The organism is Fibrobacterota bacterium, assembly GCA_019509785.1.
GTDB lineage: Bacteria > Fibrobacterota > Fibrobacteria > UBA11236 > UBA11236 > Chersky-265.
Window position 1 is genome coordinate 1 of the sequence record JAEKLQ010000029.1, and the last position, 100,873, is coordinate 100,873.

Sequence of the window (100,873 nt, forward strand, 5' to 3'; positions counted from 1 at the left end):
CAACGAACTCCCGACCGTAGGAACGGAATTCGGGCTGGGTACAGGCACCGTCGTGGAGATGGGGACTGGTATGGCCGTTGGCGCCGAAACAACGGGCGCGTTCGAGAAAAGAGGCGCGGAGGCCAGGCTCTTGTCCCGCGTCCACACCGATTCGGCGGACTGGCCTAGGCTCTTTCCGAAAATGGAGTCGCCAGATGCGGACGAGAGCGGTTTCCGGAAAAGCCCTTCGGTGAATGATCGCTCTTGGGGGGGCGGATCGATAAGCAGAGGCGCCGCCTCGGGTTCTTTCGCGAAAGCCAATTCAGGAAGTTTGTCAGCGGTCTTTTCCACCGGCCTTGAGGGCGGTTCGACGGCGGGCTTTTCTAGGGGAGCGGCTGCCACGGAATGGTCGGGATTCCGGTTCGGAGCAAGGCTGGAACCGCCTGGCAGCTTGACGTTCAGGGATTCCGGAGGCGATTCATGCCCTTCGGAAAATTCGGAAACGATTTCATAAAGGCCGTTGATCAGATTGCGCTTGTTCTTATCCAGCTCCGAGCGCAAATTGGTTTCGATGAAGCGCAGTTCTTCTTCCTTCTTGATCAGCTTTTCCGTGCTCTTGGCCAGCTCTCGCAGCTTGGATTGCGATTCCATGAGGGTACGCTTGACGTCCGCCAATTCCTGGGTGCGCTTCTTGTACTCCTCCATCATTTTCCGGGAATCCTCGGAAAGATGGTTGATCTTGTCTTCCTTCTCCTTGGCCACGTCCAGTCGCTGCTGATAATGATCCAGCACTAGTTTGAGCGTTCCGTCCGCATCTCCCTTGCCGGAGAGGCGCTTAAGGTCCCCCAAAGCGAGTTCGCACAGCTCCTTCTCGCGCCGCACGATGTTTTCCGTCGCGCCATAGATTTCTTGTTGCTGGTTGTTCTCGTACGCCGTGGTCAGTGCGTGGAAGATCTTGTTGTCCTGCAGCTTCGGCTTGACCAAGCCCTGCTCCTTGGAGATGAATCCCCAATCCTGGACCGTTTTCATGCGCCGGCTCCTTTATCCGATCAGGCCCGCTTGACCTGCTAATTCGGTATACTCCTTGAATTGTCTTATAGCTTGGAGGTCCCGGTCAGCATGGATCTTGTCTTGATCCCGGAAGCCGAACTCCACCGCGCTTTTGAGGTAATGGAGGCTATCATCGAAATTATGGTTGCGCGCGTGGCAGCAAGCCAGGTTGTAAAGGCAATCGGGATCGTCCGGAACCTCCCGCAGCAGGCTTTCCAGGACGGCAATTGCCTGCTCCGTTTCTCCGCGCTCCGATAATATCCCCGCCAGTTCGAAGGCCGCGGCCCGCGAGGCGGGATCCAATTCCAGGGCCTTGCGGAGCCGGGATTCCGCCAGTTCAGGAGCGCCGCTTTGCTGGAGCATGCGCCCGAGCAGCGCCAGGTTGGAGGCGGTCTCCCCTTCGGCGACCAGCAGGGACTCCAGGTGGGCAATCGCATCTTGGGTGCGCCCCAGCTTCCAAGCTCCCAGGATAAGGAGTTTGCGGTCCGCCGGACTTAGGGCTCCGTCCGGCTTCCGTTGCAAGTGCTGAACGCAAAGCGGCGTTTCCCCCGCTTCCATCAGGAGGGAAAGGCAAGCGGTAACCTCCTCGTCCCCTATCTCCGGGTTGGCCAGCACGCGCTTGAGCAGCGCTACCGCCTGGACTGGTTCCGATTCTTGCAGGTGCAGACGGGCCAGGGCCAGTAATGTAGATATGTGATTAACGTCGCGTTTTAAAATTTCCTGGAATACTTCGCGCGCCGACCGGAATTCCTTCGCGGCCAAGTGGATTCGCCCAAGCAAATAGAAGGCTTCCATGTTTCCTGGATTTAACCGCAACAACCGCTCCACGTCGCGCCGGCCCTGGGAGGTCTCCCCTTTTTCCAGGCGGATGATCGCCATGTTCATCCAGGCGGCCTCGAAATTCTCGTCCTTGCGTACGCATAGGGAGAAGTCGGTCAGCGCCTCGTCTAGGTGGCCTAAGCGGTAGGCCATGTTGGCCCGATTGAACAGCGCATCTACGTATTCGGGGGCTTCCGAGTAGGCGCGATCGAAAAGCTGACGGGCTTTGGCGGCATCCCCTTCGAGATGGGCGATTTCTCCTAGACAGTTCCAGAACGAGGCGTGGCCGGCTTTACGTGATAGGCCCTCTTGGCAAATGACTTTAGCTTGCGCCAATTCCCCGAGCTTCAAGTGGCAATTGGCGAGGTCGATCAGGCCATGGATGTCCTCGGGAAAACTTGCTCGATAGGCTTCCAGGATGCGTTTCGCTTCATCGAAGTTGCCGGAATAGAAAAGGGCATTCCCCAGGTTAAGATGATAGCCAGGAAGAGGTTTTTCATCGCGCGCCAGCTTGAAGAACCGGGCCGCCACGGGATAGGCTTTCTCTTGCATGGCCAATTCACCCATGGAGTTGAACCATCGGTGATCGGCTTGCCCGGTCTTTTCCAGCTTGGCCAAGGTTTGCCGCATAGCCGCTGCAAGTCCCTTAACCTTCTGGTTTTCATAGAGATCCCATAAAGCTGTGGGGTTTTAAGAAACCAGGGTCGCTCCCTAATTCAAAGGACCGGGCTGTCAGCCGCGCATTCCCGTAGGAAGGGAAAGATTGGAACGGATTGGGGGAAAAGTGGTTGGGATGCAAGGATTCGAACCTCGATAACCAGATCCAGAATCTGGAGTCCTGCCATTGGACGACATCCCAAGGTGGCCAAAAGGTTAAAAATCTTGCTGAACCCGGTCAACGCGGACCACATGTACGGGCAGGGGTCTGTCGCATGTCCGGTTATCCTTCGGTCAGATTTCTGGCCAGTGCTGGTCTTATTAAGGTCAATAAGAAGGGCCATTGGGATGAGTTGTGGCATTGTCGTTCCGAAAAGATGGAGAATAAAAGAAGTCAACTTGCGAACCGGAAAATACCCAATAAATGTTAAAGCTTTCCGCAAGTTTACCGAGTAGTTTAGAGAGGGGTCGCCCCGCAGAGACCAACCCTGGCAACGAAGGAGTGGGTTGAATATGAAGCACGCCGCGCGTCACGAATCCATCAAGGACAAGATACCCTTCCTAAAGGGACGACCTGATCGGGAATTCCCGATTTCCAAAGACGATTTGATCAACCTCCAGATCGCATTGGAGATCCACCGCGACGTCTCCTCGTTCTGGATGGACAAGCACATCTTCAAGTAACCTCCAGGTGCCTTCCTAGCCGCGGCCCCCCGGCCGCGGCTTCTTCTTTGACCCCCTTTCCTCTTTCCACTCCTCGCTTAGTTTACCAGTTTTCCCTAGGGCTCCGGAGTCTTGTCGCTCCGGCTCCCGCTTGTGGGGAGACCGATCATCGCATCAAAATCCCGCTATGCCTTCTTAAGGCCCTACCTAAGGCGACAAATGGTCCCCATCCTGCTCGGGTGGATCCTGGTTCTTGTTTCAACCGGTCTCGATCAAGTCTCGCCTTGGATGGTGAAGGTAATCCTGGATGGCTTGCAATCCGGAAAAGGCTTTCCGGCCGTTCGTTGGCCGGTGGGCGCCATCTTGTTGGCCACGGTAATCAGCGGGCTGCTCCTATTCTTCCAGCGCCTGTGGGTAATCCGGGCCTCGCGTACCATCGAGTATGAATTACGCAGGGATTTGTTCTCGGGGCTGATGCTGCAACCCAAGCGTTTCTTCGATCGGAATTCGATCGGCGACGTCATGTCGCGCGCCACCAACGATCTCGATCGGGTACGCGATCTCGCCGGACCCGCGGTATTGCACCTGGCGCGCATGGGATGCCTTGCCGTTTTCACGACCATCGCCCTGGCCCGCTTGGATTTCCGTCTCATGTGGCTGGGACTCTTGCCCGCCTTGCTCATGCCCCTCGTGGCCAACGTATTCCTGAAGCGCATGTACGGCCTGTTCGGAGGCATACAGAAGAGCCTGTCATCGCTGAATTCTTTTCTCCAGGACACCATTTCCGGGATACAAGTGGTAAAAGCCTATGGGAAGCAGGATGAATTCTCAACCAAGCTCACCCGCACCTCCATGGATTTGCGGGACGCTTCCATGAAGGTGGCCTATTCCAACTCGGCCATCTGGCCCGGTATCGGGGCCCTCGGGGCCATCGGGCTGGTGCTTGTAACCTGGGTGGGCGGCCGCATGGTTATCCGCGATGCCATCAGCCTGGGAACGTTATCGGCGGCCATCCTCTATCTGCTGCGCTTGCAGTTCCCCCTCATCGGACTCGGTTGGGTGGCGAGCATGATCCAGCGGGCGAACGTGTCCATCGACCGCCTGGCCGCATTAAGGGGCTCATTCCAGGTGGATCCTTCCACTATTCCGGGCGGCGCGGAAAAGGCCCTGGAAGCCATGGACGGGGTGCGCGCGCGGAACGGACTCTCGCAACACCCGCCGGCGTTGGAACTGCGGAATCTTTTTTTCGAATACGAAGTTCCTCCGGCCAAGGCCGTCCCGGCGAAACCGGAAAAGGGCTTGGCATCCAAAGGAGCGGCCGCCAACAATGGCACGGCGCCGACAGCGGTTAAGGACGGGGTTCAGGTTGCGACTCTCCTCCACCCCGCTCTAGATGGGATCAATCTGAAAATCCCGGCAGGCTCGTCCTTGGGGATCGTCGGGCCCACGGGCGCGGGAAAGACCACGCTCATGCATGTCCTGTGCGGCATTTATGCCCCGCCTCCCGGAACGCTTTTCCTCGATGGGGTTCCCCGGGAAGGCATTCCGGATTCAGAATGGCTACGGCATTTCGCCTACGCCCCCCAGGACGGGTTCCTATTCTCCGCCAGCATCCGCAGCAATATCGACATGGGCCATGGCGCGAGATCGGAGCATACGGCTGAGGAAGCCGCGGCCTGGTCGGCGCTTTCCCGCGACCTGGGCCAATTCCCCCAAGGCTACGATTCCATGCTGGGCGAGAAGGGTATCAACCTGAGCGGTGGTCAACGGCAGCGCGTAGGCCTGGCGCGGGCCCTGCTGGCCAATCCGCTCGTATTGGGATTGGACGATACCCTTTCGGCACTGGATACCGAGACCGAATCTCTGGTTCTCGACCAGTTACGCAAGCATTTCGCCGGGCGCACGGTGCTCATCGTATCGCATCGCTATTCCGCCGTCATGGGTTGCGACAATATCGTATTCCTGGCCGACGGGAAGATCCTGGAGCAGGGAACCCATGCGGAATTGCTCCGCAAGGGCGGCGCCTATGCTTCGGTATGGGAGAAGCAGCGCCTTAGCACGGCGCTGGAATTGGATTAGCCATGGCAGATCGCAAAGAATATCTCAGCGAAGATAAGGTCGCCCGCTTCCTGGATCGCAACTTATGGTTGCGCTTGGTTTCCCTGGCGAAGGGCCATAAATCCACGGCTCTCACTGCCTTTTTCTTCCTCATCACTTCGGAACTGCTGCCGGTGCTCCAGCCCCGGGTTTTGCAACGGATGATCGACGGCCCCATTAAGCATAAGGACTTGGCCGGCATCGCTCCTTATATGACGGCCTTCGTGGCTTTGGTACTGGTTTCCGGCGCCTTCGAGTACTTCCGCGCCGTGGCCAGCCAAAAGCTCGGGCTCTTCATCATCCATGAGCTGCGCGTGCGCATCTTCGCGCGCCTGCAGGGTTTCAGCATGGACTTTTTCCACCGCACGCCGGTGGGACGCCTGATGACCCGCCTGGGGAACGACATCGACTCCTTGAGCGGCATGTTCACGGAAGGCCTCATCGAGTTGCTCGGCGCCCTTCTGATGATCGCCTATGCCGTGGGCTTTATGCTCTGGCTGGATTGGCGATTGGCCCTGGCCTCCCTCGCGGTGCTCCCCCTCATGATCTTGACCACCTCTATTTTCCGCGAGAAGGTTCGCCAGAACAATACCGTTATCCGGGGTCTTTTGGCCGAGCTTAACTCCATCATGCAGGAAAGCTTGGCGGGTATCCACATCGTCCGCATCTTCGGCCGCGTGGCCGAGCAGGTCCGCAAGTTCGACGAGGTGAACCGGCGGACCCGCGTGGAATGGTTCAAGAACGTCAAGTATTACTCGGTTTTCTTCCCGGTCATCTCCGGCTTAACCGAACTATCCTTGGCCATACTCTATTTCGCAGGCGCCTGGCTTTTCTTCCGGGGATCGGTCTCGATCGGCACCTTGGTGGCCTTCTCCTGGTACACGGGCTTGTTCTTCCGGCCCTTGCGGGAGTTGAGCGACAAGATCACCGCCTTGCAAAGCGCCTTGGCCGCGGCGGAACGCGTCTTCACCCTGTTCGATACCGAAGCCGCCCTGCCTTCCGGGAGCCGGGTCGATTTTCCCGATCGGCCGACTCTGCGCTTCGAGAACGTGTCTTTCGGCTATGATCCCGGGAAACCGGTGCTGAAAGAGGTGAGCTTCGTCGTCGAACCGGGCGAATCGGTCGCCATCGTAGGCGCTACCGGAAGCGGAAAAAGCACCACCATCTCGCTATGCAATAAGTTTTACTTGCCGGACTCGGGGAGCATCAGCGTCGGTGGGCGAAGCATCGTGGAATTCGAGGACCGGGCCCTGCGGAAGCATATCAGCCTCATTTCCCAGGACGTGTACTTGTTTTCGGAAACCGTAGCCTTCAACGTGGCGTTGGGTCCGGACTTCGATCTTGCGCGGGTAGAAGAAGTCTGCCGGTACGTGAACGCCCATGACTTCATCGCGCGGATGCCGGACGGCTATCGGACCCGGCTCAAGGAACGCGGCGAGAACCTGTCTGCGGGACAGCGTCAGCTTTTGGCCTTCGCCCGGGCCTTGTATCACCGGCCTAAGATCCTTTTACTGGATGAAGCGACTTCCTCCGTGGACACAGCTACGGAAGGCCTGGTGCAAGAGGCTTTGGAAAAAATCCTCCGCGATATGACATCGATTGTCGTTGCTCACCGGCTTTCAACCATCCAGAAGGCAACCCGCATCTTGGTCATGCATAAAGGGCGAATCCGCGAGCAGGGAACGCACCAGGAGTTATTAAGACTTGGGGGGATATACCATAAGCTCTATCAGTTGCAAGACTTTGACGGGAGTGCTGAACCCAAACTAGAGGATATCCGTGCAGCTGCAAATAAATCGGGGGCTTCAGAAACTCGTCCGGCTTGACATCATGAATTCGTCGCACAGGCGCAATACGCTTTTTTGAGCGTTGAACCGGCATAATAGACGCAACATACACAACTGGTGTATAATTAGTCATCAAAAACGAACTGCTTGCCCTGAATTCTTGATTTTTGCGAGGAAAATCCTATACTTGTGGCGAATAGAGAGATGTCCGAGTGGTTTAAGGTACATGCTTGGAAAGCATGTTGGGAGTAAAATCCCACGGGGGTTCGAATCCCCCTCTCTCTGCCAACTGTAATAGGCCCAACCACTTAGGGCTTTAAAGGAGTCCCAGTGTCCAAGCATCAGCACCTCTCTCTTGAAACCTGCTATAGCAAGGATCTTTCTCCGTTCAAAACGGTCATCATGACTTCGCAAGAAGCCCGCTTCATCAACGAACAGGCCAATCTCGGCTTTATCAAGCTGAATGATAAGCCCACTACCATCGCCATCCAGAAGTTCAAGGACAACCGGCTGGAGCTCATTAACGACGTCGAAACGGTCTAATTCCGGGGCGAAATGGCCTCTTGAGGCCGTTTCCGGTGCTCAGGCCGAGAGGAGCGGGATGGGTCTTGAGGGGAAGAACGTCCTAATCGGCGTATCCGGAAGCATTTCCGCGTACAAAGCTTGCGATCTGGTACAGCGCCTCAAGGACGAAGGCGCGACGGTTCGGGTCATCATGACCCCGAGCGCGGCCAAACTCATCCATCCCAATACTTTCGCGGCGCTAACGGGTTGGCGCGTGCCCGTAGATGGCTGGTCGGGAGTTGAATCCGGAGCGATGGATCACATCGACTTGGCCCGCTGGGCCGACCTATACGTATTGGCGCCTTGCACCGCCCATACCTTGGCGGAACTCGCCCATGGCTTGACCGGCTCCCTGCTTTCCTTGGTGTACCTGGTCTTCGCAGGGAATGCCTATATCGCCCCGGCCATGAATTCGATTATGCTGGCAGCGACCGCTACGCAAAGGAACTTGAGGCTCCTGCGGGAAAAAGGGGACGTCATCCTTCCTACGGGAGAAGGCGTTTTGGCTTGCGGCGAAGAAGGCCACGGGAAGCTGCTGGACGTGACGCATATCATCGCTTATCTGAAAAGCCATCGGGCCCTACCCGGCCGGCACGGGTCGGTGCAAGGTAAACGCGTATTGATCAGCCTAGGGCACACCCGGGAAAAATGGGATGACGTACGGTTCCTTTCGAACCGGAGCAGCGGGAAGACGGGTCTGGCCCTGGCCAGGGCATTCCACTTGAGCGGTGCGCTGGTCACGGTCGTCGCAGGTAACACCGATGATCCGGTAACGCCGGGGTTTCCTGCCGTGAGGGTGGAGACTTCGGAAGACTTCCGCCGCGAGATGCTGGCGCGCCAGGCGGAAGCCGACGTGATCATCATGGCGGCGGCCCTTGCCGATTTCGTCCCCGCCCAAGCGCATGTCGGCAAGCAAAAGGATTCCAGGTCCTTAGCCCGCATGGAATTGAAGGCGTTCCCTAACGTTCTAAGCGAGCTCGGCCAGAAGAAGCATGAAGGACAGATTCTCGTGGGATTCGCGTTGGAAACCACCGATCCCATCCGCCATGCCGAGGCCAAGATGCGCGAGCGCAATTGCGATCTGATGGTGGTGAACAATCCCGTTTCCGCCGAGACCGGATTCGGCCGTGGACACGTAATGGCCGCGGTGTTGGATGGCCGTACCGCCCACCCGCTTGCGGAATGGGACAAGGACGATCTCGCCGCAGCGGTGGTAGCCGCGGTAGCGGTCCGGTTGGGGGCTTAATGGCGCCCTCCGAACTCCTTCTACGCGCTTATCTGGAGGCCCAATCCGAGCTAGGCTGCGACGAGGTAATCCTCCCCTACCCCTTGACGCGGAAATCCGGCTCCACTGGAACGGAATCCATGCCGATCCCTTCGGGATTTGAAAACGAGTCCGGTCGCGCCATCGTCCCGGCGTTAGCGAAAAGGTCTCCCGCAATTGACCTAAGGAACGATAGCGAAGCTTTCCACCAGAGGGAGGCGGTCGCCTCTTCGCCGGAAGGATTGTTGGCTTCCTTGGAACGGGCGCTAGCCGAACCGTCTTCCAGCGTCGGCCGCGAAGCCTCGACCCATGCGCGAACGGAGTCCGTCGCCTTGCCGGCCTTCCCCGATCTGGATGCCTACTGGACCCACTTGGAGGCCCATCCGGGGGCGGCCGCAGGCGATCCGGGGGCAGCGGTTGTCCGCGTGGTGCGGGGTCACGGCCCTGCGGGGGCGCCATTGGCGCTTGCCGGCCTCGAGCCGGGGGAGGCGGATGCTGCCGCGGGACTCGCGTTCCAAGGCGATGCCGGAAGCCTACTGGCGAAAATGCTGAAGGCGATCCATTTGGATGCCGCGGTTTGTTATCAAACCAACCTCGTAAAGGCGTCCCGGGTCGGCCGTGCGACGCGCCGTGACCTGGCTCGGCTGCTCCCTTGGTTTCACGCCGAGCTTGCCTTGGCCCGCCCCCCTTTCGTGCTCCTCCTGGGCGAAGCTTGCGCACAAGCGGTGCTTAAGACCGGTAAAACCCTTGAGGAGTTGCGCCAGGAACCCTTCCGCATGGAAGGACGGGAATTCGTCGCGACCTACCATCCGGCGGATCTCCTGGCGCGCGAAGAGTTGAAGCGGAAAGCCTGGGAAGATTTACAGTGGTTGCGGAAGCGCATGACGGAAGGCCTTTGAGATGAGTTCGGAAGCGGGATTCGCCCAGGGACAGGCCCTCGGGGAAGGCGGAGCGGGTCGCGGCGAGGCCGGTATCGCCCGGTCCGATGCCGGGCCTTCCAGGAACGAGGGCGGATCCCAGCGAGGCGACGGTTTTCGCGGAGGGATGTCGACCTTCCGGGTGCCCCCTCAGGCCATCGAGGTGGAAAAGCATGTGATCGGCGCTTTGTTCCTTGACTCGGATGCCGTGGGCGATGCGCTGGAAACGCTGAAGCCCGAGGACTTCTATCTCGAGAAACACCAGGTGATCTACGAAGCGGTGGCAAGCTTGTTCGAGAAGAACACGCCCGTCGATCTCATCACGGTTTCCGAAGCCTTGCGGAAAAACCAGAAGTTCGACGTGGCCGGCGGCGATGCCTACCTGATGGAGATATCCGCCGAGGTGGTCTCTTCGGCCAACGTGGCCCAGCATTGCGGCATCATCAAGGAAAAGGCCCTGCTGCGGGGCCTGATCGGTTCGGCGACCCGCATCCTGGAACGGGCCTACGACGGGAGCCAAGAGCCGGGCGAGATCATGGACCAAGCCGAGGGCGAGATCTTCGCCATCAGCGAGTCCACCATCAAGCAGGGTTTCATCCCCATCAAGCGAATCCTGTCGGACACCTTCAAGCTCATCGAAAGCTATTCGAAGGGCGAGATCATCGGCGTGCCCTCGGGATTCAAGGACTTCGACTCGATGACCTCCGGCTTCCAGAAGACGGATTTGATCATCCTGGCCGGGCGCCCCGCCATGGGCAAAACGGCGCTGGCCTTGTCCATGCTGGCGAACGCGGCCATCGATCATAAGAAGACCGTCGCCTTTTTCTCCCTGGAAATGGGTCGCGAGCAATTGGTGCAACGTATCCTTTGCCGCCAGGCCCAAGTCAACATGCACCTCCTGCGTACCGGCCGGCTTCCCCAGCGGGATTTCCCCCGCCTTTCGATCGCGGTAGGGCCCATCAGCGAGGCCAAGGTCTTCATCGATGATCATCCGTCCCTGAATATCCTGGAATTGCGGGCCAAATGCCGGCGGCTCAAGGCCCAGCAGGGCCTGGACATGATCATGGTCGATTACCTGCAATTGATGCAAGGCGCCGGCAGGCAGGAAAACCGGCAGCAGGAAATCTCGCAGATCTCCCGCGGCCTTAAAGGACTGGCCAAGGAGCTCGAGATCCCGGTGGTGGCGCTTTCGCAGTTGTCCCGTTCGGTGGAGCAACGCGGCGGCGACGGGGAGCCTAAGCTATCCGATCTGCGGGAATCGGGCGCTATCGAGCAGGACGCGGATTTGGTCATGTTCGTCTACCGCGATGAGGTCTATAATAAGGAAGCCGAGAAAGGGAAGGCCAAGATCATCCTGGCCAAGCAGAGAAATGGGCCCACGGGCGAAGTTCCGCTTACCTTCATATCGGACTATGCTTCCTTCGTCAATTATTCCGGGCGCGCGCCCGAACCCGACGGGTTCTGAAGCGCGTCCGATGGGTGTTGCGCATGCAAGGTGAGACCGCGCGGCCGGCGGACGGGCCCTCGGCGACCGCCTTCCTGGAGACCCTGGGATCATCGGCCCGCCGGCTGTTTTCCCTGCTGATGGAGGGGCTGGCCCAGCGCATCGCCCGCGTGGGCGAGGTGTTTATCCTCTTCGGGAGGATCCTGAAAAGGGCGCCGCTTATCTTCCTCAATCCAGGCCTTACCGTAGAGCAGATCATCCGCATCGGCACCTCTTCCCTGCCCCTGGTTATCGTGATTTCCTTTTTCATCGGCGCGGTGTCGGCTATCCAGGCCCAGTACCAGTTCCGGGGATTCGTCCCGGCCAATTACCTGGGTACGGCCGTTTGCAAGCTGGTCATCATCGAATCGGGCCCGGTGCTGACGGCCCTGGTCTTGGCCGGCCGCGTGGGATCGGCCATCGCCGCGGAAATCGGGACCATGAAAGAAAAGGAAGAGCTGGACGCCATGACCGTCCTCGATCTCGATCCCCTCCGCTATCTGGCGATGCCGCGCTTCTTGGCCGGGATCCTGGTCTTCCCCCTGCTTGTAATCGTATCCGACTTCCTATCCATCATCGGGGGCTGGATCATCACCACCTTGGTGCTGAAGGTGACGACCGCCACCTACGTATTCGGGTTGCGCTTCCTGTTCCAGCCTTACGACGTTTTCACCAGCATGGTGAAGGCGATGGTATTCGGCGGCATCGTGGTCCTGATGGGCTACCATCACGGGATCACGGCCGGCCCGGGGGCCAAGGGCGTGGGACAGGCATCCATGCGCTCGGTGGTTTCCTCGTGCATGCTGATCTTGATCGTGGACTTCCTCATCGTCTACATCGCATATTGAAACGGACATGAACGGCGAAGCGCTCATAGAGCTCAGGCATCTGCAGAAATCCTTCGGGCCGCAGAAGGTCCTCCGGGACGTGAACCTGGAGATCCGCCGCGGCGAGACCATGGTCATCATCGGTAGCTCCGGCGGGGGGAAATCGGTGATCCTGAAGCACTGCATCGGGCTCTTGCAGCCGGATGGCGGCGAGGTTATCGTGGACGGGAAGATCATTTCCAGCCAGGATCGAATCGACGTAAAGACCATCCGCAAACGGATGGGGATGCTTTTCCAGGGCGCGGCCCTCTTCGATTCCATGAACGTCGGCGAGAACATTAAGTTCGCGGTGCGGGAGCACAATAAAGATCTCCGGGAATCGGATTTGGATCGGATCGTGGCCGAGACCTTGCACATGATCAACCTGAATCCGGATTTCCGCTTCAAGGTCCCCAGCGAGTTGTCGGGAGGCATGAAGAAGCGGCTGGGATTGGCGCGGGCCATCGCCTTGAAGCCCGAGATCCTGCTTTACGACGAGCCCACGACGGGCTTGGATCCGATTACCTCGGACGTGATCAACGACCTCATAATCGATATGCAAGCCAAGCTGGGGGCCACCAATATCGTCGTGACCCATGACATGGTCTCGGCCTATAAGATCGCGGATCGGATCGCCATGCTTTTGGACGGCCGCATCATTTTCGTGGGAACCCCGGAGGAGACGCGCGCGACCTCCAATCCTTACGTTAGGCAATTCATCAACGGCCAGCGCAAGCTATTGCCCGAAGCCGATTAGGATTTTCCCGCTCCGGTCCCGATAGGATCGGCTTCCCCCCTCGTTACGCTCCTCCCCCATTAACGTTCGCTTTCCCGACACGGCATGCGGTCGTGAACGCGGTTTGCCCTGCGCGGGCGCTCTTCTTTCTTTCAAAGGAGAGGGCACTTCCCGTCCTTCCAGCCTAGGAGGAAAAGATGGCTTACCAAGACGACAAGTACCACCGGCACGCGCAAGTAGACGCTTGGGAGCATTTGCTGGGATATGCCGTTCTCGATCGGCAGGGCGACAAAATAGGCACGGTCAAAGCCTTGTGGGAGGACTATACGCGGCAGCCCGCCTACCTGGGCATTGCCACGAGTTGGTTGGATCTGGGGCGGATCCACTTGGTCCCGGCGCAATTCGCGACGCTGTCCGAGCGGCATAAGTGCTTGCGCTTGTCCTTCCCGGCGGATGTGGTGAAAGGCGCGCCCGAATGCCATGCCAGCGATGAAATCACGTTATCCGGTGAAACGAAAATCCGCGATTACTACGACCGTAAAGGCATCGGGACCAGCTGGGGACGCGGCCACGGGGAGATGACCGATACCAGCTTGCGCGAGGATCGGCCCGTCCGATCCGCTGATTGGACCGCCCGCGATCGTCGCGAGGAGCCGGAAGAGAACCGTAGCATCAAGGATAAAATCCGCGACGCGGTGGATGAGGGGAAAGCCAAGCTCTCGCAGGAATCGAAACCCGATTCTCCCGAAACCTATGATCGGGCTGAGAGGGAAATGGGGTTGCCCTTCGATACGGAAAGGCCCGCCTTACGCAAGATTTATCACGAAACCCCCGTTGCGGAACCGATACGCCCGCGCGATAGGGATTCGCGACCCCGCGACGAAGAAGAATTCGTTCCCCTGCGCAGGGATACGACGGACCCCGAATCCAAAAAACGGGAGGATGATCGACATGATCTTCCGCTGAGATGAGCCAACGCTTTCCCTGAAGCCGGTCGCGGTTCATGGTTTCGCTAAGGGGACCCTGATCCGTCGCACTGCCCAAAAGAGCATCACTTCCCGGCCGGAATTGCTACTTTATCCGGGATGGCCATCAAGTCGAAATCCAAATCCGGGGTTCTCTACGCTTGCCGCGAATGCGGCGACACCACCGCCAAGTGGAGCGGCAAATGCCTGGCCTGCGGCAGCTGGGACAGCCTCACGGAAATCGCTGCCACGGCGGTCGAGGAAGCGACCGAGAAACGCGGACTCGGGGATGTCAGCGAGGCCAAATCCTTAAAGGACATCGAAGTCCGCAAGGAAGGCAGAACCCGTACGGGGATGACCGAGTTGGACCGGGTGTTGGGGGGAGGCATCGTGCCGGGCTCCCTGGTGTTGATCGGGGGCGATCCGGGGATAGGCAAATCCACTTTGCTATTGCAGATGGCGGCCACCCTTTCCGCCGGCGACGTTCGGGTGCTTTACGTGACCGGCGAAGAGAGCCTGACCCAGCTTAAGATGCGGGCGGAACGCCTGGAGACCCCTTCCCCGGACATGGCGGTCCTTTCCGAGACCAATCTGGACGCCATCTTCCGGCAATGCCAGGCCGTGAAGCCTACGGTACTGGTCATCGATTCCATCCAGACCATATATAAACCGGATCTCCCCGGTTCTCCCGGATCGATGTCCCAGTTGCGCGAATGCACCCTGGCCCTGATGGTGAATGCCAAGTCGTCGGGTACGGCCATATTCATCGTGGGCCACGTGACCAAGGAAGGCGTGCTGGCCGGACCGCGCATGCTTGAGCATATGGTCGATACCGTCATCTATTTCGAAGGGGAACGGCATAACGCCTACCGCATCCTGCGCGCGGTCAAGAACCGCTTCGGCGCGACCCACGAAATCGGGGTCTTCGAGATGGCGTCTACCGGACTCATCCAGGTGGATAACCCGTCCCAAGTGTTCGCCCATAACCGCGGCGAGCGCGATCCCGGTTCGGTGGTATCCTGTTCCATCGAAGGAACCCGCCCGATCCTGATCGAGGTGCAAGCCCTGGTTTCGAGAAGCAATTATTCCATGCCGCAGAGGGTGAGCATGGGACTGGATTCCAAGCGCCTCACCATCCTGCTCGCCCTGCTGGAGAAATTCGCCGGCATCGAAATCGGCATGCAGGACGTATTCGTGAGCTTGGCGGGAGGTTTCCGCATCGAAGAACCCGCTGTGGATTTGGCCATCGCGACCGCGGTGGCGTCGAATCACCTGGGGAAGAAATGCCTGGCCGACACCCTCGCTCTCGGCGAGCTGGGATTAAACGGAGAACTGCGGACAATCCCCCAGGCGGATACGCGGGTCATGGAAGCGGCCCGTTTGGGCTTCAAGACCGTGGTCCTGCCGAAGCCGATGCAGGGCAAGGTGAACGTCCCCGGGGTGGACCTCAAGTTCGTCAAGAAATTGGGGGACGCGTTCGAATTCATTTACCAGGCCTGATCGAATGGCCGCCGCCGGAACGAAGGGCCCCCGGCTAATTGGTGCCCCGGGCGGAAGGCTGTCTGGTTGACGCCTAGGCATCCCTGAAGCACCTTTGACCGTTCTTCCATGACGTCCCCTCTCCCCTTCTTCACCGTGGAACATGCCCCCGCTTGCGATCTCCTGGATCGGGCGGGGGGCTTGCATCGCTTCGCCGCCTGGGACGGGGCCATGCTGACCGACTCGGGAGGCTTCAAGGTCTGGAGCCTGGAGACCTTGCGCACCATCAACGAGCGCGGCGTGGAGTTCCGCTCGCATATCGACGGTTCGAAGCATTTGTTCACCGCGGAATCGGTGATGGAGGCGCAGAGGAAGATCGGCGCCGATATCATCATGGCTTTCGACGAGTGTACGCCCTATCCCAGCACGATGGAGCAGGCCGAAGCTTCCTTAGGGCTGACCCAGCGATGGACCGAACGCGCGCTGGAATGGCTGGCCAAGAACCCGGAACGGCACGGTTATCGCCAGCGTTTTTTCGGCATCGTCCAGGGAGGGATGCACGAGGAGGCGAGGGCACGGGCCATCGGGCATATCGCCGCCCTGGATACGGACGGCATCGCCCTGGGAGGATTGAGCGTAGGCGAGCCGGCGGAAATGATGTACCGCATCGCAGGCATGTGCGCGCCCCTCATGCCCCCCGGCAAACCGCGCTACGTCATGGGCGTGGGGACGCCGTCCAATTTGCTGACCTTGGTAGGCTTGGGCATCGACATGTTCGATTGCGTCCTACCGACGCGCAATGCGCGCAACGGCACGGTCTACACCTGGGATGGGGCTTTGCACTACAAGGCCGCCCGCCATGCCCAGGAAATCGATGAACCCTTCGATCGGCGTTGCGCATGCTACACCTGCAAAACCTTTTCGCGCGCTTATCTTCGGCATTTGTTCGTCGCCGGGGAAATCCTCGCCCTCGAATTGGCGACCTTGCATAGCCTGCATTTCTACCAGGATCTCATGCGGGAAGCCCGCGCGCGGATCCGCTCGGGGGATTTCGACGCCTGGAGCGCGGATTTGATCCGGCGTTGGACCGCGCCGTCCCAGCCCGTTTGACCGGTTTTCCCGGATGAACAGGCCGTTCGCAAGCGGAATCGCCTTCTAATGCTTGAGTTTTGTGGTAGGGTCGCAAAGGACAACGTCCGGATGCGTACCGTACCGGTTTTTCCGGCCAATGCCTGCCGGTATGATAGCGGTCCGGGGGTTGCGGATGTCGGTGATGAGAGCTTTGGACGAGACCGAGTACGTCTATACGCGTGACGGGAAGAAACGCGTGACGCATGAGGCTTACAGCTATCTCATCACGCCCTTCGCTTATCCTCCCATCAAGATCATGGTCTACAAGGGCCATATCGATCATCGCGGCACTTTCCAGGCGCTGGACGCTCCCAAGGACATCATCATCACCCAGGATGAATTCAAGGAGTTGCTTTGCCCCAATGCGCATGGGAAGCCGGCGGGGGATTTCCGCTTGTCGGATATCCTCCGCTGCCTGAAGAAACGGAATCCTCCCAAGGCCGTCCGGCCGGCCGACGAGGCCGCTCCCCAGGTTCCCGACCAACATCCGTAGTAATCGACCCGCTTACCGGGCCGGTCAGGAAGGGTCGGGCTCGAATCGCCCGAAGGCGCCGTTCGCTTCGAGCAGGCCCTCGAAGAGGGACTCGGGAAGCGCATAAGACGAAAGCGCGGCCGCTGCGCGCCCCAGATCGGCTTCGATGTCTTCCGGCAATTCGATCAGGAAATTCCGGTTGCGCACGTCGACCACGGCGCGTCCCTTGCAGAAGGCGGGATCGGAGAGGCTGAAGAACATCCGGCAACTCATCGGCCGGGACGCGTAGACGCCGCACGCGCCGTCGGCCCCCAGGAAGGGGCAAGGGACCGCGCGCAGATAGTACCTGTATAGCGCCTTGTCCTCCGCCAACTCACCGTCCGATTCTTTCCGGAGGGAATGGAATAGGGTCGTGCGCCGATGCAGTCCGATTATCTGGCTAGGGTAAGCCGGGCCCCGCGCGATACGTCCATGCAGGAAGATCGATTCGTAGGGCTCCACCGAGGAGACGTAGTGGCTGCAACAATGGGAGCATCCGCGCGAGCAGGACGGCGCGGAAGCCCCCGTCCGTAACACCTCGGTTACGTAGGCGTCGTAGCAGCGGTAGAAATCGGGCATGACGGCGTCCAATTCCGCGAGCAGGGTCCGGTAAGCCGCGGCATCGGAGGGCGGATCGGGACGGAGATCGCAAGCGGCGCGCAACCGGGCCGCGGCGGATCTCAATTCCTCCGCCTTTAGAAGCACTTCCGGGCGGGCGAAATCGAAAACCGGGCCTTCATCATTGGTTTTTTGAGGATGCCCTGGAGGGCCCGTGGTTATTGGGTTTACGGCTTTCTCGATCATTCCGACATGGGCTTCGGGGCCTGGGCCAGATTCTTGTTGCTCTTTCCGGATAGCCACCCCCTAGAATCTATCAAAACTTCCAGGGAGCGCAAAATGCATCCATCCCTCAACCGCCTGAAACGAAGCGGCCTTATCCTGGGCCTCGCTCTCGCGGGTTGTAACGTCTTCAACCCCAGCGGCGAAGGCGATGCCGGCCCGGGTAAAGACGCCCAATTGACCGCCGCCGAAAACCTTTTCCGGCAGCAGGACTACCAGGCCGCCACGGCCTCCTTCCAAGCCGCCATCCAGGCGGATAGCTCCAATTCCATGGCTTACTACGGCTATTCGAAGTCGGTGATGCGGTATTGGCAGGTGAACGCGTCCACGTTATTGGACGAGGTGAGCAAGGCCCAGGACAAGAGCGGCATCCCCTTCGTGGGCGCCAGCGATTGGGACGTGACCCGGTATTTGCAAGCGACCTCGCGCGTGAGGGCGGCGCTGGGCGCGATGACGGACCGCGATTCGCTCACGCGCTGGTGGCAGTACTCCCTGCATCCGGAGGGGACCTCCGCCAAGGCCGACCCGCTCGCCTCCAAGCGCATCGCCTTCATGCAGGCCTATTGGGCCAAGGCCGATCAGGGCGCCAAAGGCTACCACGCGAAATCCGAGTTCCCGCTTTCCGATTTGGCGATGCCCTCCCAGAAGATCGTAGCCGATTTCGGTTTCGTGGAATTGATTTACGCCGTGACCCACCTTCGGGATCTGAACGGCGACAATACCATCGATTCCCATGACAACGTCATGAAGCTGCTGACCTTCAATTCCGCCGACGGCTTCAAGGTGGACAACCTGAACGCCATCGTAGATTCGCTCGATACGCCGGAGAAGAAGGAACAGTTCAACAACTTGATTCAGAACGTGGCCTCGGGCCTGTCCTCGGCGAGCACGGTTCTCGGCTTGCTGACGCCCGCGCTGACCAACCAGGTCGGGGGCGCCGGGGGCGATACCACCGGCGGAAACCTGTCCGGGGACGTAACCCAGAAGGCGGATAGCGTCATCAGCAGTTTGGGCGATGCCATTACCTTCTATCAGTTCGGCGACGGCAAGGATAACGACGGCGACGGATGCGTGGACGAAGAGATCGCCGACGGGAAGGACAACGACGGTGACGGCTTCGTGGACGAGGACGCCCGTTGGGTTCCCGTCGATACGGTGGATAACGACCATAACGGGAAGGGTAAAAACCCGATCCTGGACAAGGACGCCGGCGAGGATCTGGACGCCCAATTCCATCTCAAGTTCACCTTGGATGCCGGATTCACGACGGGTCTTCTGTATAAGGACAAGGCCGCGCGCATCGCCGCCCAGAAGGATTCCCTTCAGGTCCGCTATGACGCGGCGGGATCCGCGGGGGCGATGACCGCATACGATCAGGCCCAGTTGGCGGCCGCCAAGAAGAACATCGGCGGCTGTTGGAACAATTACAAATAACGGATGGGGATCCAGGACATGCACACGCAACACCGTACTCTCGTTTCCCGTTCACTGCCCCTCATCACCCTGTTGGCTTCGGCCATGGGCGCTTGGGCCACCTCCGGCCCCGTCCACCGGACCTTACGGCCCTTGGGAATGGGCAACGCGTTCGTCGCCGTCGCCGACGACAAGGACGCCATGCATTACAACGTGGCGGGCCTTAACTTGATGGGCCGCCTCGGAAACGGGAATCTGAACCCCGCCCAGCAACGCTACCCGCTGGACAAGTTCGACATGCACATGGATTTCCTGGGCACCGCCATCCCGGTGGACGACGCCTTGGACATCCTCCGCTTCTACCAGGCGCACCAGAAGAGCTTCCAGAACATGAATTCGCTGCAGAAGGATTCCAACCTGGTATCCGATCTCTCCGCATTCGATCGGAAACCCGTGAAGGTGGCCGTTCTGCACGGGGGCGAGCTGGCCATGCATAACTTCGGCATGGCGTACTGGGCGGACGCGCAAATGGCTCCTTATGCCGACGTAGGCGTCCTTCTGCCGCAAGCGGGAATCGAATCCATCTCCCTGGATATGGTCGGCCAAATCGCGGGAGCCTATAGCTACCTGGACGATCGCCTTTCCGTGGGATTAGGCTATCGCCTGGCCAAGCGCGAGGAAGTCGGCAATTTCCAGGTGGCGCTGACGGATCTTTCCAACCAGTCCGGCCGCCGCGGCGTGGAAGCCGCCATCCAGGATACCGTGGACGTGAAGCTCCGCGAACTCAGCGACTTGAGCACGCTGGGACATGCCATGGACGCCGGCGTGCTTTGGCAGCAGACGGCGGATATCCGCTTCGGCGCGTCGATCCAGAACCTCTTCATGATCCTCAACCACAAGGCGGTGACTCCCGATTTGTCCGTGGGCGTGGCTTATTCGCCCATGCTTTTGGAAAGCAACGGGCGTTGGAAACGCAAGATCAACTTCGCCATGGACTTCGAGGATGCGCTCAACAACGACCGGAATTACAAGCCCATCAACAAGCTGGACATGGGCGCGGAATGGGAGCAGACCTTGATTCCCTGGGTGCTCAAGGGACGCCTTTCCTTGGGCCTCAAGGGCGGCTATCCCACCGCGGGCTTGGGGGGAACCCTCTTCACCATCTTCCACTACGAGGCGGCAACCTGGGCCGAAGAAGGCGGCTATTATACCGGCCAGGTCGAGGAACGCTACTACGTAATGAATTTCGGGGTGGGGATTTGAACTGACGATTCGGCGGCCCCGGGTTTCCGGTGCGACCCGCGGCCTGCCGCGGGTTTTTTATTTTCCCTTCCCATGGCCGATGAGATGTTGATCCAGGTGACCGATGAGGATGTGGTTCTGGGGCCCATCGCCCGCAGCCGGGTACACGGGAATCCCGCCTTGATCCATCGCTCGGTGCACGTCTTGGTGCTGGGCACGGATGGGCGCTTGCTGCTACAGAAGCGTTCCCTGCGCAAGGACACGCAGCCGGGTAAATGGGACACCTCCGTGGGCGGCCACGTGGGTTTCGGCCAAAGCTACGAAGAGGCGGCGCGCCGGGAGGCGGCCGAAGAATTGGGGCTGGACTTGGAAACCCGCGGAGAGGGCGCGGAGCTTATCTTCCTCTACCCTTCCCGCATCCGAAATCCGATCGAATCCGAAAACATCCATACCTTCCTCCACGTTTCGGCGGGACCTTTCCGGCCCGAGCCGGATGAGATCGATGAATTGCGATTCTGGACCCGGTCCGAAATCGAAGCTGCGCTGGGCCAGGGTCTGTTCACGTCCAATTTCGAAGAGGAATTCGCGCTCTTCCTTGGGTCACCCCACGCGCGTCTGCTCGCGCCGTAAGCATCCCCTGCCTTCCGGGGCCTTCTGCGCTTTACGGAAGCGGGGGCGGGACTTCGCCCGAGGAAGCGGGACCCGGGACGTGATTCACGTTGGGAAGCCAGGCATAGATGCCTTCCAGCCTCCCTCCCTGCAATTGCACTCCGGGTTTATTGGCCAAGGTGCTCAGACGCACGGCCTTGAGTCTGCGCTGCATGGCCGGCGACACGGTCCCATTCCCCTCTTCCATCTTGGCTTTTTCCGCGGGCGTGAGGTAACCCAAGGCCATATCGAATCGATCCCCTTGCACCGCCTCCACGAACAGCGTGAGCTTGTCGATCAGCTTTTCCTTATCGGGATCGATCCGGGTATCGTCTTGCCCGTAATGGGAGCCTCCGCAAGCGGATAGGGACAGGGCTAAGACCAACCAAAATCGCGAACGGGACATCACCCCCTGATCATACCGTCTCGGGAAATGGGTTGCAAGTCCCATGGTCTCAGGAGGCCGCGTCGCCGGGCTTAATCCAAGCGATGGATTTGGATTCGCCGGTTCTTTTCCCGCCCCTGGGCCGTCCGGTTGGGGGCCAGGGGCTGCGCCGACCCGTAACCTACGGGTTTCAGGCGGCTGACATCGATGCCGCGGGCCGCCAGGAACTCGACCACGGCCTCGGCGCGCTCCCGCGACAAGGCTTTCGCCCGCGGACCGGCACGGTCGTCCATGAATCCCTGTACCTCTATCTCCGTTCCGGGATAAGCGGACAACCGGGTAGCCAGAACATTGAGGACTATGAAGGAGGCGGTATCCAGCTCGGCGCTGTTTCCCACGAAGCGGACTCCCTCCAGGATGGCGTCGCCTATGGGCTCCGGCTTCTCGTCCGGGCAGCCGTCCTGGTCCTGGTAGAAATTGATGGTCTCGGCCTCGTGCGGGCACTTGTCCCGAGAATCGGGAATGCCGTCATGGTCGCTGTCGGTTTCGGGGCAACCATCCTCGTCCTCGATCCCGTTCCGGTTTTCCGCCTCGTTGGGGCATTTGTCCAAGGCATCAGGTATCCCGTCCTGATCATTGTCCAAGTCCGGGCAGCCGTCCTTGTCCTCGAACCCGTCCTTATCTTCCGGATCGTTGGGGCACTTGTCCTCCTTGTCCGGAATGCCGTCGTGATCGTTGTCCAGTTCAGGGCACCCGTCCGCATCCTCGAAGCCATCATGGTCTTCAGGCACGTAAGGGCAGGCATCATCGGCGTCCAAGACTCCGTCATGATCGTTGTCCGGATCGGGACAACCGTCTTCGTCCTGGAAACCATCGCGATCCTCCGGCACGGTCGGGCAGAGATCCTTGCCGTCTGGAATGCCATCGTGATCCATGTCGCGGTCGAGCGGAAAACCTTGCCAGGCGATCTGGAAGGAGGCGGAGTAGGCCGGTAGGGGCCGGTAGGCCAGCCTGCGTTCCGCGCCCGTTTCGTCGCGCCAGGACAGCGGCAAATAGGGATTCCAGTCCGCAGGAGCCATGCGGACCCCGGCCTGTAACGTGAGGCCTCCCCAGGCTTTCGCGCCGAGCCCCAAAGACAAGGTTGTGGAGCGTCCGAGCGGGTCTCCCAGGTTCTCGGGACCAACGACCAGCCGCTCGTGGTGGAATTCGCCTTCCAGGCGCCACGCCTTTCCCACGGCGGCTTCCGCGGCTACGGAGGCGGAGAAGGTCCCTAAAGGATTGTCCTTTCCGCGGGCCATCGCCCGATCGGCGGCGGCATTGGCATGCACTTTCAATCCTGGCCCGTTCAGGGCTTCCGAGAAATCCAGGGAAATGCCGGCACCCGCTCCCGCCCGCGCCGCATCCATCCCTAAAGGGTGGGATAGGGCGTCCGGTAAACTCCCGGAGGCCGGATAAAAGGCTAATTGCTGCGGCAGGGGCGGCCCGTTCCGGGACGAGGTAGGCGCCGATCCCGTGGCTGACAGGGAGAGGGAGACGTAGGGAAGGTCGAAGGGCAGGCCGTATGAAATCACCGCGGATAGATCACCCGGGCCACCGTTGCCTGCGCCGGCGCCGGCGCCGGAAAGGGATTCGTAGTAAAGGGGAAGATAGACCGAGGCATCGAAGCCCGCGCCCAATCCTCCCGCGAGGAACGGGCGGCCGATATACCGAAGCGCATCGTGGACGGGAACGGGATGCGCATCCTGCCCCAGCCTGAGGATGCCGTCCTTAATCACCCCTTCCCCGCTCCCGATCCCGTTCGTCACGCCCATCAGGATATGCCCTTGTCGCAAGGGACGGGAGGCCCGGGTCCCGAGCACGCCCGGCAAACCGTCATCGGAAGGGATCAGGGTCATGGCCGACAATGGCTGGGAAAGCGAGGGATAGGCAAGTGAAAGGAAAAAGAGGGCGAAGAGCCAAAGCATTCCCCGATTATAATTTCTCCTCAGGGATCGTTGCAAGACAAGGTGCTACATTTAGTTGTGCAAGGAACGCGGCGTGACGCGAGACACGGGAACAAAAGCCATGATTACATCGGAAGCGCGCCTGGAATCTGTCGGTTCGACCATGGACGCCGCGCGGGAATTGGCCGCCGGCCAGGATTTCCTATTGGTCTCCGCTCGCGAGCAGACCCGGGGCAAAGGCACGCGCGGCCGCGAGTGGCGCGCCGGCCCGGGTAACATCTATATGACGGTAGGAGTGAACCGGCGCAGGCTACCGCCGGCCCGCCTGGCGTTATTTCCCCTGGAGTTGGGCTTGCATGTCTGGGAGGAATGCGCCGCCCGCATCGGGCTCCCGGATCGTTCCGGGTTGCGCTTGAAATGGCCCAATGATCTCCTATGGCAGGGACGCAAGACGGGCGGAATCCTGGTGGAGTCCCACGGCGATTTCATGTTGGCGGGGATCGGAATCAACCTGGCGCAGGCTCCCGTCGTATCCGACGGCGGGGCGGCGAGCGCATGCCTGGCCGAAGCGGGAATCCCCGCGGAGGCCCGCGAAGGATTGATCGAAGGCATCTATCGCAGGATCCGGGAAGCCCCGGCGGAATCGGGCTACGAACCCGAAACCTTATTGATGCGTTGGCAAGCCAAGGTCGATTGGGAGCGCGTCCATCGCCTGCGCGATCGTCCGGGTACGCCGGAAGTCCGCAAGATTTCGGTGAACGCGCAGGGGCATTTGCTTATCAGGCACGAAGACGGCCGGGAAGAATGGCTCGTGTCCGAGTACCTGGCGTGATAAAGCCGGAGGGATGATCGGAGAGGGCGCGGATCAGGAATCGAGGACGGTCTTGGCTGCGACCTTGATGTTCGGATCCAACGAAGCTGAGACCGAGCAATATTTTTCCAGGGCCAGGGATACGGCCCGTTCCGCCTTGGCGCGGTCGATGCCTTGCCCGTGGATCCTGTAGGTGATCTCGATATCGGTGAAGGGCGCCGGCATGGCGTCCGGCTTGCGCTCCCCGTTGACTTCGATGTCCATCCCCGTGAATTCCACGCGCGACTTTTTCAGGATGTTGACGATGTCGATTCCGGCGCAGCTGGCTATGCCCGCGAGAACGAGCTCCATGGGGCGGAATCCGCTTTCGTCGCCGCCGATGGACTTGGAGGCTCCGATATCGAAGCTGTATCCATTGCCGGCTTGGGCCTTGAATTTGAAATCCGGGGAACCGGTGAGCGTCACTTTCATTGGAATGCGACCACGAAATCCTGGGTGGTTTTGAATTTCTCCAAGGCCTGGATGGCCGCAGGCATCTGATTGGCCTCGGTCAGGTTGGCCAGATAGCGGCGGAACTTGGACGCCGCCTTGAATACGTCCGGGGGCATGATGAGCTCTTCGCGGCGCGTGCCCGACATGCCGATATCGATGGCCGGGTAAATCCGCTTTTCGGCCAAGCGTCGGTTCAGAACGAGTTCCATATTGCCGGTGCCCTTGAACTCCTGGAATATCACCTCGTCCATCTGGGACCCGGTCTGCACCAGGGTGGTCGCGATGATGGTAAGGCTTCCGCCTTCCTCAAGCTTACGCGCGGCGCCGAAGAACTTCTTCGGCTCCATCAGGGCCTTCGCATCGACGCCGCCCGAAAGGGTCCGGCCCGATGATTTCAGCTGGTTGTTGAAGGCGCGGGCCATGCGGGTGATGGAATCGAGCAGAATCACCACGTCCTTGCCGGATTCCACCTTGCGCTGCGCGATGTCGATGACCATCTGGGTCAGCGCAATATGCTCTTCGATAGGCTTGTCCAGGCACGAGGCATAGACCTTGCCTTTCACCTTGCGGGAAAGGTGAGTGACTTCTTCGGGCCGCTCGTCGATGAGCAGCATCATCACTTCGGCTTCGGGATGATTGTAGGTGATCCCGTTGGCGATCTTCTCCATGAGGATGGTTTTACCCGTACGCGGAGGCGCGACGATCAAACCGCGCTGGCCCTTGCCGATGGGCGTCAACAGTTCCAGCAGAATCATCGATTTGTCGTTGTCGACGGGCGATGAGAGCCGGTAGTTTTCGAAGGGATTGACGCTGGTGAGCGCGTGGAACATGGGCGACGGACGCCAGATTTCCAGGGGCTGATCCTGGACTTCCATCAGGTTGGTGACGACCTTCTGGCGCCGGTTTTTCTTCCCGCGCACGATGCCGTGGATCTTATGCCCCGAACGCAAGCCGAAGCGCTGGACGATTTCCCGCGGCACGAGGATGTCGGCGTCCTGGGAAGTGAAGCTCACTTTTTCCGAGCGCATGAAGGCATGTCCGCCTTCCTGCACTTGGATGAATCCCGTATATTCCTCGGTCTCGGAACGCGGATCGAAATCGATCGAGTTATCGCCCCCGTCGTCGCGGCGATCCCGACGCTTGCCGTTATGGCGATTGCCATTATTGTACTGGTTGCCGTTGTTGTTATTGCCGTTATTGTTGTATTGATTGCCGTTCTGGCCGCCGCGGTTCTGGATGCGGCTCACCTTGGCGCGCTTGCGTCGACGGCGCAGGCTATCGTTGGACTCGTGGGAAATCTGGGTCAGGTTCTTGAGCTGACGGTTCGGATCGAAAGGCTGGCCGGGGGTGGCCTCGCTGCTTTCGCCGGACTCCTCCTCCGCATCGTCTTCGAGATCCTCTTCGTCCAGGTCGTCCGTTACCTCGACCGAATCCATTTCCGGTTCGATGATCTCGTCTTCGCGGTCGTCTTTGCTGATCATTTCGGTGGGATTCCTATCTTGCATTCAAGAACCCTTGGTTGATATGAAATCGATGCGTCCATGCTATCTATGGCTGGATTGGCTTTTCGGATTCGAGACTCGCGGGCGGCGGGGGTCGGGTCCGATCCCGGACTCCGCTATTGATATCCCGCCCTTGCCCGGCCCATGGATTCTTTAAACCAGGGCCGGTCCTGCTTTTATCAGTAAACCCCTACGGATTTCCACCGGGTGCCTGCCTGCAAGGCCATTGGGCCGAGGTAGACGCCGTGTTCATTATCGGCAAGCTCCGGAGCCAAGTATAGCCATTCGTCGATACGCAAAGCAACGGGAATGGAAGTTGTTGGGCGTATTTCCGGGCCACCTGATGAAATCGGAGCTTGAGTGGCAGAGATTAATATAAATAAAAATCCGGGGAAATCAATGAAGCAAGGCCGATGTCTTGGGAGTTTTCATCTCGGATTATAGTTATTCATGGCCACCAGCATCAGGGCCAGGCAAGTCATAATCACGCTTCCCGTGATGATTTGCTCCCTATGATTGAACTGATGCTTTGCCACTATCACACTGTCACTACGGGATTTAGGGCGTAAGGAGAGGCTGTCCGGTTTGGCCGTAACCGATGCGTTCCGGGTTGTATCCGAAGGGGTTTGAGGCGCGGTTGGGGGATTGGGAGCCGCGGCCCGGGAGGAGTCCCGAAGGGCCTTCGGCGCCAGGACCGGTCCGGAAGGGGCCGCCGGCAGACCCCAGGAAAGTCCCGTTGCCAGGCCCAGTAGTAGGCCCAGCCGGAAATGGGCCTGCATCCTTAGGCCTCCAGATGCTTCTTCAACAATTGGTTGACCTGCTCGGGACCCGCCTTGCCACCGCTCAGCTTCATCACTTGCCCGACGAAAAAGCCCATCAGCTTGACCTTACCACCCTTGTAGGCGGTGACCGAATCGGGATTCTTCTCCAGCACTTCTTTCACGAAGACCTCGATGGCGCCCGTATCGTTGATGACCACCAGATTCTTGTCCTTTACGACTTGGCCCGGCGCCTTACCTTCGGCCAACATATCCTCGAACACCGCCTTGGCGATTTTTCCGGATATGGTCCCGTCCAAGATCAGGTTGATCAACTCGCCCAATTGCTCCGGCGAGAACTTGAGGTCCCCTACCCCGATGCTTTGCTCCTTGGTGACGCGCAGGACCTCGCCCATGACCCAATTGGAGGCCGCTTTCTTATCCGCCGTGACGGCGCAAACGCGTTCGTAAAATTGGGAAAGCGACTTCTCCGCGGTGAGCACGGCGGCATCGTAGGCGGGGATCCCGTAATCTTCCGCGTAGCGCTTGCGGCGGGCTTCCGGAAGCTCGGGCATCTTTGCCCGTAAGGCGTCGATTTGATCGTGGGCCACGTTCAAGCGCACCAGATCGGGCTCGGGGAAGTAGCGGTAATCGTGGGCTTGCTCTTTGGTGCGGGTGGCAACCGTGACGCCTCGGGCCACGTCCCAACGCTTGGTCTGCTGCGCGACTTTCTCCCCGCGATCCAGGGTCATGGTCTGCAATTCGATCTCGGCCTCCAGGGCCTTTTCGATATTGTGGAAGCTGTTCATGTTCTTCAGCTCGACGCGGTTGCCGAAGGGGGAGAATTCGTCCTTGCGGAGGGAGATGTTGGCGTCGCAACGCAGGTTCCCGCGCTCCATGTTGGCGTCGCAGATCTCCAGGTATTCGAGGATCTGCTTCAACTTCTCGAGATACAGGTAAGCCTCGCGGGGCGAACGGAGATCGGGATCGGATACGATTTCCACGAGCGGCGTACCGCAACGATTGGCATCGAAAAGGGAATCGGCCACGGTGAGATCGTGGATCAGCTTGCCCGCGTCTTCCTCCATGTGGATGCGCGTGAGCCCGATGCGCTTGCGGGATCCATCGTCTAGATCGATGTCGAGATGGCCTCCCGTGCAGATTGGGCGGTCGTAGAAGGGATTCCCGCCCTGCTGGGTGATCTGGTACCCTTTGGGCAAATCGGGGTAGAAGTAATTCTTGCGTGTCCACATGGCGTGGTTATCGATGCGGGCGTCGCAAGCCAGGCCCATTTTAATGGCGAATTCCACGGCCCGCTCGTTCGGGACGGGCAAGGTTCCGGGCATGCCCAGGCAGACCGGGCAGACGAGGGTGTTGGGTTCGGCCCCGAACTCCACCTTGCAACCGCAGAACATTTTGGTGCGCGTGGAGAGCTGGGCGTGGACTTCAAGGCCGATGACGACGCTGTAGGGCATGCGTGGAAAGGTAAAAAATACCCGGAACCCGCGTCAGTCGCTTGGCTTGACGGCCCGTGGCTTTCTTCCGATTTTGGATTTCGCTTGCGCGCCGCGCTGAACCGAAACCCCTCTTCCTGAAATCCAATGTCCCTTTCTCACTGAGATCCCATGTCGCTTCCCTCCGGCCTCCCCTCTTACGAATTCCTCCGCGAACTCGTGCCCTCTTCCGATCTGGATCGATATTGGCACCTGCGCCTGCGCAAACAGGCGGACGGCCGGCTGCCGCTCCTGGCTCCCGAAGGCAAAGCCGTCTTTTCGCCCATTTCCACAGCGGACTTTTTCGGCAAACCCGGCCCCATCGAAGTGGAGATCGGCTGCGGCAAGGGCGGCTTCCTGGTGGAGTATTGCGAAAAGCATCCCGAGATCCCTTTGGTGGGGCTGGAATGGGAGAACGAGATCGCCTGCCTGGCCGCGCGCCGGTTGCAGAAGCGTCCCCATCTTCCCCATGCGCGGGTGCTATTGGGCGACGCCTACTATTTCTTCCGCGATTTCCTGCCCGATGCCTGCGTGGCCGCTTTCCATATGTACTTCCCGGACCCCTGGCCCAAGAAAAGGCATCATAAGAACCGCCTGATGGGTCCGCGTTTCATGGAGCAAGTGCTGCGAACCGCTCTGCCGGATACGCCCTTCTATTGGGGCACCGATCATGCGGAGTACAACGCCGAAGCCCGGGAAGTATTCGCTTCGCTTCCTTGGATGAAAATGGAATCGCCGGAGGCGGAACCGACCGAAGGCATCCAGACCAATTTCGAGAAGAAGTACCGCAAGCAGGGGAAGCCGATTTACCGCTGCAAGCTGAGGATCCGAAAAGGTTAGGATTGCAGCCGAAGGATTTTAGAACCAGGATTTTAGAACCAGGATTTTAGAACCAGGGTTTAAGATCAGGGTTTAAGATCAGGGTTTAAGATCAGGGTTTAAGATCAGGGTTTAGGGTAAAGGGTAAAGGGTAAAGGGTAAAGAATCGTGCCCAAGGTTGTTTGAACGGACCCTGTCCCCTGTCCCCTTTACCCTTTACCCTTTACCCTTTACCCTTCTTAATCGGCAACAGGGAAAACAGTTCAAGTTCCCACCGCCCTGCCTTACTGCGGTTTCCTGCGTCGCTTCCGCCTCAGTGCTTTTGGCAGGCCTTCGCGGTGCCATTTCCGCCATACCTCGAAATGGGCATACAATCGTTCCCGCGAACGGAAGTCGGCGCCATGCACCACGCGTCGTCCCCCCGCGATGCGGGGCGGGATGGCGATATGCAGGCATTCATGGTAGACCACCCCACCGACGATTTCCGGAGTCGCTTCGGGATCATCATAGCCGCGGCTGATGCTGAGCAAATGGTAAGGTCGGCCTTGGTCATCCAGGGCGATGCTATGGGTGGACAGCCCGCCTAGGCGCGCCGACCAGGTGATACGCGCCTCCAATGCGCCCCCGAAATATTCGGCGTTGATGGCGGCGAAAACGGGAATCAGATCGTGGAATTCCCCTTTGGGGTTGAGGCGTTCCAGCCGTCGCGCATCTCGCGCGCTGCGCCGCCGGGCCGCTCGCGAATCGCCCGGGGCGCGCAGGGCTCCCCGGATGGTCTGCTCCAGCTCGGAACGGCGTTGGCGCTGGGCTTTATCCTTACGTCCCCGCCGGCTGGCCAGGAGAGCCCATTCCAGCAAGGCGATCTTGGTTTCCTCGGGGGCCTCGGCCAGGAGGGATGGGATTTCCAGGCGCAATGCTTCGCGTCGCCGGATCCAAGTAACGCGCCAACTCTCATGCAACCTCGGTTTGACGACCACCTCGATGCAAGCATAAGGGCCGCGGAGGAGTGCGGCGAAAGGATTGAGGGGCGGTTCAGGCTCGGGCGATATAGGTCCCGGCCAGCGTGGAGCCGATTCCTCCGGGATCGGCTCGGGGGAATCGAACAGGGAAAGCTGGCGTAGCAGGGAAGCCATCGCCGCCGGCAGCCTCATTTCGGCGGGGCGCTGTCCCGGGGAGGCGGTACCGGGGCTGGAGCGAGATGGACGGAGTCGCGGGGAGAAGGATTTCCGGGTAATGGAATCCGGGGCTTGCCGCGATGTGGCATTGGACTACCCTGGGGCTGCATCTTCCCGCCGGAACCTTGGGAAGGCGCGGGTTCGGCGGGTGGGGTGGCCGGGATAGCGGCCGAATCCGGGGAGGCATGGAGCGTAGGGGCCGGGACGGGGATCTCGGACACCGGCGCGGGAGGTACGATTACCTTGCGTTCTTCTTTCGATTCCTTTTTGGCTTTGCTCGACCCCAGGAAATCGTTGTCCTTCAGGAAGCCGGAGCGCCGATCCAAGGATTCGAATTCCTCCTCCAGGTTCACGCCCTCGGCCTCGGGATTTATGATATGAGGCGTTACGTAAATCACAAGCTCGGTCGTGCGGGTGATGTTGCTGCGGGCCGAGAAGAGGTATCCGAGGAGGGGGATGCTCCCGAGAATGGGAACGAAGGACCGGGAATTGTCCTCCTGAGACTTGATGAGGCCTCCCAAGGCGATGGTTTCGCCGTCCATGAGCATCACGTTGGTGGAGATGGAGCGATTGGTGACGGGAGGCGGCGCGCCCGCGAGATTGGTGGCTTCGGTGGTTTTCACGCTCGGGCTGATGGCCACGTTGACCTCGCCGTGCTTGGTCACCCATGGCGTCAGCTCGATGGTAATGCCATCGTCGATGGTGCGGTAATCCATGTTCTGGAAGCCATCCTTGTTGAACGAGCTTACCGGGAAATAGGAGGTGCGGCTAACCCGGAGCTCGGCCTTATTGCCGTTCAAGGTGGTGATCTTGGGCATGGACAGGATCTTGGCCTTGTTCTTGGCTTCCAGGGCCTTGAGGCTGATATCGAAGCTGGGGGGCTTGATGCCGATCAGGCCGGTCCAGCTTCCCTTGGACCAGGAATGCTGCACGCCGCTCATGCTCCCGGAGGCGTTGAGATTGATGTTCTGATTGGCGTTGGCCCCGGCTTGCAGGCCGAAGTCAGAGGATTTCTCGCGATTATATTCGACTACGACCACCTCCATCAACACCTGGGGCGTGGGCACGTCCACCTTATCGATGAACGTCTTCACCAGTTCGATATCATCGGTGGTCCCCGAGATGAGCACCGCGTTCTGTTCCTTGATGACCTTTATGTTTTCCGCGGGCACCGTCTTAGGCACGATCTTCTCGATGTTCTCCGCCTTGATGTACTTGAGGTAGACCAGCTCGGCCCCGGAAAGGGCTTGTCCCGACGGGGTATTGGGATTGCGGTCCCCGATGAGGAGCGTGCCATCCTTGCGGATGAAAGCGTAGCGGGTGCCGTTCAATAGGGCCGAGAGCGCTTCATTCACGGTCACCGATTTGAGCTGGGCGTTCACGTTGCCCGATACGTCGCCGATGATGGTGTAATTGAGGCCGGCCTGTTCGGCGATTTCGCGGATGGCGTCCCCCAGGGCCGCGTTGTTCAGGTTCAAGGTGACCTTACCATCGTGGACGTCCACGTCGGCGTTGCCTCCCCCCTGCCCCGGGAATCCCTGGCCTTGGCGGCGCCCGCGGCGGAAGTACGGGTTTTCCTGCCCCCCCGTGGAGTCCCCGTTCTCCACCAGGTAGACTCCGTTCTTGAGGCGGACATCGTACGCGTTGGCGGCCATCAGGGCCTTAAAGCCATCGATGGGATCCACGTCCTTGAGATGGCCGGTGACTTGTCCCCGAAGGTCTTGCCCCGGCACGATGTTGATCCGGGTCTTCTCCACCAATTCGCGCAGGAAGTCCTTGATGGGCCGATTCTGGACGTCCAGGTTCATGCGCCTATTGCGCACCTCGATGATGCTGAAGGCGTTCTCGCGCGTCTTGCGGACCCGATAGACGTTGCCGTCCGCGATCAGTTCCAGGCCATGGGACTTGCAGAGTTTTTCCAAGCCCTCGATGACGGGGATGTTCTCGAGGTGGATGGTGACTTTCACGTCGCCCAAATCCTTATCGGGGATGATGCTCAGCTTAAAGGCGGTGGCGATGGCGCGTAGCACGTCCAAGATCGGCTCTTCCACGTAATCCACGTTGAGGAGGTTTCCGCCGTTGCTTGCGCTGGTCTTCGCGGCGGCGCCGTTCTTCGCGGCTTTGGCATCGCCGGCTTTCCTCAGCCCTCGGCCGGCCCTCCCCTTGGCGGCATTCTCCCGATGCTTGTCGAGCAGCTCGCGTTCTTGCTCCCCGAGATTGGGATTGGCTTGGCGCGGCGGCTGATAGGCCGGAGGCGGCGGAGGTTCGCTGTACGGGCTGGGGGGTTCCGAAGCCGCGGGAGGCGGCGGCTGCTCCATCGCCGGCGGCGGGGGATTGGGTCCATCCTGCGGCATGGATACCGGGGCGCTGCCCGTGGTTTCATCCTGGGCCCAAAGGAATAGGGGCAGGACGGCGGCGAAAAGAAAGGACTTCTTCATGTTTGGGCTTCCATCACCGCCACGCGGATCAACTCGCCGGCGCTGGTCATATTCTGTTTCAGCTTTTCCAACCCGTCCGTAACGAGGGATTTATAGCCGGAAATCTGCTTGATGTGGGATTCGCTCTTTCCGGAAAGGATGGCCTCGCGAACCGCGGAGTCGAACTGGAGCAATTCGAAGATGCCCGTCCGCCCCCGGTATCCCGTGCCATTGCAGGCCGGACATCCGGCCGGCGTAGGGCATTGCTCCGGCAAGCGAGGCAGGAACAGCTTTTCATCGGCGGTGGGCGGTGACATGGTGAAGCATTGGCCGCAGAGCTTGCGTACCAGTCTTTGGGAAAGTACCCCGAGCACGGCCGACCCGATGAGGAAGGGCTTGATCTTCAGATCGAGAAGGCGCGTCACGGCGGAGGCCGCGTCGTTGGTGTGGAGGGTGGAGAAGACCAGATGGCCGGTTTGGGCGGCCTGCACGGCGATCGCCGCGGTTTCCTCATCGCGGATTTCGCCCACCATGATGACGTCGGGATCCTGGCGCAATAGGGACCGCAAGGCGCTCGCGAAGGTCAACCCGGCTTTCTCGTTGATCTGGACCTGGTTGGCCCCGTCGAGGCGATACTCGATCGGATCTTCGATCGTGGAGACGTTGATGTCCTTTTCGAGAATCTCGCGGAGGGAAGCGTACAAGGTGGAGGATTTGCCCGAGCCCGTGGGGCCGGTCACGAAAATCATCCCTTGGGGCCGGTGGATAAGCTGCTTCATCACCGCGACCACTTCGGGCGCCATGCCTAAGGTTTCCACGCTGCCGACGGATTCCATATGCTTGAGGATACGGATGACCACCTTCTCCCCTACCCGGGTCGGAAGCGTGCTCACGCGCATGTCGATGGCTTCGCCCTCATGCATCCATTTGATGCGCCCGTCCTGGGGCAGGCGTTTCTCCGCGATGTCCAACTCCGCGAGGATCTTCACACGCGAAATCAGGGTGTTCTGGACCCACTTGGGCAGCTCCAGGCTGTCCTTAAGCATGCCATCCTTGCGATAGCGTACCTTCACTATGTTTTCGCCCGGCTCGATATGGATGTCGGTGGCCACTTCATGGATGGCTTGGTTGACCAGGTTGTTCACCAACTTGATGACCGGCTCGCTCTGGCTCTTCTTACGGATCTCCTCCAGGCTGGAGCCTTCATTGATATCCACTTCGGACTTGATGAGATCGGAAAGGATGCCTCCGGTCTCGGGCCCGCCGACCTTGCCGGCGATGCGCTTGAGCTGGTATTCCAGGACCGGCGCCTCCGCCCGCACGAATTCCACCTCGCAGCCGGAGCGCAATTGCAGGGCCTCGCGCAGAAGCTCATCGTTGGGGTTTTGTACGGCGCAGAGCAGGACGCCGGAGGATCGGGAAATCGGGAAGGTTCGGCAACGGATGCAGATATCCCGTCCCAGCTCGTCGAGCAGGACCGGATCCACTCGCAAACCGTCGACGGTTTCCTGGATTTCCAAACCGGATCCTTTCTTAAGGACGCTTTCGCGCGCCGCTCACCGAGGAGCGCTGGAAAATAGCAATAATCATGGTTCCGGAACCTCTTCCGGGCTTGTTTCATAGCTAGTATCCGGATCCCCGGGGACGGGGCCGGACGCCCGATTACGCGGATGCACCAGGCAGGTCATCACGATGGGAATGCCGCGGAAGGAAGCCACCAAAGTCACTCTTAAAGTGGCGATGAACCGGCACTCATCAACGCCCAACTCCCCGTCCCCGTTCCGGTCCAGTTCGGAAAAATCGATATGGCCGTCTCCGTTCCCGTCCAGGCTGTCCAACTCCCAGGGCATTTCCCCGGAGAAAGCCTTCCAGGCCGGCCGGACCGGTCCCGAAGGTTCGATGCGGAGCGAGGCCAGGGTGAATTTGTAGGGAACCCCATTGGCCTTGAGGACCGAGTCGCTCCAGGCATAGGTAACACGCCGGTTGCGGCGGTTCCGGAGCACGGCCTCCCCTTCCGCAAGTCGCTGGATCCCCCTTCCCGTCATCAGGTTCCCGGTCAGGGAGGCGAATGCGGCGTGGGCCTCGAAAGCGGCGTCCCGGCGGCCCCCCGTGAGGCGCGCCGCGAAACCGACATCCTTGAAAAGGGAAAGGGCCAGCAGTATGACCACGGCGGATAAGGAGATCGCGATCAAAAGCTCGATTAAGGTGACGCCCACCTGTCCGTTACACGTGACACCCTCCTGTCCGTTACGCGTGGCACACTCCTGTCCGTTACGCGTGGCACACTCCTGTCCGTTACGCGTGGCACACTCCTTTCGATTACACGGAAGGCTTCGCATTACCACCATTTATACTCGGGAAGCTTAAGGGTAAGGGTGGCCATTGCATGCGGCGGGCCGCCCGGCCCCTCATCATCGCTGGGGCCGAAATAAGAAGGCTCGGAAGGCTCCTGGAAACGGGACGGTTCGGCGAAGCCGCCGCCTTCCGCCAAGGGGGCGCGGTACACGCGCACCCGCACCTCCAAAGGCTTACGCAATTCCCGCGGGGACATGTCTTCATCGAGAGTCACTTCGCCCAGGGTATTCATGATTCTGGCGCTGTCCATCACCCGGCGCACCACCAGCAGCGATTCCGCGCCGGCGCCTTGCCCCAGGTACGCCGTATCATGTATATCCGTCTTCGGGAGGGCGCGCAAGGACTCGAGATCGGAACGCGCCAACAGAAGGGCGGCATGATGGGCGCGATTGAGGCGATCCAGGCGGGACGCGGAGCGCAATCCGTACCAGAGCACCGCCGATCCCGCCGACAGCACGGTAAGCGCGACCGCCAATTCGATGATGGTGAATCCGCCTTGCCGCCGCATGCTAGTCCTGCCTCCAGTCCATCAGCTTGAACGCGTAGGCCCGTCGATCCTGGGGGCCGAGCTGCAAAGGTTGCGTGAAATCGGCCGGCAAGCGATCGCGATAGATGCGAGCGGGCCCCATGCAATTACGGTTATTGGTCCCTTCGCAGAGGAGCTTCCCGGTCAGTACCGGCCCATCCACTTCGCCCGTGAGCCACGCCGAAGAAGCGAGGATGACCCCTTCCACGCGATTCTGGGGGGTAGCCATGACCACGCGTCCGCTTGGGCCGGCGGCGATCAGAAAGCCGCGGGCGACGGCCTCGTTCACCACGCGGATGGCGTTGATGGTATCGACGCCCGCGGCCGGCCCTTTCGATCCCGTCGAGAGCAAAACCGATCCGGCCAGGGTTTCCGATTGATCGCGAAGGACGATATCCTTGGTGGCCACGATGTCTATTCCCAAGCGGCAATGCCCATGGAGGAAGACGCCCCCGCGGGCGAAAGCCGTCACTTCGTTTCCGGAAACCTCTTCCTCGAAGGTAATGTCCTTACCCGAATAAAGGCCTATATCCTGCAATCGGATTTTCCCCTTCAAGCGGATCTCGCCGTCGCAATAGATGCGCCCCGGACCCTTGATTACCCAAGTGTCCATGCCGTCGTTGATGAGGTCCACTTGCCCCATGGAATAGGAGATAAATCCCTTTTTCCCGAACTTGGGCGGATCCCGGGGCGTGAAATGCCCGTTGCCTCGGGTCGCGACCGAATCGGCGAGATGGTTCCGCAAGGCTTCATCGGAAACGAAATACTTCTTATCCGTGAATTCCCCGGCGTAACGGGTCAGCGAAAAGCCCTTTAGGAATGGCAGGGTGGCCATGCCCGGGGAGGGTTTCCGGATGCGCATCATGCCGTTCACTTGTTCCTTCGGGAAGGGCTCCACGACCAAATCATTATCCAAGGTGAGCGCGGGGCCGAAGATGCTATCGTCCAAGGCCTTGCCGAAGCGAGCATGCACGGTGGCCTCGGCAGCACGGTATTTCCCGGTCGCGGTCATATCCAGGTATGCCCGCGAGCGGTTCACGCTCACTTCCGGGATTCCCAAGGCAGTATCGAAGCGGAACGCGAAAGTGTCGGTAGGGGCCATCCTCCCCAGCCCTTTACCTCCCGGCTCGCCGAACCCCGAACCGGAATCCGGATGGGAGGAGTCGGAAGATGCCGGCGGCCCGAAGCTGGGTTCGGAGGAATCGGACCAGCGTTCCAGGTAGAGTTGGTAGGCGATACCGGATTCGGCAAGGTAGAGCGCCTGGGTCTTTTCGATTTCGACCGCCCAGGGGCGGATGTCGCCCTGCATGCGGCCCAGGATGAGGCTGACCACTATCCCCAATGCCACCAGGGCCGAGAGGACGGTCAGCAGGGCGGCGCCCGCCTGGGAGCGGGCTGCGGGATTCATGGGATTACTTCTCCGTTTGGAGATCGAACTTTCCCGCGCGATCCTTCAGGACCACGTGGTTGGGCTCGATGGAGATCACTTCGGCGGAATCGATGCGATCGCCGGCCTTGACGATCATCTTTTGGCCCGCGCCGTTGGCGATGGTAGCCACGTCCCGGCCCACCGTTCCCTTGAGGACGTATTTACGCGGCGGAGGCTCGATATGCATCGCCGTTGCCGCGGTTTTGCCCTCGGCCTTGGGAGCATGGATGGGGCGGAAAGGATTCCCTGGAGCGGAAGCGGAGGGGCGGGCCGTGTCGGCCGCGAAGGCGCGGGCTAGGGCGAGCAGGGAATCCGGCCCTCCGGAGGAAAGGCGTTCCGCGGAGCGGACCTTCTCGCGAGGATAGCGCGCGATGAAATCGGATCCGACCCAGTAGAGGATCAAGGCCGCCGGCAGGGCCGGCCACCAGCGCCGCAGGCCGTCGCTCATAAGCGCCTCGCTTTGCGGCGGTCGTAAACGTATACGGTCAGGGACGCGTCCAACCGGCCTGGGGAATGCTCTCCGCCTTGGCGCACCACCATTTCTTCCGGGAACAGGTCGGGATGGCTGGCCTTGATCAGGGTGAAAAAGCGGCTCAGGGATTCGTAGCGCGCGTTGCCTTCGATGCGCACTTTAAGCAGGTCGAGGGAATCGGCCTTGGCCAGCACCGGGGTGGTCTTCACCACTTCCATGCCCGCCCCCTGGGCCAAGCCGCGGATCCGGTCCACGGTAGCTTGCACGTTACTGTCGCGGTTGAGCGAATTCTCGCGTGCCTTCTTGAAGGCTGAAAGGGCTTCCACGTCCCCGCTGAGGGCGGCCTTGGTGGAATCCAGCCATGCCGGTACGTAGCGGTTCTCGCGCAATAAGGCGACTTGGGCGCGCGCGTCCCGCAGCCGTTCGGCCAAGGGAAGGAGGGAAAGCCGGGCCACGGCCAAGATCATAAGCGCAGGCAATATCCAGGCGGCGATACGCCAGCGATCTTCCCACAGCCGGGTCGATATCCTGGTTCCCATCAATCTTTCCCCGCGCGGGCCGTCACGTGGAACAGTACTACGCCCGTCTGCAGATCCTTGCGTTGCTCGGAAAGCGCGACCGATGAGAATCGTCCGCTGGCGGAGAGTTTCTTCTGGATCGACTGTACCTGGTCCCAATCCCGGACCCAGGCCTTGAAGGAAATCTCGGAGCTCCCGTCGGGCAAGCGGGTAACGGTAAAACCGTCGATCCCCGCCTCCTTGGGAAGCGCTTTGGCCAACGCTTCGAATAGCCCGTTCCAATCCGTCGGCCCCCGCCAAATGGGTCGAAGATCGGCGAGGGAAGCCTCCAAACGCGCTTTGCGGACCCGCAATCCCCGGATGGCATCCACTTGGCCCTGATAAGCGGAGGCCTGGGCGCGCAGGCCGGCGGCCTGGCCCTCGGAAAGCCGGATGGCCAGCGCGAAGCCGCCCGCCGTCAAGGCGCACAGCAGGGAGGAGAGCGCTATCGAGAGGTAAAACCGGAAGCGCGACCGGATGGACCGGTTGCGCAATCTTTCCTCGGCCGGGACGCGGTTATGCGAGGCGAATTCGCGTTGGCCCGCCGCGCGCGCGAGCCCCAGATGGAGCAGGGCATCGCCGCCCTCGGCCGCGCCCGGGAGCGCGAACGCTTCGAGCTTCAGCGCCTTGGTTTCGGGCACTTCCCAAAAAGGATCACCCTTGGATAGGAAGACGCGTAAAGCGCCGTTCCCTCCTCGTCCCGGCGCGAAATCGCGATGTCGGATAAGCCGCGCGGCCGCCTTGGGCCCCGCGCCTTCGGGCACGCGCAGCACGTGGTATGGTCCGCCATTCAAGTACAGCAGCGAATAGCAGAACTCCCTCCCGCCGATTAGGAGCTGGAAATTGGCCTCGCCTTTTTCCGTCGCGACCAACTCGCCCAAAGCCTCCACGGCGATCTCAAGCGAAAATCCGGCATCCATGCCCCCTTGACCCGAACCCGTGCCCGAGGCATCGATGAGGTCCGCGAAGACACGGTGGTTGGATCCCAGATTGGTATCCTCGACGAACTGGACATGCCAGCCGCCCAGGCGATAGCGATCCCGCTTGGGACCGAGGGCTTCCGCCACCGCATCCTGCACTTGCCTCTCGTCCACGGTTTCGCCGAAAGGGGTGCGGATGTCCAAATGCAGATAAGGTTGGGAGGTAAGCCCCTCGGCTACCAGGCCGGTGCGATTGATCCAATTGCCGTCCACATCCAATTCGTCGGGCGAGCGCCGACGCAACTCCAGCTTCTGATCGCGCATATGGAAAAGGGCATGCCCTTTGCCCCGGATATGCGTGGAGACCAGATGGGAGGCGGACAAAGGATTCAGGGGGCGCCTTTCACTGCCGACGCCAAGGACGCCAGCAAATCCTGCAGCTCCCGCTTAACGCGGCGCAGTTCCTCCCGCAGCTTGGCGGCGGCTTCGCCTCCATCGCCGGCATGGGCATTCATTTCGGGATGGGGATCCGTTTCGGAATGCCTTAGGGCGGATTCCGTTCCCGATTCGTGCGCGGATTCAGCCGCGGACTCGCTAGCCGGCGCCTCATCCCGGGCTTGCGCCGTCAAGTCCGCGGAATCCTTGGGCGGAGGCGCGGATGCCGGCACCCGCAGCAAGCTCAACTGCCCGTCCAGATCGGCCATGTTCATGTCCGCCATCTTCTTCTTCGCGCCGGGGATGGTATACATCTCCTCGTACAGCAGGAATTTGATGTAGCGGATGATCTTGATTTCCTTGGTGCGGTAGGCGCGATTGCCCGAGCGGTTCTTCTTCGGACGCAGTTGCGGGAATTCGGATTCCCAATACCGCAGCACGTGCTGTTCGAGCCCGGTCAAGGCGCAGACTTCGGAAATGGAGTAGTAGAGCTTGCCTTCTTCCAGCCGTCTCAGGTTCGCCTTGGTCATACGGTTCTGCTCCCTATCTTGTTCTCCGTGCCCCGGAGCAGCCGGGTCATGTTGGAACGGTGACGGTACAGTACGAAGGCGCTTACGGCGGTGCCGACCGCCAATACCGGATAGAGGTCCGGGTTCTGACGCAGGCGCGCTTCCGCGAGGATCCCGAATGGCAACACCAGGGCCGCGACGATGGACCCGAGGCTTACGTAGCGGGTACGCAGCACGATGAGGGTCCAGACCCCCAAGCAAACCAAGGCGCTGATGGGAGCGAAATAGAGGAACACGCCGAAGCTTGTGAGCACGCCTTTCCCGCCCCGGAAACGGGCGAAGCAGGTAAAGGAATGGCTCAGCACCGCGACCACTCCCGCGGCCAATCCCCAAGCCGGGGAGCCGGTGAGCCGGACCGCGAGCCACACCGCCAGGAAACCTTTGCCGGCGTCGAGCAAAGCCACGGGCAAGGCGGGCTTCCAACCCAGTGACCGCCAAACGTTGGTCATGCCGGGGTTCCCGCTGCCCACCTTGAAGATATCCACCCCGTGCAAGCGGGCCATCCACAAGGCCGGCGCCAAGGCGCCCAGGAAGTAGGCGGCGACGAGGGAGGCGGCGATGCGCGCGGGTGCAGAGTCCATTGTGACCATTGCGACCATTAGGCCCCGTCTCCCTTACGGCCGCCCTTCGATTCGGCGTCTTCCCAGAAATCGTCATCCGGATCGGAGTCCATGGCGGACTGCTGCCGTTCGGCCCCGTCCGATAGCTTTTTCTCTTCGTCGGCCCATTCCGCACGGACCTCTTCGGGGATGTTGCCCCAATGCAGGTAGCTCAACAGGTCCTCGTCGGTGCGCAGCTTGAAGCGGCTGCGGAACCAGATGCGTATGGGCGCGCCTTCGAGCTGGAAGAATTCGTAGGCTCTACGCCGCAAGTAACGGACATAGGCCGTTTGTATCCGTTCCGGATGGCTGATCTCGAAAGCCAAAGCCGGCGGATTGACCAGCACCTGGCAGCACCGCTCGAGATTCACGGGCCCCAGGGAGGTAGCCGGATGCGGGTGCTGGGACACCGTCTCTTCGAGGTAGCGGATCACGTTCTCGCGTCCCAAAACCCTGCCCAAGTTGTCCTTCACCTTCACGATTTCTTCCAGCACCCGCACCAGGCGCTTGCCGGTTAAGCCGGAAGCCGAAAGGAAAGGCATCCCTTCTAGATCGGGATTCTTCTGGCGCAGGGCCTTGACCATATGGTCGAAGGTTTTATCCCCAGGCTCCACGATGTCCCACTTATTGAGGCAAACGATGAGACCCTTCCCCACTTCCTGGATCAGGGTACAGATGCGATGATCCTGGATCTCCATCCCCCGCAAGGCATCCACCAACAAGACGCACACGTCGCTGCGACGGATCGCTTCCAGGGCGCGCATGTTGGAGAAATACTCCACCTCGTCCTTTACGCGCGCCTTCCGGCGCAGGCCCGCGGTATCCGTCAGCACGAACTTCCGGCCTTCCCACTCGAACTCGGTATCGATGGCGTCGCGCGTGGTTCCCGGGATAGCCGAGGTGATGACGCGATCTTCCCCTATCAGGGCATTGACCATGGTGCTCTTGCCGGCATTGGGCCGGCCCAGGATGGCAACCTTGATCTTATCTTCGCGAGGGACGAAGCGCGGCTTGGTGGGCAAATACTCCAGCACCTTATCCAATAGATCCGCCACGTTGTCGCCTTGCAGGGCGGAAATGGGGAACGGCTCCCCCAACCCCAGGTTCCAGAACACCGACGATTCCAAAGCCACGTTCCGGGACTCGGCTTTGTTGACCACCAGGATCACCGGCCGTCCCGACTTCTGGATCACGCGGGCGAAAGTCTGATCGAGCTCGGTGATGCCCACGCGACCGTCCGCCAGGAAAAGCACCACATCGGCTTCTGCGACGGCGACTTCGATTTGCTTCCGCACCGAGCCGTTCAAGCCATCGAGATCCTTGGACAGGAAACCGCCGGTATCTACCACGGTGAAGTAATGGCCGTTCCACTCGGCGACCTGGTAATGCCGATCGCGGGTCACGCCATCGCGATTGGCGACGACCGCCGCGCGACGACCCAGCACCCGGTTGAAAAAGCTGGACTTGCCCACGTTGGGGCGACCTACGATAACGACGGTGGCTAATTGCATTGCGGGGAAATGTAGAGCTTCATTAAGTGATTGGCAATGCTGACGTTATAAAATAGATTTAAACCCCCGATTAGGATTGGAATCGACGCGCCATGCCGCTGAAATTCGACTTCCACATGCACACATTGGATGATCCGTACGACCATCATGTGTACCACACCGTTTTCGAATTATTGGACAAAGCAGCCTCCCTCTCTTATGGGGCGCTTGCCATCACCTTGCATACCCGCCAATTCGAAAGCGAAGCCGCTACCCGCTATGCCCGCGAGCGGGGCATTTTGCTCATCCCCGGAGTGGAGCAGGATATCGAGGGTTGCCATGTTCTCCTCATCAATTTCCCCAAAGCGGCGGCCGAGCAGGTCGCTTCCTTCGCCGATCTGAAACGCCTCAAGGCCGAGTCGGCACGCGCGGGCGGACGGGAAACCCTCGTGATCGCCCCCCATCCTTTTTTCCCGAGCGGCGTGGCCTTGCAGGAGAAATTCTGGCGCCACGGCGATTTGTTCGACGCGGTAGAGGTTTCGGGCTTCTACCATGCGAAATGGAATCCCAATCGCAAAGCCATTGCCGCCGCCGAGAAGCTAGGCCTCCCCCTGGTGGGCAATTCCGACACCCATACCATCGAACAATTCGGGAAAACCTGGACCGAAGCCGATTGCCCGCAGGACGCGGACAGCATCTTGAGGGCGATCAAAGCGGGTCGGGCCAGCGTGAAGGGCCGGGCCTTGGACGCGGGCGAGATGGGCCGCATAGGCTGGAACGTCATCGCCAAAGGCTATATGAAATGGATCAACTACAAACGCACCCGGAATTGGCAGCCATCCGCTTGATCCGGCGGCGCTGAACAACCGCCTTACCCCCGCCCCGCTCTCGCGGGAATTCCGTAACGGTTGGTTCCGATACGGGGACTACCGATTCATTGATACAACCGGCGGGTTCCATGCGTCTGAAGAGCATGGAAAGGTGACGATATGCACAAACAACTTTCCCTATTGGCGATCGGATTGGCGGGGACCTACATCCTCTCGGGATGCATGGGCGTTATCACGTACTCGACCTTGATCGTATCCGGAATTAACGGCCGGCTCAAAAGATTCTTCAGGCTGGTCGCGGCTTCAATGGAAGCGGGCGCCGATCCCGATCAGAACGATTACGCTCACGGCGATGTTGGCGAGGAAGAAATCCTGGTTCAGGGAATCGAGGGACGCACTGCGGCGGAAAAGATGAAGGTACAGCAGCAACGCCGCCACGGCGGCAAGGCAAGTCCAGTACGGCAGGCCCAACTGGCCGTACCAGCCCAAAGCGGCCAGGCATAGCCACATCGCCAGGTGGGTCGCTTTGGACACCGTGAGGGCGGAGGCGACCCCGAGCCGGACCACCAGGGAGTGGAGGCCGCGAGCCTTGTCGAATTCGTGATCCTGGGTGGCGTAGATGATGTCGAAGCCGGCGATCCAGAGCCATAGGGAGAGGCACAAGAGCAACGGGGCGGCCCCGTCCGCCGGCCATCGCCTTTCCGCCAAAGCGGATAAGATGGAGTCCCCGCGCACCGCTATCCATGCGCCCACGGGCGAGATGCCGATGGCCAGCCCCAGGAAGAAATGCGATAGCGAGCTGAAGCGCTTGGTCAGGGAATAACCGCAAACCGCCACCAAGGTGGGCAAGGCCAAGGCGAAGGCCAGGCGGTTCACGAACCAAGTGGTAATGACGAAGACCGCGGCGTTCGCCACCAGGAACCCGATGACTTGCGCGCGCGAGAGGACGCCCGTGGGCAGATGGCGCCTGGCCGTGCGCGGATTCTCCTTGTCGAAGGCCGCATCGGCGAGGCGGTTGAAGGCCATGGCCGCGTTCCGGCAGGTCACCATGCAAACCAGGATCAGCAGGAAGATGCGTCCGGATGGCAGGCCGTTCGCGGCCCAGAGCATGGCGGCCAAAGCGAAGGGCAGGGCGAACAAGGTGTGGGAGAAGCGGACGAGCGCGAAATAATGCTTGAACGAGCTCATGGGGAGGCTTTCTTGGCGAGACTCACATTTCCCGCCAGCGTTCGCCGACGGGGTGATCGTGCAATCCGAGATGATCGAGAACGCGCGCCAACACGGTGTCGACCAGATCCTCGATGGTCGCGGGCTTAAGGTAGAAGGCCGGGGACGCCGGCAGTATGACCGCCCCTAGCGAAGCCAGGCTCTCCTGGTTGCGCAAATGCAAGGCGCTCATGGGCGTTTCCCGGGGCACGATCACCAAGCGGTATTTCTCCTTGAGGCATACGTCCGCGGCGCGCGTGAGCAGGCTATCGCCGATGCCGTGGGCGATTTTCGCCAAGCTTCCCATGGAGCAGGGGACTACCGCCATGCCATCGTGGCGCCAGGATCCGCTCGCGAACGGGGCGAAGAAATCCTTGTTGTCGTGGACCTTATCGGCGCGCCCGGCGATCCCGGGGAAACCTTCGAAGGCGCAAACCTTCTTGCCGGTTTCCGTGAAGACCACATGCGTCTCATGCCCCAGGGCTTTCAAATGCATGAGCAGGCGATCGGCATAAATCGATCCGGAAGCGCCCGTCACCCCGATCACATAACGTCCCATATCAACCCTTCACCGCGGTGACGATATGCGAGATGCCGAAATCGCAGGGGATGACGGCCACGTCGCGGAAGCCATGGCCCCGGAAGCCGTCCCTATATTCGCCGACGGATCGGAAGCGGCGGATGGAATCCACCAGATAGGCATAGGCTTGCCGGCGCGAGGCGAAAAACCATCCCAGGAAGGGGATGCACAGGGGGGCCAGGCCATGATAGAACAGGCGCGTGAAGGCCGTGGTGGGCCGGAAGAACTCGAGGGTGATGAAAAGGCCTCCGGGCTTCAGCAGACCGCCGATGGCGTCTATGCCGCCATCGAGGGAGTCCAGGTTACGCATTCCGTAGGCGCAGAGCGCCGCATCGAAACTGCCATCCTTGAAACAAGGATGGAGCGCATCCATCCGGACCAGGAAAGGACGCACCGCGGGCGCATCCGCGGCCAACTTGCGTTTGGCCTCTTGCAGCATGGGAAGCGAGAAATCGGCGATGACGCCGCGCGATCCCGGCGCGCGCGTTCCTTCCGTGCCCGCCCAGGTCCGCCAAAAATCACCCGTGCCCCCGCACAGATCGAGGACGCGCAGGGGCGCGTTCCCCCGCAGGCAGGCCGCGGCGCGCCTCCGCCATGCGCGGTCCCGTCCGGCGCTCAGGAAATGGTTGAGGAAATCGTAACGGCCAGCGATGCCGTCGAACATGCGCTGGATGGCGAGTCCCATGATTGGTGTTTGGCTCCTTGGAGGCTAAAATGTACATAATAGCCGATGAAGGCCATTCCCCGCTTGCTTCGAATGGCCCTTCCCGCGAGCGCGGCCATGATTTTCCTCCTCGCTACGCCCGCGATACGCGCGGCAGGTCCCGATTCGTCGGGGCACGGCGTCCATCGCGGGTACCGGGCCTTCCAGCCCAAGCCCGGCGAAGCGGCCGACGAACCTTCCAGCCAACTCGTGCAAGTACTGCTCGACCGGCAGGACAAAGGCGAGTACGAATCCTACATGGTGCAGGCGCTCTTCCGCGGCAAGCCTCCCGAACGCAAGGTGCGCGTGCAGAACGACCGCATCGAAATCGATTTCCTGGATACGGGCAAGCCCGCCATGCGGCTTTCCCGCATCCGCGGCGGCGTGGTGGAGGCGAGCCTGATCGAAGAATTCTATTACCGGGAACCCTCGCGGCCCGGGGACGGCGCCGGTGGGATGCGGACCAAACGCCTGGTGCGGCTGACCTTATACACCAAGGCCAGGCCCGATTTGACCTTTCGCAACACCCTCGATCGCACTCTCATCCATTTCCGCCTGGACAAGGCGCGCCATTAGCCGGGAGCGATTTGACATGCCCAACGCTTCCGCTTAAATTTAACCGCGCTGATGGCCCTTTAGCTCAGTCGGTAGAGCAGAGGACTGAAAATCCTTGTGTCCGCAGTTCAATTCTGCGAGGGGCCACCAGCAAAAATCTTACGTCCCGGACGCCTCCCCGGGCCATTACGATCCCTCCCCCTTTGCTTCCCGCCCTTGCCCGGATCCCCCGGTAAACGCTACCATTACCCCGTAATGGAGAATCCCAAGCGACCCATCAGCCCCGAAGGGATGGAGAAGCTCAAGCAGGAATGGGAAGACTTGTGGTACCGCACCCGGCCCAAGCTCCTGGAGGAAATCGCCGCGGCGGCCGCCCAAGGCGATCGTTCCGAGAACGCCGAATACATCTACGGCAAGAAGCGGTTGCGGGAAATCGATAAGCGCCTGCGCCAGCTGGACGACAAGATCGGCAAGAGCGTGGTGGTGGAAGGACGCGCTTCGGCCACCATCACCTTTGGCGCGCGCGTTCGCCTTCGCCGTTCCGACGGCCGCGAAATGACATTCCAAATCGTCGGCGCCGATGAAATCGATCCCATGGAAGGCCGGGTATCCATGGACTCCCCCATCGGAAAGTCCTTGATCGGAAAGCCGCCGTTGGGCCAGGTGGATGTCGAAACCCCGCGCGGGTCGGTGGCTTATGAAATCATCGAGGTGGATTATCCGTAACATCCCCGAGGGAATCCGCGCTCTTGAAATCCTGGAAGCGCGCCCGCAGGTCCGCCCAGGGCAGGCCCGGCGGGCAAGTCTCGCGGGACAAGTTCCGCAAGTCGGGCAGGAGGCCTTCGAAGCGCAGCTTGGCGAAGATGTCCGGCAAGGCGCGGTCGGGCAGGCGGGCGAGCTTTTCCAGGAGTTCGCCGGGCAGCTTCCGCACCGGTATGAATTCGGGGGGAACGGGGCGTCCCAGCCCGAAGTGACGGACGATTTGCCTCAGGTAGGGTTCCCATTGGATGGCCGCGCGGACCAGCCAGGCGGGACCGGGAACGCCGGCAGGAGCGGCTTCATCGGCGGCGCGGACGTAGGCGAAGTCCCCCGCGAACAATGCCAACAACTTTATCGGGATCAGGCCCGGTCCGGATGCGGCGCGGATGCGGCACCAAGCCAACGGTCCCGCGCCTTCGGGTTCCTGGCGCAGGCCTTCCAGTTGGCGCGCTCGTTCCCAGCGTTTAAGCGCGCGATGACTATCCTCGAGCATGCCCCGTCTCCGCGAACCTATCCCGGGACGAGGGCAGGCCGAGTCCAATTTAATTCCTTCGGCGGCGGCACGGCCGGCAATGGATCGCCGCGAAGAGGAGTTCCCCGTGCTTTCTGTTGGGTCCTTTCCGGGGCGGTCTATGCTTTATGCGGATGCGCCGGCACGTCGGGCGAAGGTTCCGGGGGAAAAGTATACGCTCCCGAAGACATGCCCGACATTTGCCAGGATATCGATTTCAACCAGGCAGGGGCCGATCTAAAAGCGGAATGCGGCGTACAGACCCGCAATTATATGGCCTACCGGAACATTCCCGAGCATCGCAACCTCCTTTTACCCAAAGGCGCCAAGATCGTGCATAAAGGGAATGGCTTGGAATTGCGGCTCACCAACACCCTTCCCATCGGACTTCCCGCCGACATGGACGGTAAGATTTTCTTCGACGAGAAACTTCGCCGCACCTTCATCAAGAACAAGCTCGATTATTGCGAATTCTTCCCGGAGCATGCCACGGGACGCCTGCGGATCTTGCGGCTGGACATTCCCTTGGACGCCGGCGGCGAGCAATCGGTTTGCTTTACGGTCGGTACGCCGCCCGCCACCACCCAGCGCAAGGTCGGATATGCCGGCCGCTTGGATTTATTGGAATGCGCCGACTTCGAAAAGCTGAAGGCGGCGGCGCAAGCGCAAAACGGCCCGGTACAGGCTGATTTCGGGGCGGGCGATAGTTCCGGGACGGATTTAAAAGGTCCGGGGACCGGACCGGAAAAGGCGCCCGGCCGGTGAGCCGGGTCTAGGGCGTTAGCCGGATTGCCCTACCGATTGCGCGGTAAACGCCTCGATGACATCGTTCACCTTATCCATTTTGCAGAACTCGTCGAATCCAAATTCCTTCAGGAAGGCCTGGTTCAGCTTCTCAAGCAAAACTTTGCGCTCACCGTAGGTAATCTTGTAATCGACGATGAACCGGTCCTCATCGTTGATGTCTTCCGGATCGAAGCCCACCACTTCGGCGATGATGCCCTTGATCGTTTTCGTCTTTTCGTTGTCCAAAATTGTTCCTTTTTCTTCAAAGAAAGAAAAATAATGTCCGAATCCAAGTGCCTATACCTCTAATTTACGAAGCTGAGAGGCCGGGCTACGATCTTTTTTTCGGGAAAGTGAGGCTGTTTATGGTTTTGAGGTATGTCCCGGTCATCGCCCTGTTCGCATCGCTTTCCCGGGCCTGGGACAGCCCCATGCCATTCGCGCAGAGCCCGGCTACCGCGGTCTCGCAAGGCGCCTTCGCCAATCCGGCCGCGGCCGGCTTCGGGGAAGATACGCGCGGGAGCCTGGGATGGGCGGGTTGGGACGCCCGGCCCGACGCCCGCCAACGCCTGTGGGCCTTAGAGCAGCAGGGCCCCGGCTGGGCGGGCGGATTCCGCTATTGGGAAGGCGCGGGTCCTTATCTTGCGCGATTCGATCTCGCGGGCGCCTGGAACGCCCTGGACCTGTTCACCTTCGGGCTGCGTCCCGCTTACGTCTGGGACGGGCAGGGTCCCGACCATCTCTTGCTGGACGGGGGATTGGATTTCCGCCCTTGGCCGCAACTGCTTTTAGGGGCATGGACCGAGAACCTGGCGACGGCGGGCGATGAAAGGCGGACGCACCGCTTGGCCGCGTCCCTCCGGCCATTCGCCGTTTATCCGGGAGGTTGGGCCGATTTGGACGTGGGCTACGGCTTCGAGCGGCAGGGGCCGGGGAAACACCGCGGTTACGTGTTCGGTGAGATCCCCCTCTTCGCCGGGCTGCGGACGGAGGCCCAATGGGATCCGGGACGCGGCGAGGGTAGCTTGGGTGTTACCCTGCAACTGTCGGGAAGGATGGCGGCGGGGATCGGGGCGGCCCGGGGCGGCGGCGCCCCTCCCGGGATGCGCAACCGCCTGGGGGCCGATCTGGCGCGGCGGGAACGGGCCGATGCCGCCATGGAATGGAGAACCGCCCAGAAAGCGCCGTTCCTGGCGTCGGACGGGGCGGTCGCGGAAATCGATCTCAACCGCGACATCCAGGAGGGCGAAACCGATGAGGGTTGGTTCCAGGGCAAGAGCCTGGGATTCGTGGACCTGATGCGGCGCTTCGACGTTCTGGAATCCGACCGGCATCTCCGCGCCGTGGCCGTCAAGTTGGGCAGCGCTCGTTGCGGCTGGTCCATGGGCGAAGAGATCCGCGACCGGCTCCTGCGCCTGCGCGCCCGGGGCGTACGTACGGTCGCCTACATGGAAGAGGTCTCCCCCCTCAATTACTACCTGGCCACGGCCTGCGGGACCATCGCCATGCAACCCCAGGGCCATTTCGCGGTCAACGGCTTCGCGGCCGAGGTGATGTTCTATCGGGGCCTGTTCGATAAGCTGGGCGTGGAACCGCAATTCCTCCGGCATGGGAAATTCAAATCCTTCGAAGAGCCTTACACGCGAACGAGCATGTCGGAGCCGATGCGATCGGATTTGCAAGGATTCATAGCCTCGCTGTGGGACAACTTCCTGGCCGAATCCGCGCGGGCGCGGGGGCTGCCCAAGGATTCGCTGCGCAAGGCCCTGGAGTCCCCTGAGATCGGTTTGGAGCATGCGGTGCGGGCGCATCTCATCGACACCTTGATTTACGCAGATCAATTGGCCGAACTCGCGGGAGGCAAGGGCGCTCATCTGGACGGGAACCAGCCGGACAGGGTAGCGCGCACGACATGGGACATTCCGCCGCAAATAGCCATCGTGGTCGTGACCGGCGACATGGTGGTCGGTTCGAGCGCGCGTTCCTGGCTGACCGGGCCCGATCTGGCCGGCTCGGAAACGGTGGCCGGCCAATTGCGGAAGGCGCGCAAGGACCCTTCCGTCAAAGCGGTGGTCCTACGCGTGGATTCCCCCGGCGGTTCGGCCCAGGCCGCCGACATCATGTGGCGGGAGGTGGAACTTTTGAAGAAGGCCGGCAAGCCCGTGGTGGCCTCGGTGGGCCGCGATGCGGCTTCCGGCGGATATTACCTCATTTGCGGCGCGGATAAGATCCTGGCCGCGCCTAATTCCGTGCTAGGCAGCATCGGGGTGCTATGGGGCAAGTTCGTATTGAAGGGGCTGTTCGACAAACTGGGGCTCAAGTCCGAGACCGTGAAGACTTCACCCCATGCCGACGGAACCTCGATGACGCGGGCCTGGGATTCGACGGAAACGGACGCCTTGCAGCGGCACATGGACAAGTTCTACGACGACTTCATCACCAAGGTCGCGAACGGAAGGCATATGCCCAAGGCCCGGGTGGACAGCCTGGGGCAGGGCCGCATCTTCACGGGCGTGCAGGCCGCGGCCAATGGCTTGGCGGACGAACTGGGAGGATTGGGCGATGCCATTTCCACGGCCCGCAAACTGGCCGGCATCGGGCCGCGGAGGGACGTAGAGGTGGTGGTCTTCTCCGCCCAAGGCGAGTCTTCAGTATTGCCTATCCCGGGGATGGGAGTCAGCCGGGCGCGCGGTGCTGAAGGACTCGCGGTCGGGATCAAGCAAGAAACCGATCGGATATCCGCCTTGGCGAAGCCGGATTTATGGGCCTTGGACCCCGAACTCGCGGGTTGGAACGTTTCCCCCTTGGCGGGATGGGAATGACAGAAGCGGAAGGGGAAGCGGAACCGGGATCGGTTAGGGAAGGTACGGCGGATGGGGCTGGTTGCTGCGTCCGCCCTTTAGATCGAGCAGGGTGAACAGCAAGGACGGGCAGAGGACCGAATAGGCCGCCTGGGGTTCGTGCAGCCAAGGCTTGTCCCCCACCGCGGCGATGTCCCGCAGGGATTTGGTATCCAACGCGGGGAAGGACAAGCCCCGTACGGGGGTAACCTTCCCGGTACGGGAATCGAGCATATCGATCTCGCAGGGCGGCGTGAGGGAAAAGCTTCCGCGCCCATCGAGGGCGTCGGTGACCGCCAGCTGGCCCGCCAAGGGATGCCGCAACAACTTGAGCGCATCGTCATCGGCCAGTTTGGAAACGATCATCCCGTAACCGGTGCCTTCATCCACGCCCATGGCGGAGAGTTGCGAACGGAGTCCCGCTTCGGTGACGGGCTTGGACGAGCTGAGTACGGTCACCCCCGGGAAGCCCCCGCCATAACGCCAATGCCCATTGCTGACATGCCCCTTGGCCTTCAGCACCGGTACCTTGCCGAGCAGGAAATCCTTCACGCGCCCGTTTTGGACCAACACGATGTCCTGGCCGGGCTGGCCCTGTTGATCCACCTCGTAATGCCCGAACAAGGAGCGGCCTTGATAGGCGGCCATGGAAGGCGAATCCGTAATCGTGATTTCCCCGGGGAAAAGCTTGCGGCCGGCGAGGCTCACCAGGAAATTCGGCTCGGACATGGTGCTCGCGGCTTCGCGGAGATGGGCCTGGGGCGCCAGCAAGGCCTTGGTCAAAAGCTCCCCCGCGGCATGATCCGTGAACAACACCGGGCCGCGGTAATTGGCCAAGGGCTCGGCCGATCGCAAATGATCCATGCGCTTGAGGATAGGCTGCAGGGAATCCTTCAAAGCCGCGAGGGCGGTGGGGCCTTCGCCCAGCGGCAGCGGATCCCGGGTGGCGATCCTTAAATAATCCCAAAGCGGCGCCCCGTCCTTGGCCTGGGTGAACAGCGAAACGAGTAAGGTATGCTCCTTCACGGTTTCGATCAGACGCGCGCCTTCCGAATCCACGTAATAGAAGGTCGTGTAATAATATTGGTAGCCCACCCGCGATTCCAAAAGCCAGGGGAAGCTTCCCAGCCATCCGCTCAAGGACTCGCCCATCGCCCGCAGCTTGGTCGTATCGGGCGCGGTGCGCGTCTCGGCCCGGAAATGCGTCAAAACCTTCTGCTTGGTGAAATCGGGAAGGCTATCGCTCCGGTTGTGGTTGGTGAGGAAGGCTTTCTTCTGCGCCAGGTTTTCCACCGCCACCTTGTACTTGGCGTCGGTGGCGGCCCATAGCGAGGCCCGGATCAGGTTGGTGTCGTTATCCTGGGGCAGCGGTAGGCGCAGGCGGGGCCCGAACACGATGCCACCCTGGAAATTGGTGTTGTCCTGGGCGTAGTCCCCTACCCTGAGATCGACATCGGCCATGTGCTCGTGGTCTTCATCCACCATTTCGCATGCGCCCAAGGAGGCTTGCATGTGGCTGGACTCGACGTCCCAAACCAGGTACGAGATGAAGTAAGGCCGGGGACGTCCTTTGATGCGCAAGCTGTCCATCGAGCGCTTGAGCTCATGGGACATGGCGGCGAGCACGGGGGAGCCGGAAAGCTCGGCCGAATCCGGGGGATTGGCCTTCCCGGCGGTCGGTGCCGGAATACCGGGCGCGTCCACGGGCGCATGCGGCGCGGGCTTGGCCGGGGCTTGCGCGGGGCTTCCGGCGGGTTGCGCGGGCTGCCCGCCCGGCGGTTGTTGCGCATGGTGGCCATCGGTTTGCCCCAATCCAGTCGTGGCGCATATGGCGAGGATCCCGAGCACGTTAATCGCCTTCATGGGCGCACCGGGGGAGGTGGTAAGATAGGAGCCAGGTTCTGATCTTTGGCGCGGCTTTCGAATTCCATGGACTCCAGCAAAATGGACGGCGCGATGGCGGATACCGGGATCCAGCCCGATTCGGCTCCGCAATACCCGTTGAATACGGCCGGATCATCCCCCGCGGCCACAATTTGCTTTAAGGTCACCAAGGGAGTACCCACCGCATCCACCCCCCGCACCACGCGATCGGGACGCTTATCCGCGAAAATCTGCGACACGTAAAGCGGTTCCACGCGGAAGGACTGCGGAAGATCCCTTCCCGTATAGGTGAAGCCCCCGGAGATATCGTGCAGTAGCAGGCCATAGGGCTTGCCGGTGCGCTTGAGCAAGGCGCGCAGGCTATCGCGAAGGGATGCTACGGGAACCGTGCGGGAAGCCTCCAGGATGGTGTTCCCCATGCGCGCCGTGGGAGCGAGGCCCAGCGCCCCGCGGCCATGCCCGTTGGAAGCCCCTTTAGGCGATATCACGGAGCGGCTGAACAGGAAATCCTTGAACACCCCGTCCTTCATCAGGAGGGTGGGCCGGGAGGGAACGCCTTCATCATCATAGCGGTAATATCCGTTCAACGGGATCGTCCCCGCGAAGGCGCGGGTGGGATCGTCCTGGATGGTGACGAAGGGGGACGTGAGTTGCTGGCCGACCTTGGATACGAAGGTTTGCCCTTCGTCCACGGCTTTCTGCCGATGGCCTTCCACGCGATGGCCGAAGACCTCGTGGGTAAGCACGGCGGCGGCGATGTTTTCCAGGATGACCGGGCCGACATAGGTTTCCATCACCGGGGCGGCGCGCAGGGTATCCAGTTTCCGGATCAAGGTCTCGGCGGCGATCTTCAGGCTGTCATACGGGAAATCCAGCGGAGCCTCGCGGAAGAAGAAATCCTTCGTCAACCAGAGGATCATCCCGTCCTCGGCCTTGGTCTCCACGTAAAGCCCGATATTCCCCAAGGTCTCGGTATGCGCGAGGGAGGTCCCTTCCGAACTCACGATCAGCTTGCGCACCTGCCGATAGGTGAAATCGATGGAGGTGGAATACAAATGCGGATTATTCGCGAACAGCCGGCTGGCGCGTTGGATGCGCGCGTAAAGGGTATCCAGGGCTTTGCGCGGCGGCGGTTTCGGGGGTTCGGGCTCCACCTTGCGCACGACGGGCGCGGGCGCGAAGTCAAGGCCGGAGTCGTTCTCGGCGGGGCGCACGTCCACGTTGGCCTTGATCTTGATGTATTGATCCTTGGCGGCGCGATAGGCGAAATCGGTGGCGATCTTGAGGGCCTGTTCCGCGGGCTTGCCTTCGGGCTCGAAAGGGAGACGCTCGTTCTGATACCCTTCCCAGGCGGTGAAATCCAGGTTCTCCCGCATGGGATGGGTATTATCGAAGCGGCCCGAGCCCACGCGGGCCTCCACGCCGAAGTAACGCGAGGTACCGCTTTTGTCCTCGATGACCCCGCCGCGATTGGCTTGGAAGCTGTGGTAGAGCGTGTCGTTGACCCGATAGGCGAGATAGTAAGGCGTGAGGGTATCGGCCTTGCGCAGGGTCTTCAGGTACTTGTCCAGATGCTCGCGGTAGAAGCGTAGTCGCGTCTCGGTCTTACCGTCGCCCGTGGCCGCCGGCACGGATGCGGCGAATGCCGAGGCCAGCATGAGCGCGATCGTAAAATGGCGGCGAAACGACTGCATGCTGTCCTTGTCTAAATCTACTATTGTTGGCCCGTCTTCCCTACGGCTTGCCGGGTCGCGTGGGCCAGCATGGGATGGGATTGGACGAAGCGCGTCAGGCGGCGTCCGGGATCCTCCTCGCGCCAGGCCCGGAACCCGGGCAGATCCCGGATCGCGCCGATGGCGGCGTCGAGATCGAGTTCGCCCTGCTCCCGGCGCACGGCCGTTCCCAAGCCGGTAAGATGATCCGCCAGGTATTCCTGTTCCGTCTGGCCCGGGGTCGGTACCAGCACCGCGGCCGAGGCCCCGAGTACGGCCAATTCCATCACCGTCGTATATCCGGAACGGGCCACGAGGGCTCTTGCATTGGAGAAAACTTGCGCCAACTCCCCTCCCGGAAGATGGTCGAACACGTTGAGCTCGCCCTTGCGCATGGACGCGAGGCCCGGACCGGCTTGGCCGGAAGCGCCGGGCAAACCCCGCACCAGCACCCGCGTGCCGGAAAGGCGCGCCAACGACGCGCGCAGGGAGGCTTCGAACAAGGATCGTTGAGGCTCGGGCCCGCTGACCACGGCGGCGATGTCGATGCTTGGGCCCTTAGGAAGGGAATCGGCCGCGGACGCGGCGAAGCGCCCCAATGGCCCGATCCATTCCCGGTTACCAGGAGGAGAAACCGGTCCCGCCAGATTCCCGGCCAAGGAACGGGGCGGCGGCCAATCCGGGATCCAGACGCGCTCGAATCGGGCCAAGGCCTTCAGGTTCAATCGGAGCAATATCCCTTCGGCAAAGCTTTTGAAGGGAAGTTTCGCGGGAAGGCGAAAAGCGATCTGATGGGTGATGAGAATGGTCGGGATTCCCGTTCCGGCCAGCCCGTAGCGACCGTCCGAGATCACGAGATCGCAGGGATGTGCCGCTAGGAGCCGGCCGAGCCGCCTTTTTTCCTCCCGCCAGCCCGCCAGGATGGCCGGGATCTGGATCACCAAGGCCGGGAGCAGCAGGGCCGCCGAGCGGGAGTAACGCACGCGATACCCCGGGAATTCATCCCAGGCGAGTTCGGGGAATTCGCCCCGCAGCAGACGCAAGGCCCCCTCCGCCGCGGCAAGGCGCACTTCATGACCGGCTTCGCGCAAGGCGCGGACGAGGGGAATGCAGCGGCCCGCATGTCCTAAGCCCCAGTCCAAGGGGCAAACCAGGATCCTCATGCGGCCGGGCCCGAGGGAGTCCCGGCATGGATCAAGAGGGAAGCCGCTTCCAGCATGCGATGGACCGGGCCTCCCACGGCGGCCAGGTATTCTTCGGGGCGTTCCCGCCAAAGGGCGTGGACCCCTTCCAGGTGATCGTCCGGCAAGGGCTCCGGCCGCGGGTGGTAACCGGAGTGGTACGGTAGCTCCAAAGTGACCATGGCGGGCCGCACCCCGTCGGCATAGGCCAAATGATGCCCGGCCCATTGGCCCAGGGAACCCGGGCAATATCCCGCGGAAGGCCCTTCCTGGCGGTGGATGCGCAATCGGTAGGGCCGCTTTTCCTCCGCCGTCAACGCGGCCCACATGCTTTCCGCCAAAGGCGTGCTTTGCGGGCCGTCCGCGTCGATCTCCGACAAGGCCCAGTGGAGGCTGACGATTTTACGCGGCCGCCATGCCAGGATGAAGTCATGCAAGGCCCGGGACTCGGGTTCGGACAGGGCCGATGCCCCGGAAGGCTCGTCTGATCCCGGGCTCCATCGATGGGGGAAATTGCGGTTGAGATCCACCCCGCGGGCGTTGTAACGGCTCCCGAGGGCGTGACCGTCGGGATTGTGCAGGCTGAGGACGGCCACCGGGGCCGGCAGGCCGGCACCCAGGCGGGAAATGACGAAGGACTCCAGCAAGTCGACGGTGGCGCGTTCGTCCCCGTGCGTGCCGCCGATGAGCAGGGTCCCGCGGGGATGCGCGAGCGCGTCCCGTTCATGCGCGGGGAAATTGGCGCTGAGGATCAGCTCCCGGCCTTCGAGGGAAGCGCCGACGGGAAATCGCTGGATTTGGCTCAACATGGCCGGTCCATAATATCATAAAATCAGGATTAACCAAAGCAGGCGGCGGGATTTATATTCCCCGGCGGACGCGGAAACATGATACGTATCTATCCGATCGGAAAAGCCCTCCACCCGCGCCATGTCTTCCGCATCTCCCGCGCCAGCCGGGTCCAGGTCGACAACGTCTTCCTCTCCCTCACCCAAGACGACGTAACCGGATACGGCGAAGCCTCCCCGAACTCGTTCTTCCACGAAGACCCCCACGACGTGCAAATGGCCCTATTGGGCCTCTCGGATTATTTCCGGCGCCAGACCCTTACGGGCCTTGCCGACATTTCCCGCATCTGGGGGGAGTTGGAACCACGGCTTTCGCCTTCGCGGGCGTGCCTATGCGCGATCGACGTCGCGCTTTGGGATCTATGGGCCAAGCTGAGCGGCATGAGCGTTTGCGAAGCCGCGCTGGGACGACACGCGCACCCGGTAGCCACTTCCGCCACCTTGGGGATCTGCGAACCGGAAGAATGGCCCTCCCGCATCGCCGAGTTGACGGACTTTCCCGCCATCAAGGTCAAGATGGACGCCCGCCTGGATACTTCCTTGCTGGAAGCCATCCGGACGCGCAGCCCGGCGGCCTTGCGGGTGGACGCGAACGGGGCCTGGGCGGGGATCGACATCGCCGCCGCGAGCGCCCGTCTGGCCGCCCTCGGCGTGGAATTCATCGAACAGCCGCTGCTTCCCGGGGACGACGATCGCATGGAATCCGTTCTCCGTAATTCCACCCTACCCATCCTAGCCGACGAAAGCTGCGCCCTCCCGGGGGATATCGAACGGCTGCCGGGACGGTTTTCGGGGTTCAACATCAAGCTGGTCAAATGCGGGGGCCTCACCCCGGCTTTAGGCATGGTGCGTCGCGGCCGCGAATTGGGCCTGAAGGTGATGATCGGTTGCATGCTGGAAAGCAGCCTTTTGATCGCGGCCGGTTGCGTGGCCGCGCAAGACGCCGACTATGCCGATCTGGACGGGAGTTGGCTGTTACGGGATGATCCTTGCCGAGGGCTAACCTGGAACAAGGGCCGGATCGGGCTCCCGTCTACGCCAGGCTTGGGGGGTGCCCCGATTTGGCCGCCGGACTGAAGCTGTTCGCCCCATAAGCGGCTGATAAGCCCCGCGCCGGTGCGTATATTATGGGAATGCAGGTATTGGAACGCGGCGATGAACGTCTTACCCTGAAGGCCGGCAAGGTGCTGGATCTGGCCGATCCGGAATTCCAGGCCTTCCTCGATAAGCTTACCCTCACCGGTTCGGATTACCAGGGCGTAGGCATCGCGGCGCCCCAGGTCGGCGTCTCCTCGCGGGTTTTCATCATGGCTCCCCGGCCCAATCCCCGCTATCCCGACGCGCCTTTGATCGAACCCTTCGCCGTCATAAATCCGGTCATCCTGGGCGCATCGGATGAGATGGAAACCGGATGGGAAGGTTGCCTGAGCGTGCCCGGATTCCGGGCCCAAGTCCCGCGGCATCTCGAGGTGGACGTGGAGTTCATCGATCGGCAAGGCGGCCTGCGCCGGGAACGGTTCTCCGGTTTCCTCGCGCGCCTCTTCCAACACGAGTACGATCACCTGGAAGGCATCTTGTATCCGGAGCGGCTGCCTCAGGGTAACTCGTTGGTTACCTTGGAAGAGTATACCGCCCTGACAGGGATCCAGGTTCCGCGCTAACTCGCTTGAATTTCCCGGAAGCAATCGGGCCCTGGAGAACGGCTAAAGGGGAGTAGGTGCTCATCCCGGTCGGCTTCGGACTTTGGCACGGCACATGGGCTCGATGCCTACCGTTGCTACTTTCGTCCTGGCGGGGTTCAGCTCTCACACATTGCGTGAGGTCCGGGCCTTCCAGGATGAGCATTGGACAATATAGGTGTCTTGGGTTGCGCTTGTAAAGGAGCGGGCGACCGTGCGCTAGGGGCCGGGCGGGGCTTAAGTCTCCGGCTCGATCGCCTTCGGCCGCTTGCGCAGATCCTGGAAAAAGGCGCGCACCAGGTCCAGGCACTCCTCCGCCATCACCTCGCCTTGCACCTCCACGACCCGATTGAGTGGATTGCCTTCGAGGATGGAATACGTGGAGCCCAAGGCCCCCAAGCGCTTGTCTTTCGAACCGTAGACGACGCGCGAGATGCGCCCGTTGAGGATGGCCCCGGCGCACATGGGGCAGGGTTCCAAGGTGGCGTATAAGGTACAGCCGTCCAACCGCCAGTTCTGGACGGCGCCGCTGGCCGCGCCCAGGGCCAGGATCTCCGCGTGGGCGGTGCAATCCTGGAGGCCTTCCATGCGGTTATGCCCGCGTCCGATGACCTTCCCCTCTTTCACGATCACGCAACCGATGGGCACTTCGCCCTCGTCATAGGCGGCCTGGGCCTCGCGGAGGGCTTGGCGCATGTAATGTTCGTCGTTCGCGGGGATTAGCATAGCCGTTTCAGTTCGATAGGGTTCGGGCGGGCCCGCCTCAGTTGTAGAATACCAACCGGTTGCGCCCGGTTTCCTTGGCGCGGTACAAGGCCTTGTCCGCCTTCTCCAGGACTTCGTGCCCATGCCGGGAATCGATGGGATACATGGCGCCGCCGATGCTCATGGTCACCTGGAAGCGGACCGTCCCGGATTCGAAAACCTTGGCCGCCACGCTTTCGCGGATGCGCTCGGCGGTCTCCCCCGCCCTGGCCCGGTCCGTATCGGCCAGCATGCAGACGAATTCCTCGCCGCCGTAGCGCGCCATCAGATCGGTCCCGGCCCGGATGTTCTGGGAGATGATGCGGGCGACTTCCTTCAGCACTTGATCGCCCATGGGATGGCCGTAGGTGTCGTTCACCTTCTTGAAATGGTCGATGTCCATCATCAGCACGGCCAGGTGGTGATCGTAGCGTTGGGCCCGCAGGATTTCCCCCAGGAATCGCTCTTGGAAGGTGCGATGGTTCTCCACGCCGGTAAGGCCGTCGCGGCTGGCGAGCTGCTCCTTCTCCTGATACAGGCGGGCCCGCGAGAGGGCGAAGCCGGCCGCGCGCGCGATGGTGGAGAGCATGTTCTGCTGGTGTTCCGAGAAGCGGCGCGCGCGGGCCGACTCCACCACCAGCGCCATATCGATGCCTTGATCGGTGGGGACGGGTACCGCCAGCAGGCTTGCCATGCGCCCGTAGGCCTTTTCCTTGGGGCTGAAGCGGGGCACGTGCGGCGTAGGCGGGAACACGCGGTTGACGATCTGCTCCTTCTCGAAGACCAGGGAAACCAGCCCCTTGTCGGCGAGGGAAAATGAGAAGCCTGATAATTCCTGCTCATCGGCCCCGGCGCAGCTCGCGACGCGGGCCTCGTCGCCATTGCGCGCGACGCGTTCCACCACCAGGAAACGATCGCCCTCCAGGCATTCCGACATATAGGTCTGCACGTGGGTGACGATGTTGGCCACCGACATGTTCTCAAGGAACTTGCGTTGGTAATTGGTCAAGGCCGCCAACTGCTCCTTGTGGAAGGCATGCTCGAAACCCATATAAGCGTGATAGGCCAAGTTCCCGGCCAGATTGGCGAAGGCCTCCAGCTTCTCGATTACTTCCGGACCGAAAGCATGCTCCTTCAGGCTGTCCACGATCACGGCGCCTCGGCGCGCGCTTTTGACCAGGATGGGCACGCCGGCCAGGGAACGCACGCCTTCATCCTGCGAGTAGTAATGCAGTTGGGTCGAATCGGCGACGATGTCGCCTTCCAGCACGCGACGCACGCCGTCCTTGTTAAGCTGCCCCACCAGGCCCTGATGGCTGGCGATGGCCGCGCCCGCCACGACGGCCTCGGAATCCGTGATCCAAACGCGCAGGTAAAGGCCATCGGCTTTGCCGGGGAAAAGCACCGCATAGGTATGGCCGCCGGGAATGGCTTGCTTGAGCAAGGCCAGCCCGTCGAACAAGGTCGCGTCGATGTTATCCTCCAGCTCGCGCAACGCGAGACGGCGGGCCTCGCGCGCCTGCGCCTCGCCGCCTACCATGGCAAGGTCGCCTTTCAGGAAGGCGCGCGTGGTATCTTGCCGACGCTCTTCCACGCCCGCTTCTTCCGTTCGTTGCTGGGGGACCACCGTGGTTTTGCGCGTGGGGGCGGCGGATCTACGGCCTCCGGGACGCGAAGTGATCGCCAATACCAGACCGGCCACGGCGGGCAAAAAGGCTATCCGCCACTGGCCTCCCATGCAGCCGAGGCCCGCGAAGAGGCCGGCCAGGAGGAACCAAACCCCGCTCACACGCGGGCCGCCTTCCACCAGAGTATCAAGCCTAGCGGAGCGAAGAGCAGATTGCCTAACCAGGCGCCGACCATCGGGGTCAGGGTCCCATTCTCGCCCATGACCAGGCCGAGCCGGAGGGCGACGTAGTAAAGGAAGGTGATCAGGAGGGCGATGCCGAAGTTGCGGGCCAGGCCGGTCTTCAGGGTATTCACCGACATGGCCGCGCCGATCAGGGCCATGAACAGGGAAACCAGGCTGGACGAGAAGCGGAACAGCTTTTCGGTTTCCAGCACGCGCGGATTCTCGCCCGAGCGCTTGAGGATGGCGATGCGGCGATCCAGTTCTTGCAATCCCATCTCTTCAGGGTAGGAGCGGTCGTCCAATAAATCCTTGGGGGCGTCCTTGAATTCGGGGAAGGGCGTTTCCGCGAAGGCCTTGGCCGTAAGCTTACCGTCCTTGAAATCGCGGCGCATCCCGTCCTTCAGCACCCAATGATCTTTCACCCAGGCCAAGGCGCGCGCGTCGATCCGGGTCTGGATTTTCCCATGCCGTGGCTGGCGAATGACGGTGACGCCTTGCCCGCTATTCTTATGGCCCGTGTAGAAATCGAAGTACAAGACCAGCCCGTCCGAAGCGGTGTATAGGTAGTTGAACTTCTCCAGGGGATCGCCTCCGGACTCCCCGTCCTGGGACTTAGGCTCGCTGATCTCGTACCGGCGATGATTGGCGTCCGGCAGGACCCGGTCTTCGAACCAATACATGAATGCGCTGAGAAGGGCTCCGAAAAGGACGATGGGCCCGATGATGCGGCTGACCGGGATGCCGGCGGCGCGCAGGGCCACCAATTCCAGATTGCGCGCCAGGTTCCCGATCGAGAAAACCGATGCGAGCAAGATGGATATCGGGGAAATGAGATAGAGGATATGCGGGAGGTAATCCAGGTAATAGCCGAGGACCTCCTTGGGGGGACGGGCCAGCCAGAGCTTGCTGTTGCCCACGAAATCGATCACCACGAAGATGACCACGATGCAAATGAGGCATAAGGCGAGCAGCCCCAGGAAGCCTCCCAGGACGTGCCGGACGTAGATCTTCACGCGGGGGCCCCGGGCCGGGCCCGCTTGCGCCAAACCAAGCGCGCCAGCTTCTGCAATAGCGAGACGTTGTTGAGGTAATTCTCGCGCGACATGCGGACCACCAGGAACAATCCCCCCAGTCCAACCAGTATGTTGGGGAGCCACATGGCCACCCAGGGCGAAATCAGCAGGCGATCGGCCATCACCTCGCCGCGCAACAGGCACACCCAATAAATCAGGTAGAACGCGACGCTATAGACGACTCCGGTGCCGATTCCGCCGCGCCGGGCCATGATCCCGAGGGGAACGCCGATGAATACGAAAACCAGGCAGGCCACCGGGATCGAGAATTTCTTGTGGATTTCCACCATGTATTGGCTGATTTCCTTTAGCTCGTTGTCTTCCCTGCGCTCGTAGCGTTCGATCAGGTACATCTTGTCCTTTTCCTGCCGCTTCACTTCCGCATAAGCCAAGGTGCCGATCGGATCATCCTTCCACCAGGTCCCCTGTAACAGCCGAGGCGGTACGCCCTTCACGGTATCCGCCGCGAGCACGATGTCCATGGCATGCAGCTCGTCGAAGATCTTCTGCCGGTATTCCTGGCGGAGCGCCTTGAGGCGGCTCTCGCTCGCCTTCACGATGGCGTACATGTCCTGGATTTTCATTTCCCGATCGGTGCGGTAGGATCGCGTATGCCGTTCCAGGGTCGCGTCCACGTTATCGATGGCCACGTCCTGGCTCTTGAAGGCCACCCGCACGTAATTGGCCGCTTCCTTCGGATCCACGAAATGATTCTCGCCCCCCAACAGGTGGATGACGATGCTCTTGCCGCCGTTGGCGTATTCCATGTAGGCCGAATCGGCGAAGGTGTAGCGCACCGGCTTCCCCGGCTCGATGCTGTAAATGCGCACCCCGCCAATCCTCCCGCTGGCCTGATCCAATTCGTCGATCCATATCAGGTAGTTGTCGAAATCGCGGATCAAGGTACGCGGCGTGATCAGGGCCGTGGGCTTCTTGCGGCTGATGTCGTTACGCAAGGCCGCCGCGCGGAAGTTGGCTTCGGGAAGCACGTCGTTATTGAAGTACACCAGCCCCACGCCTAACGCGATGGCGATCAGCATGACGGGCAACATGGCCTTGAAGGGGGATATCCCTAAGGATTTCATGGCCGTGACCTCGTTATCCGAGGAGAAGCGCCCGAAGGCCATCAAGGTGGCCACCAGCACCGCCATGGGGATGGACAGGGCCAGCATCCAGGCCAGGTTGAGGACCATGATCTCCAGCACCACCCTCCATCCCAATCCCTTCGAGAGGATGGATGAGAGGATACGGATCAGGAAGTCCACCAGGAAAAGGAAGGTGATCACGAACAAGGAATAGAAGAAGGGGGCTATATGCTCCTTCAGGATATACCTTGATAGGATCATGGCAGTTGAATATACTACATCTTAACCTGCCATGACAGCGCCGCGTAACCACTTACGGAAATCGACCCGTCCCTCGGCGAGGCCGACGAGGCCAATACTCGCGGCCTCGCTGCTTGCGGCGTGCCTGGCGGGCTGCGCTTCGGCGCCCAAGCTCCGTACCGGCGATCCCTCTCTCCCGGAAATCGACGTGCTCCAGCTCAAGGAAAACTCGGACGAGGCCCTCAAGCTGGCGCAAGAGAACAAGCTCGATCTGCAAAGCCTGGAGTCCAAGGTCCGCGAACTGGACAGCCGCATCTCTTCCCTGGGCGACGAGCTCTCCAATCTGCCCACCGCCAAGCTGGACGAACTGGGCCAGCAGGTGGCGCTGATGACGGAACAATTGCATTCCTTGGAAGAGCGTCTGGCAAAGGGTCCCGCGGGACCGGCGCCCAAGAAAGCCCTCGCCACCTTCGCGCCCACCGCCCTGGATTCGGCCGATGCGGCTCCGGAAAAGACCCCGGCGAACCGGGTCGCGTCCAAAGGCGACTCGAGCGGAAAAGCGGCGCCTACCAAGCCGGCCCATGGCGCCGCGGGATCGAAACCATCCCCCCGCAAGCCTCCGGCCACCGAGGTGGAAGCCGCCATCTACAAGAAGGCTTTCGATCTCTACTACGGGCGGGATTATACCAACGCCGTCGGCCGTTTCGAGGCGCTCCTGAAGCAATTCCCGTCCAGCACCTATGCGGACAATTGTTACTACTGGATCGGCGAATGCATGTTCGCCCAAGGCAATTTCAACAAGGCCATCGTCGCCTTCCGCAAGGTCTTCACCTTCCCCGAAACCGAGAAGGCGGACGACGCGCAACTCAAGCTGGGCTACTGCTATCTGCGCCTCGGGGACCGCAAGCAAGCGGCCGAGGAATTCAAAAAAGTTGTATCTTTGTACCCCGATAGCGAATACGTAGAACGGGCCAAGGAAGAACTGGCCAAATTAGAGTAATCCGACCATCGGGGTCCCCATGCTTTTCCACGCTCGCAAAGCGCCAGTCCATATCATTTTCCCCGCCGCCCTATGCGCTTTGTGGGTCTTCTCCGGCTGCTCCAAAAAGCTGACCAAGGAGGAAGGCTGCCAGGAAAAATGGGATAAGGTTTCCCCCAAGCTCGCCAAGGGGAAATACAACAATACCACCAAGGATGCGTTGAACGACATCGTCACCACCTGCCCGGGCTCCCCGTTCACCGAAGAGGCCCTGTTCGATTTGGGGGAATCCCACATCCATCTGGAAGAATGGGAAGAAGCGGAAACCGAGTTCACTTCCTTCGTAAAGGAGTTTCCGAACTCGAAGAAATACGGGGAACTGGCGCGTTACCGTATCGCGCAAGCGTCGGCCAAGCAGGTCGAAGGCCCCACCCGGGACCAGACCAAGACCCAGGAAGCCATCATCGCTTGGTCGAACTACATCGACGAATATCCCGACAGCCCCCGGGCCGATTCCGCCCGCGGCCAGATCGACAGCCTCAAATCCATCCTGGCCAAGAAGCAGATGCTGATCGCCCACCTCTATTCCCGCATGGATGAGCCGCAGGCGGCCGCCATCTACTACAAGGAAGTGCTCAAGGAATACGGCGGCCGCGTCAACGAGCGCGAGGTTAACCTCAAGTTGGCCGAATGCTATATCCGCATGGGCCAATTCGATGAGGCCGAGTCCTATCTGTCCAAGTTCGACGGCATCGCCAAAGACGATCCTTTCCGCGAGAAGGTGAAGCAGGCCTACAAGGATTTGGACAAGGCGCGCACCAAATTGGCCCGCGAGAAAAAAGAGGAACAGGAGCAAGGCAAGCGCCAGGAAGCCATGTGAACCATTGCATTTTCGGCGGTTCCTTCGATCCTCCCCACGAGGGCCATCGGCACCTGGCCCGCGCCGCCGGATCCGCTTTTTCGATTGACCGGCTCTACTGGGTTCCCGCGCAGGACCCTCCCCATAAGGCCGCCCCTGGCACCCCGTTCCGCCACCGATTGGAAATGTGCCGCCTCGCCATCGCCGGCATGCCCGGGAACGAGGTTTCCGACATCGAAGGTGGCCTGCCGAAGCCCAGCTATTCCCTGAACACCATCCGCGCCCTTAAGGCCCGTCACCACCGTCCCGGCGATCACTGGTTCTTCCTGATCGGCGCGGACAATTGGGCCATCTTCCCGAACTGGCACAAGCCGGAGGAAGTGCTGAAGGAAACCGGCTTGATCGTTTATCCCAGGAAGGGAGCCTCCATCGGCGCTTTGCCTGCCGGGGTGCACGCGCTCGATCTGGAACTCCTGCCGGAAAGCTCGAGCGAAATCCGCGCTGCGCTGGACCGTGGCGTATCGGCCGAGGCCGCGGGAGTGCTGCCGGAGATCCGCGGCTATATCGCCGAGCACGGTCTTTACGCCGCAGGAAGGGCCCACTAACATGGTCAGGAGGACGCCGGTTTCCTTGCCTACCGCCATAATCGCCGCACTCATCTCCGTCGCGGCCATCCGCGCCTTCGCCCAAAGCGCCGACTCCCTGCCGGCCTTCCGGACCGATTCCGCCGCCGCCGATCCCTTCCGGAAGATCGAAGCCGGGCAGTCTCCCCTGTTCCCGGCAAAGCCGAAGACGGATACGGGATTCCGGGCCGACAGCGTAACCGCCAAGTTAACCCGCAGGCATCCCGCCATCTCGATCTGGACGGCCGCCGAATTCTCGGACCTGGACGCGAAAGAGGTTTTCAAGGCGGATCTAAGCAACTTGGAACTAACCGATTCCTTGGATCCCTTGCAATCTTACGAGGAGGCCCACCTCTCCTTTCCGATCGGGATCCAGGCGGTTTATCCGCTCGGGCCCTGGTTCGATGCCGTGGCCATGGCGCGCGCCTCCTGGTATAAGCAAACCGCCATCTTAGGGCATCGGGATGCCAACCATACCGCCGCGGGAGAACAATGGTACGCCGTGCAATCCACCTTGGGCGGGGCCGGCTTACGCTTCTACCTTCCGCCATCCTTGTTGTCCGTGAACGGGAGTTTGGGGCTCTACGCGCAACTCTTGTGGCTGTGGAACCTGGGCGGGAGCGAGTTGTACACGAAGTACGGATCCGCGCCGGCGCGAATCGATCCAGCCGGCTCCGGATTCGAGTTGCTGTTCGGTCTGCAACATGCGCTCAAAGGCCCGTGGCTGGTGGCCGGTTCCCTCGGTTACGTCAAGCAGGATTACGTCTCCAATCGCAACTGGTCCGATCTGCTGCGCTCCGCGCCTCCGGCGGGTCGCGTAAGCTGGGGAAGTTCCTCCATCCAAGCCAGCCTGGCGTTGTGGTACCATTTCGGCGTCCCCGCCGATAGCGCGACGGTAAAGCCCGCGCAAGCGGTCCTGCCTGCGGCTACGGTTCCGCCTGCCGTAGCCGTCCCCCCTGCGTCGCCAGGCAAGGACCCTATTCCGCATTAAACGGGATGCGGCTTTGACGTGCCTCCCCCGTAGGGCTATTTTTGTCGCATGAATTCCCCCGCCACGGCCGTTCCCCCGCCCATTACCGAAATCCCGCTGTTCGCGCGGGGCAAGGTCCGGGACGTTTACGATCTGGGCGATAAGCTGCTGATGGTGGCGACCGATCGGTTGTCCGCATTCGACGTGGTGCTCCCCACCCCCATTCCCGGCAAGGGCGCCATCCTCACCCAACTTTCGGTGTTCTGGTTCAATTACCTGGGCGTCCCCAGCCATTTCCTCTCTGCGGACCTGAAGGACTTGCCACCAGCCCTGGCGCGTCATCACGAATACCTGCGCGGGCGCTTCATGTTGGTGAAGAAGGCCAAGCGCTTCGACGTCGAATGCGTGGCCCGGGGATACCTGACCGGTTCCGGATGGAAGGATTACCTGGCCACCGGCAAGGTTTGCGGGCATGCCTTGCCGCCCGGCCTCAAGCAAAGCTGCCGCCTCGACCCGCCCCTCTTCACGCCCGCAGCCAAGAACGATATCGGGCATGACGAGAACATCGACTTCGCCAGGATGGAAAAGATGATCGGCGCGGAGGCCGCCGCCGAATTGCGGGAGAAGACCCTTGGCATCTATGCGCGCGCCAGGGCCTATGCCTTGGAGCGCGGAGTGATCTTGGCGGATACCAAGTTCGAATTCGGCGTGGTGGACGGGAAGACCATCCTCATCGACGAGGTGCTCACGCCCGACTCCTCCCGCTTCTGGCCCGCGGCCGCCTATGCCGAAGGGCGCGAGCAGGACAGCTTCGATAAGCAGTACGTACGCGAGTACCTCAATTCATTGCCGTGGAAGAAAACCTATCCCGGGCCCGAATTGCCCGAGGAGGTGGTCCGCAACACGCGCCGCAAGTACCTGGAAGCATTTAAGCTTCTGACCGGAAAGGATTTCGAGTGACCAGTCCCGATCGCAACGAGGGGCGACAAGCCGTCCGCAAGACCGCCCTCCTCAGCGTCTCCGATAAAAGCGGGTTGCTGGAATTCGCCCAAGGCCTGCATGGCCTGGGCGTTCGCATCCTGAGCACCGGAGGGACGCTGAAGTTCCTGAAGGAAAACGGGATTCCCGTGGTCGCCGTTTCCGATTACACAGGTTCCCCCGAGATCCTGGACGGCCGGGTGAAAACCTTGCATCCTAAGATCCACGGCGGGCTCTTGGGTGTGCGGGATAACGAAGAGCATAAGCGGCAGATGCAGGCCAACGGCATCGAGCCCATCGATATCGTAGCGGTGAACCTCTACCCCTTCCGCGAAACCGTGGCCAAGCCGGACGTGAAGTTGGAAGAGGCCATCGAGAACATCGACATCGGGGGGCCGGCCATGCTCCGCTCCTCGGCCAAGAACTACCGCTTCGTCACCGTGGTCTGCGACCCGGCCGATTATACCCGGGTCCTGAACGAACTCAAGGCGGAAGGGGAAACCTCGCCCGCCACGCGGGAGGCGCTGGCCCTCAAGGTCTTCCGCCACACCGCCGACTACGATTCCGCCATCGACGAATACCTGTCGGCGACCTTGGCCAAATCGCCCTCCTTACGGTTGTCCTTCGTGGAAGGCCGGGCCCTGCGCTACGGCGAGAACGACCACCAGAAGGCCATGTTCTTCCTGGAAAAGGACGCGCGGACCGGCAAGGAGCCAAATATCGGCTCGGCCCGCCAATTGCACGGTAAGGAACTCTCCTACAATAACCTGGTGGACGCCGATGCGGCCCTGGAGTCGGCCCGCGAACTGCATGCCGAGCCGGCGGTTACCATCATCAAGCATATGAATCCGTGCGGATACGCCACGGGAAAGACCCTGGCGGAAGCCTTCGAGGCCGCCTGGGAAGGCGATCCGGTTTCGGCATTCGGATCCGTGATCGCGGTAACGCGCACAGTCGATCTCGCCACCGCGGAAAAGCTGAAAGGCCGTTTCGTGGAACTCTTGATCGCCCCCGGCTTCGCCCCCGACGCCCTCGATTTCCTGCAGAAGAAAAGCAAGGACATCCGCTTGCTGGACATCGGCCGCCTGGAACCCGCCCACGATCGCAAGGTGTACAAGCATATCCTGGGCGGAATGCTGGTGCAGGATCGGGACGTGGAGCTGAACCGCAAGTGGGAGCAACCCACGAAGTCGAAGCTGCCCGAATCCATGCAGGCGCTGGCCCTCTTCACCTGGAAAGCCTGCAAGCACGTGAAGTCGAACGCCATCGTGATCGGCCACGAGTACGCGCCCGGCCGGTACACCCTGGTCGGCATGGGCCCCGGCCAGCCGAATCGGATCGATTCCAACCTGAAATTGTGCCAGCCGCGCGCCCGGGAAAACCTGAAGCGCGAAGCCGAACGCCTAGGCCGCGAGCCCGATGCTTACGTCAAGGAAGCCTTGGCCAAATGCGTCATGGCTTCCGATGCCTTCTTCCCTTTCGATGATAACGTGGTGGCCGCCCATGAAGGCGGGATCCTCCATATCGTGCAGCCGGGGGGATCCCTGCGCGACACGGACGTCATCGCTACCGCCGATCGTCTGGGCGTCTCCCTCACCTTCACGGGAACCCGGCATTTCCGCCACTAAGGGAGAACGGTGCGCATCGATTCCGATCTCAATCCCCAGCTGCAATCGATGATCTTCGATTCGCTGCTGCTGCACATGAAGGCCGAACGGCGCCGCGCCCCGTACGCGCCTTCGGATGCGGGCTCGCGCCATATGCATTGGGACGGATTGGCCAAGGACCTGCTCAAGCTGGGCCTTAGCAAAACCGCGGCGGACACCCTGGTCTCCTGGGTTACCGTCCAAGCCGAACAAAGCCGCACCAGCCCCGCCAAGATCCGCATCCTGCATCCCATGGAACGCGAATTCATTTCCGTGGAAGCCTACGGGTATCTGTTGGAGCTCTATCGCTTGGGACTCATCGGGCCGCCCCAACTCGAAATGCTGATCGAGAATTGCGCCTTCCTCACTTCCCTCCCGGCCACCCGCGACCAGGTTGCGAAGATGGCGCTACGGGCCTTCTCCGAAAACCTCGAAATGCAAGGGCTGGGCAGCAGCCACTGAAGCAGGCCGGCCCCGGCCCGCGGACAGGATTCCCCTCATGATGGTGCGCGTGATCGGCGGCGGATTGGCCGGATGCGAAGCGAGCTTGCAGCTTGCCGATTCCGGCGTGGACGTGGAGTTGTGGGAAATGCGTCCCCGGGTCTCCACGCCCGCCCATAAGACCGGCAACCTGGCCGAACTGGTTTGCTCCAACTCCTTCAAGGGCCTGGCACTGACGTCCGCCCATGGGCTCTTCAAGGCCGAGCTCAGGCGCATGGGCTCGCGCCTCATCGCCCTCGCGGAAACCGCCCGCGTGCCCGCGGGGGAAAGCCTAGCCATCGATCGCGAAGTCTTCTCGGCCGCGGTGGAAGGCGCCATCGCCGCCCATCCCCGCATCCGCCTGGTGAGGGAGGAGGCGATTCACCTCGATCCGGCCCAGCCCACCTTGGTGGCCACCGGTCCCCTCAGCTCGCAAAACCTCACCCAGGCCCTATTCGCATTGATCGGATCGGAGCGGTTGTACTTCTTCGATTCCATCGCCCCCGTGGTCGAGATCGATAGCCTGGATCTTGAGCAAACCTTCGCGAAGAACCGGTGGGATAAGGGCCAGGAGCCCGACTTCCTGAACTGCCCCTTGGATAAGGAAACCTATTTCGCTTTCGTGGAGGCGCTCTGCCAGGCGGATTCCGTGGAGCCCAAGCCCTTCGAGAAGGGACAGCTTTTCGAAGGCTGTCTGCCGGTGGAGGAGATGGCCCGCCGCGGGAAGGAAACCTTGCGCTACGGGCCCATGCGGCCGATCGGCTTGCGCGATCCGCGTTCCGGCAAAACGCCCTTCGCGGTGATCCAATTGCGCGCGGAGAACCGCCAGCGCAGCCTGTACAACCTGGTGGGTTTCCAGACCCGGCTCAAATGGGGCACCCAGAAAGCCCTCTTCTCGTTGGTGCCGGCTCTGAAAGACGCCGCCTTCGCGCGCTTCGGCGCCATGCATCGCAATACTTTCCTGAACGCGCCCCAGGTGCTGGAGCAATCCTTGCGAATCAAGGGAACACGCATCTTCTGCGCCGGCCAATTGACCGGGGCGGAAGGCTACACCGAAGCCATCGGCACCGGGATGTTCGCCGCCTCCCAGATGCTGGCCGATTTCCGCGGGGAGCCCCTCGTTTGGCCCGAGGCCACCTGCCTCGGGGCCCTGACGCGGCATCTTACCGATCCCAATCCCGATTACCAGCCCATGAACTTCAACTTCGGCTTGTTGCCGCGGGCCGAAACGGCGCATAAGAAGGATCGCAAGGCCGCGCAGATCGCCGAATGCCAGTCGGCATGGGAGCGATTCTCGCCTTTCCCCGATCGGGTCGCGGCCTCCGCGCCACCGGTTTTAGCCATTTGAGGGGCAAGGGGTTACCGCTAAGGGGTAACCTACGGGAAACGGGTTCCGGGAACGGGATCGCGCGGCGGTTTACCCGGGCATTTCGTATTTTATTCGGCAAGAGCAACAGGAGCCCAGGCGCCGGTACGCGGCGCACGGGCGGAAAAGGACGAACGTTATGATGTACGATGAAATGATGGTGGCCCCCATGCGGGCCGAGCTGACGGATTTGGGAATCAAGGAAACCCGCACGGCTTCCGAAGTCGATCAGGTCCTGAAGGAAGGCCAAGGCACGGTCCTGGTGGTGGTCAATTCCGTCTGCGGCTGCGCCGCCGCCAACGCCCGCCCGGCCGTGAACATCGCCATGCAGCATTCCAAGTTGCCGGAGAAATCCATCACCGTATTCGCCGGCAACGATGCCGAGGCCACCGCCCGCGCCCGTTCCTACTTCGTGGGCTATCAGCCTTCGTCCCCCCAGATCGCCTTGATCAAGGACGGCGAGGTCGCCTTCATGCTGGAACGCCATAACATCGCGGGCCGCAGCGCGGAGGATATCGCCGCCGAATTGACGGAAGCCTTCGATCAACATTGCTGAAGGTCGTCGGCGCTGACCGGCCTCAGCGCTGTGGACGGGCGTTCATAACAACGCCGCGCGGACGACGGGACGCAATGCGGGGAAATCCATCTGCATGCGTTCCTTCATCTGGGCCAGCGACAAGCGGCCCTCCCCCGCTTCTTCGGTAATCACCCGCACTTCCCACCCCGTCTTTCCGCTGCGGCGCAGGTACCGGTGGAAGCCGGCGCCTTCCCAGGCCAAGGCCTTGGCCTCGTAACGACGGAACAATTCCTCCTTCTGGGCCGGTTCGAATACATCCTTGTCCCCGGACAGGATGGCTCCGGAAATCACGCGCCGAGGCTCGGGGAAAGGCCGGCGCGGACGGAACAGCGGGGGCTTGTCGGCATCGAAATCCCATTCGATGCCCGGATCGGCCAGCACGATATCGCCTACGCGGAGAGCGGGGTCCAGGGCGGTGGCCGAACCGAGTAGCATCACCAGGCGCGGATCCAGGGCATCGGAAAGGCTTTGGCAGCCGAGGGCGGCTTCCACCTTGCCTTGGCCGCATACGGCCATGCGCCATTCCGGTTCCGCGGGGATAACGAATACGCGTTGCCCGCGGATTTTTTCTTCGCTTCGTCCCTGGGTGCCCCCCAGGAACGCGTCCAACTCCGCCTGGAACGGGAAGATGAGTAGGATCAATCCGCGACCGCCGTTCCCTCGGCCATCGTTCTCTCGTTGCCCGGGGTCTCGGCAGCCACTTCGAAGACGGTTTCCAACTCTACCGCCGAGTTGAGCGGCAGGGCGCTCACGCCCACGGCCGCGCGGGCATGGGCCCCCGCTTCCCCGAAGATCTCCTTCGCCAGTTCGGAGGCCCCGTTGAGGACCTGGGGCTGATCGGCGAATCCTTCCGCGCTTTGGACGAAGCCGCCCAGACGTACCACGCGGGTTACCTGGGCCGGATCGGCCGCGTAGGCGAGGGCGGCCAGGGCATTCAGGAAACAGAGGCGCGCGGCGGCGCGGGCTTCATCCAGGCCCACGTCCCGCCCTACCTTGCCGGCGCAGGTAAGCTTGCCCTCGCGGATCGGCAATTGCCCGGCCACGAAGACGAGGTTGCCGCTACGGACCGCGGGGACATAAGATCCTTGCGGCTTGGGAACGGGCGGGAGGACGAGACCCAGGGTAGTGAGGCGGGCGGTGATATCCATGGTCGGAAATATATCTTTCCCCCATGCGGTATATCGATACGCACTGCCATATGGACAGCATCTTGGCCAAGCTCGGAATGCCGGATTTCCCGGCTTTCAAGGCACGCTATCTGTCTCCCGATTTCGAAGCTTGCATTACCATTTCCTGCGATCCCGACTCCATCGAAGCCGCCTTGGCCCTTATGGAGGTCCCCGAAGTCTATGGCGCTTTCGGCATCCATCCCCATGACGCCAAGGCCTATGATTACGCCCTGGAAGCCAAGCTCTGCGCGGCCCTGACCCATCCTAAAGCGGTGGCATGGGGAGAAATCGGGCTGGATTACCACTACGACTTCTCCCCCCGGGAGGTACAGCGGGAGGCGTTCGCGCGCCAGATTAGAAAAGGGGTTTCCTTGGGCAAGCCGCTCATCATCCATACCCGCGAGGCCGAGGCGGATACCCTGGAAATCCTGGAACGGGAAGCCCCCCGGGACTGGCGCATCCACGTGCATTGCTTCACGTCTTCGCCGGGGATGGCGGAACGCTTGTTGGCCCACTTTCCGAACCTGTGCCTGGGGCTGACGGGCATCGTGACCTTTAAGAACGCGCAGGACCTGCAAGCGGTGGCGCGCGCGACCCCGTTGGATCGCCTTCTCCTCGAGACCGACGGGCCCTACCTGGCCCCCGTCCCCCATCGCGGTCAACCGGCCCACCCCGGGCACATTCCGCTCATCGCGGCCAAGATCGCCGAGTTGAAGGGAACGTCGTTGGATTCGGTATACGCGGCGGCCAGGGAGAATACCCGGAAGGTCTACGGGATCTGAGAGAGCGACGGCCGCTTCCGTTAGCGGTCGGTACGGGAGCTAAGGGGTTTCGAACTCCTGCTGTTCGTCCTTGCCTTCGTTTTCCTTGACCTCTTTGTCGATCATCTGCTTCTCGATGCGCTCCTGGACGATCTTCTGATCCCATTCCCGGAAGGATTGATCCAGGGATTTGCGCTTTTCCACGATGTCCTCATCGAGATCGATCAGCTTTTTATGGACCTCGTCGCGTTCCTTGATCAGGCGCGGCTCGTCCGGGTGCTCTTCCAGGTTATTCAATACGATGATGTATTCGGTTTCCAGGCTATGCCGCTTGTCTTCCAGGTGCGCGATGGCGAGCTGCTCCTGGTTGATGCGGTTGCCGTATTCGGTGAAGGCGCATCCGGCGCAGGCGACGAGCGACGCGCAGGCCATGGCAAGGCGCTTAATACTCGTAAATGTCTTCTTCATACCGGTAGAGATGGACCGGAACCGAGGCCTTTTCGGACTTGTACTCCAGGGTCAGATCCGAACCTTCCGACTTGGACTGGAAGCAGGGCAGGCCGGTCTTGCGCTCCACCGAGTATTGCAGGATGCCTTGGATTACGGAGGGTCCCCAGCTGTACTTGCGGTATTTCCGGTTCTGGATGTTCGAGAAAAAGAATTGCTCCATCAGCAAGGACAGGGAATCGGTGCGGTGGTAATAGAGGGAATAGTCCAGGCAATTCAGCTTGAGGCGGGGACGGGGGCCATCGAAACGGGCCGAGTCGAGATGCAGCGTCTCCAGGGTTTTGTTGATGGCTTCCACGGGCATGGCCTGCTTGGCTTCGAGCTTGACCCCGGCGGGAAGGAATCGCTCCATCCGCCACCAGTCGCGCCAGCCCGCCTTGTACTTCGTCGTATCCGAGGCCAACAGCAATTGCTTGCGGAAATCCTCTTTCTGTTGAATGCGCGACAGCACCGGCTTCAGGGAATCATAACCGACGATGCGCACGGGAATCATGCCCGAATCCAGCGTCAGGGACAAATCCACCTTTTTCTCCAGCTCGTGGGGCATGGAAAGCTTGTGGTAGCCGCGCGCGATCATGGTATCGAGCTTGCGATTCAGCGTAAAGCCAGCGCCTGCGCGTTTCAGATCGTAGGACAAGGTGGACGTGAAAATAGTGCCTTCGATCTCCTTTTCCTCATCCAGCTTGGAAGAGTAGGTGCCCAAATGGAAAACCCGGAAATGGGCGCTGTCCGGGGTTTTGGGGGAGTAAACGGCCGTACGCTCGCAGTGGAAGAGACCTAGGGCCAGAAGGGCCAAGGCCGCCTTCCGGGCGCGATCAGCGCCAAGTCCCGCGCCGGCATTCAGAATCGTCATTACGTCCCTTCCGTTCCATCCAAATATAATCATCAGGGCTTCCGCTCGCGCTGCGGCCAAATGCCGAAGTGGTCCAAATCATAGTCCACCCCGGGCATGATGTCGAGCCGCGCGTAGGCCTCCCGTCCCACCCATGCGTATTCGACATGCTCGCGGCTCAGGCTTATGTTGCCGTCCACCCAGAGCGCTTGCCAAAGGTGGATCCAGCCGCCGTACCCGCCGATGGCCTTGAGGGTTTCCGGACCGCGGACCATGCGCAGCCTTACGTCGCGGCCGAGTTCCTCCTGCAATTCGCGGCGCAAGGCTTGGCGCGGCGTCTCGCCTGCCTCCATGCCTCCCCCGGCGAGGCCCCAACGGCCCGGCCAGCGGACGAGATAAGGAGCGCGACGCAGCAACAGCATGTCTCCCTCGGCGTTGAAGATGAGGGCCGCCGCGAATTCCCGGGGATGTTCCGCCCTATTCTTGCCTTTCCCGCCTGTCATGCCTTTCCCCTATCGCTTGTCCGCCCCCAAAGCGCGAGGACTTCCGCCGCCGTGATCCCAGCGGGGATGGATTCCACCGGCACTCCGCGCTTCGGCATGCCCCGGAACCAAGTCTCCTGGCGCTTCGCCAGCATATGGATCTCATGGCGCAGGTCGGCTATCATGGTTTCATGATCCTTCTTCCCCGCCAGGTAGGCGGCGATTTCCCGGTACTCCATCCCCAACACGTCCATGCGGGCGGGCGGGATTCCCATGGCGAGCAAGCCTTCGACTTCCCCGATCATACCGGCGCGCAAACGCGTCTCCAGGCGGCCGTCGATGCGGGCCCGCAGGGAGGACCGGTCCATTTCCGTCACGAAGACGCGGTAATCCCAGTCGATGCGGGGTTCGCGGCTGAAGGAGGCTTCCCCCGGCGCCGCGGCGATTTCCAATCCGCGCAGGATGCGCTTGCGGCTGGTCATATCGGTGCGGCCGGCTAACTCAGGTGACGCAGCGCGGAGGCGCACTTCCAGTTCCTCACGCGAGAACGGCGCCAGGGACGCCCGCAAGCCGGGATTCTCGGGGACGTTGGCAATGCGGAAGCGGCGTAGGACGGCCTCCAGGTACATCCCGGTCCCGCCAGCCATCACCGCCACGTCCTTACCGGCATCGGCCAATTCCTCCAAGGCCGCATAGCAAGCCTCCTGGTATTGAAACAAACTAAATGCCACGCGGGGATCGGCAATGTCGATCAACCGATAAGGCACGGGGAAGCGGGCGTATTCTTCCAAGTCTTTGCCTGTCCCCAGATCCAAGCCGCGATAGACCTGCCGGGAATCGACCGAGACCACCGAGGTGCCTAGTCTATGGGCCAGTTCCGCCGCCAGCGCGGTCTTACCCGTGGCTGTGGGGCCGGTGATGACCAGCAACCTCATGGCGCCCGCCCTAGCTCAAGATCGAACGCCGATTGCAAAGATTCCAAGCCCGACGCATCCGCCGCCACCAAGGCGAAACCAACGCGTTTGGGCTTCGCGTCCGGCCCATCCTCCCGGAAGAGCGGGGAAACCGCCAAGATACCTTCCCTCTTTTCCGGATCGAAGGCCGCGGAGCCGAGGCGGGTCTCCAAGTCGTCGTAGCTTGCGGGCATCCGCAGCTTGCGCGGTTTATGCCAGGACCAACGGATGAATCTACCGGGGAGACGTTGGGCCAGGCCATGGGCGGGCATGGCCATCGAGAGGCGGGCATTGATATCGACCAGCGATCGCAGGCGGAGGCCTTCCGGAGTGCGATGGACGTAGGCATCGACGCCTACCGGGCCGGCATAGCCCAGCCGCGACAGCGCTCCGGCGAGACGGGCGGAATGCTCCCGCAGTTCGTGGGCCCAGGGAGCGGGCGGCATCCGATCCGGGGCGACTTCCACTCCGAGAAAAGCGCCGTCCCGGGAATTGCGTAAGCCATGCCCGCGGAATTCCTCGGCCGTCCCCTGGGCCGTAACCCGGAACAACATGGCCATGTCGCATGAACGTTCATCCCAAGGTTCCAGGACGACGCGTCCATGCGCGGCGAAGAGAGGCTCAACCAAACGCAGATCGTCTTCGGACAACGGGCCGCCGGCGAGACGGCGGTTGGCCGTGCCTGCATATCCATGATCCCCTTTAACGACCCACTTTTCCGATGGGGATCGGACAGCCAGGAAATCGGTCAAAGCCCGGACGTTTCCGATAAGATGGCCCCGGCATGTCTCCGGAAACCATTCTCGTTCCAGATCCAGGGCGAAGGCGCGGGCATTGGCGGTCCTGACGGCCGCGAGATCCGGGACCTCGGGCGGCCGCGCATAGCGGGAGGCCAAGGCCACGGCTCGGGCGTTCCATCCGAAGGGAACGAATTCCGCCTCGGGCGTGAAGGCGGGATGCCGGACGGTCAGCGGCAAGACCAGGCCCTTCGCTTGCATATAAGTCCGGAAATCCGGTGGCAAGGGTTGATGCAGCAATACGCTTTCATCCGGTTGCGCCGCGAACATGAAGTGCCAAGGCATCTCGCGCAAGTAGGCGTTGTCCGGAGATTCCATGGGCGAAGTCTCTTGGCTTGCGATCCGCTTTACCCTTACATCCCCCTTTTCATTGGCGACGCCTAAGGAAGCATCGAAATCGGTATTGACGAAGTACTCGCGCATGCGCTAAGCGCCCCGCGATAGCGTGACCGACGCGCAATTGTTTATGTTATCCCCATGCGCGCCAAATCCCTTTTCGTCCCGCCCTCCCTTTCCGCCCTCTGCGCCCTGCTCCTCGCCGGATGCTTCCATCTCGGGCAAGGCGTCAAATCCTGCCGCTATCATTTCCGGAGCCTGGACTTCGCGGGCATGGATACCGAAGCTACGCATTGGAAGCTGCGCTTGGACGTCGTCAACCCCAATCCCCGCGAGGTCACCCTTACGCGCATGCGGTTTTCCCTGTTGCACGAAGCGGATACCCTGCTTTCGGGTTTGAATCCCGAACAACGCGTCGTACCCGCGGGCGATTCCCTGCCCGTCGAGACCACCTTGGATCTCCCCAATGCCGTATTCCAACGCTTGCCGGCTGGGATCTGGACGCAAAGCGACGCCCGTTTCCGGATCGTGGCCGACGCTTATTTGCATACCTGGATGGGCGATTGGATGGTGGCCAAGGCCATCGATCAAACCGTACACGTGGACATGACCAAGCAAACCGCCCGGCTCCGGGATTTGCTGATGCAGAAGTTGTTCTCGTGGCCGCAGCATTTGCGCGAGGGCGGCATCCCCGGCCCCGACACCAACGAGCCGGCTCCGGCCTTGCCCCCGCCGGGCGCCGACGAAACGCTGTAGCGCCGTCGGGGGAATGCGCGCGGGACCCAGGCTCAGGCGAATACCGGCCCGGATAGATAGCGATCGCCGCGATCGCAGATGATGGCCACGATGACTCCGGAGGTCAATCGCTTGGCGGCCTCGATAGCGCAATGGACCGCGCCCCCGGAGGATATCCCCGCGAAAACGCCTTCCTTTTGGGAGAGCTCCCGGGTCATATGCTCGGCCGCGGCCTGGCTGACGTCCATGATCTCGTCCACGCGTTCCTTCTCGTAAATCTTCGGCAGGTATTCCTTCGGCCAACGACGGATGCCGGGAATGCTGGAACCGTCGGTGGGTTGCGCGCCGATGATGCGGATGGCCGGGTTCTTTTCCTTGAGATAGCGCGACACGCCCATGATGGTCCCGGTGGTCCCCATGCTGGAAACGAAATGGGTCAGTTGGCCTTCGGTGTCGCGCCAGATCTCGGGCCCGGTGGTTTCGTAATGGGAGGCGGGATTGTCGGGGTTGGAAAACTGGTCGAGCATGAAGAAGCCGCCCTGGGCCACCTTGGCGCGGGCGTAATCGATGGTCCCCTCCATGCCCCCGTCCGCCGGGGTCAAATGCACCACCGCCCCGAAGGCGCGCATGGTCTTCACCCGTTCCGCGGTCGCGCTTTCCGGCATCACCAGATGCATCTCGAAGCCCGAAACCGCCGCGATCATGGCCAGGGCGATGCCGGTATTCCCGCTGGTAGGCTCGATGAGCTTCATCCCCGGCTTCAAGGTCCCCCGCTGCATGGCCTTGAGGATCATGGAACGCGCCGGCCGATCCTTGACCGAACCGCCCGGATTGTTGCCCTCCAGCTTGGCGTAGATCTTAACCTTGGGGTTGGGATTGATGCGGCTAAGCTCGACCATGGGGGTGTTCCCCACCAGGTCCAGCAAGGTCGACGGCTTCATGCTATATCCCCTGATCCCGGAGGCGATTTCAGGACTCGAGAACCTGCCTCGGGAGTCCCCGTAAAATAGTATTTATTGGGTCCTGACTTATGAGCATACCGGAAACGCAACGCAAGATCGAAAGCCTTCGGGCCCGCCTGGCCGACGCCAACGATCAGTATTACAAGCATGGCCACTCGCCCATGTCGGACGAGGAATACGACCTGGGCGTAAAAGAGCTGGAGAGGCTCGAAGCCGAGCACCCCCAATTCGCCGCCGCCGATTCCCCCGCCGCCGCCGTGGGGAGCGATCTCACCCCGGGCTTCCGCAAGGTCGTCCATAAGTACCCCATGCTCAGCATCCAGAACACCTACTCCGAAGAAGAACTGGCGGACTGGCATCGCCAGGTGACCGACAAGCTTCCCGTGGAGGATCTGACCTACGTTGTCGAACTCAAGATCGACGGCGTGGCCATGAGCCTGGTCTACGAGGATCATAAGTTGGCTTACGCCGTAACGCGCGGTGATGGCACCGTCGGGGACGAGGTGACCCAGAACATCCTCAACATCAAGAGCATCCCGGTAAAACTGCCGGCGTCCTGGCCCCTGGGCCGGGTGGAAGTGCGCGGCGAAGTCTACATGACCCGCGACAACTTCAAGGCCTTCAACGAGTACGCCATCCTCGCTTACGGGAAGCAGCAGCAGAATCCCCGCAACACGGCCTCGGGCAGCCTCAAGTTGAAGGACCCCATGGAAAGCGCCTTGCGCAAGTTGGACTTCTACGCCTATGCCATCCTGGTGGAAAACCCGGCCGGCAGCCATTGGCAGAACCTGGATCTGCTTAAGAAGGCCGGCTTCCCGGTGAACGACAAACGGGAGAAGGCCCGCGACGTCGCCTCCATCCTCGAGGTGATCGACGGTTGGCACGAAATCCGGGACGACCTGCCGTACAATATCGACGGGGCCGTGGTGAAGGTGGACGATCTGCGGCAGCAAGCCGCCTTGGGCCGCACCGCCAAGAGCCCGAAATGGGTGATCGCCTATAAGTACAAGGCCGAGGCCGTGGAGACGACCTTGGAGGCGGTGACTTACCAGGTGGGCCGAACGGGCGCGGTGACTCCCGTTGCCCATTTCAAGCCTATCCTGCTGGGCGGGACCCTGGTGAAACGCGCGACCCTGCACAACTTCGACGAGATCGAGCGCTTGGGCGTGAAGCTGAAGGACCACGTGATCGTGGAAAAGGGCGGCGAGATCATCCCCAAGGTTGTCTCGGTGGTGCTCGCCAAGCGTCCGAAGAACGCCGAGGACATCCAGCCGCCTACGGAATGCCCGGTCTGCGGCAGCGAGCTTTCCCGGGATGAAACCGAAGTGGCGCTGCGATGCGACAACTTGCAATGCCCCGCGCAGGTGACCCGCTCCATCCTCCACTTCGTGAGCCGCCAGGCCATGAACATCGAGAATATCGGACCGGCCTTGGTGGAATCGCTGTTGCGCACCGGCCTGATCAAATCGGTGGCGGACCTGTATTTCCTGAAGCAAGAACAACTGGAAGAGCTGGAGCGCATGGCGGAGAAGTCGGCCGCCAACGTGATCGCTTCCATCCAGGGTAGCAAAGGACGCGGCCTCGACAAGCTTTTGCATGGGCTCGGTATCCGCTTCATCGGCAAGACTTCTTCGACGGTGCTGGCGCGCCATTTCAAGACCATGGATGCCTTGCGGAACGCCGGCCTGGAAGAATTGCAGTCGGTTCATGAAATCGGCGAGCGCATGGCCCAAAGCGTATTCGATTTCTTCCGCAAGCCGGCCATCGCCAAAATCCTGGATCGGCTATCGGAAGCCGGCGTCTCCATGGCCTACGAATCCGCAGCCGGCAGCGAGGAACTGGCGGGCAAGACCTTCGTGCTGACCGGCACCCTGCCCACCTGGTCGCGGGACGAGGCCAAGGAAATCATCGAGAAGGCCGGGGGCAAAACCACCGACTCGGTAAGCAAAAAAACGTCCTTCGTATTGGCCGGAGAAGCGGCGGGGTCTAAGCTCGAGAAAGCCCGCAAACTGGGCGTCCCGGTGATCTCGGAAGATGAATTGAAGAAGATGCTGGGTTCCTGACTTGGTTTCCATGCCGGCCCGACTTTGTTTCTAAGTCGACCTTGACGCCCAATAGGTCGATTTCTAAACTATATCAGCCTTTTTCGGAGGGCTCCCCGGCCGCAAGGTCGTGGTAAGTTCCGGAACCTCGCGGGTTTAGCTCAGTTGGTAGAGCATCTCCTTGCCAAGGAGAAGGTCGAGGGTTCGAGTCTCTTAACCCGCTCCAAAAGCCCCCCAGCAATGGGGGGCTTTTTTCTTTCGCTCCCGAAAGGTTTCGCCGATTTCGATTGGGTTGGCTAGTTCGCCTTTCGCGTACTCTCAGCCTCTTGTATAGTCGATCCTCTCCAGTGTCCGCGGCAAGCGTCCGCATGACAACCCGCTCATAATAATTGCGCCAAGGATCTTTTTAATTACAACGTCACAATAAAGACATTTGCGATTGTCCAGGCAACGCTCCCGACTGGTTTATTACCGGGATTTATAAGATGCTGCCCGCGATTTGCCGTGTTAAATTTGGCACGAGAGGGAAGCCCCGATTCCACTGGGGTTCCATAGTTTCATATCATGTCCCCTTTGCGTCATTCCGGCCGGATTTTACCCTGGCTGCTCTTCTGCGTCTGCGCCGCCGCCTTTGCGGAAGCGCCCTCACCGGAACCGGAATCGGCCGGGGAACTCGATAAATTAAAGGCCGGAATGGCGCTCGAATTCGGGCACTTGGTGCGCGGAGAGTTCCGGACGGGTGGGACCTTCGCGGAACCCATCCGCAACCTAGGCCTCAATCGCGATATCGTGTTCCTGGAACAAAGCGGATCCGTCGGGAAATCATGGTCCTTGGATGCCGGGCTGATGGGTATTCTCTGGTGGCCCTACACCAATACGGCTGGTCCTCCCGGTACGCGTACCATGCGCGTGGAACCGAAGCTATCCATCCTGTCCGCCGCGCGCGCGCTCGGGGATGGCGGGACCTCCGGCTTTCTGCGCTTGGGCTATTTTCCCTACAAGTACAATCCCGATGCCCGCAACCTGGGAGAATACCTTTATCGATCCGGGACCTACCCCGGGAATATCGTGACCAGCGACGGCTACCAGTTGATGGATCATGCGGCCTACGACGCCTTCGGGACGCAACTCCACATAACCGCTTTCGGCGGCGCCCTGTCCCAAGACATCAACCTTTTCGCAGAACCCATAACGGATCCGGTTGGCGATCTCACTCCCGCTTACGAAATAGCGTACTCCGGCCCCCTCGCCCAACTCGGGCTAGGCGCGGCCCTGAATCGCGGGCTCGCTTTCCACCCCTCCCAATCGCGCCCGCGGGACCTCGCTAATTCTTATATCGAAGTGCAAGCCGACCCGGCCGCCGGCCGCGCTCATTACGTGGGCCCATTTTTGGGCGCGCCCGTTTCGGTCCAAGGGGATACCACCCAACCTTTCCGCGTGCTTCATCACTGGACCCAGCGGGGCGTGAAACTGATGGGCCGCGCCGCCTTTGACCTGGGTTTTCTCTTGCCGGAATCGGTCCGCTCGCCCGGCGACTTACGGATCTTCGCGGAAGCGGCGGTGCTGGGATGGGAAAACCAGCCCTATTTCTACGAGAAGCGCTCACAGCGCATCCCCGTGATGGCCGGGGTGAATATCCCCGCCTTCAGGGCGCTCGATCTGCTCTCCTTCCAGGCCGAATATTACGACTCCCCCTTCAACGACACCTATTTCTACAACATCGGCTCGCTACCCATCTGGAAGGTGGAGAACTACGCCACCCGCGACCTGGACAAGTACAAGATGAGCCCATGGCGTTGGAGCCTGTACGGGCGTAAAACCGTGAACCGAATCCTGGACGTGCACGCCCAAATCGCCTGCGATCATCTCCGTTTGCGCGAGACCACCACCTCCCCGACGGAGTATGAACTGATGCTATACCCTAAAAATTGGTATTACCTGGTACGGATGGAGATAGGAATATGACGTCAGCGCGCAACCTGGCCATGGCCGCTTGCATGGCCGCGACTTCCGTCGCGCCGCGCGCCCAATTCGAGGGCGTCGATACGCATAAATTCACCGTGAAGGCCTTCCTCGATTACGGCCACCTGGTCAACGGCACCAATCCCTACGACCCGGATCAGAAGCCGGATATCGCGTGGCTGCCATTGAGCCGCGCCAACGTGGTCGCCATCCAAGACCTGGCGGTCGGCCGCTTCGACGCCTCGGTCGGATTGGCGGGCCTCATCTGGTGGCCGTACGGCCAAGGGAAGGCCGCCGACTTAAGCGAAAAGATCATGCAGGTCAAGCCCATGATTCCCGTGGCCCGCGCCCGATGGCAATTCGGCGATCCGGCCGCGACCGCCGGCGGCATCCAGATAGGCACCTTTAATTACAAATACAATCCGGATGCCAAGGATCTCGGCGAATACCTGTACCGATCCGGCACTTATCCCGGCATCGTCTGGACGGGCGAAGGCTGGCTCCTCATGAACCGGGCGGGCAACTACAGCCATGGCCTCCTCGGAACGGTTTCACAGATGGGCGGGGCCCTCAAGCACAACTTCTCGCTGTTCATGGAGACCGTGTATTATCCCGTGGGGGATTTCTCCCCCGGCTACGATTTCTCCTACGCCAGCAAGTGGTTCGAGTTCGGCGGAGGCGCGGTATTCAACCATTACCTCGCCTTGAGGCCGAGCACGTTGTCTCCTCATGATGACGTCAACACCTACGCGGTAATACACGGCAAGACGGCGGCCGGAGCGGATACGGCCGTCCAGGGCCGATTTGATCGAATCACCGCCCCGCCCATCGCTACGGACACGGCCCTGACGCGCTGGACCTTTAAGGGAATCAAATTGATGGGTCGCGTCGCCCTGAACCTCGGATCGCTTCTGCCGGAAGGGATCCGCGGGCCTGAGGACCTTCGCTTTTTCGCCGAGGTCGCGCTCCTAGGCGTCAAGGATTATCCCCTGTACTACGAGAAGAAGTCGGAACGGATGCCCATCATGTTCGGCGCGACCCTGCCCACCGCGAAGCTGCTCGACGCTTTGACCCTGCAAGGGGAGATCTACAAGACTCCCTATAGCGACGCATCGAAATTCATCCAACAATCCGTCCCGATCTGGGAAACCCTCAAGCAGGATTCCGTCCATTCCGACGACTTCAAATGGAGCATCGTCGCGCGTAAGACGGTGAACAAGCTCATGAACGTGCATTTCCAGGCGGCCTGCGACTACTTCCGCCTGACCGACGGGAAGTTCAATGCCAGCAGCATCCCGCTGACCGCCTCCTGGAAACACGACTGGTATTACCTCGCGCGTTTGGAATTCAATTTGAGATGAGGAGTCGCCCATGAATGCCCATATATCGTTACGGATGAAGGCGCATCGCCTTCGGTTAGGGAGGGTCCTCGGGACCCTCGCGCTTTCGCTCCTTCCGGCGGTGGCGCAGGTGGTGGCCCCGAATCCGCTTAGCCCGCTTAAGAAGAAGAAGGTGATGGTGCTGGAAGGCGGCAGCATTTCCGGCGACCATTTGGCGGCCCGCACGGCCACCTACGCCACCCTGCAGGGATTCGCCAGCCAAGTCGGCTTCACCCTGGTGAAAGGCGATCCCCTCAATCTAACGGAGGCAGCGCTCAACTCAGTGGACATCCTCGTCTTCAATTATTTCTTCGAGACGCAGACGGCTACGGCATTTCCGGACGCCTCCAAGCAGGCCTTCCAGAACTGGTTGCTGAAGGGGCACAAAGGTTACGTCGGCTACCACACTTCGGGCGCGAATGAATGGCTGAAAGGCGAATGGACGTGGTACCAGGACAATGTCACCATGATGCGTTACGCCTTGCATGGCACCGGCACCCCGCAGGGAAAGGTGGATCGGACCACTGATTCGACTGTCTTGAATATGCCCCTGATGCAGGGGCTGCCGGCCACCTTCTCGGCCCAAGACGAATGGTACGCTTTCGATGCCACCTCGAAGGTCCTGGACCCCGCCAGCGGCTGCAAGATCATGTACAGCCTTACGAACGCCCAATCCTTGGATAGGCAACCCTACGAACCCAACCACCCTGTGGCCTGGGTCCGCGAAGACGCCGTTAAAACCCGCTACTTCTACTCCACCTTCATCCATTTCCAGGACGGCGCGAAATCCGCTTGGTTCCAGAGCGTCCTGCTGCGGGCCCTGGAGTACGTTTCCGGGGATCCCACCGATATTACTCCCATCCTGACGCAAGGGCATGCCGCGGCCGCTACCTTGAAGAACTTGGCCTACATCACCGCCGACAGATCGCTCGACGTCAATCTGGAAGGAAAGTATCGCCTGAGCGTGCTTAAGCCCGACGGGGAAGCGGTATACACGGCATCGGCCGCGGGGAAGCGGACCTTCGCTCCGCCGGCCTTCGCCCATCCGGGCATCTACCTGGTCAAAGTCGAATCCGCAGGGAGGAAGTTGTCCCAACGCATCCTGGTTTATTGAACTCCCAGACCGGCGAAAGCGTTTCGTCTTCGGGCGGATTCCAAGGTCGCCGCCGTTTTTTGATCGCATTCGTGCTCGGCAAGCTCGAATGAATGCCGATGGCGCTGCTTGCAGGGTTGATACGCATTCCAATGAGTGAGTATCGCGCCCGATCTTCGAATCGCTTGGACCACCCCCCCGGGACGTGTACCTTTCCTTCATGAAAATCGACATCAGTGACTATCGCGTCGACCCCGGCTCCCCCGTCCGCATGAAGGATTGGCCCACCCTGGTCAAGCCCTACTATTCCGGCGAAAAGGAATACAAGGAAGCCCTCCTGGAAGGCCGCGGGGAAATGGCCGATGCCCAAAAGCATCTCTACGCATCCGAGCGGCACGCCGTACTCATCATCTTCCAGGCCATGGATGCCGCCGGCAAGGACAGCGCCATCAAGCATGTCATGTCGGGCATCGATCCCCAGGGATGCCAGGTGCATAGCTTCAAGGCCCCCAGCGCCGAGGAGTTGCGCCACGATTTCCTCTGGCGCACCACGGTCAAGCTGCCCGAACGCGGACGCATCGGGATCTTCAACCGGTCCTATTACGAGGAGGTACTGGTCACCCGCATCCATCCTGAGTTCCTGGCCAAGCAAGGCGTGCCCGACAAGGAGGCCGGAGGCAAGGCCCTGTGGAATGGCCGCTACCGATCCATCAACGATCTGGAATCCCATCTGCACCGCAACGGTACGCGCATCGTGAAGATTTGCCTGCACGTATCCAAGGAAGAACAGCGCAAGCGCCTGTTGGCGCGCATCGACAAGCCGGAAAAGAATTGGAAGTTCAGCTTCGCCGACATCGAGGATCGCAAGCAATGGCCGCGCTTCATGCAGGCCTACGGCGCGTGCATCGAAGCAACCTCCACCGCCAACGCGCCTTGGCACATCGTGCCCGCGGACGATAAGAAGAATGCCCGCCTAATCGTGGCGGGCATCATCGTAAAAGCCCTGGAAGATCTCAAAATGGGGTTTCCCAAGCTCGAGCCCGGGAAGTTGCGCGAGCTGCGGGCCATCCGGAAATTCCTGGAACCCTGACCTTCTCGGGACCTGATCTCAAGGCGATAATCGATCCGCCTGGTAATCATGGCTGACCGTTTCCAAGCTGCCTTCCGCCGTCGAAGTGAAACTTCCGGAATGCGACGCGCGCTGGAAGGAGGTGGCGCGGAAGACGCTCTTGTCCGCGTCGTATGCGTGGCCGGCCGGGCCGAACCCGTCCACGGATAAGGTTCCATCCGCGTTCTTGCGGACGTCCCGTAGCGGCATCACCGCCTGGAAGCCCGGATCGGCGAGGACGCCTTCCGTGAAAAACGGCCGGGAGTAACCGCCGATGGGCAGATCGTCGGCGGTGAAAAACAGGCCCACGGTCGCGCCGCCATTGATGCGGTACCGCTCCAGCGCCGCGGGAGCCGAATCGATGATGCCGGAAACGTCCGGGTACCCGATGCAAAGGAAAGGCGCGCTGGCCGCGGCCATTTGGTCCGGGCGATCCCCCGTGCAATTGCCGGGGGTCCAGGCCTGGGCCGTCTTCGGGGTACCGAGGGCCGCGTAGGCCAGTTCCTGGATGTCAAAATAGAGCTTGAAGTCCACCGACGCGCCCAGGCTGTCGGTGATTCGCAACGGGTGCGGCAGCGCATAGGTGCGGCCGCAACCGCTGGAGGTGATGGCGATCGCCGCCGCCGGCCCCACGGTATCCAGCACCGTACCCGGCCGGGTAAACCAGGTCTTGCCATCCAATGCCACCGAGCCCGTAATGGAAGACCGATAGGCTCCTTCCGAATCCTCGCACGTTTTCACGAAGACATAGTCGTATTGCCCCATTTCCACGGTCCGGGGCGATGCGTTCAAGGCGTCCTGGAAAGCCGTCCCGGCCATTTCGACCTGGCAATCGTCGTTGGAACCCGCGCATAGGTAGATGTCGGCTTCATGATCGAAGGCGGCATTATGCAGGCTTATCTGCTTGATGGGAACCTTGAGCGAAGTAATCGCGACTCCGCTGGACCAATGCAGATCCGGATCGGCAGTCCCCGCCCGCTTAGCAGCGGGCGAAGCATCATGGGCGGGAGACGCATCCGCCACGCGTACGAGCTCGGGCTTGAGTTGAACCCCGCGCTTGCCGTCATCCTCGCCGATGCCTAAGCAGCCCTGAAGCAACCACGCCGACGATGCGGCCGCCAGGAAAAGCGAAATCGATCCCTTGCCGTCCGCCATGCATCCTCCTCGCCCCCCTATAGGAGGGCATCCGGGGGATTTTAGGGCGTGGACTCCAGGGAGGTCAAGGCCGCAGCAAAATCTTCATGCAGCCTTCCCGCTTCTCCAGGAACATCTTGTACCCTTCAGGCGCATCGGAAAGGCGCATATGGTGCGATACGGCAAAGGAGGGATCCAGTTTGCCGGCCGCGATCATTTCCAGCAACATGCCCCAGTGCCGCTGCACGTGGGCCTGGCATTGGCGGATTACCAGTGCCTTGTTCATCATGGCCCCTATCGGGATTTTGTCGGCCAAGCCGCCGTAGGCGCCGATGATGGACAAGGTCCCGCCCTTGCGGCAGGCCATGATCGCCTGACGGAGCGCGAAGGGCCGATCCGTCTGCAAGAGCATGATTTGCTTTACCTTGTCGTACATGCCGATGAAACCGCCTTCATGGGCTTCCATGCCTACCGCATCGATGCATGCGTCCGGGCCATGCCCGCGGGTCATTTCCATCAGCACGTCATGGACCTTGGCTTCGTCGAAATTGACGGGGCCCGGGACCTTGAGCAGTCCCACGTCGGCGAACGGTACGGGAACGTCTTCGACGCGCACGTCCCGGGAATCGTACCAACGTAAGGCTCTCATAAAACCCTCCTGGCCATATACCGAAAATAAATTCCGGGAAATCGCGATAGGCGCTCCCTATCAATCCCATCCGATCAAACGATTGGTTGCCGTCGGGGTTCCTGTCGTATCTTTCCATCAGCAACAACGGAGGTCTTTATGCCAGCCTGGAATCAGCAATCCCCCACCCTGAAGAACCTGGAAGCCGCTTTCGCCGGCGAATCCATGGCCCATATGAAATACCTGCACTTCGCGGGCATCGCCCGGGCCAACGGCCATCCCGAGGTGGCCAAGGTTTTCGAGGAGACCGCGGCGCAGGAAATCAAGCACGCCTTGGCCCATGCCGAACTCCTGTACCCGAAAACCCTGGTCGATACGGCGCGTGCGCTGCAAATGGCGATCGAGGGGGAAACCTACGAGTATACCGAGATGTACCCCGGATTCCACCGCGACGCCGTGAAGGAAGGGAACTTGCCCGTGCAACGCGAGCTGGAGGAGCAAATGCAGGAGTCCAAGCAACACGCGGATCTGTTCCGGGCCACCTTGGATTTGGCGGCCAAGCGCTTCGCGGCCCTGGCCCGCATCGAGGAAAAGCACGCCAACCAATACCGCCGCACCTTATCCCAAGTACAAGGCTGAAAGGAGCTAATCATGAAGAAGTGGAAATGCATCGTTTGCGGATTCATTTACGACGAAGCCAAGGGCTTGCCCGAGGAGGGCATCGCCCCCGGAACCAAATGGCAGGACGTCCCGAAGGATTGGGCTTGCCCGGATTGCGGGACCCTGAAGTCGGATTTCGAAATGGTCGAAGCGGATGGATAGATCCGACCGCGGGGGGATAGTCATCGTGGGAACGGGCCTGGCCGGGTACGGCGTGGCCCGGGAATACCGGAAATGGGAAAAGTCCGGGCCGCTTACCCTGATTACCTCCGGCGATGGATCGTTCTATTCCAAGCCGATGTTGTCGGCGGCCTGGTCCGCGGGCAAATCCCCGGATCAACTGGTGGCCAAGCAGGCGCAAGCCATGGCTTCCGAGTTAGGGGCGCGAATCCTGACCGGGGAAACCGTTCTCGCCGCCGGTGCCGCGGGCAAGGCGCTTACCCTTTCCGGCGGCCGGACCATCCCTTACGACAAACTGGTTTTAGCGGTCGGCGCGCGCCCGCGCAAGCTCGCGATCCCAGATTCGTCAGGAGCCTTCGTACACTCAGTCAATGACCTGGAGGGTTACCGCGAGCTTCGGGCCGGGCTTCCTTCCGGCGGCCGCCTTCTGATCATCGGAGCCGGCCTGATCGGGTGCGAATTCGCCCATGACTTCGCGGTCGCGGGCCATCGCGTCACCCTTCTCTCCCAATCCCCCCTCCCCCTTCAAGGCCTGCTTCCCCCGGGATTGGCCCGGGCCCTGCGCTCCGCCCTGGAAGCCATCGGAGTGGCCTTTGTGGACGGCGATGCCCTGCAATCGCTGGCGCGCCACGGGGCCGACTTGCAAGCGCGCCTGGAGTCGGGCCGAGAGCTCGAAGTCGATTCCGTGCTTTCTGCCATCGGGTTCGATCCCGAGATCGGGCTGGCTCGCATGCTAGGATTGGAGGTCGGGCGGGGGATCGCGGTCAATGCCGGCTTGCGAACGTCCCAGCCGGATATCTATGCGGTGGGAGATTGCGCGGAGATGTCCGGCCGATGGCTCCCGTTCGTCCAGCCTTTGAGCCTTGCGGCCCGGGCCTTGGGCCAAATCCTGGCGGGCAAGGACGTCAGCTTAGCCTTTCCGCACATGCCGATACTCGTGAAGACACCGCGCTTTCCCATCGCCGTCCTGCCGCCCGCTTCCGGCGCGCAAGGTAATTGGTCGGAAGATTCGCAGCCGGGCGGGGCCAAATGCCTTTTCCGCGATAGCGATGGGCGCGTGCTGGGTTTCGCCGTAGGGGGAACGCATTATCCGGACCGGGTGGAACTGCTGAAATCGATTTCGGGAGGGGCGGCTATTTAGCGCCCAAATGCTTCGCCAACGCCCGCGCCCAATCGCGCAGCAGGGCCGATCGGAATCCGCCCTTTCGCCAAGCCACGGCGATGTTCCGATGCGGTTTCGGATCCCGGAAGGGAAGGTACCTGACGCTCCCCGCGGACCCCAACGGCACTTGCGCGGCTAGCCAAGGCATCAAGGTGGTCCCGTTCCCCGACCCGATCATCTGGCGCAAGGTTTCCAGGCTCGTGCCGCGGAAGTGGGGATGCTCATGCGCGCCCGCTGTCGCGCAAACCTCCAAGGCCTGGTCCTTGAGGCAATGCCCGTCTTCCAGCAAGTACAAGGTCTGGCCGGCCAGATCATCCACGCTCAAGCTGTGCTTACGCGCCAAAGGATGCTTCTCATGCACCGCCAGGCAGAACGGTTCCGTGAAGACGGGCTCGGATTCGAAATGCGCGCTTTCCACCGGCGTGGCGAGCACCGCCGCTTCGACCCGGCCGTCCTCCAACGCCTGCAACAAATCGCTCGTGCGCAGCTCGGAAAGGAACAATTCCACCTTGGGATAGAGCCGATGGGTAAAGGGGACCAAGGCCGGCATCAGGTACGGGGCCAAGGTCGGGATGACGCCCAGGTGCAGGGGGCCGGTTCGCGGATCCTTCAATGCCCGCGCGGCTTGGGCCATGCGATCGGACTGATCGAGGATGGCGCGCGCGAAGGGGAGCAGGTTTTCCCCGGCCGCGGTGAGGCGAACGCCCTTAGGCTGCCGTTCGAATAGGGAAAGGCCCAGCTCCTCTTCCAGCTTGCGGAGTTGGCCGCTCAAGGTGGGTTGGGAAACGAAGCACTTCTCGGCGGCCTTGCGGAAATGGCGAAGCTCGGCAACGGCCGCGAAGTATTGCAAGTCGCGGATGTTCACCGATTACAAGTTAGCAACGATACTCAGCTTTCCCCTTTGACGGCAAGCTTGGGTCGCACGTGCTCGAAAGCGGTCTTGGGTAGGGATTGCAAGGCGGCTTGGTCCTTCGCCAGCCGGTCGCGGGTCTCCGCATCCCCGGGTTCCCGGCCGAGCAGCCAGCCCTGCAAGGCGGGGTTGGCCGCTTCCGCGGATTGGAACGGGTATCCCTTGAGGAAAAGCGCCTCGATCATCCGGATGGGGCGCTTAAGCCTGCCGGCGGACCAGGGAGCGGTGGAAGGGGCCACCGAAGGCGTGAAGCCGAAATGGGCCGCGAAGCGGGCCATGGGAAGATGGACGCCCGAACCGCCTACGAAGGCTTTCAGCAAGCGGCTACGCGACTTTTCATACGCGATCTCGGAGGGTACGCCGCCCAGGAAGCGGAAAGCCCTCTGATGCCAATCGAAGAAGGCATCCAGATCGGGCCTTTCGCTCAGCTCGGCATAGATGCGGCCGGAGTGCTCCAGGGTCAGGGTGAAGAGATGGCATGGGCCCACCGAGGTTTCCACGCGTTCCAGATCGGCGACCGCGCGCATGCCCGGCTCCGCCGCATGGCCTACCTGCCCGCCCTCCTTGCGAAGCGAACGGATCTTCCGTTTCACCAGATCGTAGCTGCCCGCGTAACCTTCATCCTTGAGCCGGCGATAAACGTCCATGGCCCGGGATTCCGGCCGTTCGGAGAGTTGCGCGGCCACCTTGTCCAGGTAACTTGCGAGTTTCCCTCCGGGCGGAGGACGCGTACCTTCCGACAAGTATTTGCGTAGAGTGTTCCGGCTGACGCCCAGCATACGGGCGATTTTCCGACGCGAATAGCCTTCGCTGGCCAGGGCTTGCGCCGCTGCCACGTCCATTTCCGACCTCCCGCGTACAGGATGGATTCAGCCCCGGCCAAGTTGGGGAATCGGAGGGGGGACGTGGGCAGGCCGAATCGGATCGCCGGGATCCGGCTCGGAACGGCTATCGCCCCCCTACCGTTCGGGGCTCTATGGAAATGAAATATAGCGCGGCTTAGCTTACGCCGCGGCGCAATTCATAGGTCGGCGGATCGGAAAGAAAGACAAGTTGTAAAGATTCGCCACCGGGTATGAGTTTACGGAGCAAGGGCATGATGTGGGATTTGTAATGCTCGCGGATTTCCTCCGAGAATCCGTCCGCATCGATGGATTCCAGGATCTCCACGGTCTTGGTGGTGGAAGCGGAAGCGGCCGGCCGGGATTCGCGATGGACCACGACGGCCTTCTTTTCTCCGGGCTTACGGCCCCGGCGCGTGCGGCTTTCCTCGGAGATGAGTCCTTTTTTACGCAGCTGCGTCTTCATGCTGAAGAAGTGGGGCTTGGACAGCTCCTGGAACTCGAGCGCCTTGACCAGCTCCTCGTAGGTGCAGGAAGGATGCTCCTTGATGTACTGCTTGGCTTTCTCGTTCAGCTTCTTCTTCTCGATCTTCTTCAAAATGCGTTCCTTTTCTTCCGGTGAATCGCTGGTGCCTCCGCGGGATTTCTCGCCGATGGCGCCCTGTAGGAAAAGGGCGTTGACGTCCCTGGAGACGGCGCGGACGCGATCTCTTTCTTCCCGCGCGCGGATGGCCTGCTCGACTTCATTGAAATGCTGACGGGCGACCGCCGAATCGCCTGTCAGGACCTGGAAAGCTTCGAAGTCCTTCCCAGGATTGTTTTTTAGGAATACATACACTTTTTGTTTAAGCGGATTGTTGAAAAGCAAATCCGGCTTTTCTTTGGCCAGCATGGTATTCATATTCGTTGGACCTTGAAATTGCGCCGTAAATCCGGCTTTCAGAAGGTTTAAGCTTGAAAGAATGAATTTACAATTTTCCGGGCGGAATTCAATTAGTGAAATCCCGACCTCTCCGATTAACTATTTTTGCATCATGACCCTTCAGGATCCCCACGGCAGAGTGATGCGGAAGCTACGCGTCCAATTGACGGATGCGTGCAATTTCCGGTGTTTCTATTGCATGCCCGAGGGAACCCGGTTCCACCCCTCCGCGGACCTGCTTCCCCCCGAAGAAATCGCTTTGGTCTCCCGGATCATGAACGGAATGGGTATCGAAGAGGTGCGTGTCACCGGCGGCGAGCCGACGGTGCGCCCGGAGTTCGATCGCATCATGTCTCTCCTAGGGGAAATCCCGTGGTCCAAATTCGGGCTCACGTCCAACGGTTTCCTCCTCAAATCCAAGTTGCAGATGCTGAAGGCGCTTAACTGCCTGCACCTCAATATCAGCCTGGATAGCCTTGATCCGGAACGGTTCCGCGCCATCACGGGAAGCCCGCGCCACGATGAGGTCTACGCTTGCATCCTGGCCGCGCGGGAAATGGGATTCGACGTGAAAGTGAATGCCATCGTATTCCGCGGAATGAACGATGATGAGCTTCCGGCCTTCGCGCGTTTCTCGGCCGAACACGGGATCGAAGTCCGCTTCCTGGAATTGATGAAGGTCGGCCCCGCGGATGCCCGTCATGGCGAATTGTTCGTTTCCGCGGATGAAATGCTGGCCCGCCTCCGGGAACGGGATGAACTTATCCCGGTGAACGTCCCGGTCGACTCGACCGCCTTTTCCTACCGCACGGCCGCCGGGGGGCGCCTCGGCTTTATCGCCTCGGAATCCAAACCCTTTTGCGGCGCCTGCTCGCGCCTCCGGCTTTCGGCGACGGGGCGTCTGCGCGCCTGCCTTTTCTCCGAGGCCGGATTGGAATTGCGCGGCAAGGACGCATTCGACTATCCGGAAATCCTGCAGCGGGTCATGGCGCTAAAGCCGGAAGGCCGCCTCCCCCGCATCCTCCAGCCTATGAACCAGATCGGCGGCTGAACCGCCCCGGACGGTTCACTCCTCGCCGAACCCCAAGCGCGTGTCCGAACCGATACGGAAGTAATAGAAGGGCGCTTCGCCGTCCAACCCGCCCAATCCCACCCGTAGCGATCCGAATGGGGTCGCATAACCGGCTTGGGCTTCCCAATGGGCACGCCCCGGAAACGAAATACCCAGCACGGACCGGCGCATGCGCTGCTCCGGGAAAAACGCCTTTCCGTAATTGCGCCAGGCTCCCGCGGAAACCTTCAAACCGCCGCGGCCCCAGACCGGCGCGTATTCCGCGCGGACGTCCTGGAAGCGCGCGGAATGCAGGAAGCGGAGGAAATAATCATCCTGGAAGCTGAAGGCATCGATGCGGCCGGCTTGCATCAGATCGAAGGCCGCCGCGTCCTTGAACAGGTCGTCCTCCGTGGCCGTGGCGACGTCCTGGTCGGACCAATAATATTGGTGTATAAAGCGGAGGTCCTTCCAGGCCAGGCGCAGGCGGGACTCGGCGCTCGAGAAAGGTTCGCGCGGGACGCCGCTCGTGACCACCGGATAGATGTAACGGAACCTGCCCGTCAGGGAGACCGGCTGGAAGCCGTCCCTCCCGGCCGCGCCCAGGCCCAGGCGCAGGTTTTCGATGAAATCGATCGACTTGAGGGAGTCCGGCGGCGTATCGCTTAGGCCATCGGCACCATGGAACAGGACCAGGCTATCCGATTCCAATATGGATTCGCTCCGGAAATGCGGCGAAGGGCGCAGGTCCAGGAATCCCTGCAGCAGATGACGTCGATAGCGGATGGGAAAGGGAAGCGCTCCCATGGCATCGGCCGCGGAGGTTTGGAACGGCATTCCCATATCGGCCTGGGTATAGGTATAACCCAGGCCTAACCGCATTGGCCAAGGGTAGATGGGGGCGATCGCGAAATTCCAGGCGAATCCCGGCCGGTTCCCTCCCAGCAAGGCGCCCACTTCGGCTTCGACGGGGATGTAGAAAGGCTCGCTCCACAACAGGCTGCCGAAAACTTCCGGCGGCCGCTCCCGCATGTCGTCGCCCGCCACCAAGGCGTTCCACCCGGCCCGGAACCGAAGCTTGGATCTTTCGCGCGCATCGAAAACGAGCAAGGCTTTTTCTTCCGCATTGCCTTTAGCCCATTCCACGTCCAGATCGCTGTAGTAGCCGGAACCGGTCAAGGCTTCAATGGCCTCTTCCCCCGAGCTGTCCCCTTCCCCGCTTTCGGAAACGCGTAGGATGTCGAGGAGCAACTGGTGTCCGCCCGGGGCCAGTGGATTGACTGACATCCGGTTCAGGCTCAAGTTCCCTTCGCCCGTGGCATGCGCCGCCGCCGGCGCGGTTGCAGGAGCGGCGGATAGAGCGGTCTTCAAGACGTCCATCGAGCGCAAGGCCGACGTGTAACCGAGATCGATCCAACGGGCTGGATCTGCCTCATCGGCGTCGAATCCGGGGCCGGGATCGAGTTCGATCCGGAGCGCCCGGGCCGCAAGCCCGTTCGGGGAAACCTCCGCGTCCTGGGCCTCCGCCATGGCCTTGGCGCGCAGGGCCAAGGAATCGGTCCAAGGCAGAGCCGAAGATTGCAATGCGGGCGGCCGCAGGCGCCGACCCGGCTCGATGAGGATGATGCGATCGCAGGCGAAGGGCAGTTTCGAAGTCATGACCGCATGTCCGGTAAGCAGGGATCCGGAGGCGCAGGGCCATAGCCTGGGCCGTTGCCGGACCGCATCGGCGGGAAGCAAGGAACCCTTCAAAATGGTTTGCAGGCTGCCCTCGGTGAGCACCGCTTCCTGGGCCGCATTCAAATCGGAAACCTGCACGGCCAATCGGCGGGGCGTTGTCTTCAGGTCTTCCACCGGTCCCGCGGGGCCATCATGGGTCAAGCGGGCGATGGCCCAGGATAGGTGCAGGTATTCGCCCGGATCCTCGCCGGCGACCTCGTTCCATTTCAACGCGCGCGCCTGTAAGGCATCCACGCTCAAGGGCACGTCCCATTGGGGGGGATCCCTGCCGTCGGGAAGGTAGGCCCGTTCCTCTATCGCCCGCTTGGCGGGAAAAGGGCGGAGCAAGGGTTCCAAGGGATTGGCCCGGAACCAGGATTCCATGGCTCCGGCATCGTACCCCAAGGCCCAGGCCGCGCCCACGGCCACGGCTTTGGATTCGGCCAAGATGGCGTCAGGCGCCAAGCCGTATTGCTCCAACGCCTTCAGCACTCCGATATAAGCGTAAACCAACTTGCTGTCGGCGCTCAGGAAGAGAACGGCGCGATAATGGGGCGGTTCCGAACGGGTTCGCGTCGGCCCGGGACGGGGCCGGGCGGAATCCTGTGGATTCCGGGCGGAATCCCGTGGGTTCCGGTCGGAATCCAGCGGCGCAGGAGGTAACACGCGGGGAACGGTATCCGGGCGGGATGCGGTGTCCGCGTTGGGCGACGAAGTGTCGAGGAAAACGAAGGCGCGCGCGGGCAAGCACGTAGCCAGGATCCCCGCAGCCAAGGCCGCCACGCGGGCGAAACGGTTGCGGCCGGATTGCGGCTGCGTGGCGCGCGGGAAAAAGGATGGCATGGCGTGTCCCAATATCATACCAAATCGGCGCATGACCAAGCGCTTTTTTATAGTTTAAGGCCAGGCCACGACGAAGCCGACCGCATGCCCGCCCTCCTCGCCTACATCACCGCTCCGGATCGAACCGAAGCCCTTCGCATCGGGAAAGCCCTGCTCGAAGCGCGCTTGGCCGCTTGCATCAACGTGATCGATGGCATGCTCTCCATGTACTGGTGGCAAGGGAAACTCGAAGAAGCGCAGGAGTGCGTTCTGCTCGTTAAGACCAGCGACTCCCGCCGGGAAGAACTCGTCGCCATGGTGCGCGATCTCCACGGATACGAGGTGCCATGCGTGGTGTTCTGGCCCTTGGCCGGAGGGAATCCGGAGTACCTCGCTTGGATCGAGAAGGAGTGCGGCGGTGCCTAGGTTGTTCATCGCCCTGGCTTTTCCCGAAGCCGTAAAGGAAAAGCTTTCCGGGATCTCCGCCGGGATCCCCGGCGCCGATTGGGTGGAACCGCAACAATACCATCTTACCTTGCGCTTTCTAGGGGAAGTGGACGGGCCGGTTTTCCTGGATCTGCGCGAAGGCCTCATGTCCCTATCGGCGCGCTCCTTTTACCTGGGCTTGCGCGGGTTGGGCGTTTTCCCCCCGCGCGGAGCGCCCGAAACCTTGTGGGTGGGAGTCGAACGCAACGAAGAATTGAAGAGCCTGCGGAACAAGATCGAAAGCCTCCTGGTCCGCCGCGGACAACCTCCGGAGACCCGCAAATTCCATCCCCATGTATCCTTGGCCCGCGTCCGCGCTTCCCGGCCCGAATGGGTCGGCGCGTTCGTGGCCGGACATTCGCTTTTTTCGGTTCCCGAAATCGCGGTGCAATCCTTCGCCTTATTCTCCAGCAAGCTGACGCCCGACGGGGCCGTGCATACTTTGGAAAGGGAGTATCCCTTGGAAGGCATCCTGGATGCCGAAGGGCGCGAAGGCGATTAGCGCAAGGCGGTCAGATGAAGTCGCGCTTGCCGAACCACAAGCTGGCGATCAAGAGATAGACCCCGATGAAAGCCATTCCGTACAGGCTGGTATAAAGCACGTAATGCGGAGGGATGGGCAATTCGTAAACTACCCGGCCGCGGATGTTGAAATTCTCCAGGTTGGGGATCATGAAATAAACAGCGTGGATCAATTTCCCGGTGAACGGTGTGATCACCGGCGTGCCGGGAAGGCGTTGCCCGTATTTGCGGATGAATTCCAGGTGGTTGAGGATGTCTCCGGAAAGGTGCCCGGCCACGTAGACGCCCAAGGTGAACAAGGCGCTCAAGGTGGGCGTCGAAAAGGCGGAAAAGAGCAGGGCCGCGGACGTGACGACGGCCATCTCCATGAAGGTGAGATAGATGGCGGTGAGCAAAGAAGGCGTAGGCCGAACGTTGATGCACCGCAGCAGGATGAAGAAGACCAAGGTCATGATGGCGAGATTCAACGCCAACACCATCAATAGGCCCAGGTATTTGCCCACGATGAAATGCCAGCGCGGCAAGGGTTTGGCCAGCAGGGTCAAAATGGTTTTGCGCTGGATTTCCTTCTGGATCAGCCCGATGCCGACGAAGATGGACATCAATAATCCCGCGATGGACATCACCGCCAGGGTGAAATCCTTGATGACATTGACCCGGGCGAAGACCGACCACTCCCCCAACAGGAGCGAGAAAAGGATTAGCCCCAAGGTGAACAGCACCAGGTTGTAGAGGATCTTGTCGCGAACCGTTTCCCGGAAGGCGTTGACCGCGATGATGAGGATCGATTTCATACGCTTTTGGCGACCTCCTTGGCCAGCACGTCCTCCAGGGAATGGCGGTTGCGGCCGACGGATTCCACGGTCAGGCCTTGGGACAGGGCCCATTGCAAAAGGTTCCTTTGCGAGGCGGCGTCCGGGCAGGAAACGGTGCGGGCATCGAGCAAGGTACCGGTACCCGGCGGAAGCGTCCCCGGCGCGGCCGATAGGACTACGACGTAGTTCGCCGCTTCACCGGCCAGCACTTCATCCACCGTACCCTGCCGGGCGATTTTGCCGTCCACGACCATGGCCAAGCGCGTGCAGATGGCCTCCACGTCGCTCAGTACGTGGCTCGAATAGAATACCGTGATGCCTTGGGAGTGGAGGCTTTTCAGGAGTTCGCGCACGTCGCGGCGGCCCAAGGGATCGAGGCCCGACATGGGTTCGTCGAGGACCAAGAGCTTTGGTTTCGACAGCAGGGATTGCGCCAGCCCGATACGTTGCAGCATCCCCTTGCTGTAGGTCCGCAGCTTTCGGCGCATGGCTTCGGGCTTTAAACCTACCATGGACGCCACTTCATCCACCCGGGTCCTGAGCGCCCTCCAGGGAAGCCCGGACAATTGCCCGTAGAACCAAAGGAATTCGCGACCGCTCAGGTAATCGTAGAAGTACGGCTGCTCGGGCAGGAAGCCCACCTCGGCCCGGCTAGAGGCCTTTCCCGCCGACTGGTCCATCAAGGTCGCCGTGCCGGCATCGGCCTTTAGCAAGCCTAACAGGATTTTGATCGTCGTGGATTTGCCCGCGCCATTGGGCCCGATGAACCCGAAGAGATCGCCGGGGAGCACCTCGAAGCTGACGCCGCGCAGGGCCTCCACCTTCTTCATCCAAAACCCGATTCGGTACGTCTTGGCGAGATCCCGGACCTGGATCATGAAGCGCGCCTTTCCGGTAGCACCTGAGTAAGGGTTCCCGATCGATTCAGGGGAATGCTTAATCGCGTCCGCGCCGCGAGAACTTCCGCCAGTAGATAATGGCCCTCCCGGCTACGTAGCAGAAGATGCCCAAGAAGAGCAGGCCCCGGCCCAAGACCCGCGGGTTGAGGGAGAAGTCCCGGTGCGAGAAGAATTCCCGGTTTCCCGTGCGATCGAGGACCAGGCAAAGGGCCGCGAAAATGAGGGCGATAACGCCGGTAGCCACCAGGTACCAGCTGAGGGTCGCCAAACCGTCCCTGCCGTCGAGGGAGCGGTAAGCGGAAGGATCGAAGGGCGGCTTTTCCTGGGAAGGGGGATCGGCATCTTGCATGCCCGGTAATATAACAGGCGAGACCGGGCCTGGCCATGCTCCGTTGTCGCATGGTCGCATTATAAGATGCCCGCTTCAGCGGTTCAAGTCTTCAGGTAAAACCCGCTGTCCCCCGAATTGTTCAAGCACCCAAATGGCCTGGTCCAGGCGGGTGGACTTCCTCTGCCGGGCGAGGGACTCGGCTCCCTGCAGGATCAAGGGCAGGGACCGGACGAGATGGAACTTCCATTGCCCGTCTTCTTTCATGAAATGGAAGACGGGGACGTTGGGCGCTTCGGCCAAACCGATGGTCCCTGTGGATCCCCGCACGATCGACTCGCCCAGTTCGCTCTTGATAAGGCTTTTCCGCACCGGCCCGTTATGCACCACCAACTTGTTCAGCAGCGAGGCCGGGCGATCATCGAAGGCCGGATTCAGGCGACGCTCCACGCGCAAGGCCAGGATCGCCAGGATCTCGAAGAAGGGCCGTTCCTGGAGATAGGCCACCGGCTCGGTCCGCGAGGCCCGGCGGATATCGTCGATCCAATCCAGGGATTCGCGGGTCAGGTATCGGGGCAAGGAATCGGCCCGGTCGGCCTGGACTTCCTGGCGGAACCGCAAGAAGAACGCATCCAGATCCTTACGCGCGCCGGGATCCTCGGGAGGCAAGGGTTCGGACGACCCGCAACCCGAAATGGACAACAGGCCCGCGAACGCGCCGGCCGCCAGGGCCGAACGGAACGCGATCATACGCCCGCCGCCAGCCTTGCCTTGTAGATGCGGACCTTCTTCTCCCAAATGCGCTGGTTGAATTCGTCGTCGGCGCGGAACTTCTTGATCTTGAAAGCATCCAGCAACTCGGAGATGGCCC

General features: G+C 61.3%; 98 protein-coding genes, 4 tRNA genes and 1 other RNA gene. 50 read left to right on the forward strand and 53 right to left on the reverse strand.

Features of this window, described 5'->3' with window-relative positions; all coding sequences use genetic code 11:
- From JF616_06575 to JF616_06585, 3 genes are all read right to left on the reverse strand, one after another.
- The coding region (locus JF616_06575) for a hypothetical protein (GenBank protein MBW8887410.1) at positions 1-1,008 on the reverse strand (1,008 nt) is incomplete at its 3' end.
- Positions 1,009-1,020: 12 nt separating this feature from the next.
- Positions 1,021-2,478: a tetratricopeptide repeat protein gene (locus JF616_06580; protein ID MBW8887411.1), complete on the reverse strand. Its 1,458-nt coding sequence runs from the start codon at positions 2,476-2,478 to the stop codon at positions 1,021-1,023.
- Between the two features lie 155 nt (positions 2,479-2,633).
- Positions 2,634-2,707: transfer RNA gene (locus JF616_06585), tRNA-Gln, on the reverse strand.
- Between the two features lie 311 nt (positions 2,708-3,018).
- Here JF616_06585 and JF616_06590 point away from each other — a divergent pair.
- The 14 genes from JF616_06590 (at position 3,019) to JF616_06655 (ending at position 16,950) form a co-directional block, all read left to right on the forward strand.
- Positions 3,019-3,189 carry a hypothetical protein gene (locus tag JF616_06590; protein ID MBW8887412.1) on the forward strand — a complete coding sequence of 57 codons (171 nt, stop codon included), beginning with the start codon at positions 3,019-3,021 and terminating at the stop codon, positions 3,187-3,189.
- Positions 3,190-3,387: 198 nt separating this feature from the next.
- Positions 3,388-5,247 (forward strand): ABC transporter ATP-binding protein, encoded by a 1,860-nt coding sequence (locus tag JF616_06595; GenBank protein MBW8887413.1) that lies wholly within the window; start codon positions 3,388-3,390, stop codon positions 5,245-5,247.
- Positions 5,248-5,249: 2 nt separating this feature from the next.
- Positions 5,250-7,091 carry an ABC transporter ATP-binding protein gene (locus JF616_06600; GenBank protein ID MBW8887414.1) on the forward strand — a complete coding sequence of 614 codons (1,842 nt, stop codon included), beginning with the start codon at positions 5,250-5,252 and terminating at the stop codon, positions 7,089-7,091.
- 159 nt (positions 7,092-7,250) lie between these two features.
- Positions 7,251-7,340 (forward strand) — tRNA-Ser (locus JF616_06605).
- Between the two features lie 42 nt (positions 7,341-7,382).
- On the forward strand, positions 7,383-7,595 hold the full coding sequence (locus JF616_06610) for a DNA-directed RNA polymerase subunit omega (protein MBW8887415.1): 213 nt from the start codon (positions 7,383-7,385) through the stop codon (positions 7,593-7,595).
- Positions 7,596-7,653: 58 nt separating this feature from the next.
- The gene (gene coaBC, locus JF616_06615; GenBank protein MBW8887416.1) at positions 7,654-8,862 is read left to right on the forward strand and encodes a bifunctional phosphopantothenoylcysteine decarboxylase/phosphopantothenate--cysteine ligase CoaBC; all 1,209 of its coding nucleotides are present in this window, start codon (positions 7,654-7,656) and stop codon (positions 8,860-8,862) included.
- Positions 8,863-9,125: 263 nt separating this feature from the next.
- Positions 9,126-9,779 (forward strand): uracil-DNA glycosylase, encoded by a 654-nt coding sequence (locus tag JF616_06620; GenBank protein MBW8887417.1) that lies wholly within the window; start codon positions 9,126-9,128, stop codon positions 9,777-9,779.
- A gap of 145 nt (positions 9,780-9,924) precedes the next feature.
- On the forward strand, positions 9,925-11,262 hold the full coding sequence (gene dnaB, locus JF616_06625; protein ID MBW8887418.1) for a replicative DNA helicase: 1,338 nt from the start codon (positions 9,925-9,927) through the stop codon (positions 11,260-11,262).
- Between the two features lie 23 nt (positions 11,263-11,285).
- Complete coding sequence (locus tag JF616_06630; GenBank protein ID MBW8887419.1) at positions 11,286-12,128, forward strand: ABC transporter permease; 843 nt, start codon at positions 11,286-11,288, stop codon at positions 12,126-12,128.
- A 7-nt stretch (positions 12,129-12,135) separates the two neighbouring features.
- Complete coding sequence (locus JF616_06635; GenBank protein ID MBW8887420.1) at positions 12,136-12,903, forward strand: ABC transporter ATP-binding protein; 768 nt, start codon at positions 12,136-12,138, stop codon at positions 12,901-12,903.
- A 176-nt stretch (positions 12,904-13,079) separates the two neighbouring features.
- On the forward strand, positions 13,080-13,853 hold the full coding sequence (locus JF616_06640; protein MBW8887421.1) for a hypothetical protein: 774 nt from the start codon (positions 13,080-13,082) through the stop codon (positions 13,851-13,853).
- 114 nt (positions 13,854-13,967) lie between these two features.
- Entirely contained in the window at positions 13,968-15,347 is a 1,380-nt protein-coding gene (gene radA, locus JF616_06645; protein MBW8887422.1) for a DNA repair protein RadA, read from the forward strand.
- A 108-nt stretch (positions 15,348-15,455) separates the two neighbouring features.
- Positions 15,456-16,436: a tRNA guanosine(34) transglycosylase Tgt gene (gene tgt / locus JF616_06650; protein ID MBW8887423.1), complete on the forward strand. Its 981-nt coding sequence runs from the start codon at positions 15,456-15,458 to the stop codon at positions 16,434-16,436.
- 160 nt (positions 16,437-16,596) lie between these two features.
- Positions 16,597-16,950, forward strand: coding sequence for a hypothetical protein (locus JF616_06655; protein ID MBW8887424.1), 354 nt, complete (start codon positions 16,597-16,599; stop codon positions 16,948-16,950).
- Between the two features lie 24 nt (positions 16,951-16,974).
- On the opposite strand, the gene JF616_06660 is transcribed toward JF616_06655, so the two are convergent.
- Entirely contained in the window at positions 16,975-17,652 is a 678-nt protein-coding gene (locus JF616_06660) for a YkgJ family cysteine cluster protein (GenBank protein MBW8887425.1), read from the reverse strand.
- Between the two features lie 213 nt (positions 17,653-17,865).
- On the opposite strand from JF616_06660, the gene JF616_06665 reads away from it, so the two are divergent.
- The 3 genes from JF616_06665 (at position 17,866) to JF616_06675 (ending at position 21,093) form a co-directional block, all read left to right on the forward strand.
- Positions 17,866-19,242: a hypothetical protein gene (locus JF616_06665; protein ID MBW8887426.1), complete on the forward strand. Its 1,377-nt coding sequence runs from the start codon at positions 17,866-17,868 to the stop codon at positions 19,240-19,242.
- Between the two features lie 18 nt (positions 19,243-19,260).
- Positions 19,261-20,484 (forward strand): hypothetical protein, encoded by a 1,224-nt coding sequence (locus JF616_06670; protein MBW8887427.1) that lies wholly within the window; start codon positions 19,261-19,263, stop codon positions 20,482-20,484.
- Positions 20,485-20,556: 72 nt separating this feature from the next.
- Positions 20,557-21,093, forward strand: a complete 537-nt coding sequence (locus JF616_06675) for an NUDIX domain-containing protein (protein MBW8887428.1) — start codon at positions 20,557-20,559, stop codon at positions 21,091-21,093.
- 31 nt (positions 21,094-21,124) lie between these two features.
- On the opposite strand, the gene JF616_06680 is transcribed toward JF616_06675, so the two are convergent.
- Positions 21,125-21,517 carry a hypothetical protein gene (locus tag JF616_06680; protein MBW8887429.1) on the reverse strand — a complete coding sequence of 131 codons (393 nt, stop codon included), beginning with the start codon at positions 21,515-21,517 and terminating at the stop codon, positions 21,125-21,127.
- A 71-nt stretch (positions 21,518-21,588) separates the two neighbouring features.
- Positions 21,589-23,460, reverse strand: a complete 1,872-nt coding sequence (locus JF616_06685; protein ID MBW8887430.1) for a thrombospondin type 3 repeat-containing protein — start codon at positions 23,458-23,460, stop codon at positions 21,589-21,591.
- A gap of 100 nt (positions 23,461-23,560) precedes the next feature.
- Here JF616_06685 and JF616_06690 point away from each other — a divergent pair, with 100 nt between their 5' ends.
- The gene (locus JF616_06690; protein MBW8887431.1) at positions 23,561-24,271 is read left to right on the forward strand and encodes a biotin--[acetyl-CoA-carboxylase] ligase; all 711 of its coding nucleotides are present in this window, start codon (positions 23,561-23,563) and stop codon (positions 24,269-24,271) included.
- Between the two features lie 33 nt (positions 24,272-24,304).
- On the opposite strand, the gene JF616_06695 is transcribed toward JF616_06690, so the two are convergent.
- From JF616_06695 to gatB, 3 genes are all read right to left on the reverse strand, one after another.
- Complete coding sequence (locus JF616_06695) at positions 24,305-24,721, reverse strand: OsmC family protein (protein MBW8887432.1); 417 nt, start codon at positions 24,719-24,721, stop codon at positions 24,305-24,307.
- The gene (rho, locus tag JF616_06700; protein MBW8887433.1) at positions 24,718-26,223 is read right to left on the reverse strand and encodes a transcription termination factor Rho; all 1,506 of its coding nucleotides are present in this window, start codon (positions 26,221-26,223) and stop codon (positions 24,718-24,720) included. Before rho ends, JF616_06695 begins: the two co-directional genes overlap by 4 nt.
- A gap of 802 nt (positions 26,224-27,025) precedes the next feature.
- The gene (gene gatB / locus JF616_06705) at positions 27,026-28,477 is read right to left on the reverse strand and encodes an Asp-tRNA(Asn)/Glu-tRNA(Gln) amidotransferase subunit GatB (GenBank protein ID MBW8887434.1); all 1,452 of its coding nucleotides are present in this window, start codon (positions 28,475-28,477) and stop codon (positions 27,026-27,028) included.
- Positions 28,478-28,627: 150 nt separating this feature from the next.
- On the opposite strand from gatB, the gene JF616_06710 reads away from it, so the two are divergent.
- Positions 28,628-29,335, forward strand: coding sequence for a tRNA (guanine-N7)-methyltransferase (locus tag JF616_06710; protein MBW8887435.1), 708 nt, complete (start codon positions 28,628-28,630; stop codon positions 29,333-29,335).
- 263 nt (positions 29,336-29,598) lie between these two features.
- Here JF616_06710 and JF616_06715 read toward each other — a convergent pair whose 3' ends face one another.
- From JF616_06715 to der, 12 genes are all read right to left on the reverse strand, one after another.
- Positions 29,599-30,447, reverse strand: a complete 849-nt coding sequence (locus JF616_06715) for a hypothetical protein (GenBank protein MBW8887436.1) — start codon at positions 30,445-30,447, stop codon at positions 29,599-29,601.
- 14 nt (positions 30,448-30,461) lie between these two features.
- On the reverse strand, positions 30,462-32,927 hold the full coding sequence (locus tag JF616_06720) for a hypothetical protein (GenBank protein MBW8887437.1): 2,466 nt from the start codon (positions 32,925-32,927) through the stop codon (positions 30,462-30,464).
- Positions 32,924-34,426, reverse strand: a complete 1,503-nt coding sequence (locus JF616_06725; GenBank protein ID MBW8887438.1) for a type II/IV secretion system protein — start codon at positions 34,424-34,426, stop codon at positions 32,924-32,926. The genes JF616_06720 and JF616_06725 overlap by 4 nt, the downstream gene beginning before the upstream one ends.
- A 66-nt stretch (positions 34,427-34,492) precedes the next feature.
- Positions 34,493-35,122 (reverse strand): prepilin-type N-terminal cleavage/methylation domain-containing protein, encoded by a 630-nt coding sequence (locus JF616_06730; protein ID MBW8887439.1) that lies wholly within the window; start codon positions 35,120-35,122, stop codon positions 34,493-34,495.
- A gap of 122 nt (positions 35,123-35,244) precedes the next feature.
- Positions 35,245-35,769, reverse strand: coding sequence for a prepilin-type N-terminal cleavage/methylation domain-containing protein (locus tag JF616_06735; GenBank protein ID MBW8887440.1), 525 nt, complete (start codon positions 35,767-35,769; stop codon positions 35,245-35,247).
- 1 nt (position 35,770) lies between these two features.
- Positions 35,771-37,195 (reverse strand): hypothetical protein, encoded by a 1,425-nt coding sequence (locus tag JF616_06740; protein MBW8887441.1) that lies wholly within the window; start codon positions 37,193-37,195, stop codon positions 35,771-35,773.
- A 4-nt stretch (positions 37,196-37,199) separates the two neighbouring features.
- Positions 37,200-37,664, reverse strand: coding sequence for a hypothetical protein (locus tag JF616_06745; protein ID MBW8887442.1), 465 nt, complete (start codon positions 37,662-37,664; stop codon positions 37,200-37,202).
- Entirely contained in the window at positions 37,661-38,227 is a 567-nt protein-coding gene (locus tag JF616_06750) for a hypothetical protein (protein ID MBW8887443.1), read from the reverse strand. The genes JF616_06745 and JF616_06750 overlap by 4 nt, the downstream gene beginning before the upstream one ends.
- Positions 38,227-39,549 (reverse strand): hypothetical protein, encoded by a 1,323-nt coding sequence (locus JF616_06755; protein ID MBW8887444.1) that lies wholly within the window; start codon positions 39,547-39,549, stop codon positions 38,227-38,229. The genes JF616_06750 and JF616_06755 overlap by 1 nt, the downstream gene beginning before the upstream one ends.
- 5 nt (positions 39,550-39,554) lie before the next feature.
- Positions 39,555-40,130 (reverse strand): MerR family transcriptional regulator, encoded by a 576-nt coding sequence (locus JF616_06760; GenBank protein MBW8887445.1) that lies wholly within the window; start codon positions 40,128-40,130, stop codon positions 39,555-39,557.
- Positions 40,127-40,750: a glycerol-3-phosphate 1-O-acyltransferase PlsY gene (plsY, locus tag JF616_06765; GenBank protein MBW8887446.1), complete on the reverse strand. Its 624-nt coding sequence runs from the start codon at positions 40,748-40,750 to the stop codon at positions 40,127-40,129. The genes JF616_06760 and plsY overlap by 4 nt, the downstream gene beginning before the upstream one ends.
- 17 nt (positions 40,751-40,767) lie before the next feature.
- On the reverse strand, positions 40,768-42,279 hold the full coding sequence (gene der / locus JF616_06770) for a ribosome biogenesis GTPase Der (GenBank protein ID MBW8887447.1): 1,512 nt from the start codon (positions 42,277-42,279) through the stop codon (positions 40,768-40,770).
- A 92-nt stretch (positions 42,280-42,371) separates the two neighbouring features.
- Between der and JF616_06775 the strand changes: the two genes are divergently transcribed.
- Positions 42,372-43,106 carry a PHP domain-containing protein gene (locus JF616_06775; GenBank protein ID MBW8887448.1) on the forward strand — a complete coding sequence of 245 codons (735 nt, stop codon included), beginning with the start codon at positions 42,372-42,374 and terminating at the stop codon, positions 43,104-43,106.
- Positions 43,107-43,391: 285 nt separating this feature from the next.
- On the opposite strand, the gene JF616_06780 is transcribed toward JF616_06775, so the two are convergent.
- The 3 genes from JF616_06780 to JF616_06790 are packed head-to-tail and all read right to left on the reverse strand — an operon-like array spanning position 43,392 to position 45,559.
- The gene (locus JF616_06780; GenBank protein MBW8887449.1) at positions 43,392-44,276 is read right to left on the reverse strand and encodes a 4-hydroxybenzoate octaprenyltransferase; all 885 of its coding nucleotides are present in this window, start codon (positions 44,274-44,276) and stop codon (positions 43,392-43,394) included.
- Positions 44,277-44,298: 22 nt separating this feature from the next.
- Complete coding sequence (locus tag JF616_06785; GenBank protein ID MBW8887450.1) at positions 44,299-44,853, reverse strand: UbiX family flavin prenyltransferase; 555 nt, start codon at positions 44,851-44,853, stop codon at positions 44,299-44,301.
- 1 nt (position 44,854) lies between these two features.
- Positions 44,855-45,559, reverse strand: coding sequence for a ubiquinone/menaquinone biosynthesis methyltransferase (locus JF616_06790; GenBank protein MBW8887451.1), 705 nt, complete (start codon positions 45,557-45,559; stop codon positions 44,855-44,857).
- Between the two features lie 96 nt (positions 45,560-45,655).
- Here JF616_06790 and JF616_06795 point away from each other — a divergent pair, with 96 nt between their 5' ends.
- The 3 genes from JF616_06795 to JF616_06805 all read left to right on the forward strand — a co-directional run bounded on the left by JF616_06795 (position 45,656) and on the right by JF616_06805 (position 46,858).
- Positions 45,656-46,153 (forward strand): hypothetical protein, encoded by a 498-nt coding sequence (locus JF616_06795; protein ID MBW8887452.1) that lies wholly within the window; start codon positions 45,656-45,658, stop codon positions 46,151-46,153.
- 53 nt (positions 46,154-46,206) lie between these two features.
- Positions 46,207-46,282: transfer RNA gene (locus tag JF616_06800), tRNA-Phe, on the forward strand.
- 105 nt (positions 46,283-46,387) lie between these two features.
- A complete protein-coding gene (locus JF616_06805) occupies positions 46,388-46,858 on the forward strand; it encodes a GreA/GreB family elongation factor (GenBank protein ID MBW8887453.1) in 471 nt (156 codons plus the stop codon).
- Here the strand turns inward: JF616_06805 and JF616_06810 are convergent.
- Positions 46,836-47,384, reverse strand: coding sequence for a hypothetical protein (locus JF616_06810; GenBank protein MBW8887454.1), 549 nt, complete (start codon positions 47,382-47,384; stop codon positions 46,836-46,838). The genes JF616_06805 and JF616_06810 overlap by 23 nt on opposite strands.
- A 207-nt stretch (positions 47,385-47,591) precedes the next feature.
- On the opposite strand from JF616_06810, the gene JF616_06815 reads away from it, so the two are divergent.
- Positions 47,592-48,167: a hypothetical protein gene (locus JF616_06815; GenBank protein ID MBW8887455.1), complete on the forward strand. Its 576-nt coding sequence runs from the start codon at positions 47,592-47,594 to the stop codon at positions 48,165-48,167.
- Between the two features lie 15 nt (positions 48,168-48,182).
- Here JF616_06815 and JF616_06820 read toward each other — a convergent pair whose 3' ends face one another.
- Positions 48,183-48,434: a hypothetical protein gene (locus tag JF616_06820; protein ID MBW8887456.1), complete on the reverse strand. Its 252-nt coding sequence runs from the start codon at positions 48,432-48,434 to the stop codon at positions 48,183-48,185.
- A gap of 119 nt (positions 48,435-48,553) precedes the next feature.
- Between JF616_06820 and sppA the strand changes: the two genes are divergently transcribed.
- Positions 48,554-51,010, forward strand: a complete 2,457-nt coding sequence (gene sppA / locus JF616_06825; protein ID MBW8887457.1) for a signal peptide peptidase SppA — start codon at positions 48,554-48,556, stop codon at positions 51,008-51,010.
- Positions 51,011-51,043: 33 nt separating this feature from the next.
- Here the strand turns inward: sppA and JF616_06830 are convergent, their stop codons facing one another.
- Genes JF616_06830 through JF616_06845 form a run of 4 tightly spaced genes read right to left on the reverse strand, consistent with a single transcriptional unit; the run spans position 51,044 to position 56,614 of the window.
- Positions 51,044-52,891 (reverse strand): hypothetical protein, encoded by a 1,848-nt coding sequence (locus JF616_06830; GenBank protein ID MBW8887458.1) that lies wholly within the window; start codon positions 52,889-52,891, stop codon positions 51,044-51,046.
- Positions 52,888-54,606 (reverse strand): hypothetical protein, encoded by a 1,719-nt coding sequence (locus JF616_06835; GenBank protein ID MBW8887459.1) that lies wholly within the window; start codon positions 54,604-54,606, stop codon positions 52,888-52,890. The genes JF616_06830 and JF616_06835 overlap by 4 nt, the downstream gene beginning before the upstream one ends.
- Before the next feature lie 20 nt (positions 54,607-54,626).
- Positions 54,627-55,787 (reverse strand): hypothetical protein, encoded by a 1,161-nt coding sequence (locus tag JF616_06840; GenBank protein ID MBW8887460.1) that lies wholly within the window; start codon positions 55,785-55,787, stop codon positions 54,627-54,629.
- Positions 55,784-56,614: a DUF2817 domain-containing protein gene (locus tag JF616_06845; protein ID MBW8887461.1), complete on the reverse strand. Its 831-nt coding sequence runs from the start codon at positions 56,612-56,614 to the stop codon at positions 55,784-55,786. The genes JF616_06840 and JF616_06845 overlap by 4 nt, the downstream gene beginning before the upstream one ends.
- A gap of 78 nt (positions 56,615-56,692) precedes the next feature.
- On the opposite strand from JF616_06845, the gene JF616_06850 reads away from it, so the two are divergent.
- On the forward strand, positions 56,693-57,730 hold the full coding sequence (locus JF616_06850) for a dipeptide epimerase (GenBank protein MBW8887462.1): 1,038 nt from the start codon (positions 56,693-56,695) through the stop codon (positions 57,728-57,730).
- A gap of 56 nt (positions 57,731-57,786) precedes the next feature.
- Entirely contained in the window at positions 57,787-58,314 is a 528-nt protein-coding gene (locus JF616_06855) for a peptide deformylase (protein MBW8887463.1), read from the forward strand.
- Between the two features lie 70 nt (positions 58,315-58,384).
- Here the strand turns inward: JF616_06855 and ffs are convergent.
- From ffs to JF616_06880, 5 genes are all read right to left on the reverse strand, one after another.
- Positions 58,385-58,482, reverse strand: an RNA gene (gene ffs / locus JF616_06860) — signal recognition particle sRNA small type.
- A gap of 87 nt (positions 58,483-58,569) precedes the next feature.
- A complete protein-coding gene (locus JF616_06865; GenBank protein MBW8887464.1) occupies positions 58,570-59,028 on the reverse strand; it encodes a nucleoside deaminase in 459 nt (152 codons plus the stop codon).
- 67 nt (positions 59,029-59,095) lie between these two features.
- The gene (locus JF616_06870; GenBank protein ID MBW8887465.1) at positions 59,096-60,865 is read right to left on the reverse strand and encodes a diguanylate cyclase; all 1,770 of its coding nucleotides are present in this window, start codon (positions 60,863-60,865) and stop codon (positions 59,096-59,098) included.
- Positions 60,862-61,941: an LptF/LptG family permease gene (locus JF616_06875; protein ID MBW8887466.1), complete on the reverse strand. Its 1,080-nt coding sequence runs from the start codon at positions 61,939-61,941 to the stop codon at positions 60,862-60,864. The genes JF616_06870 and JF616_06875 overlap by 4 nt, the downstream gene beginning before the upstream one ends.
- Complete coding sequence (locus JF616_06880; GenBank protein ID MBW8887467.1) at positions 61,938-63,347, reverse strand: LptF/LptG family permease; 1,410 nt, start codon at positions 63,345-63,347, stop codon at positions 61,938-61,940. The genes JF616_06875 and JF616_06880 overlap by 4 nt, the downstream gene beginning before the upstream one ends.
- 187 nt (positions 63,348-63,534) lie before the next feature.
- Here JF616_06880 and ybgF point away from each other — a divergent pair, with 187 nt between their 5' ends.
- The 9 genes from ybgF to JF616_06925 all read left to right on the forward strand — a co-directional run bounded on the left by ybgF (position 63,535) and on the right by JF616_06925 (position 71,783).
- A complete protein-coding gene (gene ybgF / locus JF616_06885) occupies positions 63,535-64,326 on the forward strand; it encodes a tol-pal system protein YbgF (protein MBW8887468.1) in 792 nt (263 codons plus the stop codon).
- A 19-nt stretch (positions 64,327-64,345) separates the two neighbouring features.
- Complete coding sequence (gene bamD, locus JF616_06890) at positions 64,346-65,185, forward strand: outer membrane protein assembly factor BamD (GenBank protein ID MBW8887469.1); 840 nt, start codon at positions 64,346-64,348, stop codon at positions 65,183-65,185.
- Positions 65,182-65,769 carry a nicotinate (nicotinamide) nucleotide adenylyltransferase gene (gene nadD / locus JF616_06895; GenBank protein MBW8887470.1) on the forward strand — a complete coding sequence of 196 codons (588 nt, stop codon included), beginning with the start codon at positions 65,182-65,184 and terminating at the stop codon, positions 65,767-65,769. The genes bamD and nadD overlap by 4 nt, the downstream gene beginning before the upstream one ends.
- Before the next feature lie 25 nt (positions 65,770-65,794).
- Positions 65,795-66,778, forward strand: coding sequence for a hypothetical protein (locus JF616_06900; protein MBW8887471.1), 984 nt, complete (start codon positions 65,795-65,797; stop codon positions 66,776-66,778).
- 48 nt (positions 66,779-66,826) lie between these two features.
- Complete coding sequence (locus JF616_06905) at positions 66,827-67,717, forward strand: phosphoribosylaminoimidazolesuccinocarboxamide synthase (GenBank protein ID MBW8887472.1); 891 nt, start codon at positions 66,827-66,829, stop codon at positions 67,715-67,717.
- Positions 67,714-69,363, forward strand: coding sequence for a bifunctional phosphoribosylaminoimidazolecarboxamide formyltransferase/IMP cyclohydrolase (gene purH / locus JF616_06910; protein ID MBW8887473.1), 1,650 nt, complete (start codon positions 67,714-67,716; stop codon positions 69,361-69,363). Before JF616_06905 ends, purH begins: the two co-directional genes overlap by 4 nt.
- A 9-nt stretch (positions 69,364-69,372) precedes the next feature.
- On the forward strand, positions 69,373-69,843 hold the full coding sequence (locus tag JF616_06915; GenBank protein ID MBW8887474.1) for a DUF494 family protein: 471 nt from the start codon (positions 69,373-69,375) through the stop codon (positions 69,841-69,843).
- A gap of 37 nt (positions 69,844-69,880) precedes the next feature.
- On the forward strand, positions 69,881-71,209 hold the full coding sequence (gene trmFO / locus JF616_06920; protein MBW8887475.1) for a methylenetetrahydrofolate--tRNA-(uracil(54)-C(5))-methyltransferase (FADH(2)-oxidizing) TrmFO: 1,329 nt from the start codon (positions 69,881-69,883) through the stop codon (positions 71,207-71,209).
- A 160-nt stretch (positions 71,210-71,369) separates the two neighbouring features.
- Positions 71,370-71,783 carry a BrxA/BrxB family bacilliredoxin gene (locus JF616_06925; protein MBW8887476.1) on the forward strand — a complete coding sequence of 138 codons (414 nt, stop codon included), beginning with the start codon at positions 71,370-71,372 and terminating at the stop codon, positions 71,781-71,783.
- A gap of 42 nt (positions 71,784-71,825) precedes the next feature.
- On the opposite strand, the gene JF616_06930 is transcribed toward JF616_06925, so the two are convergent.
- On the reverse strand, positions 71,826-72,446 hold the full coding sequence (locus JF616_06930; protein ID MBW8887477.1) for a hypothetical protein: 621 nt from the start codon (positions 72,444-72,446) through the stop codon (positions 71,826-71,828).
- A complete protein-coding gene (locus tag JF616_06935) occupies positions 72,443-72,952 on the reverse strand; it encodes a RidA family protein (GenBank protein ID MBW8887478.1) in 510 nt (169 codons plus the stop codon). Before JF616_06935 ends, JF616_06930 begins: the two co-directional genes overlap by 4 nt.
- Positions 72,953-72,975: 23 nt before the next feature.
- On the opposite strand from JF616_06935, the gene JF616_06940 reads away from it, so the two are divergent.
- Positions 72,976-73,755, forward strand: a complete 780-nt coding sequence (locus JF616_06940) for a TatD family hydrolase (GenBank protein MBW8887479.1) — start codon at positions 72,976-72,978, stop codon at positions 73,753-73,755.
- 39 nt (positions 73,756-73,794) lie between these two features.
- On the opposite strand, the gene JF616_06945 is transcribed toward JF616_06940, so the two are convergent.
- From JF616_06945 to JF616_06965, 5 genes are read right to left on the reverse strand one after another with little or no spacing between them, the layout of a single operon-like run.
- Positions 73,795-74,166: a hypothetical protein gene (locus JF616_06945; GenBank protein MBW8887480.1), complete on the reverse strand. Its 372-nt coding sequence runs from the start codon at positions 74,164-74,166 to the stop codon at positions 73,795-73,797.
- 10 nt (positions 74,167-74,176) lie between these two features.
- A complete protein-coding gene (locus tag JF616_06950) occupies positions 74,177-75,094 on the reverse strand; it encodes a hypothetical protein (protein MBW8887481.1) in 918 nt (305 codons plus the stop codon).
- Positions 75,095-75,126: 32 nt separating this feature from the next.
- The gene (locus JF616_06955; protein MBW8887482.1) at positions 75,127-75,576 is read right to left on the reverse strand and encodes an NUDIX hydrolase; all 450 of its coding nucleotides are present in this window, start codon (positions 75,574-75,576) and stop codon (positions 75,127-75,129) included.
- A complete protein-coding gene (gene miaA, locus JF616_06960) occupies positions 75,573-76,490 on the reverse strand; it encodes a tRNA (adenosine(37)-N6)-dimethylallyltransferase MiaA (GenBank protein ID MBW8887483.1) in 918 nt (305 codons plus the stop codon). The genes JF616_06955 and miaA overlap by 4 nt, the downstream gene beginning before the upstream one ends.
- On the reverse strand, positions 76,487-77,728 hold the full coding sequence (locus JF616_06965) for a hypothetical protein (protein MBW8887484.1): 1,242 nt from the start codon (positions 77,726-77,728) through the stop codon (positions 76,487-76,489). The genes miaA and JF616_06965 overlap by 4 nt, the downstream gene beginning before the upstream one ends.
- Positions 77,729-77,782: 54 nt before the next feature.
- Here JF616_06965 and JF616_06970 point away from each other — a divergent pair, with 54 nt between their 5' ends.
- Entirely contained in the window at positions 77,783-78,397 is a 615-nt protein-coding gene (locus JF616_06970; protein MBW8887485.1) for an LEA type 2 family protein, read from the forward strand.
- A 32-nt stretch (positions 78,398-78,429) separates the two neighbouring features.
- Here JF616_06970 and cysM read toward each other — a convergent pair whose 3' ends face one another.
- On the reverse strand, positions 78,430-79,317 hold the full coding sequence (gene cysM / locus JF616_06975; GenBank protein ID MBW8887486.1) for a cysteine synthase CysM: 888 nt from the start codon (positions 79,315-79,317) through the stop codon (positions 78,430-78,432).
- An 89-nt stretch (positions 79,318-79,406) separates the two neighbouring features.
- Between cysM and ligA the strand changes: the two genes are divergently transcribed.
- From ligA to JF616_07005, 6 genes are all read left to right on the forward strand, one after another.
- Complete coding sequence (gene ligA, locus JF616_06980; protein MBW8887487.1) at positions 79,407-81,401, forward strand: NAD-dependent DNA ligase LigA; 1,995 nt, start codon at positions 79,407-79,409, stop codon at positions 81,399-81,401.
- A 129-nt stretch (positions 81,402-81,530) separates the two neighbouring features.
- Positions 81,531-81,606 (forward strand) — tRNA-Gly (locus JF616_06985).
- Positions 81,607-82,073: 467 nt separating this feature from the next.
- Complete coding sequence (locus JF616_06990; protein MBW8887488.1) at positions 82,074-83,345, forward strand: hypothetical protein; 1,272 nt, start codon at positions 82,074-82,076, stop codon at positions 83,343-83,345.
- Entirely contained in the window at positions 83,342-84,703 is a 1,362-nt protein-coding gene (locus JF616_06995; GenBank protein MBW8887489.1) for a hypothetical protein, read from the forward strand. Before JF616_06990 ends, JF616_06995 begins: the two co-directional genes overlap by 4 nt.
- A gap of 10 nt (positions 84,704-84,713) precedes the next feature.
- Positions 84,714-85,835, forward strand: a complete 1,122-nt coding sequence (locus tag JF616_07000; protein MBW8887490.1) for a ThuA domain-containing protein — start codon at positions 84,714-84,716, stop codon at positions 85,833-85,835.
- 199 nt (positions 85,836-86,034) lie between these two features.
- Positions 86,035-86,904, forward strand: coding sequence for a polyphosphate kinase 2 family protein (locus JF616_07005; GenBank protein ID MBW8887491.1), 870 nt, complete (start codon positions 86,035-86,037; stop codon positions 86,902-86,904).
- 18 nt (positions 86,905-86,922) lie between these two features.
- Here the strand turns inward: JF616_07005 and JF616_07010 are convergent, their stop codons facing one another.
- Together JF616_07010 and JF616_07015 are read right to left on the reverse strand one after the other, a co-directional pair.
- Positions 86,923-88,077: a hypothetical protein gene (locus JF616_07010; GenBank protein MBW8887492.1), complete on the reverse strand. Its 1,155-nt coding sequence runs from the start codon at positions 88,075-88,077 to the stop codon at positions 86,923-86,925.
- Between the two features lie 64 nt (positions 88,078-88,141).
- Complete coding sequence (locus JF616_07015; GenBank protein MBW8887493.1) at positions 88,142-88,705, reverse strand: hypothetical protein; 564 nt, start codon at positions 88,703-88,705, stop codon at positions 88,142-88,144.
- 138 nt (positions 88,706-88,843) lie between these two features.
- Between JF616_07015 and JF616_07020 the strand changes: the two genes are divergently transcribed.
- Genes JF616_07020 through JF616_07030 form a run of 3 tightly spaced genes read left to right on the forward strand, consistent with a single transcriptional unit; the run spans position 88,844 to position 90,665 of the window.
- Positions 88,844-89,323, forward strand: a complete 480-nt coding sequence (locus JF616_07020) for a rubrerythrin family protein (GenBank protein ID MBW8887494.1) — start codon at positions 88,844-88,846, stop codon at positions 89,321-89,323.
- A gap of 12 nt (positions 89,324-89,335) precedes the next feature.
- Positions 89,336-89,506 carry a rubredoxin gene (locus tag JF616_07025; GenBank protein MBW8887495.1) on the forward strand — a complete coding sequence of 57 codons (171 nt, stop codon included), beginning with the start codon at positions 89,336-89,338 and terminating at the stop codon, positions 89,504-89,506.
- Positions 89,499-90,665, forward strand: a complete 1,167-nt coding sequence (locus tag JF616_07030) for an FAD-dependent oxidoreductase (GenBank protein ID MBW8887496.1) — start codon at positions 89,499-89,501, stop codon at positions 90,663-90,665. Before JF616_07025 ends, JF616_07030 begins: the two co-directional genes overlap by 8 nt.
- Here the strand turns inward: JF616_07030 and JF616_07035 are convergent.
- From JF616_07035 to JF616_07045, 3 genes are all read right to left on the reverse strand, one after another.
- Positions 90,658-91,551, reverse strand: coding sequence for a LysR family transcriptional regulator (locus JF616_07035; protein MBW8887497.1), 894 nt, complete (start codon positions 91,549-91,551; stop codon positions 90,658-90,660). The genes JF616_07030 and JF616_07035 overlap by 8 nt on opposite strands.
- A 23-nt stretch (positions 91,552-91,574) precedes the next feature.
- Positions 91,575-92,438, reverse strand: coding sequence for a transposase (locus tag JF616_07040; protein ID MBW8887498.1), 864 nt, complete (start codon positions 92,436-92,438; stop codon positions 91,575-91,577).
- 157 nt (positions 92,439-92,595) lie between these two features.
- Positions 92,596-93,330 (reverse strand): hypothetical protein, encoded by a 735-nt coding sequence (locus JF616_07045; GenBank protein MBW8887499.1) that lies wholly within the window; start codon positions 93,328-93,330, stop codon positions 92,596-92,598.
- 172 nt (positions 93,331-93,502) lie between these two features.
- Between JF616_07045 and JF616_07050 the strand changes: the two genes are divergently transcribed.
- The gene (locus tag JF616_07050) at positions 93,503-94,411 is read left to right on the forward strand and encodes a radical SAM protein (protein ID MBW8887500.1); all 909 of its coding nucleotides are present in this window, start codon (positions 93,503-93,505) and stop codon (positions 94,409-94,411) included.
- A gap of 15 nt (positions 94,412-94,426) precedes the next feature.
- On the opposite strand, the gene JF616_07055 is transcribed toward JF616_07050, so the two are convergent.
- Positions 94,427-96,973: a hypothetical protein gene (locus JF616_07055; protein ID MBW8887501.1), complete on the reverse strand. Its 2,547-nt coding sequence runs from the start codon at positions 96,971-96,973 to the stop codon at positions 94,427-94,429.
- A gap of 84 nt (positions 96,974-97,057) precedes the next feature.
- Between JF616_07055 and JF616_07060 the strand changes: the two genes are divergently transcribed.
- Together JF616_07060 and thpR are read left to right on the forward strand one after the other, a co-directional pair.
- A complete protein-coding gene (locus tag JF616_07060; protein MBW8887502.1) occupies positions 97,058-97,378 on the forward strand; it encodes a divalent-cation tolerance protein CutA in 321 nt (106 codons plus the stop codon).
- Positions 97,371-97,940 (forward strand): RNA 2',3'-cyclic phosphodiesterase, encoded by a 570-nt coding sequence (gene thpR / locus JF616_07065; protein MBW8887503.1) that lies wholly within the window; start codon positions 97,371-97,373, stop codon positions 97,938-97,940. Before JF616_07060 ends, thpR begins: the two co-directional genes overlap by 8 nt.
- A 10-nt stretch (positions 97,941-97,950) precedes the next feature.
- Here the strand turns inward: thpR and JF616_07070 are convergent, their stop codons facing one another.
- The 4 genes from JF616_07070 to JF616_07085 all read right to left on the reverse strand — a co-directional run bounded on the left by JF616_07070 (position 97,951) and on the right by JF616_07085 (position 100,752).
- Positions 97,951-98,847 (reverse strand): ABC transporter permease, encoded by an 897-nt coding sequence (locus JF616_07070; protein ID MBW8887504.1) that lies wholly within the window; start codon positions 98,845-98,847, stop codon positions 97,951-97,953.
- Positions 98,751-99,653 (reverse strand): ABC transporter ATP-binding protein, encoded by a 903-nt coding sequence (locus JF616_07075; protein MBW8887505.1) that lies wholly within the window; start codon positions 99,651-99,653, stop codon positions 98,751-98,753. The genes JF616_07070 and JF616_07075 overlap by 97 nt, the downstream gene beginning before the upstream one ends.
- A gap of 58 nt (positions 99,654-99,711) precedes the next feature.
- Positions 99,712-100,023 carry a hypothetical protein gene (locus JF616_07080; protein MBW8887506.1) on the reverse strand — a complete coding sequence of 104 codons (312 nt, stop codon included), beginning with the start codon at positions 100,021-100,023 and terminating at the stop codon, positions 99,712-99,714.
- Positions 100,024-100,098: 75 nt separating this feature from the next.
- Positions 100,099-100,752, reverse strand: coding sequence for a hypothetical protein (locus JF616_07085; GenBank protein MBW8887507.1), 654 nt, complete (start codon positions 100,750-100,752; stop codon positions 100,099-100,101).
- Positions 100,753-100,873 lie beyond the last annotated feature (121 nt).

Coding starts and splice junctions, on each gene's coding strand:
- JF616_06580 (MBW8887411.1), bottom strand. CDS start 2,478: ATGCGGCAAACCTTGGCCAAGCTGGAAAAGACCGGGCAAGCCGATCAC.
- JF616_06590 (MBW8887412.1), top strand. CDS start 3,019: ATGAAGCACGCCGCGCGTCACGAATCCATCAAGGACAAGATACCCTTC.
- JF616_06595 (MBW8887413.1), top strand. CDS start 3,388: ATGGTCCCCATCCTGCTCGGGTGGATCCTGGTTCTTGTTTCAACCGGT.
- JF616_06600 (MBW8887414.1), top strand. CDS start 5,250: ATGGCAGATCGCAAAGAATATCTCAGCGAAGATAAGGTCGCCCGCTTC.
- coaBC (MBW8887416.1), top strand. CDS start 7,654: ATGGGTCTTGAGGGGAAGAACGTCCTAATCGGCGTATCCGGAAGCATT.
- dnaB (MBW8887418.1), top strand. CDS start 9,925: ATGTCGACCTTCCGGGTGCCCCCTCAGGCCATCGAGGTGGAAAAGCAT.
- JF616_06630 (MBW8887419.1), top strand. CDS start 11,286: ATGCAAGGTGAGACCGCGCGGCCGGCGGACGGGCCCTCGGCGACCGCC.
- JF616_06635 (MBW8887420.1), top strand. CDS start 12,136: ATGAACGGCGAAGCGCTCATAGAGCTCAGGCATCTGCAGAAATCCTTC.
- JF616_06640 (MBW8887421.1), top strand. CDS start 13,080: ATGGCTTACCAAGACGACAAGTACCACCGGCACGCGCAAGTAGACGCT.
- radA (MBW8887422.1), top strand. CDS start 13,968: ATGGCCATCAAGTCGAAATCCAAATCCGGGGTTCTCTACGCTTGCCGC.
- tgt (MBW8887423.1), top strand. CDS start 15,456: ATGACGTCCCCTCTCCCCTTCTTCACCGTGGAACATGCCCCCGCTTGC.
- JF616_06665 (MBW8887426.1), top strand. CDS start 17,866: ATGCATCCATCCCTCAACCGCCTGAAACGAAGCGGCCTTATCCTGGGC.
- JF616_06670 (MBW8887427.1), top strand. CDS start 19,261: ATGCACACGCAACACCGTACTCTCGTTTCCCGTTCACTGCCCCTCATC.
- JF616_06675 (MBW8887428.1), top strand. CDS start 20,557: ATGGCCGATGAGATGTTGATCCAGGTGACCGATGAGGATGTGGTTCTG.
- JF616_06680 (MBW8887429.1), bottom strand. CDS start 21,517: ATGTCCCGTTCGCGATTTTGGTTGGTCTTAGCCCTGTCCCTATCCGCT.
- JF616_06685 (MBW8887430.1), bottom strand. CDS start 23,460: ATGCTTTGGCTCTTCGCCCTCTTTTTCCTTTCACTTGCCTATCCCTCG.
- JF616_06690 (MBW8887431.1), top strand. CDS start 23,561: ATGATTACATCGGAAGCGCGCCTGGAATCTGTCGGTTCGACCATGGAC.
- JF616_06695 (MBW8887432.1), bottom strand. CDS start 24,721: ATGAAAGTGACGCTCACCGGTTCCCCGGATTTCAAATTCAAGGCCCAA.
- rho (MBW8887433.1), bottom strand. CDS start 26,223: ATGATCAGCAAAGACGACCGCGAAGACGAGATCATCGAACCGGAAATG.
- gatB (MBW8887434.1), bottom strand. CDS start 28,477: ATGCCCTACAGCGTCGTCATCGGCCTTGAAGTCCACGCCCAGCTCTCC.
- JF616_06710 (MBW8887435.1), top strand. CDS start 28,628: ATGTCGCTTCCCTCCGGCCTCCCCTCTTACGAATTCCTCCGCGAACTC.
- JF616_06715 (MBW8887436.1), bottom strand. CDS start 30,447: ATGGCTTCCCTGCTACGCCAGCTTTCCCTGTTCGATTCCCCCGAGCCG.
- JF616_06720 (MBW8887437.1), bottom strand. CDS start 32,927: ATGAAGAAGTCCTTTCTTTTCGCCGCCGTCCTGCCCCTATTCCTTTGG.
- JF616_06735 (MBW8887440.1), bottom strand. CDS start 35,769: ATGCGGCGGCAAGGCGGATTCACCATCATCGAATTGGCGGTCGCGCTT.
- JF616_06740 (MBW8887441.1), bottom strand. CDS start 37,195: ATGAATCCCGCAGCCCGCTCCCAGGCGGGCGCCGCCCTGCTGACCGTC.
- JF616_06745 (MBW8887442.1), bottom strand. CDS start 37,664: ATGAGCGACGGCCTGCGGCGCTGGTGGCCGGCCCTGCCGGCGGCCTTG.
- JF616_06750 (MBW8887443.1), bottom strand. CDS start 38,227: ATGGGAACCAGGATATCGACCCGGCTGTGGGAAGATCGCTGGCGTATC.
- JF616_06760 (MBW8887445.1), bottom strand. CDS start 40,130: ATGACCAAGGCGAACCTGAGACGGCTGGAAGAAGGCAAGCTCTACTAC.
- plsY (MBW8887446.1), bottom strand. CDS start 40,750: ATGGACTCTGCACCCGCGCGCATCGCCGCCTCCCTCGTCGCCGCCTAC.
- der (MBW8887447.1), bottom strand. CDS start 42,279: ATGCAATTAGCCACCGTCGTTATCGTAGGTCGCCCCAACGTGGGCAAG.
- JF616_06775 (MBW8887448.1), top strand. CDS start 42,372: ATGCCGCTGAAATTCGACTTCCACATGCACACATTGGATGATCCGTAC.
- JF616_06780 (MBW8887449.1), bottom strand. CDS start 44,276: ATGAGCTCGTTCAAGCATTATTTCGCGCTCGTCCGCTTCTCCCACACC.
- JF616_06785 (MBW8887450.1), bottom strand. CDS start 44,853: ATGGGACGTTATGTGATCGGGGTGACGGGCGCTTCCGGATCGATTTAT.
- JF616_06790 (MBW8887451.1), bottom strand. CDS start 45,559: ATGGGACTCGCCATCCAGCGCATGTTCGACGGCATCGCTGGCCGTTAC.
- JF616_06795 (MBW8887452.1), top strand. CDS start 45,656: ATGATTTTCCTCCTCGCTACGCCCGCGATACGCGCGGCAGGTCCCGAT.
- JF616_06805 (MBW8887453.1), top strand. CDS start 46,388: ATGGAGAATCCCAAGCGACCCATCAGCCCCGAAGGGATGGAGAAGCTC.
- JF616_06810 (MBW8887454.1), bottom strand. CDS start 47,384: ATGCTCGAGGATAGTCATCGCGCGCTTAAACGCTGGGAACGAGCGCGC.
- JF616_06815 (MBW8887455.1), top strand. CDS start 47,592: ATGCCCGACATTTGCCAGGATATCGATTTCAACCAGGCAGGGGCCGAT.
- sppA (MBW8887457.1), top strand. CDS start 48,554: ATGGTTTTGAGGTATGTCCCGGTCATCGCCCTGTTCGCATCGCTTTCC.
- JF616_06830 (MBW8887458.1), bottom strand. CDS start 52,891: ATGAAGGCGATTAACGTGCTCGGGATCCTCGCCATATGCGCCACGACT.
- JF616_06835 (MBW8887459.1), bottom strand. CDS start 54,606: ATGCAGTCGTTTCGCCGCCATTTTACGATCGCGCTCATGCTGGCCTCG.
- JF616_06840 (MBW8887460.1), bottom strand. CDS start 55,787: ATGAGGATCCTGGTTTGCCCCTTGGACTGGGGCTTAGGACATGCGGGC.
- JF616_06845 (MBW8887461.1), bottom strand. CDS start 56,614: ATGTTGAGCCAAATCCAGCGATTTCCCGTCGGCGCTTCCCTCGAAGGC.
- JF616_06850 (MBW8887462.1), top strand. CDS start 56,693: ATGATACGTATCTATCCGATCGGAAAAGCCCTCCACCCGCGCCATGTC.
- JF616_06855 (MBW8887463.1), top strand. CDS start 57,787: ATGCAGGTATTGGAACGCGGCGATGAACGTCTTACCCTGAAGGCCGGC.
- JF616_06865 (MBW8887464.1), bottom strand. CDS start 59,028: ATGCGCCAAGCCCTCCGCGAGGCCCAGGCCGCCTATGACGAGGGCGAA.
- JF616_06880 (MBW8887467.1), bottom strand. CDS start 63,347: ATGATCCTATCAAGGTATATCCTGAAGGAGCATATAGCCCCCTTCTTC.
- bamD (MBW8887469.1), top strand. CDS start 64,346: ATGCTTTTCCACGCTCGCAAAGCGCCAGTCCATATCATTTTCCCCGCC.
- JF616_06905 (MBW8887472.1), top strand. CDS start 66,827: ATGAATTCCCCCGCCACGGCCGTTCCCCCGCCCATTACCGAAATCCCG.
- trmFO (MBW8887475.1), top strand. CDS start 69,881: ATGATGGTGCGCGTGATCGGCGGCGGATTGGCCGGATGCGAAGCGAGC.
- JF616_06925 (MBW8887476.1), top strand. CDS start 71,370: ATGTACGATGAAATGATGGTGGCCCCCATGCGGGCCGAGCTGACGGAT.
- JF616_06935 (MBW8887478.1), bottom strand. CDS start 72,952: ATGGATATCACCGCCCGCCTCACTACCCTGGGTCTCGTCCTCCCGCCC.
- JF616_06940 (MBW8887479.1), top strand. CDS start 72,976: ATGCGGTATATCGATACGCACTGCCATATGGACAGCATCTTGGCCAAG.
- JF616_06945 (MBW8887480.1), bottom strand. CDS start 74,166: ATGGCCTGCGCGTCGCTCGTCGCCTGCGCCGGATGCGCCTTCACCGAA.
- JF616_06950 (MBW8887481.1), bottom strand. CDS start 75,094: ATGACGATTCTGAATGCCGGCGCGGGACTTGGCGCTGATCGCGCCCGG.
- JF616_06955 (MBW8887482.1), bottom strand. CDS start 75,576: ATGACAGGCGGGAAAGGCAAGAATAGGGCGGAACATCCCCGGGAATTC.
- miaA (MBW8887483.1), bottom strand. CDS start 76,490: ATGAGGTTGCTGGTCATCACCGGCCCCACAGCCACGGGTAAGACCGCG.
- JF616_06965 (MBW8887484.1), bottom strand. CDS start 77,728: ATGCGCGAGTACTTCGTCAATACCGATTTCGATGCTTCCTTAGGCGTC.
- JF616_06970 (MBW8887485.1), top strand. CDS start 77,783: ATGCGCGCCAAATCCCTTTTCGTCCCGCCCTCCCTTTCCGCCCTCTGC.
- cysM (MBW8887486.1), bottom strand. CDS start 79,317: ATGAAGCCGTCGACCTTGCTGGACCTGGTGGGGAACACCCCCATGGTC.
- ligA (MBW8887487.1), top strand. CDS start 79,407: ATGAGCATACCGGAAACGCAACGCAAGATCGAAAGCCTTCGGGCCCGC.
- JF616_06990 (MBW8887488.1), top strand. CDS start 82,074: ATGGCGCTCGAATTCGGGCACTTGGTGCGCGGAGAGTTCCGGACGGGT.
- JF616_06995 (MBW8887489.1), top strand. CDS start 83,342: ATGACGTCAGCGCGCAACCTGGCCATGGCCGCTTGCATGGCCGCGACT.
- JF616_07000 (MBW8887490.1), top strand. CDS start 84,714: ATGAATGCCCATATATCGTTACGGATGAAGGCGCATCGCCTTCGGTTA.
- JF616_07005 (MBW8887491.1), top strand. CDS start 86,035: ATGAAAATCGACATCAGTGACTATCGCGTCGACCCCGGCTCCCCCGTC.
- JF616_07010 (MBW8887492.1), bottom strand. CDS start 88,077: ATGGCGGACGGCAAGGGATCGATTTCGCTTTTCCTGGCGGCCGCATCG.
- JF616_07015 (MBW8887493.1), bottom strand. CDS start 88,705: ATGAGAGCCTTACGTTGGTACGATTCCCGGGACGTGCGCGTCGAAGAC.
- JF616_07020 (MBW8887494.1), top strand. CDS start 88,844: ATGCCAGCCTGGAATCAGCAATCCCCCACCCTGAAGAACCTGGAAGCC.
- JF616_07025 (MBW8887495.1), top strand. CDS start 89,336: ATGAAGAAGTGGAAATGCATCGTTTGCGGATTCATTTACGACGAAGCC.
- JF616_07030 (MBW8887496.1), top strand. CDS start 89,499: ATGGATAGATCCGACCGCGGGGGGATAGTCATCGTGGGAACGGGCCTG.
- JF616_07040 (MBW8887498.1), bottom strand. CDS start 92,438: ATGGACGTGGCAGCGGCGCAAGCCCTGGCCAGCGAAGGCTATTCGCGT.
- JF616_07045 (MBW8887499.1), bottom strand. CDS start 93,330: ATGCTGGCCAAAGAAAAGCCGGATTTGCTTTTCAACAATCCGCTTAAA.
- JF616_07050 (MBW8887500.1), top strand. CDS start 93,503: ATGCGGAAGCTACGCGTCCAATTGACGGATGCGTGCAATTTCCGGTGT.
- JF616_07055 (MBW8887501.1), bottom strand. CDS start 96,973: ATGCCATCCTTTTTCCCGCGCGCCACGCAGCCGCAATCCGGCCGCAAC.
- JF616_07060 (MBW8887502.1), top strand. CDS start 97,058: ATGCCCGCCCTCCTCGCCTACATCACCGCTCCGGATCGAACCGAAGCC.
- JF616_07070 (MBW8887504.1), bottom strand. CDS start 98,847: ATGGGCCCTGTCCCAAGGCCTGACCGTGGAATCCGTCGGCCGCAACCG.
- JF616_07075 (MBW8887505.1), bottom strand. CDS start 99,653: ATGATCCAGGTCCGGGATCTCGCCAAGACGTACCGAATCGGGTTTTGG.
- JF616_07080 (MBW8887506.1), bottom strand. CDS start 100,023: ATGCAAGATGCCGATCCCCCTTCCCAGGAAAAGCCGCCCTTCGATCCT.
- JF616_07085 (MBW8887507.1), bottom strand. CDS start 100,752: ATGATCGCGTTCCGTTCGGCCCTGGCGGCCGGCGCGTTCGCGGGCCTG.